The sequence below is a fragment of the Kineosporia sp. NBRC 101677 genome, assembly GCF_030269265.1.
Taxonomy (GTDB): Bacteria; Actinomycetota; Actinomycetes; order Actinomycetales; family Kineosporiaceae; genus Kineosporia; species Kineosporia rhizophila.
This window is the reverse complement of record NZ_BSTA01000015.1, coordinates 1-114,303: the sequence shown is the minus strand read 5'-3', so window position 1 is coordinate 114,303 and position 114,303 is coordinate 1. Positions and strand designations below refer to the sequence as shown.

At 70.4% G+C, this 114,303-nt stretch carries 101 protein-coding genes, 1 rRNA gene, 4 pseudogenes and 1 riboswitch (1 of these 107 only partly in view); of the genes and pseudogenes, 43 read left to right on the top strand and 63 right to left on the bottom strand.

Features of this window, described 5'->3' with window-relative positions; translation table 11 throughout:
• Window positions 1–466, bottom strand: partial view of a hypothetical protein gene (locus tag QSK18_RS32180; protein ID WP_232813336.1) — the 5' portion only. The gene continues 14 nt to the left of window position 1, outside the view; the window shows 466 of its 480 coding nt (coding positions 1–466); its start codon is at window positions 464–466; its stop codon lies off the left edge, out of view.
• Entirely contained in the window at window positions 463–1,677 is a 1,215-nt protein-coding gene (locus QSK18_RS32175) for an MFS transporter (RefSeq protein WP_232813335.1), read from the bottom strand. The genes QSK18_RS32180 and QSK18_RS32175 overlap by 4 nt, the downstream gene beginning before the upstream one ends.
• Before the next feature lie 124 nt (window positions 1,678–1,801).
• Here QSK18_RS32175 and QSK18_RS32170 point away from each other — a divergent pair, with 124 nt between their 5' ends.
• Window positions 1,802–2,386, top strand: coding sequence for a TetR/AcrR family transcriptional regulator (locus QSK18_RS32170; RefSeq protein WP_285626998.1), 585 nt, complete (start codon window positions 1,802–1,804; stop codon window positions 2,384–2,386).
• An 8-nt stretch (window positions 2,387–2,394) separates the two neighbouring features.
• On the opposite strand, the gene QSK18_RS32165 is transcribed toward QSK18_RS32170, so the two are convergent.
• Window positions 2,395–3,384, bottom strand: coding sequence for a zinc-dependent alcohol dehydrogenase (locus QSK18_RS32165; protein ID WP_285626995.1), 990 nt, complete (start codon window positions 3,382–3,384; stop codon window positions 2,395–2,397).
• Window positions 3,384–4,244 (bottom strand): fumarylacetoacetate hydrolase family protein, encoded by an 861-nt coding sequence (locus QSK18_RS32160; protein ID WP_352396700.1) that lies wholly within the window; start codon window positions 4,242–4,244, stop codon window positions 3,384–3,386. The genes QSK18_RS32165 and QSK18_RS32160 overlap by 1 nt, the downstream gene beginning before the upstream one ends.
• Window positions 4,245–4,370: 126 nt before the next feature.
• Here QSK18_RS32160 and QSK18_RS32155 point away from each other — a divergent pair, with 126 nt between their 5' ends.
• A complete protein-coding gene (locus QSK18_RS32155; protein WP_285626991.1) occupies window positions 4,371–6,080 on the top strand; it encodes an IlvD/Edd family dehydratase in 1,710 nt (569 codons plus the stop codon).
• Window positions 6,081–6,097: 17 nt separating this feature from the next.
• Here the strand turns inward: QSK18_RS32155 and QSK18_RS32150 are convergent, their stop codons facing one another.
• The 6 genes from QSK18_RS32150 to thiM all read right to left on the bottom strand — a co-directional run bounded on the left by QSK18_RS32150 (window position 6,098) and on the right by thiM (window position 13,650).
• Window positions 6,098–7,453 (bottom strand): hypothetical protein, encoded by a 1,356-nt coding sequence (locus QSK18_RS32150; protein ID WP_285626988.1) that lies wholly within the window; start codon window positions 7,451–7,453, stop codon window positions 6,098–6,100.
• 150 nt (window positions 7,454–7,603) lie between these two features.
• The gene (locus tag QSK18_RS32145) at window positions 7,604–10,108 is read right to left on the bottom strand and encodes a penicillin-binding protein (protein ID WP_232813329.1); all 2,505 of its coding nucleotides are present in this window, start codon (window positions 10,106–10,108) and stop codon (window positions 7,604–7,606) included.
• 230 nt (window positions 10,109–10,338) lie between these two features.
• On the bottom strand, window positions 10,339–10,650 hold the full coding sequence (locus QSK18_RS32140) for a hypothetical protein (protein ID WP_232813328.1): 312 nt from the start codon (window positions 10,648–10,650) through the stop codon (window positions 10,339–10,341).
• 80 nt (window positions 10,651–10,730) lie between these two features.
• On the bottom strand, window positions 10,731–12,182 hold the full coding sequence (gene thiD / locus QSK18_RS32135) for a bifunctional hydroxymethylpyrimidine kinase/phosphomethylpyrimidine kinase (protein WP_232813327.1): 1,452 nt from the start codon (window positions 12,180–12,182) through the stop codon (window positions 10,731–10,733).
• Window positions 12,179–12,832 carry a thiamine phosphate synthase gene (gene thiE / locus QSK18_RS32130; RefSeq protein WP_285626982.1) on the bottom strand — a complete coding sequence of 218 codons (654 nt, stop codon included), beginning with the start codon at window positions 12,830–12,832 and terminating at the stop codon, window positions 12,179–12,181. Before thiE ends, thiD begins: the two co-directional genes overlap by 4 nt.
• Window positions 12,829–13,650, bottom strand: a complete 822-nt coding sequence (thiM, locus tag QSK18_RS32125) for a hydroxyethylthiazole kinase (RefSeq protein WP_232813325.1) — start codon at window positions 13,648–13,650, stop codon at window positions 12,829–12,831. The genes thiE and thiM overlap by 4 nt, the downstream gene beginning before the upstream one ends.
• Window positions 13,643–13,739: riboswitch (TPP riboswitch) on the bottom strand. Its footprint overlaps the gene before it by 8 nt.
• Before the next feature lie 389 nt (window positions 13,740–14,128).
• Between thiM and QSK18_RS32120 the strand changes: the two genes are divergently transcribed.
• The 3 genes and pseudogenes from QSK18_RS32120 to QSK18_RS32110 all read left to right on the top strand — a co-directional run.
• Window positions 14,129–16,237, top strand: a complete 2,109-nt coding sequence (locus QSK18_RS32120) for an acyltransferase family protein (protein ID WP_285626978.1) — start codon at window positions 14,129–14,131, stop codon at window positions 16,235–16,237.
• 117 nt (window positions 16,238–16,354) lie between these two features.
• Window positions 16,355–17,200 (top strand): TylF/MycF/NovP-related O-methyltransferase, encoded by an 846-nt coding sequence (locus tag QSK18_RS32115; protein ID WP_285626975.1) that lies wholly within the window; start codon window positions 16,355–16,357, stop codon window positions 17,198–17,200.
• Between the two features lie 80 nt (window positions 17,201–17,280).
• Window positions 17,281–18,486, top strand: a pseudogene (locus QSK18_RS32110) (glycosyltransferase); the annotation flags it as partial.
• Between the two features lie 230 nt (window positions 18,487–18,716).
• On the opposite strand, the gene QSK18_RS32105 reads toward QSK18_RS32110, so the two are convergent.
• Window positions 18,717–18,968 (bottom strand): hypothetical protein, encoded by a 252-nt coding sequence (locus QSK18_RS32105; RefSeq protein WP_232813321.1) that lies wholly within the window; start codon window positions 18,966–18,968, stop codon window positions 18,717–18,719.
• A gap of 158 nt (window positions 18,969–19,126) precedes the next feature.
• Window positions 19,127–19,888 (bottom strand): SAM-dependent methyltransferase, encoded by a 762-nt coding sequence (locus QSK18_RS32100; RefSeq protein WP_352396703.1) that lies wholly within the window; start codon window positions 19,886–19,888, stop codon window positions 19,127–19,129.
• A gap of 247 nt (window positions 19,889–20,135) precedes the next feature.
• On the opposite strand from QSK18_RS32100, the gene QSK18_RS32095 reads away from it, so the two are divergent.
• The gene (locus tag QSK18_RS32095) at window positions 20,136–20,843 is read left to right on the top strand and encodes an aminotransferase class IV (protein WP_285626965.1); all 708 of its coding nucleotides are present in this window, start codon (window positions 20,136–20,138) and stop codon (window positions 20,841–20,843) included.
• Window positions 20,844–20,859: 16 nt separating this feature from the next.
• Here the strand turns inward: QSK18_RS32095 and QSK18_RS32090 are convergent, their stop codons facing one another.
• The 4 genes from QSK18_RS32090 to aceA all read right to left on the bottom strand — a co-directional run bounded on the left by QSK18_RS32090 (window position 20,860) and on the right by aceA (window position 25,010).
• Complete coding sequence (locus tag QSK18_RS32090) at window positions 20,860–22,068, bottom strand: MFS transporter (protein ID WP_285626963.1); 1,209 nt, start codon at window positions 22,066–22,068, stop codon at window positions 20,860–20,862.
• Entirely contained in the window at window positions 22,065–23,390 is a 1,326-nt protein-coding gene (locus QSK18_RS32085) for a GH1 family beta-glucosidase (protein ID WP_232813316.1), read from the bottom strand. Before QSK18_RS32085 ends, QSK18_RS32090 begins: the two co-directional genes overlap by 4 nt.
• An 85-nt stretch (window positions 23,391–23,475) precedes the next feature.
• Window positions 23,476–23,748: a hypothetical protein gene (locus QSK18_RS32080; protein WP_232813315.1), complete on the bottom strand. Its 273-nt coding sequence runs from the start codon at window positions 23,746–23,748 to the stop codon at window positions 23,476–23,478.
• Complete coding sequence (aceA, locus tag QSK18_RS32075; protein WP_285626958.1) at window positions 23,748–25,010, bottom strand: isocitrate lyase; 1,263 nt, start codon at window positions 25,008–25,010, stop codon at window positions 23,748–23,750. Before aceA ends, QSK18_RS32080 begins: the two co-directional genes overlap by 1 nt.
• Before the next feature lie 136 nt (window positions 25,011–25,146).
• Here aceA and QSK18_RS32070 point away from each other — a divergent pair, with 136 nt between their 5' ends.
• The 8 genes from QSK18_RS32070 to QSK18_RS32035 all read left to right on the top strand — a co-directional run bounded on the left by QSK18_RS32070 (window position 25,147) and on the right by QSK18_RS32035 (window position 34,802).
• On the top strand, window positions 25,147–26,553 hold the full coding sequence (locus QSK18_RS32070) for a short-chain fatty acyl-CoA regulator family protein (RefSeq protein ID WP_232813313.1): 1,407 nt from the start codon (window positions 25,147–25,149) through the stop codon (window positions 26,551–26,553).
• Between the two features lie 123 nt (window positions 26,554–26,676).
• Entirely contained in the window at window positions 26,677–27,855 is a 1,179-nt protein-coding gene (locus tag QSK18_RS32065; RefSeq protein WP_232813312.1) for an ROK family protein, read from the top strand.
• Between the two features lie 60 nt (window positions 27,856–27,915).
• Window positions 27,916–29,250 (top strand): extracellular solute-binding protein, encoded by a 1,335-nt coding sequence (locus QSK18_RS32060; protein WP_285626953.1) that lies wholly within the window; start codon window positions 27,916–27,918, stop codon window positions 29,248–29,250.
• Window positions 29,247–30,206: a carbohydrate ABC transporter permease gene (locus QSK18_RS32055; RefSeq protein WP_285626950.1), complete on the top strand. Its 960-nt coding sequence runs from the start codon at window positions 29,247–29,249 to the stop codon at window positions 30,204–30,206. Before QSK18_RS32060 ends, QSK18_RS32055 begins: the two co-directional genes overlap by 4 nt.
• Entirely contained in the window at window positions 30,203–31,039 is an 837-nt protein-coding gene (locus QSK18_RS32050) for a carbohydrate ABC transporter permease (RefSeq protein ID WP_285626947.1), read from the top strand. The genes QSK18_RS32055 and QSK18_RS32050 overlap by 4 nt, the downstream gene beginning before the upstream one ends.
• Before the next feature lie 3 nt (window positions 31,040–31,042).
• Window positions 31,043–32,647, top strand: a complete 1,605-nt coding sequence (locus QSK18_RS32045) for a beta-N-acetylhexosaminidase (protein ID WP_285626944.1) — start codon at window positions 31,043–31,045, stop codon at window positions 32,645–32,647.
• Window positions 32,644–33,849 carry a hypothetical protein gene (locus tag QSK18_RS32040; protein WP_285626941.1) on the top strand — a complete coding sequence of 402 codons (1,206 nt, stop codon included), beginning with the start codon at window positions 32,644–32,646 and terminating at the stop codon, window positions 33,847–33,849. The genes QSK18_RS32045 and QSK18_RS32040 overlap by 4 nt, the downstream gene beginning before the upstream one ends.
• Window positions 33,850–33,923: 74 nt before the next feature.
• Window positions 33,924–34,802 carry an aldo/keto reductase gene (locus QSK18_RS32035; protein WP_285626938.1) on the top strand — a complete coding sequence of 293 codons (879 nt, stop codon included), beginning with the start codon at window positions 33,924–33,926 and terminating at the stop codon, window positions 34,800–34,802.
• 2 nt (window positions 34,803–34,804) lie between these two features.
• Here QSK18_RS32035 and QSK18_RS32030 read toward each other — a convergent pair whose 3' ends face one another.
• Window positions 34,805–35,461, bottom strand: coding sequence for a permease prefix domain 1-containing protein (locus QSK18_RS32030; protein WP_285626935.1), 657 nt, complete (start codon window positions 35,459–35,461; stop codon window positions 34,805–34,807).
• Window positions 35,462–35,514: 53 nt separating this feature from the next.
• Complete coding sequence (locus QSK18_RS32025) at window positions 35,515–35,835, bottom strand: PadR family transcriptional regulator (protein WP_232813304.1); 321 nt, start codon at window positions 35,833–35,835, stop codon at window positions 35,515–35,517.
• 68 nt (window positions 35,836–35,903) lie between these two features.
• Between QSK18_RS32025 and QSK18_RS32020 the strand changes: the two genes are divergently transcribed.
• The gene (locus QSK18_RS32020) at window positions 35,904–38,033 is read left to right on the top strand and encodes an MMPL family transporter (RefSeq protein WP_285626910.1); all 2,130 of its coding nucleotides are present in this window, start codon (window positions 35,904–35,906) and stop codon (window positions 38,031–38,033) included.
• 39 nt (window positions 38,034–38,072) lie between these two features.
• Here QSK18_RS32020 and QSK18_RS32015 read toward each other — a convergent pair whose 3' ends face one another.
• Window positions 38,073–38,888 (bottom strand): aldo/keto reductase, encoded by an 816-nt coding sequence (locus QSK18_RS32015; RefSeq protein WP_285626899.1) that lies wholly within the window; start codon window positions 38,886–38,888, stop codon window positions 38,073–38,075.
• Window positions 38,889–38,942: 54 nt separating this feature from the next.
• Here QSK18_RS32015 and QSK18_RS32010 point away from each other — a divergent pair, with 54 nt between their 5' ends.
• Together QSK18_RS32010 and QSK18_RS32005 are read left to right on the top strand one after the other, a co-directional pair.
• Window positions 38,943–39,848, top strand: coding sequence for a helix-turn-helix domain-containing protein (locus tag QSK18_RS32010; RefSeq protein WP_285626896.1), 906 nt, complete (start codon window positions 38,943–38,945; stop codon window positions 39,846–39,848).
• 105 nt (window positions 39,849–39,953) lie between these two features.
• Window positions 39,954–40,388: an SgcJ/EcaC family oxidoreductase gene (locus QSK18_RS32005; protein ID WP_232813300.1), complete on the top strand. Its 435-nt coding sequence runs from the start codon at window positions 39,954–39,956 to the stop codon at window positions 40,386–40,388.
• Window positions 40,389–40,452: 64 nt separating this feature from the next.
• Here the strand turns inward: QSK18_RS32005 and gap are convergent, their stop codons facing one another.
• From gap to QSK18_RS31985, 4 genes are all read right to left on the bottom strand, one after another.
• Window positions 40,453–41,448 (bottom strand): type I glyceraldehyde-3-phosphate dehydrogenase, encoded by a 996-nt coding sequence (gene gap, locus QSK18_RS32000; RefSeq protein WP_285626892.1) that lies wholly within the window; start codon window positions 41,446–41,448, stop codon window positions 40,453–40,455.
• 159 nt (window positions 41,449–41,607) lie between these two features.
• A complete protein-coding gene (locus QSK18_RS31995) occupies window positions 41,608–42,549 on the bottom strand; it encodes a GlxA family transcriptional regulator (protein WP_232813298.1) in 942 nt (313 codons plus the stop codon).
• Window position 42,550: 1 nt separating this feature from the next.
• A complete protein-coding gene (locus QSK18_RS31990; RefSeq protein ID WP_285626887.1) occupies window positions 42,551–43,288 on the bottom strand; it encodes a GNAT family N-acetyltransferase in 738 nt (245 codons plus the stop codon).
• Between the two features lie 91 nt (window positions 43,289–43,379).
• The gene (locus QSK18_RS31985) at window positions 43,380–44,012 is read right to left on the bottom strand and encodes a TetR/AcrR family transcriptional regulator (protein WP_232813296.1); all 633 of its coding nucleotides are present in this window, start codon (window positions 44,010–44,012) and stop codon (window positions 43,380–43,382) included.
• Window positions 44,013–44,131: 119 nt separating this feature from the next.
• On the opposite strand from QSK18_RS31985, the gene QSK18_RS31980 reads away from it, so the two are divergent.
• Window positions 44,132–44,500, top strand: coding sequence for a hypothetical protein (locus QSK18_RS31980; protein ID WP_232813295.1), 369 nt, complete (start codon window positions 44,132–44,134; stop codon window positions 44,498–44,500).
• 9 nt (window positions 44,501–44,509) lie between these two features.
• Here QSK18_RS31980 and QSK18_RS31975 read toward each other — a convergent pair whose 3' ends face one another.
• A complete protein-coding gene (locus QSK18_RS31975; protein WP_285626882.1) occupies window positions 44,510–45,745 on the bottom strand; it encodes a serine hydrolase domain-containing protein in 1,236 nt (411 codons plus the stop codon).
• Window positions 45,746–45,864: 119 nt separating this feature from the next.
• Here QSK18_RS31975 and QSK18_RS31970 point away from each other — a divergent pair, with 119 nt between their 5' ends.
• Entirely contained in the window at window positions 45,865–46,617 is a 753-nt protein-coding gene (locus QSK18_RS31970; RefSeq protein WP_285626879.1) for a ZIP family metal transporter, read from the top strand.
• Between the two features lie 44 nt (window positions 46,618–46,661).
• Here the strand turns inward: QSK18_RS31970 and QSK18_RS31965 are convergent, their stop codons facing one another.
• Window positions 46,662–47,720, bottom strand: coding sequence for an aldo/keto reductase (locus tag QSK18_RS31965; protein ID WP_285626876.1), 1,059 nt, complete (start codon window positions 47,718–47,720; stop codon window positions 46,662–46,664).
• 108 nt (window positions 47,721–47,828) lie between these two features.
• Here QSK18_RS31965 and pdxR point away from each other — a divergent pair, with 108 nt between their 5' ends.
• Window positions 47,829–49,244 carry a MocR-like pyridoxine biosynthesis transcription factor PdxR gene (gene pdxR, locus QSK18_RS31960; RefSeq protein ID WP_269810760.1) on the top strand — a complete coding sequence of 472 codons (1,416 nt, stop codon included), beginning with the start codon at window positions 47,829–47,831 and terminating at the stop codon, window positions 49,242–49,244.
• On the opposite strand, the gene QSK18_RS31955 is transcribed toward pdxR, so the two are convergent.
• Entirely contained in the window at window positions 49,216–49,824 is a 609-nt protein-coding gene (locus QSK18_RS31955) for a class I SAM-dependent methyltransferase (RefSeq protein WP_232813291.1), read from the bottom strand. The genes pdxR and QSK18_RS31955 overlap by 29 nt on opposite strands.
• Window positions 49,825–49,941: 117 nt before the next feature.
• Window positions 49,942–50,430 (bottom strand): hemerythrin domain-containing protein, encoded by a 489-nt coding sequence (locus QSK18_RS31950; RefSeq protein ID WP_285626870.1) that lies wholly within the window; start codon window positions 50,428–50,430, stop codon window positions 49,942–49,944.
• A 334-nt stretch (window positions 50,431–50,764) separates the two neighbouring features.
• Here QSK18_RS31950 and QSK18_RS31945 point away from each other — a divergent pair, with 334 nt between their 5' ends.
• From QSK18_RS31945 to QSK18_RS31935, 3 genes are read left to right on the top strand one after another with little or no spacing between them, the layout of a single operon-like run.
• On the top strand, window positions 50,765–51,364 hold the full coding sequence (locus tag QSK18_RS31945; RefSeq protein ID WP_232813289.1) for a hypothetical protein: 600 nt from the start codon (window positions 50,765–50,767) through the stop codon (window positions 51,362–51,364).
• The gene (locus tag QSK18_RS31940; RefSeq protein ID WP_232813288.1) at window positions 51,364–51,942 is read left to right on the top strand and encodes a signal peptidase I; all 579 of its coding nucleotides are present in this window, start codon (window positions 51,364–51,366) and stop codon (window positions 51,940–51,942) included. Before QSK18_RS31945 ends, QSK18_RS31940 begins: the two co-directional genes overlap by 1 nt.
• A 16-nt stretch (window positions 51,943–51,958) precedes the next feature.
• Complete coding sequence (locus tag QSK18_RS31935; RefSeq protein WP_285626866.1) at window positions 51,959–53,077, top strand: epoxide hydrolase family protein; 1,119 nt, start codon at window positions 51,959–51,961, stop codon at window positions 53,075–53,077.
• Window positions 53,078–53,173: 96 nt separating this feature from the next.
• On the opposite strand, the gene QSK18_RS31930 is transcribed toward QSK18_RS31935, so the two are convergent.
• The 4 genes from QSK18_RS31930 to QSK18_RS31915 form a co-directional block, all read right to left on the bottom strand.
• Window positions 53,174–53,437, bottom strand: coding sequence for a hypothetical protein (locus QSK18_RS31930; protein ID WP_232813286.1), 264 nt, complete (start codon window positions 53,435–53,437; stop codon window positions 53,174–53,176).
• Window positions 53,438–53,848: 411 nt separating this feature from the next.
• Window positions 53,849–54,226, bottom strand: coding sequence for a winged helix-turn-helix transcriptional regulator (locus QSK18_RS31925; RefSeq protein ID WP_232813285.1), 378 nt, complete (start codon window positions 54,224–54,226; stop codon window positions 53,849–53,851).
• Window positions 54,227–54,261: 35 nt separating this feature from the next.
• Entirely contained in the window at window positions 54,262–54,900 is a 639-nt protein-coding gene (locus QSK18_RS31920) for an NAD(P)-dependent oxidoreductase (RefSeq protein WP_232813284.1), read from the bottom strand.
• A gap of 96 nt (window positions 54,901–54,996) precedes the next feature.
• Window positions 54,997–55,158, bottom strand: a complete 162-nt coding sequence (locus QSK18_RS31915; RefSeq protein WP_285626859.1) for a hypothetical protein — start codon at window positions 55,156–55,158, stop codon at window positions 54,997–54,999.
• Here QSK18_RS31915 and QSK18_RS36330 point away from each other — a divergent pair.
• A complete protein-coding gene (locus QSK18_RS36330) occupies window positions 55,097–55,639 on the top strand; it encodes a pentapeptide repeat-containing protein (protein ID WP_502894301.1) in 543 nt (180 codons plus the stop codon). The two genes, QSK18_RS31915 and QSK18_RS36330, sit on opposite strands and share 62 nt — an antisense overlap.
• Before the next feature lie 971 nt (window positions 55,640–56,610).
• Here QSK18_RS36330 and QSK18_RS31910 read toward each other — a convergent pair.
• From QSK18_RS31910 to QSK18_RS31895, 4 genes are all read right to left on the bottom strand, one after another.
• On the bottom strand, window positions 56,611–57,384 hold the full coding sequence (locus QSK18_RS31910) for an SDR family NAD(P)-dependent oxidoreductase (protein ID WP_232813283.1): 774 nt from the start codon (window positions 57,382–57,384) through the stop codon (window positions 56,611–56,613).
• 67 nt (window positions 57,385–57,451) lie between these two features.
• A complete protein-coding gene (locus QSK18_RS31905) occupies window positions 57,452–57,772 on the bottom strand; it encodes a histone-like nucleoid-structuring protein Lsr2 (RefSeq protein ID WP_232813282.1) in 321 nt (106 codons plus the stop codon).
• Window positions 57,773–57,951: 179 nt separating this feature from the next.
• Window positions 57,952–58,215: a sulfurtransferase TusA family protein gene (locus tag QSK18_RS31900; protein ID WP_285626854.1), complete on the bottom strand. Its 264-nt coding sequence runs from the start codon at window positions 58,213–58,215 to the stop codon at window positions 57,952–57,954.
• A gap of 17 nt (window positions 58,216–58,232) precedes the next feature.
• A complete protein-coding gene (locus QSK18_RS31895; protein ID WP_232813280.1) occupies window positions 58,233–58,538 on the bottom strand; it encodes a hypothetical protein in 306 nt (101 codons plus the stop codon).
• Between the two features lie 120 nt (window positions 58,539–58,658).
• Between QSK18_RS31895 and QSK18_RS31890 the strand changes: the two genes are divergently transcribed.
• A complete protein-coding gene (locus QSK18_RS31890; RefSeq protein ID WP_285626849.1) occupies window positions 58,659–60,131 on the top strand; it encodes a flavin-containing monooxygenase in 1,473 nt (490 codons plus the stop codon).
• A gap of 18 nt (window positions 60,132–60,149) precedes the next feature.
• On the opposite strand, the gene QSK18_RS31885 is transcribed toward QSK18_RS31890, so the two are convergent.
• Complete coding sequence (locus QSK18_RS31885; RefSeq protein WP_285626847.1) at window positions 60,150–61,505, bottom strand: MFS transporter; 1,356 nt, start codon at window positions 61,503–61,505, stop codon at window positions 60,150–60,152.
• A 5-nt stretch (window positions 61,506–61,510) separates the two neighbouring features.
• The gene (locus tag QSK18_RS31880) at window positions 61,511–61,921 is read right to left on the bottom strand and encodes a Dabb family protein (RefSeq protein WP_285626844.1); all 411 of its coding nucleotides are present in this window, start codon (window positions 61,919–61,921) and stop codon (window positions 61,511–61,513) included.
• Between the two features lie 184 nt (window positions 61,922–62,105).
• Here QSK18_RS31880 and QSK18_RS31875 point away from each other — a divergent pair, with 184 nt between their 5' ends.
• Window positions 62,106–62,501: a hypothetical protein gene (locus QSK18_RS31875; RefSeq protein WP_232813276.1), complete on the top strand. Its 396-nt coding sequence runs from the start codon at window positions 62,106–62,108 to the stop codon at window positions 62,499–62,501.
• A gap of 21 nt (window positions 62,502–62,522) precedes the next feature.
• Here the strand turns inward: QSK18_RS31875 and QSK18_RS31870 are convergent, their stop codons facing one another.
• From QSK18_RS31870 to QSK18_RS31860, 3 genes are all read right to left on the bottom strand, one after another.
• Window positions 62,523–64,823, bottom strand: a complete 2,301-nt coding sequence (locus QSK18_RS31870) for a putative bifunctional diguanylate cyclase/phosphodiesterase (RefSeq protein ID WP_285626838.1) — start codon at window positions 64,821–64,823, stop codon at window positions 62,523–62,525.
• 101 nt (window positions 64,824–64,924) lie between these two features.
• Window positions 64,925–65,821 carry an LLM class F420-dependent oxidoreductase gene (locus QSK18_RS31865; protein ID WP_285626835.1) on the bottom strand — a complete coding sequence of 299 codons (897 nt, stop codon included), beginning with the start codon at window positions 65,819–65,821 and terminating at the stop codon, window positions 64,925–64,927.
• A gap of 103 nt (window positions 65,822–65,924) precedes the next feature.
• Window positions 65,925–66,953, bottom strand: a complete 1,029-nt coding sequence (locus tag QSK18_RS31860) for a heme o synthase (protein WP_408623926.1) — start codon at window positions 66,951–66,953, stop codon at window positions 65,925–65,927.
• Between the two features lie 362 nt (window positions 66,954–67,315).
• Here QSK18_RS31860 and tkt point away from each other — a divergent pair, with 362 nt between their 5' ends.
• From tkt to QSK18_RS31820, 8 genes are all read left to right on the top strand, one after another.
• The gene (gene tkt, locus QSK18_RS31855) at window positions 67,316–69,418 is read left to right on the top strand and encodes a transketolase (protein WP_285626827.1); all 2,103 of its coding nucleotides are present in this window, start codon (window positions 67,316–67,318) and stop codon (window positions 69,416–69,418) included.
• Between the two features lie 129 nt (window positions 69,419–69,547).
• Window positions 69,548–70,663: a transaldolase gene (tal, locus tag QSK18_RS31850; protein WP_232813271.1), complete on the top strand. Its 1,116-nt coding sequence runs from the start codon at window positions 69,548–69,550 to the stop codon at window positions 70,661–70,663.
• The gene (locus QSK18_RS31845) at window positions 70,660–72,339 is read left to right on the top strand and encodes a phosphoglucose isomerase-related protein (protein ID WP_232813270.1); all 1,680 of its coding nucleotides are present in this window, start codon (window positions 70,660–70,662) and stop codon (window positions 72,337–72,339) included. The genes tal and QSK18_RS31845 overlap by 4 nt, the downstream gene beginning before the upstream one ends.
• A 211-nt stretch (window positions 72,340–72,550) precedes the next feature.
• Window positions 72,551–74,095 (top strand): glucose-6-phosphate dehydrogenase, encoded by a 1,545-nt coding sequence (gene zwf / locus QSK18_RS31840; protein WP_285626818.1) that lies wholly within the window; start codon window positions 72,551–72,553, stop codon window positions 74,093–74,095.
• A complete protein-coding gene (locus tag QSK18_RS31835) occupies window positions 74,092–75,021 on the top strand; it encodes a glucose-6-phosphate dehydrogenase assembly protein OpcA (RefSeq protein ID WP_232813269.1) in 930 nt (309 codons plus the stop codon). The genes zwf and QSK18_RS31835 overlap by 4 nt, the downstream gene beginning before the upstream one ends.
• The gene (gene pgl, locus QSK18_RS31830; RefSeq protein ID WP_285626813.1) at window positions 75,018–75,755 is read left to right on the top strand and encodes a 6-phosphogluconolactonase; all 738 of its coding nucleotides are present in this window, start codon (window positions 75,018–75,020) and stop codon (window positions 75,753–75,755) included. Before QSK18_RS31835 ends, pgl begins: the two co-directional genes overlap by 4 nt.
• 123 nt (window positions 75,756–75,878) lie before the next feature.
• Entirely contained in the window at window positions 75,879–76,229 is a 351-nt protein-coding gene (locus tag QSK18_RS31825; protein WP_232813267.1) for a type II toxin-antitoxin system Phd/YefM family antitoxin, read from the top strand.
• A complete protein-coding gene (locus tag QSK18_RS31820) occupies window positions 76,226–76,492 on the top strand; it encodes a type II toxin-antitoxin system RelE family toxin (RefSeq protein WP_232813266.1) in 267 nt (88 codons plus the stop codon). Before QSK18_RS31825 ends, QSK18_RS31820 begins: the two co-directional genes overlap by 4 nt.
• A gap of 14 nt (window positions 76,493–76,506) precedes the next feature.
• Here the strand turns inward: QSK18_RS31820 and QSK18_RS31815 are convergent, their stop codons facing one another.
• Genes QSK18_RS31815 through QSK18_RS31805 form a run of 3 tightly spaced genes read right to left on the bottom strand, consistent with a single transcriptional unit; the run spans window position 76,507 to window position 80,831 of the window.
• Window positions 76,507–78,297, bottom strand: a complete 1,791-nt coding sequence (locus QSK18_RS31815) for a CocE/NonD family hydrolase (protein WP_285626810.1) — start codon at window positions 78,295–78,297, stop codon at window positions 76,507–76,509.
• A gap of 30 nt (window positions 78,298–78,327) precedes the next feature.
• Window positions 78,328–79,473: a phosphotransferase family protein gene (locus QSK18_RS31810; protein WP_285626807.1), complete on the bottom strand. Its 1,146-nt coding sequence runs from the start codon at window positions 79,471–79,473 to the stop codon at window positions 78,328–78,330.
• On the bottom strand, window positions 79,470–80,831 hold the full coding sequence (locus QSK18_RS31805) for a glycosyltransferase family 9 protein (protein WP_285626804.1): 1,362 nt from the start codon (window positions 80,829–80,831) through the stop codon (window positions 79,470–79,472). The genes QSK18_RS31810 and QSK18_RS31805 overlap by 4 nt, the downstream gene beginning before the upstream one ends.
• A gap of 74 nt (window positions 80,832–80,905) precedes the next feature.
• On the opposite strand from QSK18_RS31805, the gene QSK18_RS31800 reads away from it, so the two are divergent.
• Together QSK18_RS31800 and QSK18_RS31795 are read left to right on the top strand one after the other, a co-directional pair.
• Window positions 80,906–81,748: an endonuclease/exonuclease/phosphatase family protein gene (locus QSK18_RS31800; protein WP_232813262.1), complete on the top strand. Its 843-nt coding sequence runs from the start codon at window positions 80,906–80,908 to the stop codon at window positions 81,746–81,748.
• 84 nt (window positions 81,749–81,832) lie between these two features.
• Window positions 81,833–82,306, top strand: a complete 474-nt coding sequence (locus QSK18_RS31795) for a hypothetical protein (RefSeq protein ID WP_232813261.1) — start codon at window positions 81,833–81,835, stop codon at window positions 82,304–82,306.
• Between the two features lie 8 nt (window positions 82,307–82,314).
• Here the strand turns inward: QSK18_RS31795 and QSK18_RS31790 are convergent, their stop codons facing one another.
• From QSK18_RS31790 to QSK18_RS36120, 4 genes and pseudogenes are all read right to left on the bottom strand, one after another.
• Complete coding sequence (locus QSK18_RS31790) at window positions 82,315–83,331, bottom strand: hypothetical protein (RefSeq protein WP_232813260.1); 1,017 nt, start codon at window positions 83,329–83,331, stop codon at window positions 82,315–82,317.
• A 95-nt stretch (window positions 83,332–83,426) separates the two neighbouring features.
• Window positions 83,427–84,746 (bottom strand): GGDEF domain-containing protein, encoded by a 1,320-nt coding sequence (locus tag QSK18_RS31785; protein WP_285626796.1) that lies wholly within the window; start codon window positions 84,744–84,746, stop codon window positions 83,427–83,429.
• Complete coding sequence (locus QSK18_RS31780) at window positions 84,683–85,279, bottom strand: PAS domain S-box protein (RefSeq protein ID WP_285626792.1); 597 nt, start codon at window positions 85,277–85,279, stop codon at window positions 84,683–84,685. Before QSK18_RS31780 ends, QSK18_RS31785 begins: the two co-directional genes overlap by 64 nt.
• 145 nt (window positions 85,280–85,424) lie before the next feature.
• Window positions 85,425–85,490: pseudogene (locus QSK18_RS36120) on the bottom strand (hypothetical protein); the annotation flags it as partial.
• Window positions 85,491–85,710: 220 nt separating this feature from the next.
• Here QSK18_RS36120 and QSK18_RS31770 point away from each other — a divergent pair.
• Together QSK18_RS31770 and QSK18_RS31765 are read left to right on the top strand one after the other, a co-directional pair.
• Entirely contained in the window at window positions 85,711–87,876 is a 2,166-nt protein-coding gene (locus QSK18_RS31770) for an EAL domain-containing protein (RefSeq protein WP_285626786.1), read from the top strand.
• A gap of 118 nt (window positions 87,877–87,994) precedes the next feature.
• The gene (locus tag QSK18_RS31765) at window positions 87,995–89,023 is read left to right on the top strand and encodes a sporulation protein (RefSeq protein ID WP_232815340.1); all 1,029 of its coding nucleotides are present in this window, start codon (window positions 87,995–87,997) and stop codon (window positions 89,021–89,023) included.
• A gap of 94 nt (window positions 89,024–89,117) precedes the next feature.
• Here QSK18_RS31765 and QSK18_RS31760 read toward each other — a convergent pair whose 3' ends face one another.
• The 6 genes and pseudogenes from QSK18_RS31760 to QSK18_RS31735 form a co-directional block, all read right to left on the bottom strand.
• Window positions 89,118–90,332, bottom strand: a complete 1,215-nt coding sequence (locus tag QSK18_RS31760; RefSeq protein ID WP_285626781.1) for a TIGR02679 family protein — start codon at window positions 90,330–90,332, stop codon at window positions 89,118–89,120.
• Complete coding sequence (locus QSK18_RS31755) at window positions 90,325–94,359, bottom strand: TIGR02680 family protein (protein ID WP_285626778.1); 4,035 nt, start codon at window positions 94,357–94,359, stop codon at window positions 90,325–90,327. The genes QSK18_RS31760 and QSK18_RS31755 overlap by 8 nt, the downstream gene beginning before the upstream one ends.
• Window positions 94,356–95,597 (bottom strand): annotated as a pseudogene (locus QSK18_RS31750) (TIGR02678 family protein). The gene QSK18_RS31755 and the pseudogene QSK18_RS31750 overlap by 4 nt, the downstream one beginning before the upstream one ends.
• On the bottom strand, window positions 95,594–97,177 hold the full coding sequence (locus tag QSK18_RS31745) for a TIGR02677 family protein (RefSeq protein WP_285626776.1): 1,584 nt from the start codon (window positions 97,175–97,177) through the stop codon (window positions 95,594–95,596). The pseudogene QSK18_RS31750 and the gene QSK18_RS31745 overlap by 4 nt, the downstream one beginning before the upstream one ends.
• A 103-nt stretch (window positions 97,178–97,280) precedes the next feature.
• Entirely contained in the window at window positions 97,281–98,168 is an 888-nt protein-coding gene (locus tag QSK18_RS31740; protein WP_232815344.1) for a calcium-binding protein, read from the bottom strand.
• Between the two features lie 176 nt (window positions 98,169–98,344).
• Window positions 98,345–99,208, bottom strand: a complete 864-nt coding sequence (locus QSK18_RS31735; RefSeq protein WP_232815345.1) for a helix-turn-helix domain-containing protein — start codon at window positions 99,206–99,208, stop codon at window positions 98,345–98,347.
• A 136-nt stretch (window positions 99,209–99,344) separates the two neighbouring features.
• On the opposite strand from QSK18_RS31735, the gene QSK18_RS31730 reads away from it, so the two are divergent.
• A complete protein-coding gene (locus QSK18_RS31730) occupies window positions 99,345–100,313 on the top strand; it encodes an SMP-30/gluconolactonase/LRE family protein (protein WP_232815346.1) in 969 nt (322 codons plus the stop codon).
• A gap of 69 nt (window positions 100,314–100,382) precedes the next feature.
• On the opposite strand, the gene QSK18_RS31725 is transcribed toward QSK18_RS31730, so the two are convergent.
• Window positions 100,383–101,222 carry a LysR family transcriptional regulator gene (locus QSK18_RS31725; RefSeq protein ID WP_269811372.1) on the bottom strand — a complete coding sequence of 280 codons (840 nt, stop codon included), beginning with the start codon at window positions 101,220–101,222 and terminating at the stop codon, window positions 100,383–100,385.
• 59 nt (window positions 101,223–101,281) lie between these two features.
• Between QSK18_RS31725 and QSK18_RS31720 the strand changes: the two are divergent.
• Window positions 101,282–101,917: pseudogene (locus QSK18_RS31720) on the top strand (NADPH-dependent F420 reductase); the annotation flags it as partial.
• An 8-nt stretch (window positions 101,918–101,925) separates the two neighbouring features.
• Here the strand turns inward: QSK18_RS31720 and QSK18_RS31715 are convergent.
• From QSK18_RS31715 to QSK18_RS31705, 3 genes are all read right to left on the bottom strand, one after another.
• A complete protein-coding gene (locus QSK18_RS31715; RefSeq protein WP_285626771.1) occupies window positions 101,926–104,214 on the bottom strand; it encodes a hypothetical protein in 2,289 nt (762 codons plus the stop codon).
• Window positions 104,215–104,355: 141 nt separating this feature from the next.
• Entirely contained in the window at window positions 104,356–106,581 is a 2,226-nt protein-coding gene (locus QSK18_RS31710; RefSeq protein WP_232815349.1) for a HelD family protein, read from the bottom strand.
• Between the two features lie 166 nt (window positions 106,582–106,747).
• Window positions 106,748–107,680, bottom strand: a complete 933-nt coding sequence (locus tag QSK18_RS31705; RefSeq protein WP_285626767.1) for an AraC family transcriptional regulator — start codon at window positions 107,678–107,680, stop codon at window positions 106,748–106,750.
• A gap of 106 nt (window positions 107,681–107,786) precedes the next feature.
• Here QSK18_RS31705 and QSK18_RS31700 point away from each other — a divergent pair, with 106 nt between their 5' ends.
• Entirely contained in the window at window positions 107,787–108,605 is an 819-nt protein-coding gene (locus QSK18_RS31700; protein WP_285626744.1) for an alpha/beta fold hydrolase, read from the top strand.
• 75 nt (window positions 108,606–108,680) lie between these two features.
• On the opposite strand, the gene QSK18_RS31695 is transcribed toward QSK18_RS31700, so the two are convergent.
• Window positions 108,681–109,280, bottom strand: a complete 600-nt coding sequence (locus QSK18_RS31695; protein WP_285626737.1) for a TetR/AcrR family transcriptional regulator — start codon at window positions 109,278–109,280, stop codon at window positions 108,681–108,683.
• Between the two features lie 94 nt (window positions 109,281–109,374).
• Between QSK18_RS31695 and QSK18_RS31690 the strand changes: the two genes are divergently transcribed.
• Window positions 109,375–110,124 carry an SDR family NAD(P)-dependent oxidoreductase gene (locus QSK18_RS31690; RefSeq protein ID WP_285626735.1) on the top strand — a complete coding sequence of 250 codons (750 nt, stop codon included), beginning with the start codon at window positions 109,375–109,377 and terminating at the stop codon, window positions 110,122–110,124.
• Between the two features lie 28 nt (window positions 110,125–110,152).
• The gene (locus QSK18_RS31685) at window positions 110,153–110,410 is read left to right on the top strand and encodes a hypothetical protein (RefSeq protein ID WP_285626733.1); all 258 of its coding nucleotides are present in this window, start codon (window positions 110,153–110,155) and stop codon (window positions 110,408–110,410) included.
• A gap of 70 nt (window positions 110,411–110,480) precedes the next feature.
• Here the strand turns inward: QSK18_RS31685 and QSK18_RS31680 are convergent, their stop codons facing one another.
• The 5 genes from QSK18_RS31680 to rrf form a co-directional block, all read right to left on the bottom strand.
• Window positions 110,481–111,485, bottom strand: coding sequence for a hypothetical protein (locus QSK18_RS31680; protein WP_285626731.1), 1,005 nt, complete (start codon window positions 111,483–111,485; stop codon window positions 110,481–110,483).
• Window positions 111,485–112,387 (bottom strand): NAD-dependent epimerase/dehydratase family protein, encoded by a 903-nt coding sequence (locus QSK18_RS31675; protein ID WP_285626729.1) that lies wholly within the window; start codon window positions 112,385–112,387, stop codon window positions 111,485–111,487. Before QSK18_RS31675 ends, QSK18_RS31680 begins: the two co-directional genes overlap by 1 nt.
• 8 nt (window positions 112,388–112,395) lie before the next feature.
• Window positions 112,396–113,031: a MerR family transcriptional regulator gene (locus tag QSK18_RS31670; RefSeq protein ID WP_285626727.1), complete on the bottom strand. Its 636-nt coding sequence runs from the start codon at window positions 113,029–113,031 to the stop codon at window positions 112,396–112,398.
• A 35-nt stretch (window positions 113,032–113,066) separates the two neighbouring features.
• Window positions 113,067–113,891: a class I SAM-dependent methyltransferase gene (locus QSK18_RS31665; RefSeq protein WP_232815440.1), complete on the bottom strand. Its 825-nt coding sequence runs from the start codon at window positions 113,889–113,891 to the stop codon at window positions 113,067–113,069.
• A gap of 324 nt (window positions 113,892–114,215) precedes the next feature.
• A 5S ribosomal RNA gene (rrf, locus tag QSK18_RS31660) occupies window positions 114,216–114,303 on the bottom strand; the annotation flags it as partial.

Genomic DNA, 114,303 nt, shown 5'->3' with positions numbered 1-114,303 from the left:
CCGCCAACTGCTCGTCGGTCCTGATGTTCTGCACCGCTGAAACGAAACCAGCCGCGTTCTCGAGGTGGTGACGGGCCCCGTCCCGCTGGGCCAACCCCTGCAGCAGCGAGGTGGCCAGGTCGGTCTCCCGGGCCGGATACCCGTAGGGCTCGGTGGTCACGGCGGTCAGTTCATCACCGTTCTCCAGCACGACGTGCAGCATCTCCGGCTCGCGGGGGCTCCACAGCGCTACTGCCGCCAGCAGCAGACCCACACCCCAGGAGATGAGCCACGGGAACTTGATGCCTGGCTCAGCCACCAGTACCTGCAGTCCGCGCACCTCGTCCCAGCTGTAGTGCCGCTCCGCGGATCCGTGAGCCCAGGAAACGAGTCCGGCTGGAGATATTTCGATACCCGGCCCCTCCGGCGCCGGTGGGGCGCCGAGCCAGACCTTGTCCTCCTTGGCCGCGAACAGCCCCGCCTTCATCGTGACCCCACCGTGTCTCGTTCGTCAGTGGGGGCGGTGTCGGCGGCGCGGGCGATGAAGGCGGCGACGCAGGTGCACAGCAGCGGGACCACCAGGGCCGTGCGCAGGCCGTAGTGCTCGCCGAGGAAGCCCAGGAGCGGCGGGCCGACGAGGAAGGCGACGTAGCCGAGGGTTGCCACCAGGGAGACGCGGGCGGCGGAGTTCGGCCCGGAGTCGCCGGCCGCGGACAGGGCCACGGGGAAGCCGAGGGAGGCACCGAGGCCCCACAGCACCACGCCCACGGCAGCCAGCACCTGGCTGTCGGGGAACGACACCAAAGACAGGCCCACTGCGGCGAAGATCGCGCTGACGGTGAGCACGCGGCCGCGACCGTAGCGGGTGATGAAACCCCCGCCGACGAACCGGCCGATGGTCATGGCGGCGGCGAACGTAGCGAAGATGGCCGAGCCCAGCGCCTCGTCGAAACCGTGGCCGTCGACCATGAGCAGCGGCAGCCAGTCGTTGGCCGTCCCCTCGGCCAACGCCATGGCCAGGACGATGCCGCCGATGAGCAGCAGCCTGCTGTCTTTCCACACGGCCGGGGAACCGACCGACGTGTCCCCGCCACCGACGTCCGTTGTTGGAACCCCACGCACCGCCTTACCGGTACCCGCCGGGATCAACCGGATCGCCCAGACGAAAAGCCCCAGGGCCAGCGCCCCCGCGATGCACAGGTGCCAGACCACGGGGAAGTCCAGCGCCGTGGCCGCGATGCCGAACAGCGCACCGACGAACGTGCCCAGGCTGAAGCAACCGTGCAGCACTGGAAGGAACGGCTTACCCGTTTCCTGTTCCACGTCGGCGCCTTCGATGTTCATGGCTACCTCGCCGCCACCGACCCCGGCGCCGAACAGGAACAGCCCCGCTGTCACCACCGGGGGCTGATCGATCGCGGCCCCCAGGGCGATGGTGGGCAGACTGGCCACGATGCCGATGGTGCCCACCGCGATCACCGGGCGCGCACCGAGCCTGAGCACCAGGGCGCCGGAGGACAGGATGCCGACCATCGAGCCCACCGACAGGCCGAAGAGCACCAGGCCCATCTCCTGGGTGGAGGCGCCCAGCGCGTCGCGGATGGCCGGGGTCCGGGTCACCCAGGAGGCGATACCGATCCCGGGGAGGAAGAACAGGGCGAACAGTGCCCAGCGGCGCTGGGCGATCGTCTTTGACACAACTCTCCAGAACCGCTCACGGACGTCTGCCGCAGCGGTGTGTACGTAAGTCCACACTTGTCTGTACTAAGGTACACACTTCAGGACGGCAGTTGAAGGCTCGGTTTCCGGCGGACGGTGAGGCATGGGTGGAGCCAGACGGGTACCGAACGACCCTGAGCGCAGGGCTCGGATCATCGCCGCGGCGCTCCAGGTCATCGTCGAGCAGGGCGTGCACAGGACGACGCACCGCCGGATAGCGGCCGCCGCGGACGTGCCCCTGGGCTCGCTCACCTACTACTTCGACGATCTGACGGCCATCCTCGAGGAGGCCTTCAACCACCTGTACGTGACCTGGGCCGCGAACGTCCGGCGCGACCTGCAGGCGGCCGGCACCCGGGAGCAGGCCACCGAGGTCCTGATCAACCTGATCTGCGGGGTCGGGCACGCCTCACCGGCCGACGTCACCGCCCTGATCGAGATGTACTCCTTCGGCAACTACAACGAGGCCGTGAGGAAACTGCTCCGTGACTGGCTCTTCGTCACCCGGGTGAGCCTCTCCCAGCACTTCTCCCCCTCAACGGCGCTGGCCCTCGACGTCCTGCTCGAGGGCTGGCCGCTCCAACGCGTCTTCGAGGGCCGGACACCCGACCGGAGCCTGGTCGAGCGCACCGTGAAGGCCGTGATCGCAGCCCACGAACCGGCCGAGAGCGAGCGACCGCGCCCCTGAAAGGTCTTTCACACCCGAGGGTCGATGTGCATCTTCGGCCCCGACGTATCATTCGGCCGCCACCCGCCCAGCACGTCGCCGGCCCGATCCAGCCCCACCGTGGCCGCCACCAGCGGGCGCGGATCCACCGAGCCGTCAGCATAGGCCGCGACCGCGCCGGCCAGTCCCGCCGAAGCACCGAGGATCCCCACCGCCGTCACGTCCCGCAGCACCAGATCGCGGGTGTCGATCGTGCTGGGCACCCCGGCCAGACCGATGTAGACCACCCGGCGGCCCGGCTCGACCAGATCCAGCGCCAGGGCCGGCAGCGCCGCCGCGTTGGTCGCGTCGATCACGCCGTCCCACTCCAGTTCGGGCAACGAGTCCCTGGTCCAGGCCTGCTCGAGACCCGGCGCTTCGTACTGCCCGAGCAGGTGCACGTCGATACCCTGGGCCCGGGCGAAATGAGCAGCCAGCAGACCGATCGCCCCGGTGCCGAGAACCAGCAGACGCTCGCCCGCCTGCACCTGCGCCGCGTTCACCGCCCGCCAGGCGTTGCCACCCGGTTCCACCATGGCCCCGGCCGTGGCGTCGACCTCGTCCGGCAGTTCGAGCAGCGCGTTGACCGGAACCACCAACTGCTCCGCCAGGGCGCCGTGAAAGGGCCCCTGGATGCCGATCTCGGCCCGCTCGGCGCAGACGTGGTGCCGCCCGGCCCGGCAGCGGCGACAGTGCCCGCAGCCGAGCATGGTGTCACCGGTGACCCGGCGCCCGATCCAGCTCCCCGGCACACCTGCGCCGACCGAGGCCACCCGGCCGCACCACTCGTGGCCCAGCCGCACCGGGTAACGGGCGACACCGGTGTGCAGGTAGGCCATCTCGCCGGTGAAGAACTCCACGTCGGTGCCGCAGACCCCGACCCGCTCCACGTCCACGACCACCTGTCCCGGCGCCGCGACCGGCGCCGGGACCTCCTGCACTTCCGCCTGGCCCGGTCCGGTGAGAACCAGAGCCCGCATCACCGGGGGCCGAGCACGTTCTGCCGCTGCGAACCCAGCCCCTGGATGCCCAGTTCCATCACATCGCCCGGCTGCAGCCAGATCTGCGGGTCGTGGCCCATCCCGACGCCGGGCGGGGTGCCGGTGTTGATCAGGTCGCCGGGCTCCAGAACCATGAACTGGCTGAGGTGGTGCACGATGAAGTACGGGTCGAAGACCATCGTGGCGGTGCTGCCGGTCTGCCGCCGCACCCCGTTCAGGTCCAGCCACAGGTCCAGGTCGTTCACGTCGGCGATCTCGTCGGGGGTGACCAGCCAGGGCCCGGCCGGGTTGAACGTCTCGGCCGACTTGCCCTTGCTCCACTGCCCACCGCGCTCCATCTGGAACGCCCGCTCGCTCACGTCGTTCACCACCACGTACCCGGCGATCACGTTCTTGGCGTCCTCGACGCTGTCCAGGTAGGAGGTGCGGGCCCCGATCACGATGCCCAGCTCCACCTCCCAGTCGGTCTTGGCCGAGCCGCGGGGGATGCGCACGTCGTCGTTCGGGCCGACCAGGGTGTTGGGCGACTTGGTGAACAGGATCGGCTCGGCCGGCACGGCCTGGCCGGTCTCGGCCGCGTGGTCGCTGTAGTTCAGCCCGATGCAGAGGATCTGGTGCGGCCGGGCGATCGGGGCGCCGATCCGCTCGTCCGCGAAACCCCGCACGGCACCGGCAGCGATCCGCTCGGCCACCGCGGCGGCGATACCCGCAGCGCCACCGGCCCCGAAGAACTTCTCGTCGAAGTCGGGGACCAGGTCGGAGACGTCCACATAGGTGTCCTCGTCGACGCGGACAACGGGCTTCTCGGCGCCAGGGGCTCCGATCCTCATGAGATACACGGATTCTCCGATGGTTTCGACAAGAAGCAAGAATGTGGACCACGCCCCCGGCGCGGGTCGTCCCAGGAGTTACCATAGCCACGTTCCACCGTTGGATGAAGTGTTCCAATAGCTGGAAGGTGGCCCATGGCCCTGCGCAGTGCCGCGTGGTACGCCGGCGACGACCGCAACGCCTACATCCACCGCGCCTGGATGCGCCGCGGGGTACCCGACAAGGCCTTCGAACGCCCACAGATCGCGATCGCGAACACCGCCTCCGACCTGACGCCCTGCAACGCACATCTGGGTGAGGTCGCGCAGTCGGTCAAGAACGGCATCTACGAGGCCGGCGGTATCCCTCTGGAACTGCCCGTGGTCTCCCTCGGCGAGACCAACGTCCGGCCCACCGCCATGCTGTGGCGCAACATGGCCGCCATGGCCACCGAAGAGATGCTGCGGGCCAACCCGATCGACGCGGTGGTGCTGCTCGGCGGGTGCGACAAGACCATCCCCTCCCTGCTCATGGCCGCGGCCTCGGTGAACCTGCCCGCCCTGGTGGTGCCCGGCGGGCCGATGCTCACCGGCACCTTCCGCGGTGTCCCGCTGGGCTGCGGCACCGACGTCTGGCGCCTCAGCGAAGAAGTCCGGGCGGGCACCCTGTCCCAGGCCGACTTCCTGAAGTCCGAGCAGGCCACCATCCGCAGCCCGGGTCACTGCAACACGATGGGCACCGCCAGCACGATGGGCCTGCTGGCCGAGGCACTGGGCACCGTTCTGCCCGGCACCGCCGGCACTCCGGCACCCGACAGCCGCCTCAAGGTCGCCGCCCACGAAAGTGGCAGACTGGCAGTAGAACTCGTCACCGCAGGCCGCAGGCCCAGCGACATCCTCACCCGCGCCTCGTTCCACAACGCGATCATCACGCTGGCTGCCATCGGCGGCTCCACCAACGCCGTGGTGCACCTGCTGGCCATCGCCGGCCGCCTCGGATTAGACCTGACCCTGGACGACTTCGACCGGATCGGCTCGCAGGTGCCCCTTCTGGTCGACCTGGCTCCCGCGGGCCGGTTCCTGATGGAGGACTTCCACCGGGCCGGGGGCCTGCCGGCCGTGCTGCGGGAGGTACGCGACCTGCTCGACCCGGCGGGGCTCACGGTCACCGGGCGACCGCTGGTGGACTACCTCGACGAGGCCCCGATCTGGGACACCGAGGTAATCCGTCCCCGCCAGGAACCGCTGCTCACCGAGGGCGGAATCGCCGTCCTGCGGGGCAATCTCGCCCCCTCCGGCGCAGTGGTCAAACCCGCCGCCGCCTCGGCCCACCTTCTGCAGCACCGCGGCCGCGCCGTGGTCTTCGACTCCATCGAAGACTTCCACGCCCGCGTCGACGACCCGGAGCTGGACGTGGACGCCGACTCGGTGATGGTGCTGCGCGGGTGTGGGCCCAAGGGCTACCCCGGCATGCCCGAGGTCTCCAACATGCCGCTGCCCAAGAAGCTGCTGGAGAAGGGCGTACGTGACGTGGTGCGCATCTGTGACGGCCGGATGAGCGGAACCGCCTACGGCACCGTGGTTCTGCACGTCGCCCCAGAAGCCGCCGCCGGAGGCCCGCTGGCCCTGGTGCGCAACGGCGACTGGATCGAACTCGACGTGCCCGGCCGCCGTCTCACCCTCGACGTGCCCGACAGCGAACTGGCCACCCGCACCCCCAGCACCGAAGCGGCCGCCGCCTACGCGGCCCCCCAGCGCGGCTGGCAGAAACTCTACGTCGACCACGTCATGCAGGCCGACACCGGCGCCGACCTCGACTTCCTCACCGGTTCCAGCGGACCGGAGGTGGGCCGCGAGTCCCACTAGGTTCGCTGTCGCCCGGTTCAGCGCATCTCTCGTGTCCGGATCTCGATCAGAGACGCCTCGTGCACGGTCAGCAGCGGGGTCCCGGTGCGCGGGCGTACCCGAGGATCGACGAGCACCTCCGAGTCCGGCCCCCAGGCAAAAGCCTTCAGCCACAGGCCTTCGGCGAGTATCCGGCGACTGAACGGAGCAAGGTCGATCTCCAGTTCGCGGCCGGACCAGAACTGCTCGGCGATCAGCTCGGGCCCCGCGTAGAGCCTCAGAACGTCTCCGGTCCAGGCGAGCCGCAGCATCAACGGTCCGGCGCGTTCCAGCAGTCCGGGCGGAATCGGCACCGAAACGGCTTCCAGACTCTCGAAGTCCTCGTCGCAAGGGGCCGAGAACTGTTTCTGCAAGTCGTTTCTGCGCGCCGGGGCCGGCACCGCCACGGGAAAGACCGGAATCGCCAACGGGTGAACGACATCGCCACCAGGTACGCGGTAGCGGGTGAACACCGAACCCTCGCCCTCGTGCGTCACTCCTTGGGCGAGCGCCGGGAACACGTCCAGAGGACGATCCCGCTCGGAAACGACGGCGTGGAAACCGCCGTCGAACCAGCCGTCCCCGGCCCAGACCACCAGCCTTTCCCGGCCGGCCACCTCTCCCTTCCGGACGGCCTCGGCCGTGGCCTCGTCCAGGAAGACCAGCGTCGTCATACCGATCCAGATCTCGCAGTTCTGACCGGGTTCGCGCTGCGGTCGCACGATCAGGCCGCCTTCGGCCGGCTCCACGTCAGCGTGCAGCACCCAGTCGGCATCGACACCTTCGACGAACAGTTCGACGTCGATGCCGGGCGTGGCCGCGAACAGGACGTAGGTCTCGTCGGCGACCTCGAGTTCGGTGATCGGCTGGGCCGTGACCGTGAGGGCCGGGATGTCGTTGAAGCGCTGGCGCAGCGGCCAGGCGAAACAGCTGCGGGAGCGGATTTTCACAGCAGGGAGCGCGATGCGGCGCTCAGCGAACTGCACCTCGAACTGAACGTCCCGTGGTCCGCGCTGGTTACTGACGAACAGATAGCCACGTTCGGCGTCGGCCCGGGCCACCCAGCGAAGGTCGTCTCCCGGCTCCGGCAGTATCGCCGGCAATTCGGCGAGGTGGGCGCCGTAGGTCTGTCGGAACAACTGCTGGATGCGCAGTTTTCCGACGTGCTCGGTCCGAGTCGGGTACGACCCCGGCCACGACGAGCCGATCGCGGTGCTCGCCAGCGCGAGTGCGGCCACACGGTCGGGACCAACCAGAGGACGCCGGTGGTAGGCAACCCGCATTTCCTCGGCTGCTTCGCTGGTCACCAACGATGCCGACACCCCCAGAGCCTCGGCAATCGCGCCCGGCGGCACGGGTCCCGCCGGTTCTGGGGCCGGTCTGAGCACTCTTCGTGGAAATCGTTCGTCCCGCGCATCCCCCACCATGATCACGACCGTATGCGGCGATCAGCCGGGACGACAAGGCCCGGTCGAGCACGGTCCAGCGCGGTTCACCCGCGCCGGTCACCTCTCGTCGTCGGCGTTCCGGGCGTTGTCGTTGCCGCCTCCCCCGTCGCCCTCGTCCTGACCGCCGTCCTCGTCCTCGTCCTGATCGCCCCCGTCCCCGCCGTCCTCGCCGTCCTCCTCGTCGTTGCCGCCGGTGTTGGGCCCCGCGCTGATGTAGATGGTGATCGTCGAGCCGACGCTGGCCCGGCCCGAGGGATCCATCCGGGCCACCGTGCCGGCCGGCTGGTCGGAGGTCTCCAGCTCCGAGCCCTGACTGACCCCGAAGCCCGCGTCCTCCAGGCGGTCCCGGGCCTCGTCCGGGCTCATCCCGACCACCCACGGCACGTCGGCGGTGGGCACCTGGGTGAGCTTGGCGTCGGCCTTCGGGAACTCCTTGATCTTCTTGCCCTTGAGCGCGGCCGTCATGATCTCTTTCCAGATCGGTGCCGCGATGGTGCCGCCGTACACGTTGTAGTGGTAGTCGCCGTTGATGTAGATCCGACGCATCTCCTTGCGCTTGCCCTTGACCGTCTCCGGGCCGACCCAGACCGCGGTGGCCAGCTGCGGGGTGTAGCCGACGAACCAGCTGTCCTGCGAGTTGTTCGTGGTCCCGGTCTTGCCCGAGGCCGGCTGGCCGCTCTCCAGCGGCCCGGTGGAACTGGCCGTGCCGCCGGTGAACACCTTGCTCAGGCCCAGGGTGACGGTGTTGGCCACCTTGGCCTGCATGGTGCGCTTGCACTCGGGCTGCGGGACCGCGAGCTTCTTGCCGTTGCGGTCGGTGATCGAGGCGATCACCACCGGCTTGCAGTAGATCCCGCCCGAGGCGAACGTGGCGTAGGCGTTGGCCATGGTCAGCGGCGACTGACTGGCCACCCCGAGCACCACCGAGGGCACACAGCCGGGGATCTTCGTGGTCGTCTTCGGGTTCTTCACGTCCGAGCCGAGGTTGCCGGTGATGCACGGGTCGCGGGTGGTCTGGGCCTGGTGCATGCCCAGCTCCTCGGCGGTGTCGGCCACGTCGCACAGGTTGAGCTGCTGTTCCATCCGGGCGTAGGCGGTGTTGACCGACTGCGCGGTCGCGTTCATCACCGTCATGCTGCCGCCGCCCTCACCGTCGCTGGCGTTGTACACCGTCCAGGTACCGACCAGCGGGGTGTCCGCACACGTCTTGAAGCTGCTGTTGGCCGCCACGTAGGGGGCTGCCCCGCTGATGCTGGCGTTCAGCGACTTGCCCTCCTTCAGCCAGGCCGCCAGCACCACCGGCTTGAACGTCGACCCGGTCTGGAAGCCCGAGGAACCGCCGTAGTTGAAGTCGGTGGAGTAGTTGATCGTGGTGTTCTGCCGGCCCTTGCCGGGGTTGTAGTACTTGTTCTGGATCATCGACAGGACCTTGCCGCTGCCCGGCTCCACGGTGACCGTGGCGGTGGCGACCCGGCTGTCGTCCTTCGGGGGGATCGCGTCGATCGACGCCTTCCACGCGGTCTTGAGGATCTTCGGGTCGAGGTGGGTCTTGATCGTGTAGCCGCCCCGCTTGATCGCCATCGCCCGCTGTTCCTCGGTCTTGCCCAGGAACGCGAAGTCGGGGCTCTTGGTGAGCAGGTTGAACACGTAGTCGCAGTAGTAGGCCCGGATCCCCGAGTTGGCGCAGCCCTGGTAGGTCGGCGTGATGTCGGCCTTGAGCTTGGTCGCCACCGCCTTCGCGTGCGTCTCGGTGTCGATCATGCCCTGCTGGTACATCTTGTCCAGCACCGTGTTGCGCCGCTCCAGAGCGTCTTTCTGGCGTTTCTTGACCGCGATGTTGAACTGCGGCGGCGACTGCACCATGCCCGCCAGGGTGGCCGCCTGCGGCAGCGTGAGCTTGGCCGCGGTGGTGTTGAAGTAGTACTTCGAGGCCGCCTGGATCCCGTTGATCTGCCCGCCGAACCAGGCGATGTTCAGGTACGCCTCGAGGATCTCCTTCTTGGTCATCTTCTTCTCGAGCGCGGAGGCCAGCCGGATCTCCCGCATCTTGCGCTGGTTGGTCTGCTCCTGCGCCGCGTCGTAGGCCTCCATGTCGCCCTTGAGGTAGGCGGCCTGCTTGAGCATGTTCTTGACCAGCTGCTGGGTCAGCGTCGAGGCGCCCTGCGAGACGCCGCCGCTGATCTCGTTCACCACCAGCGCCCGGATCAGGCCCTTGGGGTCGACCCCGCCGTGCTCGTAGAACCGCTCGTCCTCGATCGCCACGATCGCGGTCTGCATGAACGGCGAGACCTGCTTGATGCCGACCAGTTCCCGGTTCTCGTCGTAGAACGTGGCCAGCAGCGAGCCGTCGGCCGCCAGCACCCGGGTGTTGGCCGCCATCTGCGACTGCTCCAGTTCGCTGGGCAGCTCGTTGAACGCGTCGATCGCGCTGGTGGCGGCCAGGCCGGACGCGCCGATCGCGGGGACCGCCAGGCCGGCCGCGAGGACGCCGGCCACCAGGCTGGTCACCACGAAGGCGCCGAGCAGACCCAGGACGTTTCGCGGAGAGGGTGCCGGCGACATGACCCAAGGTTAAACCGGCAGGCGCCACATCACCCGATCGGCGGGCGTGGCGCGCCCGGTTCTCGAAAGTCGTTCGCACGCCGACGAGGCCGGATCCGGACCGGGGTGAGCCGGTCCGGACCGCCTCGGCGAGCGGCTTGTCAGGATCATGATCATCGCGAGGTTCGCGACGACCCGACCGTTTGCACCGCATTCGTCCGCGGGTCCCGTCCCGTCCTGGGAATTACTTCCTACAGGCGCACTTCGGCGCGCAGCTCACCGACCACGATCCGGCGCAGGAGCCGGCGAGCCTGATGGCGACTGCGCAGCCGGTCCTGGCGCCGGTAGCGGTTCCACTCCTGGCCACCCCGGTCCAGCCGGTAGGGCGCGAACTGCTCACTGAGTCGCCAGCGGCAGCCGTGGGTTGCCCTCAGGCTCTTGGCGCTCACCTCGTCGGGCAGGGTGCACGGGCCGAAGCGGTGGTCGTGGTGCGGCACGCAGGTGTGCATGGGTGAGTCGGCCAGACGCACCCACGCCGGCCTGGTCTTGTCGGTCCTGCTCATGGCGGTCACCTTCCGGTTCCGCGACGCCCCGGACGGGGCCGTCGCTAGACCGGGTGCCGATGACGCATGTCAGACCTCCGTCAAGCCGGGTTCAGGACCGGGACCAGGGGTGCGGCGAAGAAGTCCCGCTCCAGTCTGGCCGACTTCTCGAACGCCTGCCACATGCTCTCCTGCACTTGCGGTGCGGCCGCCTCGGCCACCCGCTCGGTGATCGCCCGGGCCCGCTCGGCCGACTGCACGAACAGCGGGTCGGCGTAGGTGGCGATCCACTCGTGGTACGGGTTGGTCTCCGGTGCCGGGGCCAGGCGGGCCCCCACGTCGGCATACATCCAGTAGCAGGGCAGCACCGCGGCCACGCCCTGCTCGTACCCCTGCTCGACGGCCTGGCGAAGATGCGACAGGTACTCCTGCGTGCCCGGCGCGACCTCGACCTCACCGTCGGCCGACCAGGTGCGGTGCAGCTGCGTCTCGACGGTCAGGCAGGTGCTGGCCCCGGCCGCCCAGAACGCCCGCTCGCCCGGATCGCCGGTGAGCTGGGCCAGACGGAACAGCACCGAGGCGTAGCCCTCGAGGTAGAGCGCGTCCTGGGCCAGGTAGAACGCGAACGCCTCACGCGACAGGCTGCCGTCGGCCAGCCCGGTCAGGAACGGGTCGGTGTCGGTGGCCCGGCGCAGCTCGGCGGTGCGGGCCCACCACTCGCCGGTGATGCTGGTGCTGAGGCCCCCGCGTTCCCACAGCCCGGCGAAGTGACTCACCGGCCCGTGCCCCTGCCCCACCGCCAGCGCCTCACCGTGCCGCAGGCTCTCGGTGAGCCAGCGCTTGGAACGATCGATGCTGGTGAACCAGTCTCCGGTGGCCGCCTGCCAGGTGGCCACCGCCGAGGACAGTGAGCAGCCGGTGCCGTGGGTGGCCTGCGTGCGCACCCGGGCCGCGTCCAGCCTTCGCACCGGCACGGTGGCGCCGGCGTCGACCAGGGCGTCGCTGACCACGTCGCCGTTCAGGTGCCCGCCCTTGGCCAGCACCCGCACGCCCCACCGTTCGGAGACCGCCAGCGCCTGCCGGACCACCTCGTCCCACTCCTGAGCCACCTCGGCTCCGGAGAGCACGGCCAGCTCGGGCACGTTCGGGGTGACCAGCCCGGCCAGCGGCAGCATCTCGCGCAGGGCCTGCTCGGCGCCGGCGCCGAGCAGGCGGTCGCCGCTGGTGGCCACCATCACCGGATCGAGAACCACGACCGACGGACGCACGTGGTCCAGCCACGCGGTCACCTCACCGATCACTGCCTCCTCACCGAGCATGCCGATCTTGACCGCGTCGATCTCCACGTCGTCGCTGACCGCCTCCAGCTGCTCGCGCAGGAAGCTCACCGGCGGGGTGTGCACCGATCGCACGCCCCGGGTGTTCTGCGCGACCAGCGCGGTGACCACGGCCATGCCGTAGCCGCCGTTGGCCGCGATGCTCTTCAGGTCGGCCTGGACGCCGGCCCCACCCGTGGGGTCGGTGCCGGCGATCGAGAGAACTCGGGGAATCATTTCCACACCTCCGCGTAGGCGGCAGCCGCCGCGCGGGGATCGGCGGCCGCGCAGATTCCGCTGACCACCGCCACCCCGGACAGTGCGCTGCCGGCCAGGGCTGCCGCATCCTGAACCTTGATCCCGCCGATCGCCACCGCCGGCAGGGCCGAACGGGCCGCGCGCTCGCGCATGCCTTCGATCCCCAGGGGCGCGGGCGCGTCGGGCTTGGTGTCGGTGGCGCGCAGCACCCCGATACCTACGTAGTCGACCCGCGCCGGGCTGGCTGCTGCCGCCGCCAGCTGTTCCGGGTGCGCGGCGCTGAGCCCGAGCACCGCCTGCGGGCCGATCAGCTGCCGGACCAGAACAGCGGGCAGGTCCTCCTGGCCCACGTGGACCCCGGCGACCGGCGCCCCCTGCTCCCGGGCGGCCAGGTACACGTCGACCCGGTCGTTGACCAGCAGCGTGACGCCCTCCGGGACGACTTCGCCGACCTCCATCACCGTACGCAGGAAATCGCCCGCAGGACGCTCTTTCTCGCGCACCTGCACGGTGGTCACACCGCCCGCCACGGCCGCCGCGACCAGGTCGGGCAGCGTGTGCCCGGCCCGCTCGGCCAGCCCGGAATCGGTGACCAGGTAGAGACCGAGGTGGAGACCGAGGCCGGTCACGACACCCGGGCCAGGCGCTCGAGGTCGTCACCGTCGACCGAGGCCAGGGCGTCCAGGAAGGCGACCGCGAACGACCCCGGACCGGCCGCCACCTCGGCCGCCTTCTGCGCGGCCACCGTGTACACCAGCACCGCGGCCGTGGTGGCGGCCAAGCGGTCGGTCTCGACCGCGGCGAAGGCGGCCATCACGGCGCCCAGCGCACAACCGCCGCCGGTGACCTTCGTGAGCAGTTCGTGGCCGTTGGCCAGGCGCACGGTACGAGTGCCGTCGGTGATCAGGTCGACGGCGCCCGAGACCGCCACCACTCCCCCTGTGCCGGAGGCGATCTCAGCGGCCGCGACCTCGGCCGCGTCGACCGTCGCGGTGGCGTCCACCCCTCGTCCACCCGTCCCGGTTCCCGCCAGAGCGAGAATCTCCGAGGCGTTGCCCCGCACGATCGTCGGGCGCAGCTCGCGCAACTGGTGGGCCAGCGCCGTGCGCACGGGCAGCGCGCCGATCGCCACCGGATCGAGCACCCACGCAGTTCCGGCGGTGGCGGCGGCCTGCGCCGCCACCTCCATCGCGGCCCTGCGCCCGGCGTGCGGGGTGCCGAGATTGATCAGCAGCCCTCCGGCGACCTGCGCGAAAATACCCGATTCCTCGGGGATGTCGACCATCGCCGGAGCGGCCCCGACCGCCAGGAGGACGTTCGCGGTGAAGTTGACCACGACGTCGTTGGTGATGCACTGGACCAGCGGCGAGTGCTGCCTGACCCGGGCCAGCAACTCGACGGAACTCGGCACGACAACGGTGTTCACGGGCACGGCAAAATCCGGCATCCGCAGACATCCCTTCGCTAGTACGAACTAGATCAGGTTCAACGGGTTTCATCTCAGCCACCGATTGCGGGGCACCCCGTGTCTCTTAGCAGGACATTCTCATTTCCGGCCCGATCCGCGCAACACCCGCCTTTCGGCCTCAGGCCCCGGGAGGCGTTCCGGGGCACATCGGACACTGCGAAGATCGTTGCGGCGCAGGCAAAGCCCTCGGAGCGGCGGGGGTGGACACGACGGCCGCGCGGCGGGCGACACCGGCCCGCGTCGTGCGGTAACTTGCCCGGACGGGATCACACAACGTGATCAGCAAGGCCATCCTGGTGACACGGATCGAAGGGATGCGACACGCCAGGACGGCATGACCCATCCCCGGGGGACGCACGTGGAAGCAGGCACCGGCCTCCCCCTTCGCCCGCGCACGAGAACCAGCACCACAGAATCGGTCCGGGTCACCCGAACACCCGGCACCGACGTCCTCCAGGTGTTGCGCCGCCCGTCCGGCGGCCCCCGGATACCCCGGCAGAACCGGCGCCCTCAGACGCCGCACACCAACCGGCTGCCGGTCACCACTCCGGGCGCCGGTTTCCGCACCGACGTGCAGGGCCTGCGGGCGGTCGCCGTCCTGATGGTCCTGCTGTACCACACCGGTCTCGGGCCCAGCGGCGGCTTCCTCGGCGTCGACGTCTTCTTCGTCCTGTCCGGTTTCCTGATCACCGGCCTGCTGGTGCGCGAGCACCAGAAGACCGGCCGGATCTCGCTGACCGCGTTCTGGGCCAAGCGCGCCCGCCGGCTGCTGCCCGCCAGCGTCCTGGTGCTGCTCGTCACCTGCCTGACCGCACGCTGGTGGCTGCCCGCCTCCCGCTGGGAAAGCGTCGGGCAGGACGCCATCGCCTCGGCGGCCTATGCAATCAACTGGCGCCTGGCCGCCGGATCGGTCGACTACCTCAGCGAGGGCGCCGCCCCCAGCCCGCTGCAGCACTTCTGGTCGCTGGCCATCGAGGAGCAGTTCTACCTCGCCTGGCCCCTGCTGATCAGCCTGGTGCTGCTGGCCCGCACCAAGAAGGTCGCGATCGGCGTGATCAGCGCCGTGATCGCCGGCTCCCTGCTGCTGGCCCTGCTCACCTACTCACCCCAGACCTACTTCACCACCCACACCCGGGTCTGGGAGCTCGCGGCCGGCGCCCTGTGCGCGATCACCATGCCGCGGGCCCGCCGCCGGGCCCACGCCCGCGCAGCCACCCAGGGCCAGCGCTGGAGCCGCGCCCTGCTCGGCTGGAGCGGACTGGCCCTGATTCTCGGCGCCCTTTTCGTGGTGCGGCCGGAAACCATGTGGCCGGGCCCGCTCACCGTGGTGGTGGTCGTCGGCACGATGCTGATCCTGCGCTACGGCCTGGCCGCACAGGGCGCCCACCTGCTGCTGTCCAACCCCGCGCTGACCCGGATCGGCGACATCTCCTACTCGCTCTACCTCTGGCACTGGCCCTTGGTGGTGTTCGCCCAGGTCGACGGCGACCTGACCGTGGTCGAGGGCCTGGCCGTCGTGGCCATCAGCCTGGCCCTGGCCGCCGCCACCTATGCGCTGGTCGAGAATCCCGCCCGCACCGCCCGCTTCTGGGCCCCTACCGGGCTGGGCCTGGCCGGCGGTCTGACCCTGGCCCTGGTGGCCGCCGGTTCGGGAACGCTCCTGGCTCAGGCCCGCTCGGTGCAGGAAGCGGTGCACGCCGTGGGCGCGGCGGGCACCATCGAGGTGCAGCCGGCAGCCAAGGCCCTCACCCCGCGACCGGAGGAGGCCAAGAACGACAGCGGCGAGATCTACACGCGCGGCTGCCCGTCCAACTACGCCGACGCAACCGTCCGTCCTTGCGTGTTCGACTTCCGCGCCGGGCCGGACTCCCCCACCGTCGTGGCGGTCGGCGACTCCAAGATGGGCCAGTGGATCCCCGCGCTGGAGGAGATCGCCCGGCAGGAACGCTGGCAGCTGATCTCGATGACCAAGGCCGGCTGCGCCTTCTCCGACACCCGGCGATTCGAGAGCGGGGCGCTCTACACCTCCTGCATCGACTGGAACCAGGCGGTGCGCGATCAGGTCACCGCGATGGACCCGGACCTGCTGTTCACCACCCAACTGGAGACCTACCCGGTGTTCAAGAACGGGAAGGTGGTGCGCGGCGAGGTGAAGCGCCGCGAGATGATCCGCGGTCTGCGGGTGCGGCTGGCCGAGATGAAGCGGGCGGGCATCCCGGTGGTGACCTTCGCCGAGACCCCGCGGATGGCGATGGACGTGCCCGAGTGCGTCAGCCTCAACCTGAACACGCTGGCCAACTGCGCCAAGGACCGCGAGGAGGCACTGGCCGGGGAAGGCGTGGTCCGGACCGCCGCCCAGCGGGCCGGTGACCCGGTGCTCGACCTCAACGACCGTCTGTGCACCGACGAGCAGTGCCCCTCGGTGATCGGCGACGCCCTCATCTACCGCGACGACCACCACCTCACCGGCACCTACTCACGCACCCTGGCCCCGTTCGTCCGTACCCGGCTCGCCGAGGTGCTCAAACCTCGCCTGCTGCAGCGACTTCTGCCGCCGGAGAGCTGACCGCAAGCCTTTTTTCCGAGTCAATTGCCCGTTTGTACCCGTTCTGGCCAGCAGAACGGCGGGCAAACGTGTCTAATGTGACATGTGAATCTCAAGCGAACGGTAAATGGCCTACTGGTGCGCGCCACGGGGTACCAGCTGTCGCGGCCGGCCCCGGCGGCTCCGCGCGGGCTGAACAAGACGGTCACCCGCCTGGAGAAGGCGACCGCTCGCCTGGAACGCCTCGCCGGCTCTGCCTCCACCCCTGCCTCTGCTCCCGCCGCCCCGAAGAGCGCGAGCAAGGCCAAGCCGTTCCCCCGGGACTTCGACGACGAGATCAAGGACGTCATCACCGCGGTCCGCCCCTACACGATGACCAGCAACGACAAGCTGCACGCGCTGATCACCGCCACCCGGTACATCCGCGACCACCAGGTCCCGGGCGCCGTGGTGGAATGCGGTGTCTGGCGCGGTGGTTCGATGCACGCGGTGGCCCGCACCCTGACCGCCGGCGGCGATCAGTCCCGCGAGCTGTACCTGTTCGACACCTTCGAGGGCATGCCGCCGCCAGAGGAGAACGACGTGCGCACCGACGGCCGCACCGCGCAGGAACTGCTCGCCGAGGGCACCCGTGAGCAGACCATCTGGGCCTACGCCTCGCTGGAGGACGTGAAGGCCGGCTTCGAGACGGTGCCCTACCCGGCCGAGCGGGTGCACTTCGTGCCCGGCAAGGTGGAGGACACGGTGCCGCAGGAGGCTCCCGAGTCGATCGCCCTGCTGCGCCTGGACACCGACTGGTACTCCTCCACCCGCCACGAGCTGGAACACCTGTACCCGCGCCTGGTCTCCGGCGGGGTGCTCATCCTCGACGACTACGGCTGGTGGCAGGGGGCCCGGCAGGCCACCGACGAGTGGCTGCGGGACAACGGTTTCCAGCTGGCCCTGTGGCGGGCCGGCACCGGTCGCGTCGCGATCAAGCCCTAGTGCCCGGCTTCGCCTTCCCCCCGGGTCAGTACCTCGCCGTCACCTCCCGCCTGGCCCTGGGCCGGGGTGGGCAGACGGCGATGTTCCTGCTGCGCAACCGGCTCTTCGCCGAGCAGGCCGGGATCACGCCCACCCTGCTGTCTTTCGACGACCAGCCCGACTACCCGCACATCCGCGCGGAACTCGCGGCCGCTGGGCAGATCGCCCCGAGCACGGTGATCCTGAACCTGTTCGAATGGCTGCGCAACGAGCCACCGCCCCTGGCCCCGGATCAGGCTCCCCCACTGCCCGATCCGGTGGACCTGGACCGCACCGACCAGCCGCATCCGGACGGCACGGTGCATCTGAGTTCGTACTCCAAGGGCACGGCGGTGATGACCGACTACCGGCGGGCCGACGGCAGCGTCTATCTGCGCCGCAGTTCGCAGGGTCTGCTGCTGGCCGACCGGAACAACCGGGTGGTGCGTCGGTTCGGCGGGCTGGGCGCCCTGCGCCGGTGGTGGGTCACCGGCCTGTTCGACCCCGACCCCTCGACGCCCGTCTTCGTCGTCTCCGACAGCCGTTTCGCCCTGCGCCACCTGGTTCCGCTGGCCCATCAGGAACAGGTACGGCTGATCCATGTGGTGCACAACATCCACGTTCTCGAGCCGTACCACCCGGATTCGGAGCCGCATCCCACCCATCTGCCGGTGCTCGAGGCCATTCCTCAGCTCTCGGCCCTGGTCACCCTGACCGAACGGCAGCGTGAGGACATCGTCCGGCGCTTCGACACCGCCGACAACGTTTACGTCATCCCGAATCCGGTGACCGAACCCTCCGTCGGAGACGAAAAGGCCAGGCAAGCGCAACGGTTCGTCATGATCGGGCGGCTGGAACGACAGAAACAGATTGAGGACGCTGTACGCGCCTTCGCCACGGTGGTCGCCGAGGAGCCGGGGGCCACTCTGGACATCTACGGCGAGGGCAGCCTTCGGGAGGAGTTGCAGAACCAATTACGGACGAGTGGTCTCGAGCACGCAGTTCGGCTGCGGGGTTACGACGCGGCGGCCAAGGAGCAACTGCACACCGCCACCGCGCTCCTGCTGACCAGCCGGTTCGAGGGCTACCCGCTGGTGGTGCTGGAGGCCCTGGCCCGGGGGTGCCCGGTGATCGCCTACGACATCGCCTACGGTCCGCGGGAACAGATGCGATCAGCCGGTTTTCTGGTGCGCCCGGGTGACACCGGCGAACTGGCCGACCAGATGCTGCGGCTCGTGCGCGACCCGGATCTGCTGGCCCGGCTGAGCACGGCGGCCCGGGCCGAGGCCGGAACCCACTCGGTGCAGCAGTATCTGCGCGACTGGCAGACACTGCTGCACCGGGTGGCCTCAGAGGAACATGGCCAGGAGGGCGACGACGATCAGGGTGCCGATGATGCTGACGGCGATCGAGCCGAGGCAGCCGAGGCGGTTGGAGAAGAAGAAGAACATGACTGATCGCCTCCGGGGGAAGAGAAGCTGACTGGTTGCTGAGCTGCTCAGGGTCGGGGGTCGTGGCGTGTCCAGGGCCGGCTGTCACGCCGCACCCCCATCGCCGCGGCACAGCGTGGGCACACCTCGGCCACCGCGTCGGCGTGCGCCCCGGTGGCCGGGTCGGCGTCGGCCCAGGAGACGTGCGGGAAGCGACTGAGCCGCGACCGGCTCAGCGCCAGCCCGCACAACGTCTGGTTCATCCCCTGCCGCCAGCCGTGCACCTCACCCGAGGGACGCCGGACTCCGTCCGGGTCCACCCAGGTGCCGGTCGCTGCTACGGCAGTGCTCTGCTTGCCGATGACCGCCCACTCCTCAGCACTTGCCGGGACAGGCCAGGCCTGGTGCTCAACCCCGCTGTCCCACTGCGCCCCAATCTAGTCAGCCCCGCCCGTCCCGCCAGTCGCGACCTCCCGGCCTACGGCTTGCGGGCCACGCCTGCCCAGTACCAGGCCGACTGCGGGTCCTCCACCGGGCCGTCGGGCCGCCAGGCGCGCACCGGCACCAGCCCCGGCTCGATCAGCTCCCAGTCGCCGAAGAACTGCTCGACCTCGGCCTTGGCCCGCGGCACGAAGGTCATGCCCGAGGCCCGCGCCGACTCGGTGACCTCGTTCACCACCGGCGGGTCGAAGTCGGCCGTGGGATGAGTGATGGCCAAGTAGCTGCCGGACGGCAGGGCCTCGCGCAGCTTGGCCACCGAGCCCTGCACGTCCTCCCGGTCGTCGATCAGCATCAGCACCGCGATCAGCATCAGCGCGACCGGCCGCTCGAGGTCGAGCTGGGCCCGCAGCTCCGGATCGGCCAGGATCGCCTCCGGCCGCCGCACGTCCGCGGCGATGTAGGCGACCTGCCCCACCTCGTTGCTGATCATCAGCGCCCGGGCGTGCGCCAGCACCACCGGGTCGTTGTCGGCGTAGACCACGTGCGCGTCCGGCGCCACCGACTGCGCGGTCTCGTGCAGGTTGGGGCTCGTGGGGATGCCGGTGCCGATGTCCAGGAACTGGCGCACCCCCTCGGCCGCCAGGGCGTGCGTGGCCCGGTTGACGAAGTCCCGGTTGGCCCGCGCCATCTCCCGCATCGAGGGGATCTTCTGCAGGAAGAAGTCGGCCAGCTCGCGGTCGGCCGCGTAGTTGTCCTTGCCGCCGAGCCAGTAGTCGTACATCCGGGCCGAGTTCGGGATCAGGTGGTCCGGATGGACGGCCTGGCGGGTGGCATCCGCCGGTGGCTGACCCGGCTGCCCCGGCTCGCTCGGCTGGTCGGACTTCTCTGGCTCGGTCACGGTTCCCCTCCCGATCCGCGCCCGGACTGCACAGCCCGGCGCCTTTGTCGCTTCTGTGCGGGTTCAGGCTAGCGGCGACGACCGGCCACGACGAGTCCCGACGAGCCCGTCGAGCTCCGCGTGTGACCCCTGAGCGACAATCAGCTCCGTGAAACAGCGCTGGCTGGGCCGAGGCGCCTTCGCCCCCACGAACGACACCACGGTGGCGGTCGACGTGGCCGACTCCTGGCTGGTCGACGAGGGTCGCTGCCGCGGGCTGGACCTGCACCGCGAGCGCTTCACCCGCTCCTGCGCCCACCCCGACGCCGGCCTCTTCTTCGACGACGTGCTCCCCTTGCTCCCCCGTACCGGCCGCTGGTTCCCCCGCATCGAGTTCCACCAGGGCGAGTTCCGGGCCTGGGTCAGGCCCGCCCCACCCCCCTCGTCCTCCGTGTCGCTCTGGTTCCCCGACCGCCCTGACCCTCGCAAACGTCCTTTAGTTAAAGGACCCGACCTGGAGACCCTGCTGAAGCTGCGTGCGCAGGGCGGCGACGGCACCGAGGCGGTGCTCGTGTCACCGGAGGGGTGGGTGCGGGAGGGGGCGCTGAGCTCGCTGATGTGGTGGCGGGGCGATGTGCTGTGCGGGCCGCCGGACGGGCCGGGGCTGCTGCCGAGTGTTACTCGTGCGCTGGTGCTGCGGATTGCTGCCCGGCGGGGGCAGAAGGTGGTGTTCGAGCAGGTTGGGGTGAGGGCGCTGGACGGGCTGGTGTGCTGGTCGATGAGTGCTCTGCACGGGATCCGGTCGGCTGGTCCGGTCGGTTCGATCGATGGCCGGCGGCAGTCGTGGCAGGAGGAGCTGCTCGGGCTGGCCAAGTAGCGGACCGCGCCGCCATTCACGGCACCGACCGGATCCGTCCCACCAGCACCGATCCGAGCACGCTGATCGCCGCCGCCAGCCCGAACACCCCGGCATAACCCAGCTCGAGCGCCAGCACGGCCGCCGCCAGGGCCGGGGCCAGCACCTGCGGCAGGGCCGCGGCGATGTTGATGACGCCCAGATCCTTCGCGCGGTCGTCGGCCGCGGGCAGCACCTGGGTGATCAGTGCGAAGTCGACGGCGGTGTACGCGCCGAACCCGATGCCCAGCAGCACCGCCCCCACCCAGGCCGCCGCCAGCGTGGGCACCAGGGCGAACAGCAGCAGCGCGGCCGCCGTGACCAGGCCCGACCAGATCACGAAAACCTTGCGCCGGCCGACCTTGTCGGACCAGTAGCCACCGGCGAAGGCGGTGACCACAGTGCAGGCGCCGTAGACCGCGGTCAGGGCGAACACCGCCCCTTCGGCCTCGTCCTCGGCCAGGCCCACCGCGTCTTCCAGGTAGAAGAGCAGGTAGAGGATGAGCAGCGCGTTGCCCAGGTTCATCAGGAACCGGGTGAGCCAGGCCCAGGCGAAGTCGGGGTGCTCACGCGGCGACACCCAGAACGCAGACCAATTCAAGGACGCCGGTGGCCGGGACTGCGGGACGTCGCGGGAATTGAGGGCGTAGGGCACGGTGGTGATCAGGAGCACCGCCGCCAGCGTGAGATACCCGGCGGCAATGCTCCCGGTGGCCGCGGCGATGCCGGAACCGGCCACCACGCCCAGGGTCTGGGCCACGGCCAGGGCGCCGCCGACGGTACCCCGCTCGTGCACCGGCACCTGGTCGGGCACGGTGGCGGTGATCGCGGCCAGCATGGCGTTCAGGCCGGCCTGGGCCAGCGCCCAGGCCAGGACCATCTGCCCGACGCTGTCGGCCTGAGCCAGGAGCACCATCGACACGGCGCCCGCAGCGGCCCCGCCGAGCACCCACGGCAGCCGACGTCCCAGGCGCAGCGTGGTGCGATCGGAAAGCGCGCCCCAGAACGGGTTCAGGACGGTGGAGACCGCCGCCCCCACACCGGTCACCAGGGACAGCGCCGATTCCTTGTGCTCGGGGGCCAGCACCTCGGCCTGCTGGGCGAGCAGCACCTGGATCGGCCCGAAGAAACCCGACCACAGACCGATGCTGGCCAGGAAGAGCCCACCCACCCACAGGCGCGGGACCCGCTCGAGTTGTGTGCTCACGCCCGGCCTTCACGGTGCGCCCGCACCAGGTCCGCGTACCAACTGAACGAGCGTTTGGGAGTGCGCACGAGCGTCTCAAAATCGATGTGCACCAGCCCGAACCGCTGGGTGTACCCGTGCGCCCACTCGAAGTTGTCCATCAGCGACCAGCAGTAGTACCCCCGCACGTCCACCCCCTGAGCCACCGCTTCCTCGACCGCCCGCAGATGGGCCTGGAGGTAGTCGATGCGGGCCTGATCGTCGACGACTCCCTGCTCGTCGGGCGCGTCGGGATAGGAGCAGCCGTTCTCGGTGATGACGACCGGCGGGATGCCCGGGTAGCGGGCGTGCAGGTCGAGCAACAGCTCGGTGAGCCCTTCGGGGACCACCGGCCAGCCGAAACCCGTTGTCGGGTAGCCGCTCAGCTCCGCGTAGTCGAACGGCAGCGGCGAGCCCGGGGCGGCCGCCCGCACACCCATCGGGTTGTAGTAGTTCACACCGTAGAAGTCGAGCGGCTGCCCGATCAGCTCCAGGTCCTCGGCCACCGGGCCGGGCATCCCCTCGCCCAGGCCCTCGGGATAGCGGCCGAGCAGGATCGGGTCGGCGAACAGCCGGTTCCAGAGCAGGTCGAGGAACCGGGCGGCGACCCGGTCGGCCTCGGACCGGCCGAGCGCGCGCACCGGGAAGTGGTTGGTGGCCGTACCGATCCCGGTGGCTCCGGCCGTGCGCAGCGCCTGCACCGCCAGACCGTGCCCGAGCAACGCGTGGTGCACCGCGGGAAGCGCCTCGAACAGCAGGTTCTTCCCAGGGGCCAGCTCTCCGAGCGCATACCCCTGCAACGTCATCACGTTCGGCTCGTTCACCGGGCACCAGGAGGCCACCCGGTCGGCCAGGCACCCGGCGACCACCGACGCGTACTCACCGAAGCGGTAGGCCGTGTCGCGACTGAGCCAGCCCCCCTCGTCCTCAAGTTCCTGAGGCAGGTCCCAGTGGTAGAGCGTGGCCATCGGCCGGATGCCCGCCTCCAGCAGCGCGTCGACCAGCCGGTCGTAGAAGGCCAGCCCCTGGGCATTGACCGGGCCCCGGCCCCCCGGCTGGATCCGCGGCCAGGCGATCGAGAAGCGGTAGCCGCCGGCGCCGAGCCGCTTCAGCAGCGCCACGTCCTCGGCCGGCCGGTCGTAGTGACCGCAGGCGACCGCGCCGCTGCTGCCGTCGGCGATCCGGCCGGGCTCGGCGCAGAAGGTGTCCCAGATGCTCGGGCCCCGGCCGTCCGCCGTGGCCGCCCCCTCGATCTGATAGGCGGCCGTACTCGTTCCGAAGACGAAGTCCCGCGGCAGGTTCACGGACCCGACCCCCACTCCTGTGCCGGAAAGATCCGATATTCGCAGAAGCGGGGGCTCAGGCACCAGATGTCGCGCGACCGTAGAGCTACACCTCCAGGGCCGGCGGCCGGACCCCCAGTGCGGTCTGGACGAACAGGTCGAACACCCGGCCGCCGGAACTGAGCCCGGCCGTCTCCTCGTGCACGATCTGCTCGACCAGGGCCCGGGCCACCAGCTCCTCGCGCACCCACTGCCACACCAGGTGGGCGGAGTTCTGCGCGGCGAGCGGGTCTTCGGCCGCGCCACCGCCGAGCCGGAGGTTCAGGTGATGCACCACCTCGGCCACACTCGCCCGCACCCCGGGCTCACCGATCAGCATCAGAACTGCTCCTGCTCGGTCGAGCCGGCCAGCGCGGTGGTCTCCCCGGCCGGGTTGATCGCGGTGCTGACCAGGTCGAACCAGCCGGTGCCGACCTCCCGCTGGTGCTTGGTTGCGGTGTAACCGCGCTCCTCCGAGGCGAACTCGCGCTCCTGCAGCTCGACGTAGGCGCTCATCCCGGTCTCCGCGTACCCCTGGGCCAGGGTGAACATGGAGTGGTTGAGCGCATGGAAGCCGGCCAGGGTGATGAACTGGAACTTGTACCCCATGTGCCCGAGCTCGCGCTGGAACTTGGCGATGGTGTCGTCGTCCAGGTGCCGCCGCCAGTTGAACGAGGGCGAGCAGTTGTAGGCCAGCATCTGGTCGGGGTAGCGCGCCTTGATCCCCTCGGCGAAGGCCCGCGCCACCTCCAGGTCGGGCTTGGACGTCTCCATCCACAACAGCTCGGCGTGAGGCGCGTAGGCCAGGCCCCGGGCGATGCACGGTTCCAGGCCGCCGCGCACCCGGTAGAAGCCCTCGGCGGTGCGCTCGCCGGTGACGAAGGGCCGGTCCCGCTCGTCGATGTCACTGGTGATCAGGGTGGCCGCCTGGGCGTCGGTGCGGGCCACGATCAGCGAGGGCACCCCGGCCAGGTCGGCGGCCAGGCGGGCGGCGTTCAGGGTGCGCACGTGCTGCCCGGTCGGCACCAGCACCTTGCCGCCCAGGTGCCCGCACTTCTTCTCCGAGGCCAGCTGGTCCTCCCAGTGCACCCCGGCCGCACCGGCCGCGATCATCCCCCGCATCAGCTCGAACGCGTTCAGCGGCCCACCGAAGCCGGCCTCGGCGTCGGCCACGATCGGCACCAGCCAGTCCACGTCGCCGCCCCCTTCGCTGTGCGCGATCTGGTCAGCCCGCAGCAGCGCGTTGTTGATCCGGCGCACCACCTTGGGCACCGAGTCGGCCGGGTACAGACTCTGGTCGGGGTAGGTCTGGCCGGCCTGGTTGGCGTCGGCCGCGACCTGCCAGCCGGACAGGTAGATCGCCTTCAGCCCGGCCCGCACCTGCTGCACCGCCTGGTTGCCGGTGAGCGCGCCGAGGGCGGCCACGTAGTCCTCGCTGTGTAGCGAGCGCCACAACTTCTCGGCCCCGAGCCGGGCCAGGGTGTGCTCCTCGAACACGCTGCCACGCAGCCGCACCACGTCCTGGGCCGAGTAGGTGCGCTCGACGCCCTTCCAGCGCTCGTCCGTCTTCCACTGCTGCGCAAGCTGTTCCGCGTTCGTCATGGCCGCCTCCTGATCGGGTTCCCTCCACCCTGACAGCCGCCCGGCCGGCCCGCGAGGGCCCCAATCGGCCAAGTCCGGCCAACTTTTCGCCGCCGTCTGCGAAGTTGCGGATTTTCGGGGTGGGTATCGTTCGCCGATGGAGAAGACGTTCGCCGGGCCGCGCCTGCGTCAGCTGATCGCCGATCGCCGGCTCAGTCAGGTCGATGTGGCCCGTCTGCTGGAGATCTCCCCCAGCTACCTGAACCAGCTGCTGCACAACCAGCGCCCGCTCACCGTGCCGGTCCTGCTGCGGCTGACCGAGGTGTTCGGGGTGGACGCCGGGTTCTTCGCCGGCGACGACACCACCCGGCTGACCGCCGAACTGCGGGACGCGTTCGCCGACCTGGGCGCCCCGACCGGCGAGGTGGGCGAGCTGGCCCGGCATTTCCCGGACAGCGCCCGTGCGATCACCCTGCTGCACCACCGCTACCGGCAGGCCACCGAACAGCTGGCATCGTTGTCAGGCGACCGCGAACTGCCCACTGCCACACCGATGCCGCACGAGGAGGTGCGAACCTTCTTCTACCGCCACAAGAATCACTTCGCCGTGCTCGACCAGGCCGCGGAGAAACTGGCCGGGCTGATCGGCCTGCCCTCGGCCCGGGCGCTGGAACCGCTGACCCGGCGACTGGCCCACCACGGCATCCGGATCGGCACGCTGCCCGAGACCGACGCGCACCTGCACCGGTTCGACACAGGGCCGAACGTGCTGCACCTGTCGGAACGGCTGGACGCCGGCCAGCAGGCGTTCCGGCTGGCCGGTCACCTCGCCTTCACCGAGCACGAGCAGGAACTCTCGGCCCTGACCGCCGAGATCGCCAACCCCGAGGTGCGGGCCCTGACCCGGATCGGCCTGTCCAGCTACTTCGCCGCCGCCCTGCTCCTGCCCTACGGCGACTTCCTCGCCACCAGCGAGCGTTTCCGCTACGACGTGGAGCGACTGGCCCGGCACTACGGGGTCGGCTTCGAGACGGTGTGCCACCGGTTGTCCACCCTTCAGCGTCCCCGTGCCCGCGGCGTGCCGTTCTCGTTCATCCGGGTGGACCGCGCCGGGAACATGTCGAAACACCAGTCGGCCAGCGGTTTCCACTTCACCCGGACCGGCGGCACCTGCCCGCTGTGGAGCATCTACGAGGCCTTCGCCGCCCCCGGCCAGGTGCTGCGCCAGATCGCGGTGATGCCGGACGGGCGGCACTACTTCTGGATCGCCCGCACGGTGATCCACCGCCCGCACCGCTACGGCGCGACCGGCAAGACCTTCGTGATCGGCCTGGGCTGCGAACTGCGGCACGCCGGGCGCCTGGTCTACTCGGCCGGCCTGGACCTGTCCGACCGGGTGGCGGCCGTGCCGATCGGGCCGGGGTGCCGCACCTGCGCGCGCGACGACTGCGCCCAACGGGCGGTGCCCCAGGTGGGCAAGCGCCTGGCGATCGAGGAGAGCAGCGGCCGGCTCGCGCCCTACCCGGTGGCCCCGGAGACGACGTTCGGCCGGGGTCGTCAGTAACTGCCCGACCCGGTCCGGCCCGAGAGCCGTTGTTTCTACGGACTTTGGAGAAACAAACCGTTTACCGCTTCTGTACGCCAGGAATATTGACGGGGAATGGTCTAACTGTGATCGTTTCCGCTCATGTCGCTGTTGTCCCCCGGTACCCGAGGGCTGAAGGCGCTGCGCTCCACGAACCGCCGCCGGCTGCTGGATCTGCTGCGCGAGCACGGGGAGGTCAGCCGCGCCGACCTGGCCCGCCTCACCGAACTGTCCGCCACCACGGTCTCCAGCCTGGTCGCCGAACTGGCCGACGAGGGTGTGGTCAGCGAGGGCGGGGTCGACGACCACAGCCGGACCGGCCGCACCGGACGGCCCGCCCGCCTGGTGCGCCTGGTCGGTGGCCGGGGCCTGGTGATCGCCCTGAACCTGACCCGCGAGGTGGTGCACGCCGCGGTCTGCGACCTGTCCGGGGCCGTCGTGCTGGAGTGCGACCGGCGGATCGACGTGGACCGCGCCGACTCCCTCACCCGGATCGCCGCGCTGGTCGACGAACTGGCCGAACAGGCCGGGCAGGCCGCCCGGGAACGGATCTCGCGACTGGTCGTGGCCGTGCCCGGGGTGGTCGAGACCAGCACCGGGCACGTCGTCTCGGCCCGGGTTCCGGCCTGGCAGCAGCTGGCTCCCGGCCCGGTGCTGGCGGCCGCCACCGGCCTGGAGACTCACGTGGAGAACGACGCCGACCTCTGCGCCCTGGGTGAGCGCAGCTTCGGGGCGGCGGTGGGCCTGGACGACATCGCCTACGTGAAGGCCTCCTGGGGCATCGGCGCCGGGCTGGTCCTGGGCGGCCGGCTGTACCGCGGCTACCACGGCGGCGCGGGCGAGCTCGGGCACATGGAGGTCGCCGAGTTCGGTGACCTGTGCCTGTGCGGCAACCGCGGCTGCCTGGAGACCCAGGCCTCGCTGGAGACCGTGCTGGCCGCCCTGCGGGTGGTCCGGCCCGAGGTGCGCACTCCCGCCGACCTGGCCGAACTGGTTCAGGCCGGTGACCGCGCGGCGATCCGCGCGGTCACCGATGCCGGGGCGGCGATCGGCCGCACCGTGGCCGCGCTGTGCAACGTGCTCGCCCCGCAGGCCGTGCTCGTGGGCGGTGAGCTGGCCGGAGGGGGAACCCACCTGGCCGACTCCATCCGCGACGCGGTCGAGCGCTACACCAAACCCCTGACCGCAGAACGCATCGTCGTCCTGCCCGCCGAACTCGGCTCCCGCGCCGCCCTGCTCGGCGCCGTGGCCACCGCCGTGGAGGCCGAGACAACACCGTAAGACCGCTCCCGATCCACCTGCCCGTCTCCCGCCCGAATCCCCCGCACAAGGAGTCCCGCCATGAGTCCCCGCCGTTTCACCACCACGGCCGCCTTCGGCCTCACCGCCGCCCTGGCCCTGTCCGCCTGCGCGAGCAGCAGTTCCGACTCCGACACGGACTCCGGGTCCGGCTCCGGGAGCGGCCCCAAGACGGTCGCCGCGGCCAAGGGCGAGGGCAAGACCCTCACCGTCTGGACGATGAACGGTGACTACACCGAGGCCACCATCGACGCGATCAACGCGGAGTTCACCAAGCAGACCGGCGCCCAGGTGGACGTGCAGATCCAGGAGTGGGACGGGATCACCACCAAGATCAGCACGGCGCTGTCCACCGACAACACCCCGGACGTGCTGGACCTGGGCAACACCCAGGTGGCCAGCTTCGCAGCCAACGGTGGCCTGGTCGACGTCACCGACTACAAGGACGACCTGGCCCAGGGCCGCAAGTGGCTGGCCGGCCTGGAGGAGCCCGCCACGGTGGAGGGCAAGCTCTACGCCGTGCCCGGTTTCGCCGGGGCCCGCGCGGTCATGTACAACAAGAAGATCTGGGAAGCGGCCGGCGTCACCGAGGCCCCGACCACCTACGACGAGCTGACCCAGTCGCTGGACAAGATCAAGGCGGCCAACCAGGCTTCGGACTTCTCCGCCCTCTACCTGCCCGGCCAGCAGTGGGCCGCGGGTATGCAGTGGGTGTGGGACGCGGGTGCGGAACTGGCCACCCAGGAGGGTGACTCCTGGAAGGGCGGCCTCTCCTCCCCCGAGGCGATCAAGGGCCTGAACGACTTCAAGACCTTCCAGAACACCTACTCCACCAAGGCCTCGCAGGGCCTGGACACCGACAAGCCGGACTGGAACCAGGTGTTCGCCGACGGCAAGACCTCGGCGATCATCACCACCACCGGCAGCCTGGCCAAGGTGATGGAGCTGAACCCGGAGATCAAGGAGGAGGACCTGGGCACGTTCCCGATCCCGGGCATCTCCGGTGAGACCCAGCCGGCCATGCTCGGTGGCTCGGACTGGGGCATCGCGGCCAAGAGCGACGCCGTCGACCTGGCCCTGGTCTGGACCAAGATCGCGGTGAGCCCGGACTTCCAGGACAAGTACGTGTACGGCAACGACGGCTGGATCCCGAACAGCACCGAGGCGATCGAGGCCGCCCAGCCCACCCTGTCCGAGCAGCTCAAGGGCTTCTACGACGCCGCCCTGAACTCCAAGGCCACCCCGGCCGCGGCGCAGTGGGCCACGATCGAGGGCGACAAGAGCATCAACGAGATGTTCTCCTCCATCGCCTCCGGGTCCAAGACGCCCGAGGAGGCCGCCAAGGAGCTCGACGCCCACATCGCGGACACCCTGTGAGCCTCGAAGCCCCTCCCAAGGCACCTCCCAGCCCGCCCGACGCCCCCGCGCCCCGTGCGCGGGGGCGCCGCCCCGACTTCACCCCGCTGTGGCTGCTGACCCCGGCGGGCCTGGTGATCGTGCTGGTCACCATCGCCCCGATCGCCTACCTGGTCTACACGTCGTTCACCGACTACAACCAGAGGACGCTGTTCACCGGCCAGTTCACCTACGCCGGCCTGGAGAACTACACGAACCTGCTCTCCAGCAGCGACTTCTGGAAGTCGCTGCTGCGCACCGTGCTGTTCACCGCCGCCCTGGTGATCGGCAGCATGCTGATCGGCATGGGTGTCTCGCACCTGCTCACCCGGGTGAACCTGTTCTGGCGCTACACCACCACGGTGGTCCTGATCACCGCCTGGGCGATGCCGAACGTGGCCTCCACCCTGGTCTGGAACTGGCTCTTCCAGCCCGGTTACGGCGTGGTCAACTGGATCCTCGCGCAGCTGCGGGTCTTCGGTGACACCACGAACCTGAACTGGGCCGACGACCCGACCCTGGCCTACGTGGCGATCTGGATGCTGGTGGTCTGGCAGGCCGTGCCGTTCATCGCGCTGACCCTGAACGCGGCCGAGCAGCAGGTGCCCGCGGAGTACCAGGAGGCGGCCCGGCTGGACGGGGCGAGCGAGCTCACCGTCTACCGGGTGATCACCCTGCAGTTCCTGCGGCCCACCCTGCTGCTGGTCACCATCCTGTCGGTGATCTGGGACTACAACGTCTTCAACCAGATCTGGCTGTTCTCGGCCGGTGGACCGGGCGACTCCACCTCCACGCTGGGCGTGTTCACCTACAAGACCGCGTTCGTCGGCTTCCAGGTCGGTGAGGGCGCGGCCATCTCGGTGATCACCACCGCCATCCTGCTCGGCCTCACCGCGCTGTACATCCGAAGCCTGCTCAAGTCGGGAGAAGACCTGTGACCCGTCCGACCCGTCAGCGGGGCCGGATCCCCAATGTCCTCGCTGCGATCTTCTGCCTGGTCTGGATCTTCCCGGTCTACTGGATGGTCAACAGTTCGTTCAAACCCCCGCGCGACCTGACCACCACCACCCCGCAGTTCCTGCCCGCGCACCCCACGCTGGACAACTTCGTCACCGCCCTGACGCAGGAGAACTTCCTGCTCAACCTGCGCAACAGCGTGATCGTGGTGGCGGCCACGGTGGTCCTGTCGATCGCCGTGGGGATCTTCGCCGCGGCGGCGCTGTCGCGGTTCCGCTTCGCCGGGCGCCGGGCGATCCTGGTGGTCATCCTGGCGATCCAGATGCTCCCGGTGACCGCCCTGCTGATCCCGATGTTCGTGCTGTTCAACGAGGCCGGTCTGCTGGGTACCTACTGGGGTCTGATCCTCGCCTACCTGGCCACCTCGCTGCCGTTCTCGATCTGGGTGATGCGCGGTTTCTTCGTGGCCATCCCGGTGGAGATCGAGGAGGCGGCCCGCTGCGACGGGGCCGGCACCTGGCGGATCCTCTTCAGCGTGCTGTTCCCGCTGGTCGCCCCCGGGGTGATCGCCACCAGCATCTTCGCGTTCATCGCGGCCTGGAACGACTACCTGGTGGCCTACACCTTCATGCAGGACGAGGCCCAGTACACCCTGCCGGTCTGGCTGGCCTCGTTCATCAACCCGCTGATCGGCACCGACTACGGCGGGCAGATGGCTGCCTCGGTGCTGTTCTCGCTGCCCGTCGTGATCTTCTTCCTCATCATCCAGCGCAACCTCGTGGCCGGGATGTCCGCCGGCGCTGTGAAGGGCTGACCCATGCTGATCCCCCGCCCGCTCGAAACCACCACCGGTGAGGGTGAACTCGTCCTCGACCGGGCCACCACGCTGAGTGCTCCCGAAGAACTGGGAGGCGTGCTGGCCTGGTTCCAGCAGGCTCTTCGCCCCGCCACCGGACTGCCGCTGCGCGAATCGTCCTCCGGCACCGTGGTTCTGCGGATCGACCCGGACCTGGGCGCGGAGGCCTACCGACTGGAGGTCACCGGGCAGGGGGCGGTGGTGAGCGGCGGGGCACCGGCCGGGGTGTTCTACGGATGCCAGGCGTTCCTGCAGTTGCTGCCGGCGGCGGTGTACCGGAAGGGCCTGGTTCCGGGTCAGCGCTGGGCGATCGGAGCGGTGACCCTGACCGACGCGCCACGTTTCGGCTGGCGCGGTGTGATGCTCGACGTGGCGCGGCACTTCCTGCCCAAGCACGACGTGCTGCGGTTCATCGACCTGATGGCGGTGCACCGGCTGAACACCCTGCACTGGCACCTTACCGAGGACCAGGGCTGGCGGATCGAGATCAGGCGCTACCCGAAACTCACCGAGGTGGGCGCCTGGCGGCCTTCGAGCCAGGTCGGCGCCGGTCCGGACGCACCCGAGGACGGGCGCCCGCACGGTGGTTTCTACACCCAGGACGACGTTCGCGAGATCGTCGCGTACGCGGCCGAGCGGTTCATCACCGTCGTCCCGGAGATCGAAACCCCAGGTCACGTTCAGGCGGCCCTGGCCGCCTACCCCGAGTTGGGCGTCCAGAAGAAGCCTTTGGACGTGTGGACGCGCTGGGGCATCGATGCCAACGTGCTCAACCTGGAGGAGTCGACCGTCCAGTTCTTCCTGGACGTGTTCGACGAAGTGGTGGAACTCTTCCCGGCCAAGTACATCGGAGTGGGCGGCGACGAGTGCCCGCGCGAGCAGTGGGAGAGCGACCCGCGCACCCAGGAACGTATGAAGGAACTGGGGGTCACCCGCGAGGCTGATCTGCAGACCTGGTTCATCCGGCGTCTGGACGACCACCTCACGGCCAAGGGCCGCCGGCTCTTCGGCTGGGACGAGATCCTCGAAGGCGAACTGGCGCCCGGCGCCACGGTGGCGTCCTGGCGGGGCCTGGCCGGGGCGGTCTCGGCGGCCCGGCGGGGGCACGACGTGGTCTCCTGCCCCGACGACGTGGTGTATCTCGACTACCGGCAGTCCGATTCGCCGGACGAGCCGATCCCGGTCGCCATTCCCCTGACCCTGCAGGATGTCTACGCCTTCGAGCCGGTGCCCCCGCAACTGAGCCCCGAAGAGGCCCGGCACGTGCTCGGCGGGCAGGCGAACATCTGGACCGAGCACATGGACAGCCCTCGCACCGTGGACTTCTTCGCCTACCCCCGCCTGTGCGCGGTTGCCGAAGCCCTGTGGGGCCCGGCCGAGCGCGACTTCGACGACTTCAGCCGCCGTCTGGAGCACCACCTCACCCGATTGGACGCGCTGGGCGTGGAGTACCGGCCGGCCGACGGCCCCAAGCCGTGGCAGAAGCGTCCGGGGGTGCCCGGCCGGCCCTCCAGCCGCGAGGAACGCGCCGCCCACATCGCGTCTCTGGTGGAGAACATCACGTGAGTCAGACCTCGCGCCGAACGGCCATTCTCGGCGGGGCCACGCTCGGACTCAGCCTGCTGTACCCGGCCACCGCCTCGGCCGACACCGGTTTGAAGACGTCGGTGGGCAAGGCCCACGCGTTTCTCGCCGCCAAGTTCGACGAGTTCGCGTCCGGGTCCGCGCTGCGCGTGCCGCGCAGCTACACCGGTGGCTTCTTCCAGACCCCGACGTGGGACTTCGTGTCCTCGTTCGCCTACGACGACGCCCTGGTGATCCTGGCCTGGCTGGCCGGCGGCCGGGCCGACGACCTGCGCCGCGCCGTGATCCTGGGCGACACCCTGCTCTACGCCCAGGAGCACGACCCGATCGGTGACGGGCGCACCCGCGCCTCCTACCAGCCGGACTCGTTCGCGGTGCTGAACGGTTCGCTGGACATCGGCTCCCCGGCCGCGTTCACCGGCAACCAGGCCTGGGTCGGGATGGCCTTCGCCCAGTTGTACGCCCGCACCGGCCGACGCCGCTTCCTGGAAGGCGCTCTGCTGGAGGCCGACTGGATCCAGGACAAGACGCTGGACACCGAGCGGGCGCCCTACGGCTACACCGGTGGCCGCAACGGCGAGGACGTGGCGAACACGTTCAAGGCCACCGAGCACAACATCGACGTCGGGGCCTTCTTCACCATGCTGGCCCGGCTCACCGGCCGGCCGCTCTGGCGCTCCCGGGCCGAGCTGGCGTTCGGCTTCGTGCGGGCCATGCAGGACCGGGCGGGCGGGCACGTGTGGACCGGGACCGACCCGGACGGCGTCACCACCAACCGCAACCCGATCCCGCTGGACACCCAGACCTGGGCCTACCTGGCCACGCTGGAGCGCCGGTACGAGCGGTCGGTCGACTGGGCCCTGAAGAACCTGAGAGCCAGGGACGCCGGGGTCGAGGGAGTCAGCTACAGCAGCACCGATGTCAGCAAGGTGTGGCTGGAGGGCACCGGCCAGACCGCGCTGGTGCAGAAGCTGCGCGGCCGCCGGGGCGAGGCGCAGCAGCTGCTGGACAACATCCGCACGGCGCAGGAGACCACCGAGCACGGAGACGGCCGGGGCGTCCCGGCGGCCTCCTCCGACGGTCTGGACACCGGTTTCGGCGACCTCTACTACGCCAGCCTGCACACCGGAGCCACCGCCTGGTACCTGATGGCCGCCCACGGCTGGAACCCCTTCCGGCTCTGACCGGCGGTTATTCCCGCTCAGAGGGGTAACAGCTCAGCCTCTCGGGCAGGCCGCACCGGGTCTAGCGTGAACGCATGCTCACTCTGAACAACGGTGTGACCCTGCCCGAGATCGGCCTGGGCGTGTACCAGAGCTCTCCCGAAGAGACTGCCGAGGCCGTCCGGGTCGCCCTGGAGACCGGCTACCGGCACATCGACACGGCCGCCGCCTACGGGAACGAACGTCAGGTCGGCGAGGGCCTGCGGGCTTCCGGCGTGGAGCGCTCGGAGGTCTTCGTGGAGACCAAGATCTGGGTCAGCGACTACGGCTTCGACTCCACCCTGCACGCCTTCGACAAGGCCACCGGCAAGCTCGGCCTCGACCGGATCGACCTGCTGATCCTGCACCAGCCCGCCACCGACCGGTTCGACAAGACCCTGGACGCCTACCGCGCCCTGGAGAAGCTGCTGGCCGAGGAGAAGGTGCGGGCGATCGGGGTGAGCAACTTCGAGCCCCCGCACCTGGACGACCTGCTCGCCGCCACCGACGTGGTGCCGGCGGTGAACCAGGTCGAACTGCACCCCTACTTCGTGCAGCCCGAACAGCAGCAGCTGCACGCCCGGCTGGGCATCCTGACCCAGGCCTGGTCGCCGATCGGCGGGATCACCTTCTACCCCGGCTGGGGTGAGGAACGGGTGAACGTGATGCAGGACAAGACGCTGGTCGAGATCGGTGAGCGGCACGGCCGTACCCCCGCCCAGGTGATGCTGCGCTGGCACCTGCAGCAGGGCCGCTCGGCCATCCCCAAGTCGGCGAACCCCACGCGGATCGCCGAGAACTTCGCCGTGTTCGACTTCGAGCTCAGCGCCGAGGAGCTGGCCTCCATCGATGCTCTGGACCGGGGCGTGCGCAACGGTCCCGACCCGAGCGTGCCGCGGCCGCAGATGTTCGACCGGGTGATCCCCGAGGACTGACCTCAGGAGGCCGGGCTCGAGGCGGGTGCCGGGGTGCCGGCGACCGCGAGAGTGTGCAGGGCGCTGGCCGCGACGGCGGCCAGCGGCAGGACCATCAGCACCAGCGACAGTGCCCACAGCACCGGCGGGGTGTGGCTGCCGGCCATCATCGACCAGGCCGTGAGCGGCACGAACAGGCTGGCCAGCACGGTGAACAGGGCGGTGAGGCGGGCCTCGCGGCGCCCGACCGGGAACCAGCGACTGCCCACGCCGGTGACCACCAGGGCCAGCGCGGCGCCGGACAGCGAGATCCCGCCCCCGACCTCGATGCCGACGTCGAGCATGGCGTACCACCAGGTGTCGGGGACCGCCTTGTCGAACATCCGGCCCAGGTTGACGCCGCTGTCCCAGAGGAACGGCTGGAACGACAGGACGAAGAGCAGCAGGCCGGCGGTGCGCCGGGAGGAGGCCACGGCCAGGGTCTCGGCGTAGGCGTCGGCCACCTCGGCGATCGGGCCGAAGTCGGCCTCGGCCCGGCGCCGGGCCGAGGCCGGGCTGTGCCCGGCCTCGATCAGGGCCTCGGTGGCGTCTTCCAGGTGGTCGGCCGCCTCCTGCAGCAGGTCGCGCTTCAGCCGGCGCGGACCGGTCAGGGCGGCCTCGAGTTCCCCCAGGTAACTCACGTCTCGAGGGTGCCTGAGCGCCGGGACGGATGTCATCCGGGATCTCCCTGAACTCATGCCGGCCCCAGGGCCTGACCGACCACCCGGGAGAACAGCGTCCACTCCTGCCGGGCGCCCTCCAGGCGCTTGTGCCCGGCCCGGGAAAGCGTGTAGGTACGGCGCTTTCGGCCCGACTCCTCCGACCAGACACTTTCCAGGTAGCCGGCTGCCTCGAGCCGGCGCAGCGCCGGGTAGACGGTGCCGGTGGGCAGGTCGAGTTCACCGCCGCTGCGGGCGGCCAGCGCCTCGATGATCGCGTAACCGTGCAGGGGCCGGTGCTCGAGCGCGGCCAGGATCAGCGCGTCGAGATGTCCCCGGACCGCATCAGCCTTCATGTAGACAGGCTACATAAGCGCCCCTACATTGGCACTACATGTAGACAGTCTACGTATGGGGGCCCGGCATGACCGCCACCGAACCGAGCGAGGCACCACCCCGCCCGCAGCAACCCCGCACCACCCGCCTGACCCGGCTGGCCGGCTGGTCGCAGCGCCACCACTGGTGGGCCATCGGGTTGTGGGCGCTGATCCTGGCGTCGGTCACCGTCGGCTCCGCAGCGGCCGGCACCGACTACAACAACGACTTCTCGTTGCCCGGCACCGAGTCCCAGGAGCTGCTCGACGCCTACGCCGAGCACAGCCCGCAGCAGCGCGGCGACAGCATCACCGTGGTTCTCCAGGCCGAGGACGGGATCGCCGCCCGGACGTCCCTGATCGACCCGCTGCTGGCCGACCTGCGCGAGTTGCCGCACGTGGCCGCCGTCCAGCCGCCCGACCCGCGGGCCGGCACGGTCTCCGACGACGGCACCGTGGCCCTGGCCACCGTGCTGCTGGACGACGCGGCCGGGCTGATCCCGTTCGACGACAAGCGCGAGATCCTCGACACCGCACTCGAGCACGGCAGCGACGACCTGCGGGTCGAGGCCTCTGGCGAGGCCGTGCGCGAGATCCAGGAGCAGGAGGGCGGCGGCGGAGAGGGCGCCGGCGTCCTGGCCGCCCTGATCATCCTGGTGTTCCTGTTCGGCTCCCTGCTGGCCGCCGCCCTGCCGCTGATCACCGCGCTCTTCGCGGTCGGCACCACGTTCGCCGCGGTGGCCCTGCTCTCCCATGTGACGACCATTCCCGACTACACCCCACCGGTGCTGATGCTGGTCGGCCTCGGCGTCGGGATCGACTACGCGCTGCTGGTCTTCGCCCGCTACCGTTCCGAACTGCTGCACGGCGCCGATCGCGAGACGGCCACCCGCACCGCCCTGGACACCGCCGGCCGATCGGTGCTGTTCGCCGGCGCCACCGTGGTGATCGCCCTGCTCGGTCTGTACACGCTGGGTCTGGGCGCGCTCGAGGGGGTCGCGCTCGGGGTGACCCTCACCGTGCTGATGACCATGCTGGCCTCCCTGACCCTGTTGCCCGCGCTGCTGCACATCTTCGGCCGCCGCATCGAGCGCAGCGTGCACAAGCACGCCGAGCGTGCCCGGCGCCGTGGCCGGGAGCCCGGCCGGCGCTGGCGTGCTTGGGCGGACCTGGTGCAGCGCCGCCCGGTGCCGGCCCTGCTGGTGGCCGTGATCGCCCTGCTGGCCCTCAGCGCCCCCGCCCTGGACCTGCGTCTGGGCTTCGCCGACGAGGGCAACGACCCGGCCGGCAGCACCACCCGGGAGGCGTACGAGCTGGTCACCCGGGCCTTCGGGCCGGGTGCGAACGGCCCGTTGGTGGTGGTGACCCCCGACGGCGACGAGGCGAGCGCGCAAGCCGCGTTCGACGTCCTCAGTTCGCATCCCGCAGTGGCCGAGGCCACGCCGCCACAGGCGTCCGAAAACGGTTTTCTCATCACCAGTCTCGCCTTCCCGGCGGGCTCCCCGCAGGACGGGCGCACGGCCGACCTGGTCGGGCAGTTGCGGGCCGACCTGCCCGAGGGCGTCCTGGTCGGCGGTCCCACCGCGGCCACGGTCGACTTCTCCACCGCCGTGGGCGAACGATTCCCGTTGTTCGTCGGTTCGGTCGTCGGGCTCTCGGCCCTGCTGCTGCTGATGGTGTTCCGGTCGGTGGCGATCGCGGTCAAGGCCGCGGTGCTGAACCTGCTGTCGATCGGCGCCGCGCTGGGGGTGATGGTCCTGGTCTTCCAGCACGGCCGGCTGTGGGCCGAGCCCGGGCCGATCGAGGCGTTCGTGCCGGTGATGATCTTCGCCATCGTGTTCGGGCTGTCGATGGACTACGAGGTGTTCCTGGTCTCGCGGATGCACGAGGAGTGGACCCGCACCGGCGACGCCACCACCGCGGTGCGCGAGGGCCTGGCCGGCACCGGCAGCGTGATCACCGCCGCGGCCGCCATCATGATCGTGGTGTTCGGCGCGTTCGTGCTCAGCCCCAGCCGGATGCTGCAGATGATGGGCCTGGGCATGGCCACCGCGGTCCTGCTCGACGCCCTGGTGATCCGCTGCCTGATCGTGCCCGCCGTGATGCGCCTGCTCGGCGATCGGGCCTGGTGGGCTCCGCGTCGGCTACAGCGCACCCTGCCCGGCCTACGGGTGGAGTAGGCCGGGCTCCCCTACCTGGGGAGACCCGGCCCGACCGCATCAGGAGCGGTCGTCCTCCAGCCCGTCCAGGAACGCGACGTCCTCGGCGGAGAGGGTGAAGTCGAGGTCGGTGTTCTGGCTGATCCGCTCGGGCGTGACCGACTTGGGCAGCGGCAGGATGTCCTTCTCGAGCAGGTAGCGCAGGCTCACCTGGGCCACCGACCGGTCGTACTTGGCGGCGATCTTCTCCAGCTCGGGGTGCTTCAGGATCTTCCCGGTGGCCAGCGGCGAGTAGCCCTCCACCAGGATGTCGTTGGCCTTGCAGTAGGCGGTGAGCTCGTCCTGGGTGTAGCCGGCGTGCCAGCGGATCTGGTTGACCATCGGGCGGATCCGGGCCGTCCGGTTCAGCGACTCCAGGTCGGCGATGCTGAAGTTGGAGACGCCGATCGAGCGGATCCGCCCGGCCTCGGTGAACTCCTCCATCGCCCGCCACACCGCCTGGTTGCCCTCGGCGTGGTCCTGGCCGGGCTGCGGCGAGGGCCAGTGGACTAGATAGAGGTCGACGTGCCCGATGCCGAGCAGCGAACTGGACTCCTCGAAGCTGGCCCGGGCCCGGTCGTAGTCCTTGATGTCGGCCGGAAGCTTGGTGGTGACGAAGATTTCGTCACGCGGGATGCCGCTGTCGCGCACCGCGCGGCCCACGCTCTCCTCGTTGCCGTAGGCGCGGGCCGTGTCGATGTGCCGGTAGCCGTTCTTCAGGGCGTAGCTGACCGCGTCGTAGGCCTCCTGGCCGTCCGGGATCTGCCAGGTGCCGAAACCGATCTTGTCGATCCGGACACCGTTGCTCAGGGTGAAGTGCTCGTTCAGGACAGACATGCAGCTCACCCTACGTACGGAACCGTCCGGCGCCACCGCGGTTACCGTTGGGGCGTGATCACCGACGTCGAGGAGTGGACGCAGCACCTGTCGGCGGCCGACCTGCCGCCCATGCTGGCCCGGGACGCCGTCACCGAGGACTTCCGGGCCCGGGTGGTCACCGGACGGCTGGGGGCAGTGCGACTGGCCGAGCTGGCCACCCCCGGCGGTGAGTGCTTCCGCGACGAGGAGGGAGTGCGCGAGGCCGACCAGGGGTTGTGCCAGATCTACCTCACCCGGCGGGGCCGCACACGTCTGCAGCAGGCCGGGCGCGTGGCCGAGCTGGGCGCCGGTGACCTGGCGGTGGTCGACCCGGCCGCCCCTCTCGAAGTGGTGACCACCGACACCCGGTACCTGACCCTGCTCGTGCCCCGGCATCTGCTGGGTCTGGACAGCGAGGACCTGAGCCGGCTCTCGGGACATCGGATCGACGGCTCGGCGGGCTCCGGAGCGTTGCTCACCGCGCTGGTGCGCACTGCCGTCCGGTCGATCGGCACGTTCGCCGAGGAGGAGGCGAACCGCTCGGGTACCGCCCTGACCGAGCTCGTCAGCGCCCTGCTGTCGTCCCGGCTGCCCCGGCTGTCGCCGGACGAGGCGTTGCGCGGCCGGATCCGTGCCTACATCAAGGCGAATCTGTCTGCCCCGGGCCTCGATCCGAGATCGGTGGCGGCCGCGCACCACATCTCGGTGCGTCGTCTGCACCAGCTCTTCCGCCCCGAACCGCTCACCGTGGCCGCCCTGATCCGGCACAACCGGCTCGAGCGCTGCCGCACCGATCTGACCGGCTGCCGGCACCTGAGTGTGGCCGCCGTGGCAGCGCGCTGGGGCTTCACCGACGGGGCGCACTTCAGCCGGCTCTTCCGGGCTACCTACGGCTGCACGCCCACCGAGCACCGGCAGAACCCGCCGACGATGCACTGATCGGCAATCGGGACTGCACGTATGTCCATGGCCGACCACTGCCGCCCGCCCCGAAGCTGTTTGTGCGCAGCAACATCTCACCGCACAAGCATCGGAGTACTTACGTTGGACCAGTCCGTCGAGACCGCCGCAGCCGTTCCCGCCCGGATGTGCGAGGCCTGGAATCGCGGGGACGCGGCCGGCTTCTTCGCTGATTTCACTGACGACGCCCGTCTGGTGGAGTTCGAGGGAACGATCGTCCAGGGCCGCGAAGCCCTGATCCAGGGCCAGGTGCCGCTGTTCGACACCGTGCTCAAGGGGTCACGCCTGGTCGACAGCACGGTGCTGTTCGCCGAAGAGGTCTCCCCCGGCACGGTTTTTCTGCACCACCGGGCCGGCCTGCTGATGGCGGGCGAGACCGAGCCCCTGCCGACCCGGATCACCATGCAGCTGTACGTGCTGCGCCGGCTCGAGAATCGCTGGCAGGTGGTGGCTCTGCAGAACGGACGGGTCCTCTCGTTCGAACACTCGGCACACCTGGACGCCCTGGTCTCCGAATAGGAGTACGTGAGGGCGGCGGGCTCGCCGCGCCAACAGCCTGCCCGCCGCCCCCACAGCTCGAGGGTTACCCGGCCATCAGTTCCAGCGTGTCGACCACCCGGTGGGAGAAGCCCCACTCGTTGTCGTACCAGGCCACCACCTTGACGTGCTTGCCGTCGACGCGGGTCAGCGCCGAGTCGAAGATCGCCGAGGCGCTGCGGCCGGTGATGTCGCTGGAGACCAGCGGCTCGTCGGCGTACTCGAGGATTCCCTCGAGCCGCCCCTTGGCCGCGGCCTGGTAGGCGTTCAGCACCTCTTCCCGCGAGACCTCGTGCGACACGCTCGTGTTCAGCTCGACCAGCGAGCCCACCGGCACCGGCACCCGGATCGAGTCGCCCGAGAGCCGGCCGTTCAGGCGGGGCAGCACCTTCCCGATCGCCTTGGCCGCACCCGTGGTGGTGGGCACGATGTTGACCCCGGCGGCCCGGGCCCGGCGCAGGTCGCGGTGCGGGCCGTCCTGCAGGTTCTGCTCCTGCGTGTAGGCGTGCACCGTGGTCATGAAACCGTGCTCGATCCCGGCCAGTTCGTCCAGCACCGCGGCCAGCGGGGCGAGGGCGTTGGTGGTGCACGAGGCGTTCGAGACGATCACGTGCCGGTCCGCGTCGTACACCTCGGTGTTCACCCCGAAGGCCAGGGTGACGTCGGCCCCGTCGGAAGGCGCGCTCACCAGCACCTTCCGGGCACCGGCGGTGAGGTGGGCGCGGGCCGCTTCGGCCTTGGTGAAGCGCCCGGTGGACTCCAGCACGATGTCGACACCGAGCTCGGCCCAGGGCAGTTCGGCGGGATCACGCTCGGCCAGCACCCGGATCCGGCGGTCGCCGACCACCAGCTCGTCGCCCTCCAGGGCGACCGGGCGGTCGAGCCGGCCCAGGGCGCTGTCGTACTTCAGCAGGTGCGCGTTGGTCTGCGGCGCGGACAGGTCGTTCACCGCGACCACCTCGAGCTTGCTGTCCCGCTCGAGCAGGGCGCGCAGGGTGTTGCGGCCGATGCGGCCGAATCCGTTGACGGCGATGCGGGTCATCGCTCCCCCTCTCGTTTCGCCCTCCATCCTGAGCGCCGCGCCAGCATCCCGACAGTGGCCTGAAAGCCAGCATGCGCAAACATCTGGCCAGCAAGATCGCCATTGACCGCAAGGATCCGGCCAGCGGAATCAGGACTCAGGGGTTCAGGGTTCAGGAGCTCAGGCCGAGAACGTGTGCCGGTACTCGGTGGGCGAGGTGCCGAGAATCCGCTGGAAGTGCAGCCGCAGGTTGGCCCCCGTACCCAGCCCGACCCGTCCGGCGATCTCCTCGACCCCCAGGTCGGAGCGCTCCAGCAGTTCGCGGGCCACATCGATCCGGGCCCGCAGCACCCAGCGCATGGGGGTGTGCCCGGTGCTTTCCGCGAACCGACGCGAGAACGTACGCACCGAGACCCCCGCATGGCGAGCCAGATCGTCCAAAGTTATTGGTTCGCCGAGATTCTCCAGGGCCCACTGGCGCGTGGGGGCGAACAACTCACCCACCACCTCGGGCACCACCCGGGGCACGTACTGCGCCTGACCGCCGCTGCGGAACGGCGCCGCCACCACCCGCCGGGCCACCTCGTTCGACAACGCCACGCCGTGATCGGTGCGCACCAGGTGCAGGCACAGGTCGATGCCCGAGGCGGCGCCGGCCGAGGTGAGCACCTGCCCCTCGTCCACGAACAGCACGTTCTCGTCCACCCGGATCAGGGGGTGTTTCTGCGCCAGCGCCCGGGTGTAGTGCCAGTGCGTGGTGGCCCGCCGCCCGTCGAGCAACCCGGTCGCGGCCAGGGCGAAGGCGCCGGTGGAGATCGCAGCCAGGCGCGCGCCCCGCTCCCGGGCCTGCAGCAGGGCCCCCACGACGGACGCCGGTGGCTCGGTGTTCGCCGGATCACGATAGCCGGGGATGAAGACGGTGTCGGCGTGGCCGAGCGCCTCCAGACCCTCGGCCACGTGGTACGACAGACCGTCACCCCCGGTCACCAGCCCGGGAGCCGCACCGCACACCCGCACCTCGTAGGGCATGGTCGGGCGGTTGGCGAAAACCTGCGCGGGTATGCCCACATCGAGGGGTTTGGCGCCCTCGAGCACCAGCACGGCGATGCGGTGGAGGGCCATGTCAGGCCGGTTCCGGCACTCGCAGGACGAAGAACGTGGGCCGCCGGCGGATCGCGAAGCCGAGCGACTCGTACAGCCGCACCGCCCCCGCGTTCGTCGAATCGGCGTGCAGCAGCGGCGTCTCACCGCGTTCGATGATGCCGTGGGCGACGGTGCGCACCAGCCGGGCCGCGAAACCGCGCCTGCGGTAGTCCGGGTCGGTGGTGACGGCGCTGATCTCGCGGTAGCCGGGCGGGTTCATCCGCTCTCCCGCCATCGCCACCAGCCGGCCCTCACGCCGCAAGCCGTAGTAGTTGCCCAGTTCGACGGTGCGCCGCTCGAACGGGCCCGGCTCGCTGCGGGCCACCAGGGCCAGCATGTCGTCCACGTCTGCGGGGCCCAGCCGTACCGCCTCCGGGTCGGGGGTGGCGATCAGGGCGCCGGTGGCCACCATCTGCACGCCGTAGAACGGCTGGACCACTTCCCAGCCGGGCGGCAGGAACTCGGGCAGTTCGGGAATCTCACAGACGAACACCGTGCGGTCGGGCGCGGCCAGAGCGGCCAGCTCCTGCCAGGCCTGCGGATCCCTGGGGTCACGCAGGGCGTTGAACGGGGAGATGTCCGGCTGATAGCGCCGGGCCCGCTCCCCCAGCGGCTGCACGGCGAAGGACGAGTGGGGTCCGGCCAGCGAGGCCCATGCCGGGTTGTCGAGGGGGTGGGTGAGCTGGGCACCCGGCACGCCGTCCTGCACCGAAGTCATCGCCGGGTCTTGCCTTTCTCGCAGCCGTCTGTGGTCCGCCTGGAAGTTGAACACGGGCCGGGGTGGATCAACAAACCGGTTCACCGGCTCCTCACCCGCGCAGCAGGCTCTCCACCTCGGCGTCGAACAGCAGGGCGGGGTCGAACCCCATACCGGTGAAGTGCCCGGCCAGTTCCAGCGAGAGCACCCCGTGCACGCGGGTCCAGAACGAAAGAGCCCGATGGAGGACGTTGGTGGGCACCGATTCCGAGGGGGCCCAGTGGCGGTGCTGGTCCAGATTCTCTTCCAGAGCACCGTCGCGCCCCGGCGTGCCCTGGAACACCTGGACCAGTACCGCCATGATCTCGCCGGCCACGGCCGTGGTGTCTTCCGGCGCCTGGTACCCGGGTACCGGCGTGCCGTAGAGCAGGAAGTAGCGGTGTGGATCGGCCAGGGCCCACTGCCGGACGGCCCGGGCCACGTGTGTCGCCTCGGGCTGCTCTTCACAAGCCTCGCGAACAGTGTCGGCCAGGCTGCGGTAGCCGTCCCGGATCAGCTCGGTGACCAGTTCGTCCCGGCCGGCGAAGTACCGGTAGAGGGCGGGGCCGCTCATCCCCATCTGCTGGGCGATCGCCTTGAGCGACAGGGCCGCCACCCCGGTCCGGGCGATCTGCTCCCAGGCCCGTTCCTTCACCTCGGCCTGCACCTGAGCCCGGTACCGCTCCCGTGGGCCGGGGACCCCCATGGTTCTCGCCTCTCCTCGTAGCCGCTTCAGTTACAGGCTATCACCGTTGCTATTGCCAGAAACGATCGATGAGTTATAGCCTCTAACTAGAGCAACTACCGGTCACGAAGGAGAATGTCATGACTGCCAACACGCTTTCGCCGACCCAGCCCTCCCCGGCCCGCGTCCGGCCCACGCCGCGCGCCGTGATCGTCTCGGCCTGGGCGGTCCCGGTGATGGTGGCCGGGGGATTCGCGATGCTGGCGATCGTGCCGCTGGGCATCGCCACCGCCGGCGTCTGGCGCAATCCGGGCCTTCGCCGCCTGCGGCCCTGGGCCGCCGCCCTGAGCACCTCGTACGCGGCGGCCCTGCTGCTGTGGGCGATCGGACCCGACCGGCCGGGAAGCCTGACCAAGGATCTGCACCCGGTTCACGCCGTGGTGATCTGCGCCCTCGGGGTGGCTCTGGCGGTCGCGTTCCACCTGAACCGCCGCCGGAGCCACCCCTGAGAGGCAGACCTACCGGGCCGCCACCGGCGTCCTGCCGTGCAGGGCGTCCAGCACCGTCTGCGGCACCGGCTTGCCGAGCATCTTGCAGGTGGTCACGTCCTGGGCGGCGAAGGCGACCTGGGCGAAGCGCTCGGCGCCCGGGTTGCTGCTCAGGTCGCTCGGGCCGGCGGTGGTGTCGCTGACCGCCGTGCGCCGGCCGTCCTCGGTGGCCACGGCCGTGCTGTGGTGACCGTTGGTGTCACCGCCGTGCCCCCAGACCGGCCCGCAGGCCGAGTCGATGTGGAACAGGCCGAGGCCGTAGCCGCCCCTGATCGGGAACTCCGCGGGCAGCTCGACGGTCTCCTTCATCTCGTTGAGTTGCTGGTCCGAGAAAAGCTTCCCCTTCAGCAGCCCGGAGAAGAACCGCGACAGGTCGCGCTGGTCGGAGATGATCGCCCCGGCCGCGCCGCCCCAACCGCCGATCGGCCAGGTGGACGTGTCGGCGTAGCTGGGCTTGCCACTGGCGAAGCTGACCGCGTAGCCGTGGGCGTAGCCCGGACCGGTGTCGGTGGCCCGCGGCTGCGGGAAGTAGGTGTTCTTCAGGCCCAGCGGGCGGGCAATACGCTGCTGCACCAGGTCGGGCAGGCTCTTGCCGGTGACTTCCTGCAGCAGGATCCCGATCAGCGTGTAGTTGGTGTTGGAGTAGTTCCAGGCGGTGCCCGGGGCGAAGTCCGGCTCGTGCGCGAAGGCCACCTTCAGCAGCTCGTCCTCGGTCCAGACCCGCTGCGGGTCGCTGGTCAGGCCCTCGGCGAACTTCTCGTCGGCGGTGTAGCTGAACAGGCCGCTGGTGTGGTTGAGCAGCATCCGCACCGTGATGTTCCGGCCGTTCGGCACCACCCCGGGCAGGTACTGCTCGATCGGTGCGTCCAGGTCGACCTGGCCCCGGTCGACCAGCTGCAGGGTGAGCGCGGACATGAAAGTCTTGGTGTTGCTGCCGATCTCGAACTGGTCCGTGGCCCTGAGCTCACGTCCGGTCTCCCGGTCGGCCACCCCGTCGGCACTCAGCGCGACCCCGCGGCCGTTGTCGATGCGGGTCATGTAACCCGGGGCGCCGCTGTCCAGGACGTGCCGGGCGACGTCGCGGATCACCGGGTCGCCCGGGCCGGAGTGCGCGGACGAGGTGGCTGCGGTGGCCACCGCGCCTGATCCGGCGAGGACGGCGGCCGCGGTGAGCACGAGTGCTTTGGTCGTGGTGTTCGTCGTCATGCTTCAAGCCTGTCGGCCGGCCTGCCGCCGGTCATTGCCTCCTACTGCCCAGTGGCCCTTCCAGGCATCCCCCCTACGGTAGTAGCGCAGGCACTACCTACGGGACGAAGGAGCATCAGGTGCCGATCTGGTTAGAGGCCGGATTCTGGGGCCTTCTGGCCGGCAGCGCCCTGGTTCTGGGCGCCTCCGTCTCCTGGTTCCTGAACGTGCCCCAGCGGGTCGTGGCCGGGGTGATGGCCTTCGGCGCCGGCGTGCTGATCTCGGCCCTGGCCTTCGACCTGGTCGACGAGGCCGAGACCACCGGCGGGCTGCCGCCCACGGTGCTGGGCTTCCTGGGCGGCGCCGCCGTCTACGTGGCCGCGAACGTGGCCCTCAACCAGTACGGCGCGCGCCACCGCAAACGCTCGGGCGCCCAGCAACCCTCCGAGAGCCAGCACCAGGGCAGCGGAGCCGCGATCGCGGTCGGCGCCCTGCTGGACGGCATCCCCGAATCCGTCGTCCTGGGCCTGTCCCTGCTCAGCGGCGAGGGCGTCGGGATCGCCGTCCTGGTGGCGATCTTCATCTCCAACCTGCCCGAAGGTCTCTCCAGCGCCGCCGGGATGAAGCAGAGCGGACGCAGCGCCCGCTACGTGTTCGGGGTCTGGGGCGGTATCGCCGTGGCCAGCGGTCTGGCCGGGCTGCTGGGATCGGTTCTGCTGCAGGACGCCTCGCCGGCCACCATCGCGACGATCACCGCGGTCGCCGCCGGGGCCATCCTCGCGATGGTGGCCGACACGATGATTCCCGAGGCGTTCGAACGCACCCACCTCTACACCGGATTCATCGCCACGCTCGGCTTCATGCTGGCCTTCACCGTCCAGCGTCTCGGCTGAGTCCCCCTGTGGCAGCCTTGTAGCAGCCCTGTAGCAGCCGGTTTTCAGGCGGCGTCCAGGGCCGCGCGGTGCTCGTCCGAGAGCGTCACCGCCAGGGCTCCCAGCGATTCCTCCAACTGCTCGACCGAGCTGGCCCCGATCACCGGCAGCATCGCTGCCCGCCGCGGCGGCAACTCCTTGAGGGAGGCGCGGTCGCTGCCCGCCGGTCGATCCATCTGGCTCACCGGGCCGGCGATGTGCCAGGCCAGGGCGACCTGGTTGGCGGTGACCCCGAGTTCGTGGGCGATCCGGTGCACCAGACGCAGCCGCTCCACGCTGCCCGGGTGGTCGTACGGCGGCAAGGTCGCCAGCCAGGGGCGCACCAGCTGCCCACGCTGGTTCGGCGAGTAGGTCGCGATGGTCAGGTCGGGCTCCTGCGCGGCGTAGTCGATCCCCTCCGTGTCGACCACCGTCATCGTCGAGAGCCCCGGCCTGGGCCAGTAGATCGAGTGTTCCTGCTGCCAGACCCCGAATTCAGGACGTCCGGCGCGGCGGCTGTGCTCGCGGGCGACAGCGAGCCTCCAGGTGGCTGTGTTGGAAAGACCAGGAATGGTCACCAGGCCTTCCTCGACCAGGGCCGAGAAGGTGTCGGCGATCTCGGTGACCGGCAGCCGCCGGTCGTCCACGTGCCCGTAGTAGACGCCCACCTTCGAAAGTCCCAGGCGTTCCAGGCTGCCGGCCAGCTCGGTGCGCACCGTCTTCTCGGAGAGCCCCTCGAAGTTGGTCGGCCCGTCACCCCGCAACGGCCGGTCCTGCTCCAGCTTTCCCGCCCCGCTCTTGGTGGCGACCACCACCTCGTCGGCCACTCCCCGGTCGGCCAGCCAGCTGCCGAGGATCCGCTCGCTGTCACCGGCCTGCGTCCCCAGAGTGTCCTCGGTCCAGCTGCCGTAGTTGTTGGCTGTGTCGAAGAACCGGCCCCCGGCCTCGAAGTAACGGTCCAGCAGGGCGTACGACTCGTTCTTGCCGAGCTGGACGCCCAGGTTCATGATGCCGAAGCACACGGCGCTCACCTCGAGGGTGTTGGTGCCGCTGCGCAGCGTCCTGGTCTGCGGTGTCGCGTTCATGCCGATAAAGCTAGGCCGGAATTGGTCGGGGATCCCGGTCCAATCCAGCTTACAGAATCCGGACCAATCCCGGCCGATCCGGAACCGGACATGGTTAGCATCGGGCTGATGTTCACCGTTGGAGCCGTCTCGCTCAACCTCCCGGACGGGCCGGGCTCGCTCACCCGGCGCCTGTGCGCGGCGTTGCGCGAGGGCATCCAGACCGGCCGACTGGCACCCGACTCCGCCCTCCCACCCAGCCGCTCACTGGCGTCCGAAATCGGATGTTCTCGCTGGGTGGTCACGGAGGCCTACGGCCAGCTGGTGACCGAGGGATACCTGATCGCCACCACCGGCTCCGCCACCCGCGTGCGCGGCACCGCGACCGGCTTCCCGACCGGTGCCGCCCACCAGCTCGCACCCCCTCCCCGGCCGCGCTTCGACCTGACCCCCGGTGTGCCCGACCTGGCCGCCTTCCCCCGCTCCCGCTGGGCCGAGGCCTACCGCCAAGCCGTTCTCGACCTGCCGAACGATCTGCTGGCCGGCCGCGCCCTGATCTCCACCAGTGCCGCCCGCACCACCCTGACCGACTTCCTGCGCCGCACCCGCCAGGTGCAGGAAGACCCCTCCCAGCTCAGCCTCACCACCGGCTCCACCGCCGGGATGGGCTGGCTGACCGCACTGCTGGCGAAACTGGGCCACACCCGTATCGCCGTCGAAGACCCTTCCTGGGCAGGCCTTCGCGCCGTGGCCCGCCGAGGCGGGATCACCCCCGTCCCGATCCCCGTCGACCAGCACGGACTCGTGGTCGGCCGGCTGTCCGAACACCGTGACGTCCGCCTGGCCCTGGTCACCCCGGCCCACCAGTTCCCCGTCGGTGTGGCCCTTTCCGCAGCGCGACGACTCGAGCTGATCGACTGGGCCCGCCGGGTGGACGGCCTGATCATCGAGGACGACTACGACGCCGACTTCCGTTACGACGCACGACCGGTGGCCAGCCTGCAGGGCCTGGCCCCCGACCGCGTCGTTCTGCTCGGCTCGCTGTCCAAGGCCCTCTCCCCGGCCATCGAACTGGGCTGGCTGATCATGCCGCAGCCGCTGATCATGGCCCTGCTCGGACTCGACCTGGACCGCATCGTCAGCCCTTCGCCCATCACCGTCGAGGCGCTCGCCGTGATGATCGAACGGGGCTGGTACGAGCGGCATCTGCGGGCCCAGCGGCTGCGCTACCGGCGCCGGCGCGAGCTGTTCGTGGACGCCCTGGCCCAGCACCTGCCCCAGACCCAGGTCACCGGCCTGGCCGCCGGGCTGCACCTGCCCCTGCGGCTGCCCCCGGGCACCGACGCCGCCGAACTGGTGCGCCGCGGCGCACGCCGGGAACTCGGCCTGGTCAGCGCCGAGCGCTACCGCATCCGCCCGCTCGACGACCCCGGTCTGGTGCTGGGTTTCGGCAACCTGCGCGACAGCCGCATCGACGAGGCGGTGCAGCGCCTGGCCGTTGCGACTGCGGAAAGCGTCAGGTCGCCGAGAAGACGGCCACGATGAAGTCGTCCTCCGGCGAGAACGGCCGCAGGTCCCAGGTGCTCAGCAGCACGTCGGCGTTCAGGCCGGCCTGCACCGCGTCGCTCAGGAAGTCGTCCACCTCGTAGCCCCGGCCGGCCCCGAAACCGATCACCACCCGGCCGCGCTCGGCCAGGTGCAGCCGGAAGCGGCGCAGGATCTCGCCGCGGGTGTCGGGGGCACAGAACGTCATCACGTTGCCCGCGCAGACGATCACGTCGAACCGCCGGGGCGTCCCGTCGGGCTCGGTCAGCTCCAGCGTGGACAGGTCGCCGGTGAGCCAGAGCGGCCCGGGGTGGTCCACCTCGGCGGCGGCGATCAGGGCCGGGTCGAGATCGACCCCGACCACCTGGTGCCCCTGCCGGAACAGGTACCCACCCAGCCGACCCGGGCCGCACCCGGCGTCGAGGATGCGGGAGCCCCGCCCGGCCATCGCGTCGATCATCCGCGCCTCGCCGTCCAGGTCGGCACCCTGAGCGGCCATCTTGCGGAAACGCTCGATGTACCACTGGGAATGACCCGGATCCTCGGCGAGCCGCCGCAGCCAGAGGTTCTCCTGGGTCATTGCGCACTCACTCTCAACTGGTCACCCTGCTTACGTTCACCTACGCCACCGACCCTACTCGGGGGCCGAAGGTCCCCGGCCCAGGGCACATCGGCCCGAACTCGCAACGAACCGAACTCACAGCGGCCCGAGCACGTCGGCCGGGTCGGCCTGGAGGTCCAGCCCGGTCAGCACCTGTCGCAGGGCTCGCTCCTCGAAGCGGAAGTGGCTCTCCATGACTGCTCCCACTCCTTCCAGGTGCCGGGCCAGCTCCTGCGGCCCGGCCCGGCGATCCACCGCCGCCTGCAGTCCGCCCAGCAGGTGGGCGATCATCGAGTGGTCCTGCTCCAGCTTGCGCAGGGTCTCGCGCAGGTCGGGACGGGCCTGGGCGATGGCCGGGAACAGTGTCCTGTCCTCCCCGCGGTGATGCGTGTCCAGCGCTGCACAGAACCCGTGGCAGTGCAGCAGCAGATCCCGGGCTCCCTCGGCGCCGGCGGTGCGGGAGATCTCCAGGGCCTCACGCAGCCGGGCATGCACCCGCAGCAGTTCCTGACCCCAGGCGACGAGCCTGGTCTCTTCTCTGCCTTGTTCTTTGCTCTCGACCACTGATTCGCCGCCCTCAGACACGGGCGGACGAAGGGAACGACGCGAACATCGCCGTACTCCTTCTGATCCGGCGCCTCCATGCCTGACACGGACTGCCACCGGCACGCGACGCTGCGCATCACCCTACCCGATCGGCGTAGCCGCCGACCCGACTCGTCCGTGAGTGCCTCGCTCTGGGAGGTTTCGGCGCTCACAGGCGGCTGCCGGCCGGACAGCCACTAGGCCGGACGGGTGGCGCGGCCGGGCGGTCGAACACGTTGGGTAATGCCTGTGCGACAGCTGACGACGAGAGGCGGGACAGTAGCTAGCTGGGCCGGACCTGAAAGGTCCCTCCGGCCTGAACGGGAAGGTTCCCATGCGCGCAGCAACCCGTAGGCGTATCGCCGTACCGGCCGCCATCACCTCCGGCCTGCTGGTCAGCGGCCTCCTGGTGTGGCACACGTCCAACGCAGCGTTCAGCGGCGCTACCCAGAACGCCGGCAACAGCTTCGCCACCGGCACGGTCTCGCTGACCAGCGACCGCCCCGGCGCCGTCCTGTTCAACCTCACCGGGATGTCGCCGGGCAACCCCGAGACCGAGTGCATCACGGTCGAGTACACCGGTACCGCGGCCTCCACCGTGACCCTGGCCGCCCGGTATCCCAACAGCGACACGGTCGCCGCGCACCCGCTCGCCACGTACCTGAACTTCGCGATCGAAGAGATCCCGCTGACCGGGGACTGCAAGGGCGCCTCGGCGGTGACCAAGACCGCCGACGTGCAGGCCGCGCAGACCACCCTGGCCAACAAGGTCGCGAACATGTCCTCCGGCGTCGGCACCGGCGTGAACTGGGCGGCGGCGACCACCGGGGCCAAGAAGCGGTTCCGTTTCGTCTCCGAGGTGCAGTCCACCAACTCCGCGCAGGGCCTGAGCGCGACCGTGAACCTGGTCTGGACCGCGACCAGTAACGCGTGATGAGCGGCCGGCGTCTCGGGAGCGGCCTGGTCGGCACCGGCCAGGTCGTCTCCATCCTGGCCCTGGCCCTCGCCGGTGGCCTGATGGTGTGGGGCGCGCTGCCCCTGCTGCTCGGCTGGTCCACCCACGCGGTGGTCAGCGGTTCGATGAGCCCCCAGGTCCAGGTCGGTGACGTCCTGGTCTCCGGCGAGGTCGCGCCCTCGGAGCTGCGCCCCGGCATGGTCGTGCTGTTCCGCGACCCGGTCGACCCGGAACGCGTCATCTCGCACCGCATCGCGGCGGTGAACGAAGACGGCTCGTTCACCACCCAGGGCGATGCCAACCCCACCGCCGACACGGCCGCGGTGCCGGCCGGCAACGTGCTCGGAGTGGCCCGGCTGCGCGTGCCCTGGATCGGCTACCCGGCCGTCTGGCTGGGCGAGGCCCGCTACGACCTGGTCGCCGGCACCCTGGCCAGTGTGATCGGGATGACCCTGCTGGCGCTGTGGCCGGACCGCAGGCCGGGTGACGACGGCGGGGCCCCCGGCCCGGCCGCGGCCGAACCCTGGCCCTGGCTGGTTCACATGCGTACGCCCTGACCGCCACCATGGACCGATGCGACCGTTCCGGATCGACATCCCCGCCGCGGACGTCCACGATTTGCACCATCGCCTGAAACAGACCCGCTGGCCGACCCCGGGCACCACCCGCGACTTCTCGCAGGGCCTGCCGCTGGAACTGGTGCAGGACCTGTGTGAAGACTGGGCGCACGGCTACGACTGGCCCGCCACCCAGGCCCGGCTCAACGAGATCCCGCAGATCACGGCCCGGATCGACGGCCTGAACATCCATGCGCTGCACGTGCGTTCGCCCCGTGCGGATGCAACCCCCCTGATCCTGACGCACGGCTGGCCCGGATCTTTCCTCGAATTCGAGGACGTCCTGGCTCCTTTGACGCTCGGGGACCCGGCCTTCCACGTCATTGTCCCCTCGCTTCCCGGCTACGGGTTCAGCGATCAGCCGACCGAGCCCGGGTGGGGTGTCCGGCGCATCGCCCGGGTCTGGGTCCAGCTCATGACATCGTTGCATTACACACGTTTCGTGGCAGCCGGCAGCGACTGGGGCACGAGCATCAGCACGTGCATCGGCCTCCAGCATCCGCAGCGGCTTCTGGGCCTGCACCTGATACCGCCGCTGGCTGCTCCTGCGCCCGGACAGCAACCCACCCCCGCCGAAGCCGCAGCACTGGCCGAACTCGCCGAACGCTCCCGCGACGCGTCGGCCTACTCCGAGGTGCACCGCACCCGACCGCAGAGCATCGGTTACGCCCTCACCGACTCCCCCGCCGCACTGGCCGCCTGGATCGGCGAGAAGCTCCTGACCTGGACAGACGGTACCGAAGCGCTGAGCCGGCGGCAGATTCTGGACAACCTGAGCCTGTACTGGTTCACCCGCACCGGCGCGTCCTCGGCCCGCCTCTACGCCGAGAGCATCGCCGAGGTGGGCTCCTGGTTCACCGATCCCGACGCGATCGGGCCGCTCACGGTGCCCACCGCCGCGACCGTCTTCCCGCGCGAGGTGCCCCGGCCGTCGCGGCGGTGGGTCGAGCACCGCTTTCCGCATCTGGTGCACTGGGGTGAGCCATTGCACGGCGGGCACTTCGGGGCCTGGGAGCAGCCGGAACTGTTCGCCGCCGAACTGCGGGCCGGCCTACGGGCCCTGCTCAGCGCCTGACCCGAACCTGATCCAGTCATGAAAAAGGCCCGGACCAGCGGTCTTCGACCGGGTCCGGGCCACCAGGTGCTGATGCGCGCCTGAAAAGATTTGTAGCTACAAGGCTGCGCGCAGCCGCGCCAGTACCTGCTCCGCGTCCCACGAGTAGTCGTACTTCTCGCTCAGGCAGTCGTCGTCGATGCAGTTCATGACGGCGGTGAGGGCCCGGCTCGCACGTTCGTTGAGAACGACGGACACGTAGCCGGTCTCCGGGTCGCGGGTCACTGCGATGACCGGCTCGGACTCCTCGAAGACCTGATCCTCCTCGAACTCGCTCTCGAAGAGATCGTCACGGGACAACAGCGGGCTCAGTGCATTCACTTTGAACCTCCAATAGAGCCTGGCGACACAGCGTCAGGACCTCGTGCCTCTTATCTTCCGGACCTGGGAGGATTTGGCAACCGGGAGGTAGTGACCTGTGTCACTTTGAGCTGGACGGAGAGATCTACCGAGAGTCAGGGGACGCTCTCCAGCCCGGTCGTGGAAGTTCTTGCCGCAACTGACAACTCCCGACCGGGCCGCAGACGCATCCGGATCGGCGATTTACACAGTGCATTCGGCCCGCACGTGAGCGGACTCACTCAGCCCCGCGTCCCGAGCCGACCGAACAAGATCGAGAACGGGTACAGTACTTGAGCCGGATTGAGATCTGGCCCGATTCCTGGCGGCCGACGACCGCGTTTCGCCCGCTTCCAGGCCAGAATCAGCCCGGGGCGGGCGGGTTGAACCGCCTCAGCGGGCCGCTGCCGCGTCGTAGCGCTCGCGCGCCTCCAGAACCCCCGGCATGTGGCTGCGCGCCCAGCGTTCCAGTTCCAGCAGCACCGGACGCAGCGTCTGGCCCGCCTCGGTGAGCTCATACACCACCCGCGGCGGTACCTCGGCGAACGCCTGACGCACGACCAGACCGTCACGTTCGAGCGCCTTCAGCGTCTGCGAAAGCATCTTCGGCGAGATCCCGGCCACCCGGTCGGCCAGGTCGCGGTACCGCGCCGGGCCGTCGGAGAGGACGCCGATGATCAGAACCGTCCAGCGGTCACCGATCCGGTCGACCAGCTGCCGGCTCGGGCAGTTCGGGTCGTACGGATCCCACTCGATGTCCTCGTTGCCCATCGGCGCCTCTCCTGTTCACGCGTCCATGCTCCGGCTCAGTAGGCCACACCGATGCGCTGACGCCGGTGTGCCCCCGCCTCGATCTCGTCAACATAGGCGATCGCGTAGTCGTCACCCGAAATCGTCTCTGCCCCTTCGAGCAACACGTCGCCCCCCTTCCGGAACGTGCCCGTGCGCTCACCGGGGTTCCACGACCCGAAGGCCGGGGCGGGGCTGACGTAGAACCAGTCCAGCTCGGCCGGGCTCTCGCGCAGCGCCTCGAGGATCGCCCGGTGGCTGCCGGCCTCACCCTTGTACGCGTCGGGGAACTCGGGGGTGTCGATCAGCGCGGGCCCACCCTCGGTCACGAACAGGGAGCCGGCGCCCCCCACGAAGCTCAGGCGCGCGCCCTGGTCGAGCGACACCTTGGTGAGCAGGGGCAGGGCGGCAGCCAACTCGGGCTGGCCCTCCTCGCCGGGCAGCGCCCGCAGGGCCACCACGATCTGGTCGGCCCCCTTGGTCACGTCCGCGACGAACGCCTCGTCGTGGATGGACCCGGTCAGCAGCTCGACCCCGGCCCCGACCTCCTTGGCGTGCCGGGCGACACCGACCACCTCGTGGCCCCGCGAGACCAGCTCGGCAGCGATCTTGCCGCCCGCGTAACCGGTGACCCCGAAGATGACGACCTTGGACACGATGAACCTCCTGGCTTGCTGTTGGATAGCTACTATCCAGAAGATAGCGAACAGGTAGGGGCCGCGCCAACCCGCCGAATGGGGATGTTGGCCAGGTCACCCGGGTGCCTGCGCCTCCGGTGGAGGGGCCAGGGTCGGGTTGGAACGACCAGACGGGAAGACCACCGGGACGATCCGGGCTAGGACGAGCAGCAGGGTGACGATCACGCCGAGTTCAGTCGGGCCCGAGTTCAGTCGGGCCACGTTCGATCGGGCCACGTTCGATCAGGCCACGTTCGATCAGGCCACGTTCGATCAGGCCACGTTCGATCAGGCCACGTTCGGTCGGGCGGTCCGCGTCGACCAGGTCCGGCTCGGCCGTTGGACTCGGCCAGACAGGACGACCATGGGAATGCACCGGACGGGACGCCGTCAGCAAGCAGGTGGCTGGTTCTACCGAGCGATGAGTCGGACCAGGCGCCAGGCCGAGCCGGTCGGGCTGAGCCGGGCCGACCGCAATGCCCGGGGCCGACTCGGCCGGACAGGCCGACCGCGAGATGGACCGGGTAGGGCGCTCTTAGGAGAAGGAATCCAGATCCCTACCGGCCATTTCGGCGGACTGCCGGGCCGGGTAGACCTACGAGTGCTCGCCCCCCGTTCCAAGCCGCCTCGCGCTCGTCGAGCCCACCCTCGACCAACGACGCCACCAGCAACTCGGCGAAGCGCAGGGTGCCCGGGCGGGCGGCGAAGGTGCCGGTAACCACGCGAGCAGCAAGCTCGTCCTCCAGACCAACGGGGCTGGGCCAGGCCGACCGGACTGAGTCGGTCGGGCCACCCGTGACCAGTCAGGGGGGCTGCTGCGATGCTGGCGGTTGCAGGCTCGGTGGCTGCGGGCCCGGTTGTGGGGGCTGCGGTAGGTGTGGACCCGATTGCGAGGACCAGGTCCGGCTCGGCCGTCGGGCTCGGCCGGACAGGACGGCCACGAGATGAACTGGACGGGAAGCCGTTAGCGAGCAGCGAGCTCGTCCTCCGGACCACCGGGCTGGGCCAGGCACCCAGGTCGACCGAGTCGGCCGGACCGAGTCGACCGGACCGAGTCGACCAGGTCCGGCCCGGCCGTCGGGCTCGGCCGGCAAGGACGACTGCGGTACGACCGGAGGGGTGCCGCTGGCGAGCAACCGGCCGGTTCTCTAGCGCAACGGGCTGGGGCGGCCGGCAGCCCGACGGCGACCGCCTGGTCGTCACGGTCTCCGTGCTCGACCCAAGCGCACGGGCTTCACCAGTTCGCTGTGTGGGAGGTCCCGGTCGATCCGCAGGGCCCGGCCCCGCGCCGGCTCACCTGGGGCGGCACCGGCGAGTCCCGGCCGGTGTTCACCGGGCATCACCGGCCGGCAGGACAACAGACCCGGGGATGTCTGGCCTCGCAAGACAACGGGTTTGCCGAGGACGCGCCCACGCCCTACAGGCAGGCTGGTTCATTGTGGAGAGGTGACAGCTGGCCAAAGCTGCTTGTGCAAACCCCAAGACGGCTGAGAGCAAGCAGATGGAATTCGCGCCCGCCCCAGGTCAATCCAACAGCGAGCCGACCCGCGGCGTAGGTCATTCCCACGAGCCAGGGGCAGGCCCACAGGCACTGATGCACCCACACCCGAGCCCTTGACCAGGTGACCAGGTGACCGGGGCAGGCGGGCCGATCTGCGCGCTGAGGTCGGCCACGGGCAGGAAAGCGCCTCAGGCGACCGAGAACCCGCCGTCCACAAAGATCGTCTGGCCGGTGACGTAGGCCGAGGCGTCGGAGGCGAGCCACACCGCGACCCCCGCGTAGTCGTCCAGTTCGCCGTTGCGGCCGATCTGCGTGCGGGCGGCCAGCGCCTCGGCGCGGCCGGGAATCGCGAAAGCCTCTGCGGTGAGCGGGGTACGCACGAACCCGGGGCCGACGGCGTTGCAGCAGACGCCCCGTGAGGACCAGGCCTCGGCCTGGGAGCGGGTGAGGCCGGTGACCGCGGCTTTGGTCACCCCGTAGCCGCCGCTGTTGCCGAAGGCGCGCACGGCCTGCTGCGACGCGATGTTGATGATGCGGCCCCAGCCCCGCTCGGCCATCGCCGGACCGAAGGCCTGGCCGAGCAGGAAGGCCGCGTGCACGTTGACCGCCATCATCCGGTCGTAGTCCTCGACGCCGAGCTCGCCCAGGGGCGGCCGCAGGTTGAGACCGGCGGAGTGGAGCAGGATGTCGATGTCACCGTGCTCGGCCGCGGCCTGCTCGGCGACCCGCTGGACCTGCGCCCGGTCGGACAGGTCGGCGGCGATCCACCCGGCCTGCACACCGTCGGCCCGCAGTCGTTCGGCGTTCTGGGCCAGCAGCTCCGCCTGGCGCGCCACCAGGATCACCCGGGCCCCGGCCCGCCCGATCGCCTCGGCCATGCTCAGCCCGATGCCCGAGCTGGAGCCGGTGATCAGGGCGGTGCGGCCGGAGCAGGAGAACAGCCGGTCGAGAGCGGGATGCATGCCCGGACCCTAGTCCGGGCACATCTCCCCACACCACCGGGTTGATCAGTTGCCGATCAGGGGCCGGTCAGTTGCCGGCGGCGTGGTACTGCTCGAGCACGGTGGACGAGATGCGCCCGCGGGAGGAGACCTCGATGCCGTTGCTGGCCGCCCAGGCCCGCACGGCCGCGGTGTCGGCCCCGGCGCTGACCTTGCGGATGGTGCGCCCGGACTTGGTCAGCCGGCGCGCACTGTTGGTGTAGGGCTCGAAAGCCTGACGCAATTTGGCCGCGTTCTTCTCGGTGACGTCGATCTCGTACGTCTTACCGTCGAGAGCGAAGGTGACCGTCTCCGCCGCGGGCTTTCCGTTGATGTCGTCGGTGAATTCCACGACCGTTCTCTGCGCCATGCCTCAGAGCATAGAACGGGAAAGGCCGAAGAAGTAATTCGGGCCGGCGGTGCGTGTCGAATTCGCCGAGTCGTCATTCACCCGAACGGAGGTAAACGACTACCCGGACGTTCCCCGCGTGCTCAGGAATGCTGATGGCCCACGAATCGCCACCGAATGCTCACGGAAAAGACCTGGACTCAGCGTTCCAGGTGCCAGGGCCGGTCGGGGCGGGTGCTGCGGGCCCCGGCCGACACCCGTAGGGCGTGCTCCGCGTGGTCGGGGTGCTCGGCGACCAGACCCAGGTACTCGTGCCCGGTCAGATGGCACCAGGACGGCAGGTCGATCGGGGCCGCCGGGTCGGTGGTCAGCACCCGCACCTGCGTGCCCGGCTCGGCCCCGGCCACCACCCCGCGCAGCTTGATCAGCAGACGCACGCAGAGCATTCCGGTGCCGTCCACCACGATCGGTGAGGGGCTGGTCAGCGGCCGGCCCGCCGGTCCGAGGCAGCGTACGAAACCGCCGCCGTGGCCGCCGAGACGGCGAGCACCGAGGGCCAGGCACCGATCTTCTTGGCCAGCGGGTGGGACAGCCCGAAGGCACCGACGTAGGTGGCGACCAGCGCGCCGGTGGTGACGGCATCGGTGTTGCGGGCCCACTCCCGGCCGGCCAGCACCCCGCCCACCGCGAGCACGGCCCCACCCAGCGGCCGGATGCCGGTACGGCGGGCCACCTGCCACCCACCGATGAGAGAGCCGGCGGTGACCGCTGCAGTAGGTAGACGCATGGCCCGACGGTACACCGCGATCTTGACGCGCCCATCGGTGGGATTGCTGAAACCAGGCGTTCTCCGGACTCCGGTCGCATACGGTCTGCACAACAGTTGGACCGTGATGAGGGGGTCACGATGAAGGTTGCCGTTGTGGGGGCCGGCTACGCCGGACTGGGTACTGCGCGGATGCTGCTGCGCTGCGGATTCCAGGTCACCGTGTTCGACCGGGCGCCGGACGTGGGCGGGGTGTGGAGCCGGACCCGGCGGTATCCGGGGCTGCGCACGCAGAACGACAAACGCACCTACGCCTTCTCGGAACTTCCGATGCCGCCGCACTACCCGGAATGGCCTTCGGGTGAACAGGTACAGCGCTATCTGGACAGTTATGTCGCCGTGTTCGGGCTCGGGCCGGTGCTGCGGCTGGACACCGAGGTGGTCTCGGCCGAGCTGGGTGAGCACGGCTGGACCCTGGTCACCGGCCCCACCCGGGAGACCCACACCTTCGACCACCTGGTGGTGGCCAACGGCATCTTCTCCCGGCCCGCCGTACCGGTCTACCCCGGGCGCACCGAGTTCGAGGCTGCGGGCGGGAGGGTCTGCGCCACATCGGAATTCGTGGAGCTGGAGCAGGCCCGTGACCGGGACGTGGTGGTGGTCGGCTACGGGAAGTCCGCCTGCGACGTGGCGGTGGCGGTCAGCGGGGTCGCCCGCAGCACCGCGGTCGTGGCGCGGCGCCTTCTGTGGAAGATGCCGCGCCGGCTCGGCGGGGTCCTCAACTACAAGTACCTGCTGCTGACCCGGATGGGCGAGGGCCTGTTCCCCTACCTGAGGCCCACCCGGTTCGAGAAGCTGCTGCACGGGCCGGGTTCCGGCGGTACCCAGGTGATGCTGGGCACGGTGCAGAACGCCGTGGTGCGACAGCTCGACCTGCAGCGCCTGGGCCTGGTCCCGGACGGCAGTTTCGACCAGATCGCCCGCAGCACGGTGAGTCTGGTCACCGAGGAGTTCTTCGAACGGGTCGCCGACGGCACCCTGCGGGTGCACCGCGACGAAACGGTCAGCGAGTTGTGCGCAGTCGACGGACGTCCGCACGCGCGGCTCGGGTCGGGGCGGACGGTCCCGGCCGACCTGGTGCTCTGCGGAACCGGTTTCGACCAGCAGGTGCCCTTCTTCTCCCCCGACCTGATCGCCCGGCTGCAGGACGACCGTGGCAACTTCGTGCTCTACCGGCACATCCTGCCCCCCGACGTACCCCGCCTGACCTTCGCCGGCTACAACTCATCGTTCTTCAGCCCGCTCGGCGCGGAGATGGCTGCCGCCTGGATCGCCGCCCACCTGCTCGGCGGGCTCGACCTGCCTCCGGCCGAGGAGATGCGGGCCCAGGTGGGCGAGCACCTGCGCTGGATGGAACAGTTCAGCGCCGGCAAGCACGCCCGCGGCACCAGCGTCATCCCCTTCTCCATGCACAACATCGACGAAGTGCTGAGTGACCTGCTTTTGGACGTCGGTCCGCTCACCAAGGCGCGTCAGTGGCTGCTCCCGGTCGACCCGTCGTCCTATCGCGACGTGGGCACCCGGCTGTTGAGAAAGCACGGCCTGGAAAGCTAATCGGGGGACATCACCCCGCTAGCGGTGGCCCGGCTGGGCCGGGCCCAGCTCTGAGCGCCGCAGAACGAGCGCGGCCATCACCCCGCCCAGCGGCAGCAGAGCGGTGAGCGCAGGGGTGAGCCAGTCGGCCGCTACCCCGTCCAGCCCACCGGCGAGCGCAGATCCGATGCTGCCGCCGGTGAGGAAGACGAGGGTGGCGATTCCTAGCGCTGCTCCTCGAAGTTCGCCCGGGGTGACGGCGCCGACGTGGGCCATCATCGCGGGCTGTCCGTGACCGAAGGCCAGGGCGACCAGGGCCACGGAGAGCATGAGCAGCGCGGGAGACGAGGACCACTCCCCCAGGGCCGCAGTGCCTAGCGCAACGGCGGCGAGGCCCGCGGCGCTCAGCAGGGTGAGATCGGTTCCCAGGCGGGCGATCACCGGCCGCGAGGTCCAGATCGCGGTCAGAGCGGCGAGAGCGGCGGGCAGCAGGGCGAACCCGATCTGCCGGGCACTCCACTGTTGGTCGGCCAGGCTGCCCGGCACGGCCACGAGCAGGGCGAACCAGGCCGCGGGAATGCCCGCGGCCGCAGTGGCGCCCAGGATCACGGCGCGGCTGGTGACCACCGCTCGGGGAAGGAACTGCCCGCCGGCCCGGACATGCCGAACCAGCAACGGGAGCCCGAGCACCAGTGCCAGCCCACCGGCGAAGCCGATCGCAGCGCCGTTCGAAGGGGCCTGGATCAGCAGGATCGCGCCGGCGGCGGAGGCGATCAGGTACGTAGCGCCGGGCAGGTCGAACCGCCCGGGCTCGCCACGCTCCGCCGGGGTGAGGCGCAGCAGCAGAGGCAGCAGGAACAGGGCGATCGCGGGCAGGGCAACGACCGGGCGCCAGCCCACGGCGCCCTCCAGCAGACCGGCCAGCAGCGGCGCGAGCGCACTGATCGCAGCACCGAGGCCGGCGACCCGCCCGAGCATGGTGGCCCGGGCGGGTCCGTCGAAGAGCCGGCTGATCAGGGCCGCTCCCAGCACGGTGACCGACGCTGCGCCGACGCCCTGCACCAGCCGGGCCGCGATCAACAGCGAGCCGTTGGTGGCCAGCGCGGATCCGGCGGCGCCCAGGGCCATCACGCTGACCCCGGCCACGATCGGCCGCCGTAGGCCGAGCAGATCAGCCAGCCGCCCGAAGACCGGGGTGAATACCGCCAGCATCAGGGCGTAGCCGCTCAGCACCCAGGCCGAGACTGCTCCTGACATATCCAGGCCCGGGTCTGCTGCGGCCGCCGGCAGGACCACCGCGACAGCGGAGGATCCACTGATCGCCAGACCGACGAGCAGCCCGAGCACCGCCGACACGGTGCCCGCCGGAGCGGTCTCCTCAACAGAGACGGTCATCCGCCTCACCCCTGGTGGCTGTGCGTACCTGCGGAGTACGAGCCCAGGTTCTGGATGAGCTCGGTCAGGCCCGGGTCGTTGGCGAAGCGGTCCTGGTGAATCCTGGTGATCTTCGCCCCGGCCTCCGGGTCCGGGTCGTCGAGGATGTCGAACGAGACCATGTCGTCGACCAGCGGCAGGCCGATCTCGTCGGTGTGCCGGTGCAGCGGGGAGAGCATGTACTCCTCGTACCCGGCCAGGTCTTCGATCACGAAGGTGGCGCCGTAGTCGAAGCCCTCGCCCACGTGGGGGCCGACGACGTACGACTTCACCGCGGCGATGCCGGCTCCCTGGCGCCGCAGGCTGGCCAGCGCCTCCTCGACCTGCTCGGGCGTGACACCGGGGCGGATCGAGAACCGGATGGTGTGGAAGATCATGACTGCCTCCTGAAGTAGTGAGTGAGTACTCACTTACAGCAGTGGACGCGGGGTGCGGGCCTGGCAAGGCACGTCCGGTCCGCGCGCCTCAAGTCCGCAGTTCGACGGATTGCGGCGGGAACGGGTCAGCCCGGCGTCGGCAGGTGCCGAGAACTCCCTGAAGCAGCCGAACCCGGGAGGCACCATGACCGGCAAGATGTCGTTCTACGCCAGCGACGACACCACGTACGCGGGTACCGCCGAGCAGGACATCCGGAACATCTTCGGTTCCTCGGCCGGCTTCCTGACCTGCGAGGACGACTTCCCGGCGGAGGTCGGCGAGGCCTTCACCGACGAGGCCGGGCACTTCCCGATGGCCGAGATCGTGGATGCCCTGCGCAAGGACCACCTGCACCCGGGCAGCGAGTTCTGGTTCGCCAAGGTGCACGGCGGCACCAGCTCCGCCTCACCCCTGGCGAAGTACCTCACGGTGGGCCTGGACAACAGCGAACACGGCTACCACCTGCGCCGTCAGTACCAGAACACGCCCCATCGCTTCCTGGCCACCGTGCTGCCGGCCCGGGTGCCCGAACGCGTCTGACCACGGGCCATCAGTCAGGCGTCAGGCGGGCAGGTCAACGGCCACGGGCTCGCGCGGGAAGGCGATGCGCTTGGCCGGGCCGGCCTCACGCAGCAGGGCGGTCATCGCCGCGGCCGGCTGCGGCCGGCACAGGTGGTAACCCTGGCCGTAGGCGATGCCCAGGTCGGCCAGCCGCTCGCGCTGCGGCTCGGTCTCGATCCCCTCGGCCACCACGTCGACCTGCAGCGACCGGGCCAGCGCGACGATCCCCTCGAGCAACGGGGAGGAGGGCGAGGTCTGCAGGTTGCTGGTGATCGAGCGGTCCAGCTTGAGCTGGCGCACCGGGTAGCGGTGCAGGTAGTTCAGTGAGGTGTAGCCGATCCCGAAGTCGTCCAGGCTGACCCGGACCCCGGCCTCGGTGAGCAGGGCCAGGGTGAGGGCGCCGGCCTCGGGCGGCAGCTCGTCGTGCTCGGTGATCTCCAGGTGCAGCTGCTGCGGCCGCACCCCGGTGTGACGCAGGCTCTCCAGGGTGACGTCGGCCAGCTGCGGGTCGAGCATGCTGGTGCGTCCCAGGTTCACGCTGACGTAGATCGAGCCGATCCCCTCGGCCTCCCAGGCCGCCACCTGGTGCAGCGCCTCCAGGAGCACCCAGCGGTCCAGGTCACCGGCCATCCCGGAGGTCTCGGCCAGGGCGAAGAACTCGTCGGGGCGGACCAGCCCGCGCCGGCGGTGACGCCAGCGGATCAGCGCCTCGCACCCGGTGATCAGCCCGGTGCCCAGCTCGACCAGCGGCTGGTAGTGCACCTCGAAGGTGCCCGCCGAGGTGTCGCCGTCCAGGGTGCGGCGCAGGTCGTCGATCAGTTTCTGCCGGCCGAGCACCTGCTCGCGGTGCTTCGGGTCGTAGGGCAGGACCGCGTTCTTGCCGGCCGCCTTGGCCGCGTACAGCGCGATGTCGACCTCGGTGAACACCTCGGCCTCGTCGGCGCCCCCGTCGAACCGGGTCACCCCGGCGCTGGCCCGCACCGGCATGCTGTGCCCGGCCACGGTGAACGGGGCCGAGAACACCTGGCTCACGGTGGTCTCTACCGAGGCGTGCCCGGGCGGCAGGAGCAGCACGAACTCGTCGCCACCGGTGCGGCTGATGACCGCCTCGGCGCCGACGCTCTGGCGGAGCCGGCGGGCCACCTGGACCAGCAGCTCGTCCCCGGCGTGGTGCCCGAACGTGTCGTTGACCTGCTTGAAGTCGTCCACGTCGATCAGCGTCATCAGCCACGGCTCGCGGACCTGGGGAGCCGTGGCGCGGAAGGCCAGCGCCAGGCCCCGGCGGTTCAGCAGGCCGGTGTACCAGTCGCGCACGGCCAGCCGCTCGTTGTCCAGGACCGCGGCCGCGGCCCGGGCCAGGGCGACCGCCCCGGCCAGGACGGCGGCCAGGACGTAGACCAGGCTCGGCAGCCGGCCGGCGTCGTCGCGGCCGATCACGTAGAGCAGGACCGGGACGGTGATCACCGGCATCAGTGAGAGCAGACGGGAGGACTCCGAACGCAGCTTGCCCTCGGCCGGTGCGAACACCTTGGTCATCGAGGGTTCCAGCGGGATCCAGACGAAGATCCAGAGCACCGCCAGGGTGGCCAGTTCGCCCACGTACTGCTGGAACGGGGCCTCCGTGCCGCTGCCGAGCACCAGGTCCTGCACCACGCTCAGGAGCGCGGCGGTCACCCCCAGCACGGTGGCCCGGGGCAGCCGGTCGCGGCTGACCAGCAGGTGCACGAGCACCCCGGCCAGCACGACCTTGCCGGCCGGCAGGATCGCGGTGACGGCGGAGACACCGGTGGGCTGGTGCCGGGCGGTGGTCAGCACCTGAGCCACGATCAGCCCGCAGACCCCGGCGAGCAGCAGCACGTCGGCAAAACGCAGGAACCGGTCGTAGGGGCGGCTGAACTCCTCGACCGCACCGGGGAACCAGCCGGAACGCGCCTTCTTCACGTCCGTCCGGTTCGCCGAACGCCGGATCCACAGCAACCGCAGAACCAGCCCGGCACAGCACACCTGGCCGAACAGCCCGACGGCCGAGGCCAACCCCATCGCGTCCGGGGCTACTGCGCTGATCAGACCCCACCCGCCCCAGCTGGCCAGCAACCCCGCCACCAGGAACCAGCTGATCCGCTCGGCCGGCCGGTACCGTCTGACCCCCAGCACCGTGGCGGCCACCGCCAGCCAGGCCCCGATCAGCCACAGGTACGGCTGCAGGGGCGTGAACACCGCCAGCAGGGCCAGCGCCAGGTACACCAGGAGCGGGACGGCGAGCCTGATCTGTCGGGCCGCAGGGCTCGCCGTGTCTTTCATGACCGTCCCGTCGGCACGGTCATTGAGCAATCAAGCACTGAGGGTGACCGGATCTGCGCCGCGGCGGGCGTGTTCACCCGCCCGGAGCAGCGCCCGGGAACTCAGCGTCCCTGCGGGACCACTCGGCCCAGTTCCTCAGCGACTTCGGCGAAGAGGTCGAAGATGCCGGGTTCGGCGACCACCCGCGAGTTCACCATGACCTCGTCGACCCCCAGTTCGCCGAGCCGGGCCAGCCGCTCGACCGCCTGGGCCGGCGTCTCGCTGTCGCCCGCTCCGTCGCGGCTGAGGAACAAGGTGCTCAGCACCGACTTGTGAAGGTCCGCATAGTCGCGCCCGACGTCCTCGCAGTGGCCCTTGAGCACTTCGATCTTGTGGGCCAGGACCTCCGGGCCGGCGTCGAAGAGATTGCAGGCGTCGGCGTACTGAGCCACCAGGCGCAGTGTCTTCTTCTCGCCACTGCCCCCGACCAGGATGCGCGGGTGCGGGCGGCTCAGCGACTGCGGCGAGTTGATCGGGCGTTCCAGCTGATAGTGCTTTCCCTCGAAGGGACTCTGGTCACCGGCCCACATCTGCCGGCCGATCTGAAGAGTTTCTTCCAGGCGCTCGAACCGCTCAGCCGTAGGCGGGTAGGGAACGCCGAGGCCCCGGTGCTCCTCGTCGTTCCAGGCCGCGCCGATCCCCAGCCAGGCCCGGCCGCCGGAGAGCACGTCGAGCGTGGTGACGGTCTTGATCAGCAGACCGGGGTGGCGGTACGTCACCCCGGTGACCATGGTGCCGAGGGTGATCCGCTCGGTCAGCGCCGCGGCGTAGGCCAGGGCGGTGTAGCCCTCGAGCATCTCCTGCTCGGGGTCGCCGAAGATCTGGAAGAAGTGGTCCATCACCCAGAAGCTGGACAGCCCGGCCTGGTCCGCGTCCCGCGCGATCCGGCCGAACGTGCGGCCCAGCTGCGCCGGCCCGCCTTCCCAGGTGAAGTTGGGTACCTGAAGTCCGAAGTCCATGACCGCCAGCATCGCACCCGAAACGGAGGGTGCTCCCCTTCAAGTGCGGGACAAAACGAAAAGGGGCCTGAGGACGTCCTCGGGCCCCTTTTCGAGCGGTGGTTCAGAAACGCAGCAGCGGGTCGATCGCGACTGCGAGGAAGATCACCGTGAGATAGGTGATCGAGCCGTGGAACAGGCGCATCGGCTTGAGCTCACGCTCTTCCCGCTGCGCGCGGCCGTTCAGCTGGTGGGCCTCGTAGAGGAAGTACCCGCCGGACAGGACCGCCCCCACCGGGTACACCCAGCCGGTGTCGGCCGCCGGGATCAGCAGGAACGACCAGAGCACCATGGCCCAGGAGTAGGCCACGATCTGCTTGCCCACGACCTTCGGGTCGGCGACCACCGGCAGCATCGGGACCCCGGCGTTGGCGTAGTCGTCCTTGTACTTCATCGACAGCGGCCAGTAGTGCGGCGGTGTCCAGAGGAACACGATGCCGAACAGCACGAACGGCGCCCAGCTGAGGCTGTTGGTGACGGCCGACCAGCCGATCAGGGTGGGCAGGCAGCCGGCCACCCCGCCCCAGACGATGTTCTGCGGGGTGCGGCGCTTGAGGATCATCGTGTAGCCGACCACGTAGAGCAGGATCGCGGCCAGCGCCAGCACCGCCGAGAGCGGATTGACCAGCACGGCCAGCACGGCCACGGAGATCGCGCCGAGCGCCAGGCCGAAGGTGAGCGCCCCGCGCGGGCTGACCTCACCGGTCACCAGCGGGCGCTTGACCGTGCGCTTCATCTCCGCGTCGATGTCGCGGTCGATGTACATGTTCAGCGCGTTGGCACTGCCCGCGGCCAGCGACCCACCGAAGAGGGTGGCCAGGACCAGCCAGAGCGAGGGCACGCCGCGCTCGGCCAGCATCATCGCGGGCACCGTGGTGACCAGCAGCAGCTCGATGATCCGGGGCTTGGTCAGCGCGATGTACGCCATCACCGTCCGGCGCAGCTTGCGCGAGCGCCGGGCCTGGACCAGGAAGAGCTCGCTCTCCCCCTCCAGTTCCGGGAAGGCGGCCCTCAGCGCGGGCACGGTCGGGACATGCCTGGGCGGCGCCGTCAGTCCCGAGGGCGGCGCCGGGCGAGGTTCGACAGCAGTCACAGTTCCCTCGATGTTCAAGTTCGGTCGGCGTCACTCTACGCGGGGCCCCAGGGCCGGAATGCGGCGGCACCCCGTAACGCTGTTCAAAGGTCGGCAGAACCGCCTGGTAACCCCAGCCCTGAACCTGGGCGGATTCGGGGATCATGCGTTGTCCCAGTTCAGCCGGGCCGGATGTGTTCCGAAGTCGGATCCGGAAGTGTTCCGGAAGGCCGTGACCGCACTCACCCCGCGTTTGGTCTGTCCGGACATCAGCGGCCCTCGTCGGCCTGACAGAGTTCACGCGCGCCTGGAACCGACGTACCCCGTACGGCGGACTAGGCTCGATCTTGAGAAAACCATGTAAGGGAAGGATCCAGATCGTCGTGACAGACACCGCGGCAACTAGCGCCACCTTCGAGTGGACCGACCTGGACAAGCGCGCGGTCGACACCGTGCGCCTGCTCGCCGCGGACGCGGTGCAGAAGGTCGGCAACGGGCACCCGGGTACGGCCATGAGCCTCGCTCCCGCCGCCTACATGCTCTACCAGAAGGTCATGCGGCACGACCCGCAGGACCCGAACTGGGTCGGCCGGGACCGCTTCGTCCTGTCCGCCGGGCACTCCAGCATCACCCAGTACGTCCAGCTGTTCCTGGCCGGCTACGGCCTGGAGCTGGAAGACCTGAAGGCCCTGCGCACCTGGGGCTCGCTGACCCCCGGTCACCCGGAGTACGGCCACACGGCCGGCGTCGAGATCACCACCGGCCCGCTGGGCCAGGGTCTGGCCTCCGCGGTCGGCATGGCGATGGCCGCCCGTCGTGAGCGTGGCCTGTTCGACCCCGAGGCCGCGCCGGGCGCCAGCCCGTTCGACCACAACATCTACGTGATCGCCTCCGACGGTGACCTCCAGGAGGGCGTCACCGCCGAGGCCTCCTCGATCGCCGGTCACCAGGAGCTGGGCAACCTGGTCGTGATCTACGACCAGAACCACATCTCCATCGAGGACGACACCGACATCGCCTTCACCGAGGACGTCGCCAAGCGCTACGAGGCGTACAACTGGCACGTCCAGAAGGTCGACTGGACCGTCACCGGCGAGTACGTCGAGGACGTGCAGGCCCTGCACGACGCGCTCGAGGCGGCCAAGGCCGAGACCTCCAAGCCGTCGATCATCCTGCTGCGCACGATCATCGCCTGGCCCGCCCCGACCAAGCAGGGCACCGGTGCCTCGCACGGTTCCGCGCTCGGCCTGGACGAGATCAAGGCCACCAAGGAGCTGCTCGGCTTCCCGGCCGACCAGGACTTCTACGTCGAGCCCGAGGTCTTCGAGCACGTCCGGGGCGCGGTCACCCGCGGCGCCGCGGCGAAGACCGCCTGGCTGGAGGGCTTCAAGGCCTGGGAGGCCGCGAACCCCGAGCAGGCCGCCCTGCACGAGCGCCTCTCCGCGGGCCGGCTGCCCGACGGCTGGGAGAAGGCCATCCCGACCTTCCCGGCCGGCAAGGACGTCTCCACCCGTAAGGCCTCCGGCGCCGTCCTCGACGCCCTGGCCCCGGTGCTGCCCGAACTGTGGGGCGGCTCGGCCGACCTGGCCGAGTCCAACAACACCACGATGAAGGGCGAGCCGTCGTTCGTCCCGTCGCACCGCTCGACCGACACGTGGACCGGTAACCCCTACGGCCGCACGCTGCACTTCGGTATCCGCGAGCACGCGATGGGCTCGATCCTGGCCGGGATCCGCCTGCACGGGAACACCCGCCCCTACGGCGGTACGTTCCTGCAGTTCAGCGACTACATGCGCGGCGCCGTCCGGCTCACGTCGCTGATGAACATCCCGGTCACCTACGTCTGGACCCACGACTCCATCGGTCTGGGCGAGGACGGCCCGACGCACCAGCCGGTCGAGCACCTGGCCGCGCTGCGGGCGATCCCGAACCTGTCGATCGTGCGCCCGGCCGACGCCAACGAGACGGCCTGGGCGTGGCGCACCAACCTGGAGCGCAACTCCGGCCCGGTCGGCCTGATCCTCTCGCGCCAGAACCTGCCCACCTTCGACCGTGAGGCCCCCGGCTTCAACGGCGCCGAGGGTGTGGCCCGGGGTGGCTACGTCCTGGCCGAGGCCGACGGCGGCGACCCGAAGGTGATCCTGGTCGGCACCGGTTCCGAGGTCCAGCTCGCGGTCGAGGCGCGGGAGCGCCTGCAGGCCGAGGGAATCCCGACCCGGGTCGTGTCGTTGCCCTGCTTCGAGTGGTTCAACGAGCAGGACGCCAACTACAAGGCCAGCGTCTTCCCGCACACCGTGAAGGCCCGCGTCTCGGTGGAGGCCGGCCTGTCCCTGGGCTGGCGCGAGATCGTCGGCGACGCCGGCCGCAGCGTCTCGGTCGAGACCTACGGCGCCTCCGCCGACTACAAGCGCATCTTCAAGGAGTACGGCGTGACCGCGGACGCGGTGTACGAGGCCGCCAAGGAGAGCCTGCGCGGCACCGAGTAACAGCCGGTACCAGCAGTTCCAGCACCACCCGGTCCGCCGCCTGTGCCGAGGTTGTCACAGGCGGCCGGCCCGGTCCGACGATGAGCCGTGCGGCCGCCGCACGGCACCCGCAACAGGAGGCACATCTCAATGACCAACCCCGTACAGGACCTTGCCGCCCACGGCGTCTCGGTCTGGCTGGACGACCTCTCCCGGGAACTCCTGGAGAGCGGCGACCTGCAGAAGCTGATCGACGAGCGCAACATCCTCGGGGTCACCACCAACCCGACGATCTTCGCCAACGCCCTGGCCAAGGGTGACCGCTACCAGTCCCAGGTGGACGGTCTGGCCGCCAAGAACGCGGACGTCGACCTGGCGGTCTTCGAGATCACCACCGACGACGTGCGTTCCGCGTGCGACGTGTTCAAGCCGCTGTACGACGCGACCGACGGCCAGGACGGCCGGGTCTCGATCGAGGTCGACCCGCGGCTGGCCCGCGACACCGACGGCACGATCGACTCGGCCAAGAAGCTGTGGGCGACCGTCGACCGCAAGAACGCGATGATCAAGATCCCGGCCAGCCTCGAGGGCCTGCCCGCGATCACCGCCGTGATCGCCGAGGGGATCAGCGTCAACGTCACGCTGATCTTCTCGCTCGAGCGCTACCGCGCGGTCATCGACGCCTACCTGGCCGGCCTGGAGCAGGCCAAGGCCAAGGGCATCGACCTGTCCACGATCCGTTCCGTCGCCTCGTTCTTCGTCTCCCGCGTGGACACCGAGATCGACAAGCGCCTGACCGCGATCGGCACCGACGAGGCCCTCGCGCTCAAGAGCAAGGCCGGCGTCGCCAACGCGCAGCTCGCCTACCAGGTCTACGAGGAGTCCATCGCGACCGCCCGCTGGGCCGAGCTGGCCGCGGCCGGCGCCCACCCGCAGCGCGCGCTGTGGGCCTCCACCGGCGTCAAGGACCCGAAGCTCCCGGACACCCTCTACGTGACCGAGCTGGTCGCGAAGGACACCGTCAACACCATGCCGGGCGCCACCCTCGAGGCCACCTTCGACCACGGCGTGATCAAGGGTGACTCGATCACCGGTTCCTACGCCGCCGCCACCGAGACGATGAACGCCCTGGCCGGCGTCGGCGTCGACTACAACGACGTGGTGAACCTGCTCGAGGTCGAGGGCCTGGACAAGTTCGAGAAGAGCTGGGCCGAGCTGCTCGGCACCGTCACCGACGAGCTCGAGCGCGCCAAGGCCCGGGCATGAGCGAGGCCTCTGACGAATCGGTGTGGCCGGCCGACGACGTGGCGGCCGACGTGGTCGTCACGCCGGCCGGTGCCGACACGCTGAAGGCGCTGGAGAAGCACCTGCCCACCCTGGTCGCCGACCAGGTGGCCTCCCGGATCGCGCAGAAGGACCCCACGCTGTGGGGTGAGGCCGCGGTCTCCGAGGCCTCGGTGCGACTGGGCTGGGTCGGTCTGGCCGACTCCTCGCGGCCGCTGGTCGAGCCGATCGAGACCCTGCGGGCCGAACTGGCCGCCGAGGGTGTCGACCGGGTCGTGCTGTGCGGCATGGGCGGCTCGTCGCTGGCGCCCGAGGTGATCACCAAGACGGCCGGCGTGGACCTGGTGGTGCTCGACACCACCGATCCCGCGCAGGTCCGCTCGGCCCTGGTCGAGCTGGAGCGCACGGTCATCGTGGTCTCCAGCAAGTCCGGCGGCACGGTCGAGACCGACAGCCAGCGCCGGGTCTTCGAGGCCGCCTTCACCGCGGCCGGGATCGACGCGAAGACCCGCATCGTGGTCGTCACCGACCCGGGCTCGCCGCTGGAGAAGGCCTCCCAGGAGGCCGGTTACCGGGCGATCTTCCAGGCCGACCCGACGATCGGTGGGCGCTACTCGGCGCTGACCGCGTTCGGTCTGGTGCCCTCGGGTCTGGCCGGGGCCGACATCGGCGCCCTGCTCGACGAGGCGGCCGGCGTGGCCGACCAGCTGGCCGAGGACACCGAGGCCAACCCGGCCCTGGTGCTCGGCGCGGCGATCGGTGGCTCCCCCGCCCCCGGCGGAGGCTTCCGCGACAAGATCATCTTTGCCGACCACGGCTCGGGGATCGACGGTTTCGGCGACTGGGCCGAGCAGCTGATCGCCGAGTCGACCGGTAAGGAGGGCACCGGCCTGCTGCCGGTCGTCGCCTCCCCCACCGCCCCGGACGTCACCGCCCCCGGCGACGACACCGTCGTGGTGCGGTTGGTGCCGATCGGCTCGGACGCCACCGCCGCTGCGGCGGAGGGCTCCGTGGCCGCCGCGGTCACCGTGGACGGCCCGCTGGGTGCGCAGTTCCTGCTCTGGGAGTACGCCACCGCGGTGGCCGGGCGCCTGGTCGGGATCAACCCGTTCGACCAGCCCGACGTGGAGAGCGCGAAGGTGGCCGCGCGCGGCCTCCTGGACGCCACCCCCGCGCCGGTGCCGGCCGACGTGGTCGACGGCGGCATCGAGATCCGCGCCACCGCCGGTCTGCTCAAGGGCGCCACCACGGTCGAGGCGGCCGTGGACGCGCTGCTCGGCGAACTGCCGGGCCGCGGCTACCTGGCCGTCATGGCCTACCTCGACCGGCTCGCCGAGGGCGAGCTGGCCGGGGTGCGGGACGCGCTGGCCAAGCGCACGGGCCGCCCCGTCACCTTCGGGTGGGGGCCGCGGTTCCTGCACTCGACCGGGCAGTTCCACAAGGGTGGCGCCCCGGTCGGGGTCTACCTCCAGATCACCGCGGACAGCGCGCAGGACCTGGAGATCCCGGACCGGCCGTTCACCTTCGGGCAGCTGATCTCGGCGCAGGCCGCCGGCGACGCCACGGTGCTGGCCGAGCACGACCGCCCGGTGCTGCGCCTGCACCTGGCCGACCGTGAGGCCGGCCTGGCCAAGCTGATCCAGGTGCTCAGCCGGTAGTACCGCACCAACCCGACGGAGGGTGGGTCTGCCGTTCATCTGACGAGCAGGCCCACCCTTCGCGTGCACTTGACGGGAATGCCGCCGGCTCTGCTGGAATTGCCTGATCTAGAGGGCCCGGTCCGGTGACCAACCACCACCGGCCGGACGGGCAGCAAACAGGCCCACGGACGTCCTCAAACATTTTTTGGAAGCTCTGAGAGGAAGATCGGTGAGCCCGACCCGGGTGACTGCCAGCGAGAACCCGCTGCGCGACGACCGTGACCGCAGGCTCCCCAGGATCGCCGGGCCCTCCAGCCTGGTGATGTTCGGGGTCACCGGCGACCTGGCCCGCAAGAAGCTGATGCCGGCCATCTACGACCTGGCCAACCGCGGCCTGCTGCCGCCGGGCTTCTCCCTGGTCGGCTACGGCCGCCGGGAGTGGTCGGACGCCGAGTTCGCCGAGCAGGTGCGCTCGTCGGTCAGCCGCTACGCGCGTACGCCGTTCCGCACCGAGGTGTGGGACCAGCTGGCCGAGGGCCTGCGCTTCGTCACCGGCAACTTCGACGACGACGCCGCGTTCGACCGGCTCGCCGAGGTGTTGCGCGAGCTCGACTCCAGCCGCGGCACGGCCGGCAACCACGCCTTCTACCTGTCGATCCCGCCGAGCGCGTTCCCGGTGGTGACCAAGCAGCTCGCGCGGGCCGGACTGTCGGAGCAGGACGGTGACTCCTGGCGCCGCGTGGTGATCGAGAAGCCGTTCGGCCACGACCTGCAGTCCGCGCGGGAGCTGAACCAGGTGGTGGAGTCGGTGTTCCCGGCCGACTCGGTCTTCCGGATCGACCACTACCTGGGCAAGGAGACGGTGCAGAACCTGCTGGCGCTGCGCTTCGCCAACCAGCTGTGGGAGCCGATCTGGAACTCCCACTACGTCGACCACGTGCAGATCACCATGGCCGAGGACATCGGCATCGGCGGCCGGGCCGGCTACTACGACGGCATCGGCGCGGCCCGCGACGTGATCCAGAACCACCTGCTCCAGCTGCTCGCGCTGACCGCGATGGAGGAGCCGATCTCCTTCGACGCCAAGGACCTGCGGGCCGAGAAGGAGAAGGTGCTCTCGGCCGTGCGGGTGCCCGCCGACCTGGACACCGCGGCCGCCCGCGGCCAGTACTCGGCCGGCTACCAGGGCAACGAGGCGGTGGCCGGGTTCCTCGAGGAGGACGGCATCGCACCGGACTCGATCACCGAGACCTTCGCCGCGCTGCGCCTGGACATCGACACCCGCCGCTGGGCCGGGGTGCCGTTCTACCTGCGGGCCGGCAAGCGCCTGGGCCGCCGCGTCACCGAGATCGCGGTGGTGTTCAAGCGGGCGCCGTTCCTGCCCTTCGACAACACCGCCACCGGTGAGCTGGGTCAGAACGCCATCGTCATCCGGGTCCAGCCGGACGAGGGCGTGACCATCCGCTTCGGTTCCAAGGTGCCCGGGACGGCGATGGAGGTGCGCGACGTGAACATGGACTTCAGCTACGGCGAGTCGTTCACCGAGTCCTCCCCCGAGGCCTACGAGCGGCTGATCCTCGACGTCCTGCTCGGCGACCCGCCGCTGTTCCCGCGGCACGAGGAGGTCGAGCTCTCCTGGAAGATCCTCGACCCGTTCACCAAGCACTGGGAGAGCAGCGCCAAGCAGCCGGAGGCGTACTACCCCGGCCAGTGGGGCCCGACGTCGGCCCACGACATGCTCGCGCGCGACGGACGTAGCTGGAGGGTCCCGTGATCGTCGATCTGCCCAACACCACCACCAACGAGGTCAGCAAGCGACTGGTCGAGGCGCGCGGCGAGAGCGGCGCGGTCGCCCTCGGCCGGGTGCTCACGCTGATCCTGGTCACCGACGAGGCCGGCGCGAACGACGCGATCGGCACCGCCAACGACGCCAGCCGCGAGCACCCCTCCCGGGTCCTGGTGATCGTCCGCGGCTCGACCGAGGGCGAGTCGCGGCTGGACTCGCAGATCCGGGTCGGCGGTGACGCCGGGGCCAGCGAGGTGATCGTGCTGCGCCTGTTCGGTGAGCTCGCCGAGCACGGTTCCGCGCTGGTCACGCCGCTGCTGCTGCCGGACGCGCCGGTCGTGGTCTGGTGGGCCGGCGAGCCCCCGGCCGACCCGACGAGCGAGCGGATCGGCACGATGGCCACCCGCCGGATCGTGGACACGGCCAAGGCCGCCGACCCCGCCGCGGCGCTGCAGCAGCTGTCCAAGGTGGTCGCCCCCGGCACCACCGACCTGTCCTGGAGCCGGCTGACCCGCTGGCGCGCGCTCCTGGCGGCCGCCCTCGACCAGCCTCCGTTCGAGGAGGTCACCGAGGCCGTGGTGCGCGGCGCGTCGGACAAGCCGAGCGTCGAGCTGATGGCCGCCTGGCTGGCCTTCGCGCTGGACTGCCCGGTGCGGGTGGAGCACACCGAGCCCGGCACCGGCATGGTCGGCGTGCACCTGGTCCGGGCCTCGGGCGAGGTCTCGATCGTGCGGGAGGACGGCACGGTGGCGACGATGACGCAGCCGGGTCAGCCCGTGCGGCGGGTGGCGCTGCACCGGCGTACCGACGTGGACGCGCTGACCGAGGAGCTGCGGCGGCTGGACCCCGACGAGCTGTTCTCCGACGTCCTGACCAAGGGCCTGCCCAAGGTCGGGGCGGTGGTCGGCGCATGAGCACCCCCGAGAAGATCGTCCTGGCCGACGGTCAGCAGCTGGCCGCCGCCGCGGCCGCCCGGCTGATCACCGTCGTGGTGGATGCCCAGGCCGCCCGCGGCCAGGCTCACGTCGTGCTCACCGGCGGGTCGAACGGCGGTGCCCTGCTGAAGGCCGTCGCCGCCTCCCCCGCCCGCGACGCGGTCGACTGGAGCCGGGTGGACCTGTGGTGGGGAGACGAGCGTTTCCTGCCCGCCGGCGACCCGGAGCGCAACGAGACGCAGGCCCGCGAGTACCTGCTCGACGCGCTGCCTCTGGAGCCCGAGCGGGTCCACGTGATGGCCCCGTCGGACGGCTCGTTCGGCGATGACGTGGACGCTGCGGCGGCCGCGTACGCCGCTGAGCTGGCCGAGGCCGCGCCTGGCGATGAAGTGGTCCCGGCCTTCGACGTGCTGATGCTGGGCGTCGGTCCGGACGGTCACGTCGCCTCCCTGTTCCCCGGGCACCCGGGGTACGCGGTGACGTCGGGTACGGCCATCGCGGTGCGCGAGTCGCCGAAGCCCCCGCCGGTGCGCATTTCGCTCACCCTGGGGGCCATTTCGGCTGCGCGTCAGGTGTGGTTGCTCGCCGGAGGCGAGGGGAAGGCGGAGGCCGTCGCCGGCGCCCTGGGCGAGGTCGACCTGCCCGCCGGAGCCGTGCGCGGCACCGAGCGCACGCTGTGGCTGCTCGACCAGGCGGCGGCTTCAAAGCTGTAGGAGCCGTTGCGAACTGAGGACGTCGGTGAGCACCTTGGGTGCCCACCGACGTCCTTTCGTTTGGTCGGCATTCTTGCTCTTCATCCGATTATCCGGATCCGCATCGGCTTTTCCGTTGTAGTCTTGGCCTGGACCACCTCCCCCGAACGGGCCTTGACCACCGAGAAGGAGATGTACATGCTCATGTACATGGCCGGCGAGATCGACGATGTCCAGGTGTCCATGGCGCAGGCTCGCGCCAACTTCCGCGAACTCCTGGACAACGTCAAGGCGACCCACGCCCGGTACCGGATCACCCGCAACGGCGAGGTGGACGCTGTTCTGATGTCGATCGACGACCTGGAAGCCCTGGAAGAGACTCTCGAGATCTTGAGCGACCCCGACGAGGTGGCCGCCATCCGGGAAGGGCTTGCCGACATCGAGGCCGGCGACACCCGTACCATCGCCGAGGTGCGCAGAGAGCTCGGCCTGTGACCTATCGGGTCATCCTGGCCGCGTCGGCTCAGCGGGACCTGGCCAAGCTTCCGGACAAGGTCCTGCCCGCGGTTCTCGAGTTCATCGAAGGCCCTCTGACCCAGAATCCCCAACGCGTCGGCAAACCGCTGGTCAACGACCTACACGGCCTGCGCTCGGCTCGCCGAGGCTCTTTCCGCGTCATCTACCGGATCGCCGAAGCGGTCGTCGAGGTTCAGGTGGTGCGCATTCGGCACCGTCGCGACGCCTACCGCTCGAGCTGACAGCACTTTCAGGCTCAGCCCCGACCGCGCAGGCCCAGCGAGAAAGTGCCCGGGCCGACGCCGGTGAGCTTGCGGGTGTACTGCTTGAGGTAGGTGTCGAGGAACGGTGAGCGGTCGCCCTGGGTGGGCCGGTCGGCCGCGGGGTTCTGCAGGGCCAGGGTCAGGCGGGCCTTGGACACCTGAATCGTGTTGCCGCTCGGGGTGTCTCGCCAGTTGCCGCTGCCGATCGTGCCGATCTGGACGCCGAGCTGGTGGCCGGCCTCGAGGGTCCAGTCGGTGGACTTCAGGTCGAACGAGACCTTGCCGGCCTTCTCGATCAGGGCCACGTTCTCGTCGAACATCACCGCGGTGCCGTCGGGAGCCACGTCCCACAGCTGCACCAGCACGTTGCCGGTGGCGCCGGCGCGCAGGGTGATCTGCGGGGTGGCGGTGACCCGCACCCGGGCCGGAACCGGCTTCGACCAGGTGAAGAAGCGATTCACCGCCTCGGTCTTCAACTTTGCGCCCTCGTCGGTGGTGGGGGCCGGATCGGCGGCGTGTTCCATGTCCCACTGCTCAGGAGCAGGGGCGGAGCGGGCGGCCGGGTTGGTGTTGGCACCGTCGTCGAGGTACTCGCCGTTGGCCAGGTCTGCCTTCACCGTGGCCGTGGGCGTGGGCCAGGTGGCCTGTGCACGCCAGGCGCCGGTGTTGTCCTCGACGGCGTAGGCCGGGTCTTTCACCTGCGGCCGGTCGCCCCTGAGGTACTGGTCGTAGAAGCGCATGACCTCGTCGAAGAAGCCGGCCCGGCCCATCAGCAGTTGGCCCTGCTGGTTCGTCTCGTTGCCCCGCACATGTTCCCACTGCCCCAGCCAGCCTCGCTCGACGCCGCGGTGGTTGTCCAGGTACTGCTCCATCTGCTCGGGTTTGGTGTTGTTCTCGATGAACCCCTGGGTGACGAACAGCGGGGTGCTCGAGCCCGCGGCCTGGACCGCGAGATTGCGCTCACGCCAGTACTTCGAGTCCGGATCGGGCTCGTTGTTGTTGGTGATGTTGTCGGACAGGCACTCGGGGTGGCTCTTCTCGTAGGCCGCGTTGGCCTGGTAGCGCGCACTGTCGTCGGGAAGCGGCGCCATCGTGGCGATTCCGTTGTAGGCGTTGGGGGTGCCGGTGACGTTGGGCCGGGGCACCCCGTTGCTGAACAGGTAGGGGTACATGTTCCACAACGGCTCCTGGGCCACCACCGCCCTCAGCGCGGGCAGTCGCAGGTTGTTGCCGGCCAGACCGGTCACCGCGTCGTACGACTTGCCGTACATACCCACCTTGCCGGTGGACCAGGGCTGCCCGGCCGCCCACCGCACCGCGGCCTTCACATCGGCCTGCTCGCCCTTGCCCATCCAGTCCAGGCAGCCGGTGCTGCCACCGAAACCGCGCAGGTCGACCATGACGTAGGTGTAGCCCCGGGCGAAAAGACCGGTGCCGGTGGTGAAGTCCTCGAAACGGTTGGACGGGCCGGTCTGGGCCCAGTTCTCGGGGCCGGACTGACCGGCATGGCTGAAGTAGGGCCCGACCGCCAGGATCACCGGCGTTCTGGCGTGGGCGGGCAGATGCGCGGGTCGCAGCACGTCGGCGTGCAGCTCGACGCCGCTGCGGTCGGCGGACGGGAAGTACTCCTCCGTCCACACCGCGCCCTCCGGCACCCGCGGGTTCTCGGCGTGCGTGACGCCCTCGGGAGTCTCGGCCGCCCGGGCCGGCTGGGCGCCGGTCAGGGTCGCGACGCTGAGCAGCGTCGCCGCGACCACGGTGGCTGCGCCTCTGCGGATGTCCATCGAACCTCCCGAGCCATGACCGTCAGGGTGTCACGGGTGCACCATAACCTCACCGGGTCCGTTTTGGGCAATATGTTCGTTCCGGCTTTGCTCGGCCGGGGTTGCGGACGGCTCGCGCAGGGAGATCACCGAGGGCAGCCGGACCGGCTGGAACAACGGGTGGGCGAAGATCGCCGGATTGAACAGCGCCTGCCAGCCCGGGGGCTCGGCCCCGGGATCCTCGAGAACGGCCAGTTCGCGCTCGGCCTGGGCCCGGTGGTCCGGGCCGAGACCGGCATTCGCCAGCGAGAAGGCCAGACAGACCAGCTCTTTGACCTCTCCCGCCGCCCGTACCTGGTCGAGGCCGGGCACGGCACCGGGATCGATCTCCTGGTAGCCGGCCAGAGCCTGGTTCAGCACCCGCGGCGGTGCGCCGTAGCGGGTCACGGCCAGGTGCAGCCAGGCGAAGTCGTCGCTGCGAGTGCCCCATCCGGCCTCGGCCCAGTCCAGGGCGAGCACTCCCCCGGTTCCGGCCACACAGTTCAGTGGGTGCAGATCACGATGAATCAGCAGTGGGCGGGGGTCGGCCTCGAGCGCGCGATTCATCCGGTTGGGCAACTCTCGCAGGAGCTTTCTCACCACGTCGGGCCGGTCGCGGAACGGATGGCCCGGCGCGGAGAGAGTTCGGGCGAACCACCCCGCCTCGATTCCGCCCAGAACATTGGCCGGACGCAGAGTGAGCATCCCAAGCGCTTTTTCGTCGGTTCCGAGCTGATGCAGGACGGCGATGAGCCGGCCCAGCGAGCGCGCGGTGAAGGGCTGGGGCCCGGCGTGGACGAACCTGCGCACCGCGACCGTTGCGCTGCTGCCGTTGTCCATCTCCAGACACAGCGGCTGCGCGGCCAGTGGTTCGGGAACGGGAATGTACGGAATGCGCCCACTTTCGTAGTACTCGACCGCGATGGCGTGCATGGCCACGGTGGCCTGGTGCTCCCAGGCCAGGTTCTGCTCCTCGGCCGGGGTCGGGGACAGCACGTATTTGAGGACGACGTCGGCGGGCTCGTTGCTCGCATCGGTCACCGGCGCGTGGTGGAGAGTGCGACGACGGTGCCCCGGCCCGGCCGGCAAGAACTTTCCGGTGCGGCGCGGCCGCAGCCCCAGTTCGGCCAGGCTGCGCCGCACCACCTCCGCACTCACGCCACACCGGCCCGGCCGGTGAGCACCTGGGTGCGGCGGGCCAGCTTGTGCAGGTTGGAGTCGCGGTACAGCTGGCGCACCAGGTGTTCACCGTCGGCCCCGCGGCTGGCCGAAAGGTGCTGCAGGTAGGCCATCTCGTCGCGGAAGTCGGTGTGGTAGAGCCAGGCCGAGGGGGTCAGGTCGAGCGCCGAGAAGGCCTGGTCCCGGGACAGGTGCCAGGCCTGGTGGTGGGTGAGGGCGGCCTGCGCGGCCCGGGCGAACTCGGCGTCGCCCAGCCGGTCCCAGCGCATCAGGTGGATCGCGGTCAGCGGTGAGGGGTTGCGCCAGCGGAACGAGCCCATCTGGAAGGTCTCCGGTCGCGACCAGTTGTCCAGGATCGCCTCGTCGGCGGCCCGCTCGAACGACAGGCTCCAGGTGCCGGTCAGGGCGGCCAGATGGGTGTTGGAACCGGTTCCGACCCCTACGCTTCCGCAGATCCGGGATCCGGCCATCAGGGCCGCGAACCCGCGCAGGGTGGTGGGGTCGGACTCCTGCCACCGGCCGCCCTCGGGCAGCTGCGGCAGGTCGAGGAGGCAGTGCACCCCCGGCGTGGCCGCGGCCACCGCCAGCAGGTTCTCGGCGTTGGCCTGGTCGCCCGGCTTGACCGGCGCCGCCACCAGGACGTCGTGACCAGGTAGCGCCTGGACGATCTGGCGCAGCACGGCGGCGTGCTGGCGCGGCCCGAGGCAGTTCTCGACCTCCTTGAGGACGTCGGTCTGCCGGGTGAAGGGGTTGGAGGCACTGGGGTTGTAGATCAGGACCGGCCGGTCGCCGGGCACCAGCTCGGACAGCACCGCGGCGGCCCGCAGACGCTCCTGGCGGGTGAACCGGAAAGGGGTTCCTTCGCAGTCCCACTCGCCGCCCTTCTCCGGCGCGACGAGCGCGTGGGGGTGGGCGGCCCGGAAGTAGTTGAGGACATTCTTGGTCCCGCCCGCGATGCGGCGGCCCCGGGCGTGGAGGGCCCATCCCGCGTCCCAGGTGTGCAGCAGCCGCCGCACCCCGGGATCGGGCCGGTCGGCCGGCGGGAACGACGACGGCACCACCACCAGGTCGTACCCCTGCAGCGCGGCCGGGTCGAGGTCACCCACATCGAGGTGGGCGTCGAACCGGTCGTCCCGGTAGAGCGGCAGGTAGGCCGGATGACTGGCCAGGTCGATCGAGGCGCCGGGAAGGTGGGCGCCGAGCCAGCCCAGCCAGGCCGCGTGGCGCAGGAAGTCGCCCAGGTACCAGCGGTCGGTGTCGTGCAGCCACAGCACCCGGGGGCCTGGCACCCCGGCGGTCAGGGCCGCCACGCTGAGCGATTCAGGATTTTCCGGCATGGCCACGGTTATAGCGCTAGTGTTTGGGGAAATGCCAATTCGCTCGTGGGTCGCTGCTGCGAAGGGGGACGAGATTGGCCGACACATCCGCATCCGGGGCTCCGGTGCGCCTGCTCACCTGGAACGTCGAGGGAGCCCGGCAGAAGCACGCCCGGCGGCAGGCCGAGTGGCTGGCCGCGTCGCCGTACGACCTGATGGTGCTCACCGGGGTGGACGCACCCGACGGGGAACTGCTCCAGGCCCTGACCGAGGAGGGCCTGCACGTCCTGGCCTCCCCCCTCTCGGCCGCGTCGGCGTCCGACCGTGACGAGCACGTGGTGGTGGCGGCCCGTCACCACCGTCCGTCCCGGCTCGACGTCCCCCCGCCCCGCGAGCAACCGCACCGCTGCCTCGCCACCCGCCTCGAATCGTCCTCGGCCGAAACCGATCTGGTCCTGGCCGGGGTGCACGTGCCGGGGCGGGGCGGGCGTTCCCGGCGCCTGCGCGACAAGCGCGACTTCCGGCACGCCGGCCGCGTCTGGCTGCCCCGGGTGCTGGCCGCCGCCGGTGAGCGACCGCTGATCGTGGCCGGTGACCTGTTCCTGGTCGAGCCCGGCGAGGATCCCCGCTGCGCCGAACTGGCCCCGTGGGAGTGCGACTTCTACTGGTCGTGGGGCCGGATGGGCCTGACCGACGTCTACCGGGCCGTGCATCCCCGGCAGGTTGATCCGGCTCCACGCTGGTTCGGCGTCGACCAGCCGCGCGAACACCGGGCCGGGCAGATCTGGATGAGCGGGTTCCGGCCCGGGGCGGCCGAGGGCTGCCACTACGACGAGACGGTCTGCGCGGAGCGGCTCTCCACCCGGCCGGCCCTGATCGCCACCCTGAATCTCCTCGATCCCGCGGTGGAGAACGACCTGCGGCTCGCCCAGGCCTGAATCACGCCGGGCCGATGTCTACATGTCCGCGGGCCTCCGGCCGACATAGGCAGCAGATGCCCGCTGCCGCCCCGAGGACCACTGATGCCGAACGAATCCGCCCGTAAGAGCCTGGACCTGATCCTGCGGGACTCCCTGCAGGCCCTGCAGCAGCTCACCGGGGCCGAGAACTGGCAGTGCCTGCTGGTCGGGACCAGCCAGGGCACCGGCCGCGGGGCCGACCACGCGGCGGTCTACGCCTGCCCGGAACGACACGACCTGGCGATCATCTCGTTCCCGCACCGCCTGGTGGTGCAGCCCGACGTGCACGACACCTCCCGGCTGCTGCGGGTCTTCCCCCGACACCGGGTGATCGTGGCCTCGGCCGCCCACCTGACCGGCCCGATCGGCGGCCTGGAGGACCGGATGCAGCACGACCCGGTGCGGGCCCGGGAGGAACTGCTGCTGATGGTGCCCGAGCCGGGCTCGGCCAGCGGTCTGGTCGAGATCCGGATCTGCGGCGACCACAGCGGTGAGGTGGCCCGGGCCGTGGCCGAACTGCACGCCCTCAAGATCTGACCTGCCGGCTACTCCTGCTGCTGACCCTGCTCGGAACCGAACTTCGAGCGCAGGAACTCGCCCTGCAGCAGCAGCTGCTGCTCGTGGGTGTTGCGTTTCGGGCGCCGCACGAGCTCGGCCAGCCCGGCCTCGATCGTCTGGAGCTGGTCGGCCACCTCCTGGGCGGCCGGGCGCTCCCGCACCAGGGTCTGCCCGTCGGGCAGGGCCAGGAACGGCTCGAGGGTGTCCGGCAGGTAGCGCTCGACGGTGGCCTGCACCAGGTGCAGGCCCTCGCCCTGCAGTTCGCCCTCCATCAGCCGCACCAGCAGATCGTCCAGGTGCGCGTCGATCGACCCGAGGGCGGCCAGCCCTCGCGCGTCGAGCCGCCCGGAGGTGCGGGCCCGCGCGGACAGCGCCCGGTGGTCGCGGTCGAGCCGGGCGACCGGCAGCGGGGCCACCCCGGCGTCGGCCTGGGCCAGGGCCTGGGCGATCGCGCCGATCCGCTCCCGGCCCACCTTGCGGGCGTGGGCGCCGGTGAGCACCACGGCCGTGCTCAGCCCTCCGGCCAGGCCGACCAGGCCGGCGACCACCGGGCTGGTCAGCCACAGGAGCAGGCCGATCCAGGCGCTCAGGGCCCCGACCAGGACGAAGACGTTCCAGGCGGGGTCGGAGCGCTGCGAGCGGTCCGAGAGCTTCTGCAGCACGTCGGTGTAGGCGCCTGAGCGCTGGGTCAGGTGCCGGGCCTGCACGACCGGCAGCCGGGGCGCGATGCACTCGACGTCGGCCCGGGTGCGGGCCAGGTCGCGCCGCACCCGCCGCACCCCGGCGGCGGGCAGCGAGCCCTTGGCCGCCATCTCGGTGACCCTCTGGCGGGTACCGTCCAGCCGGTTCTCGGCCGCCCGGGCGGCGGCGTCCGGATCGGCCAGCAGCAGGGGCCCGGCCACGGTGCGGTAGACCCGCTCGGACACGTCGGGGGCCCGCTCGTGCAGGTGGTCGACCGCGCCCTCCAGGAGACGCCCGGCGAGCCTCGTCCCTCGCACCGGCATCGGTCCTCCCTCTCCACAGTTCTCTCGGACAGTCTCTCTCTGCACGTCCCTCCGAACCAACGTGCGCGTCCCGGCGAAGGTGCCCACCGACGTCCTCAAACCGGGCCGGCCGCGTCCAGGACCCGGATCACGTGGGCGTTCCCGCCTGTGCGCTTGGCCTCGTACATGGCCTCGTCGGCGGCCTGCAGCAGGGTGGCCGAGGTGGTGTGCACGCCGGCCACGGCGATGCCCAGGCTGGCTCCGATCGTCACGTCCGCCCCGTTGTCCAGCTGGTAGACACCGGCCACCAGCTCGATCAGACGCTCGGCCAGGGCACGCACGTCGTTCACCTCGGGCAGGCTCGGGCAGAGCACCAGGAACTCGTCCCCGCCGTAGCGGGCGCACAGGTCGGTGCGGCGCACCGCCAGCCGCAGGCGCTCGCCCACATCGCGCAGGACCTGGTCACCGGCGTCGTGGCCGTGGGTGTCGTTGACCGGTTTGAAGCGGTCGAGGTCGATGAACACGGCGGCCACGTAGCCCTCGGCGCGGTGACCGTGGCGCAGCAGGGCGGCATCGACCTGCCGCAGGGCGTACGCGCGGTTCCACAGACCGGTGACCACGTCGGTGGCGGCCTGGCTGGTGGTCGTCTCCAGGTGCCAGGCGTTGGCCAGGGCCGCCCCGAACGGGGCGGCCAGCAGGTTGAGGGTGACGCAGTCGGACTCGCCGAAGGCGTGCGGACGGCGGCTGTACACGTTCACCACCCCGTGCACCTCACCCCCGCGCTGCAGCGGGACCGCCACCACCGAGCGGGCGCCGGTGCGCAGCACCGTGTCGGCGTGCGCCCGGGGATCGGTGTGGGTGTCGGTGCTCAGCAGCGCCTGGCTGGTGGTGAAGGCCAGGCCGGACAGGCTCAGGGCGATCGGCAGGCGCAGCCCCTCGTGCTCCCGGGCGGCCCCGCTGCCGACCCGGTACACCAGGTCGTCGCCGTCGACGGTCTGGACACAGGCCGCCTCGGCGCCGGTCAGGGCCTGGGCGCGGGCACAGATCTCCTGCATCACCTTCTGCGGCGAAAGCTCCACGTCGGCGATGGCCAGCTGGGCCGCGGCGATCGCGGCCGCCTGACGGGCGGCGCGAGCGCGTTCGGTGGTGTCCCGGATGAAGGCGTAGAACTCGCCTCCGCCGGCCTCCACCCCGGTGCCGTACTGCCCGTCGGCGCGCCAGATGGTCAGCTCGACCGGGATCAGCCGGCCGTCCTTGGCCAGGGCGTCGAGCTCGATCGGCCGGCCCAGGATCCGGGGCGGTTCGCCCTCGCGCACCCGCCGCAGCCCCTCCAGGTGCGCCGGGCGCTGCTCGGGCGGGACGATCAGGCTGCTCAGCTCGCGCCCGTAGGCCTCGGCCCGGCTGTAGCCGAACATCCTCTCGGCCGCGGCGTCCACTCGGTCACGTAACCGGCCGGGGCGATACCGACCACCGCGTCGCTGGCCCCGGCGATGATCGCGCTGAGCCGCTGCCCGGCCTGGCGCCGGGCGGTGACGTTCTCGACGGCGGCGACGAACTGCTCGGGCCGGCCGGTGTCACCGTCGCGCATCACGGTCACCGACAACTGCACCCAGACCGGGTAGCCGTGGGCGTGGACATAGCGCTTCTCCAGGCTGTACTGGTCGATCTCGCCGCCCAGGAGCCGGTGCACCAGGCCCAGGTCACCGGCCAGGTCGTCGGGGTGGGTGACCTCCTGGAAGGTCATTCCCAGCAGATGGTCCGCCGAGTACCCGAGGATCCGGCACAGGGCCCGGTTGACCCGCTGGAAGCGCCCTTCCAGGCTGACCAGGGCCAGGCCGGTCGGCGCCACCTCGAGCATGGTGCGCCACAGCTTCTCGGCCCGCTCCAGGCGGGCGGCGGTGGCCCGTTCGGCGGTGACGTCCCGGTTGATCCGGGCGTAGCCGGCGACCTGGCCGGTCGCGTCGCGCAACGCGGATCACCAGGGCCACGGCGACCCCGTCGGGGACCGAGGGCAGGGGCACCTCACCGGACCAGGCGCCGTCCCGCTCGATCGTGCGCAGGTCGGCCTCGTCCGGGAGACCGAACTGGTGGCTCAGGACCCCGGCGAGCTCGGCCCGGGACCGGCCGAACATCGTCTCCGCAGCGCGGTTGCAGTCCACCACCCGGCCGGAGGTGTCCATCAGGACCACCGCGTCCGGGAACGCGTCGAAGACCTGGCTGCGCAGATCCGCGGTCAGCTCACCGCCCGGCCCACGTGATTGCTCCATGCCTGGGTCATCGCCCCGGGGCCGGGCGGACTTGACTGCTGCGACGGTCAAGCCGGGCGCCCCGGCGGCCGAGAAGAAGGATCCGTGGAGCCCGCCTCGGGCGCGGTGCGTGACGGACCAGGAGCAGCCGGCTGTGACTCTCTCATTGACCACCTCGGCCGATCCCACCGGCTTCGAGAGTGCCGCCACGCTCATCCTCGAGGACCTGCGCGACCGGGTGGGACTGGAGACCTGGCACGTGTCCCGGCGGGACGGGACCGATCAGGTCGTCCTGGCCGCGGTGGACGCCCGGCTGGGCCTGGCGGCGGGGCAGGTGCTCCCCTGGGCCGACAGCGTCTGCGCACTGGTGATCGACGGGTTGGCCCCGATGTGCGCCCCCGACGTGTCCGAGGTCGCGACCATCAGCGAACTCGTGCGGCGTACCGGTCTACAGGCCCGCTCGTGCGTCACGGTGCCGGTGTCGGCGCCGGACGGCCTGATGCTGGGCACGCTGTGCGGGCTGGGCAGCACCCGGCACCCGGAACTGCCCGACGTGGTCGGCGTGGTGCACCGGCAGGCCCAGATCCTCGGCGTGCTGCTGGCCCACGAGCTGCAGCTGGCCGAGGAGGTGCGGCGCGCCGAGCGCAGCGAGCAGGCCGCCCACCAGGACGTGCTGACCTCGATCGGCAACCGGCGGGCCTGGGACGTGGCGCTGTCGCGGGAGGAGCACCGGGCCGCCCGGTTCGGCACCACCGCCACGATCGTCATCTTCGACCTGAACGGGCTGAAGCAGATCAACGACACCGAGGGGCACGAGGCCGGCGACCAGCTCCTGGTCCGGGCCGCCGCCGAGCTGTCGGCCCGGCTGCGCAGCTCCGACACCGTGGCCCGGCTGGGCGGCGACGAGTTCGGCGTCCTGCTGCCGCAGACTCCGCTGGCGCAGGCCCGGCGCGTGGTCGCCGACGTGATCGACCGGCTGGCCGAGGTGGGGGTCAGCGTCTCGGTCGGGATGGCCCAGCGCAGTGCCAGCGAAGGACTGCTGGACGCCTGGCGCAAGGCCGACGCCGAGATGTACGTGGACAAGAAGCGGGCCAAGGAGAAGGGCGGCCCGATCCCCGTCCAGCGCTCGGGGGCCGGCCCGAAGACCCAGAAGTCCCTGCCGCACCCGCTGCAGAACGTCGATGCGGTGCTGGAGCTGCTGAAGGAGCAGCTGCGCATGGACGTGGTGTTCGTGAACCGCTTCGAGGGCGACAACCGGCAGTTCCGCAACCTGGTCACCTCGATCGACCTGCCGATCCGGGAGGGTTTCGTCGAGCCGGCGCAGGGCAGCTACTGCCGGATGATCGCCGACGGCTCCCTGCCGGCCGTCACCCGCAGCACCCGGCAGAACCCGCTGCTGCGCGACCTGCCGGTGACCGACCGCCTGAACATCGGCTCGTACCTGGGTGTCCCCCTGCACAACAGCGACGGCGGCCTCTACGGCACGCTGTGCGCCTTCTCCACCACCGAGAGCCCGGAGCTGGGCGAACGCGACGCCCAGGTGCTGCGCGGTGTGGGCGACGTGGTGATGCGGCTGGTGGAGTCGGAGGACACCCGCGACGACCGGCGGCACCGGTTCCTGCGTGACCTCGACCGGCTGCTGGCCCAGGGCGGGCCCTCGGCGGTCTACCAGGCCATCCACGACCTGGAGGACCTGAGCCCGGTCGGCTACGAGGCGCTCAGCCGGTTCCCCGGCGGCGGCCCGACCCCGGGCGAGTGGTTCACCATGGCCGCGACCTACGGGGTGGGCCCGCAGCTGGAGCTGAAGGCGCTGCAGGCGGCCGCCGCCGGGCTGGCCGACATGGCCGGCTTCCTGTCGCTGAACACCTCGCCCAGCACTCTGCTCACCCCCGAGTTCAACCGGCTGATGAACGAGCTGCCGCTGGACCGGGTGGTGCTGGAGATGACCGAGCACGAGGCGATCGAGGACTACGACTCGGTCAACTCGAGCCTGAAGGCGTTGCGGCGCAAGGGCCTGCGGGTGGCGGTGGACGACGCCGGGGCCGGCTTCGCCAGCATGCACCACATCCTCGCCCTGGTCCCGGACTTCATCAAGCTCGACATCAGCCTGGTGCGCGGCATCGACCGCCAGCCCTCCAAGCAGGCCCTGGCCGCCTCGCTGCAGGCCTTCGGGGTGAAGACCGGGGCCGCACTGATCGCCGAGGGCATCGAGAACGCCAGCGAGCTGACCTGCCTGCGTCAGCTCAGCATCCAGTACGGGCAGGGCTACCACCTGAGCCAGCCCGGTGCCCTGCCGCACCTCGACCGGACCACGGCCTGAGCGCACTCGGGAGAACTCCCGAGGCCTGCGCGGGGACAATTGCCGCCCGTCGAGCGTTCGTGATCGTGCGGGCGAGCCGCCCGCATCGTGTCCGACGCCTGAGCGCAGGAGAGATTACGTGGTCTTCAAGAAGATGCTGGGTGCCCTCGGGATCGGTGGTCCGAGCGTCGACACCGTGCTGTCGGCCCCCGGTGCCCAGCCCGGTGGGGTGCTGACCGGGCAGGTCAACCTGGTCGGGGGCAACTCCGACGTGGAGATCGAGCACGTCTCGCTCAGCCTGGTCACCCGGATGGAGATCGAGTCCGGCGACAGCGATCACAGCGCCGTGGGCGAGTTCCACAAGGTCGCCGTGAGCGGCCCGATGCGCCTGGCCGAGGGTCAGCAGACCTCGCTGCCCTTCCAGATCGTGCTGCCCTGGGAGACGCCGATCACCGCCGTCTACAACCAGCCGCTGCGCGGCATGGTGATGGGCGTGCGCACCGAGGTCTCGATCGCCCGCGCCGTGGACAAGGGCGACCTCGACCCGATCCAGGTGCACCCGCTGCCGGTGCAGCAGCGCATCCTCGACGCCTTCACCCAGCTCGGCTTCGTGTTCAAGTCGGCCGACCTGGAGTACGGCCAGGTCTACGGCGTGCACCAGACGCTGCCGTTCTACCAGGAGATCGAGTTCTTCCCGCCGCAGCAGTTCGCCGGCACCATCAACGAGGTCGAGCTGACCCTCGTCACCAACCCGCAGACCGTCCAGGTCATCCTGGAGTTCGACAAGCGCGGCGGGCTCTTCCGCTCCGGCCAGGACAGCTTCGGCCGGTACACGGTGGCCCACGCCGACGCCGACACCACTGACTGGGTGCGCGTGGTGGAGGGCTGGGTGCAGCAGGCCCTCACCCAGCGGCAGTCGATGTTCGGCGGCCACGGCGGCGGGTTCGGCGGTGGTTTCGGCCAGGGCGGTTTCCAGCAGGGTGGTTTCGGCCAGGGCGGCTACGGCCACTCGGGCCACCACGGCGGCCACCGCTCCGGCGGCTCGGGCATGGCCGGGATGGCCATGGGCGCGGTCGGCGGCCTGGCGGCCGGCTACGTCGCGAGCGAGATGCTCGAAGAGGTCTTCGAGGGTGACGAAGGCGACGAGGGCGGCGACGAGGAGGCCTGATCCTCCCCGAACCCCCGTTTGAAGACGTCCTTGGGCGGCTACCCCGGTAGCCGCACCACGGTCGGTGGCTGGGGAACCGGGTGGGACTGCGGTCTCACCCGGTTCCCGGGCCCAGGGCGGCGCTCAGGTCTTCCAGAAGAACATCGATCACCGACTCCTCGGTGACCGTGGTGCGGGTCTGCCGGAGCCGGGCGGTGAGCTCGGTGTCCCAGGGCACGTCGCTGACCCGCCCGGCGTCGGGACCGCTCGGCCGCCGGGCGTAGGCCTGGTCGTAGTCGGCGGCCGTCATGCGCCAGGGCACGGCCCCGACCTTGGCCACCAGGTGCGCGGCAATGCGCAGGCCGTCGCCGTCGAAGTCGCCGTGGTAGCGGATCGGCAGGCCTGACGCGGCCATCCGGCGCAGCAGCAGCACGCCGGCGGCGCTGGGCCAGCCGGACCCGCAGACCAGGGCCGGGCACCGGGTGCCGAACCGTCTCAGTGCGGCGGCCATGACGCTGGGGTTCTCCACCACGTGGACGATCCCGGTGTCCCACTCGGCCACGCCCAGGTTGCGTACCTGCTGCAGAGTGAGGACGGCGGCCTCACCGGCTGCGGCCGCGGCCCTCAGGACGGCCGGCGCCGAACCTCCGCCCCGGGCCGCCAGTCCGGCCACCAGCACGGTGGAGGACAGTTCGTCGGTGTCCACGCCGGCCCGGGACCACAGCTCACGTGAGCTCAGCTCCGGGCCGTAGCGGCAGGCGAGCCCTCTCAGCACGACGGTGGCCAGCCGGTGTCCTTCGTCGAGGGCGTGCGGATCGTGCAGGACCCGGTCGGCCAGGATCGGCAGCGGCAACCCCTCAACCGGCAGGGCGTCCAGCACGCTCAGCGCCTGCGACACCAGCGCCTGGGTGGCCGGGACCGATCCGCCCACCAGCCCGCTCGCCTGTAGGTAGGAAACCCACTCCAGCAGAGCCGGTTCGGCCTGAACCGGCGGGCACGACCGCAGCTGCGCCCACACCTGACGCCGCTCGTCCTGGGCCTGGGAACGCTCGCTGCGGCGGTCGCCGATCGGGCCCACCACCTGCTCGACCACGACGCGCAGATCGGCGCCGCCGATCTCGGCCACTGCGGCCTCGATCCGCGACAGCGCGAGCGAACGGCCTGGAGCGGGGACCCGCTCCAACCCCAAAAGGTCCGCCACCGCCGTCCGTTCGTTCTCGTTCCAGTCTTTCCCGATCCGGACCGAGCTGACCGGCTGCCCTGAGGAGAGCCGTTCGTGCAGCGCCTGCCAGAGCGGGCGCAACGACGGCGCCTGGGCCCATTCAGTCATCGGCGTCGGGGCGCAGCTCGGCGCCGTCCCAGGTGAACCGCACACTGGTCACGGCGTCATCCTGGTCCAGGCCGCTGCCGGTCTCCAGCTGGTGCACGGCGATGCCGTCGAGTTCCCGGTAGGTGCCCCACTCGTGGTCGGAGGTCAGCACCAGGTCCAGGTCGAGGGCGGCCAGCAGGGCGAACACCTGCCCCCGGTTGACCGTGTCGACTCCCACGAAAACCTCGTCCAACAGGATGATCCGGGGGCTGAGCGGCACCGCCTGGTAGTGCGCGGCGATGGCGGCGAACAGGGGCAGGTGCAGGGCGATGGCCTTCTCCCCGCCGGACAGCGCACCGTGCAGCTTGCTGGTCAGCTTCTCCCAGCCCAGCCCCTTGCCGCGTTCGACGTCGACCTGGAAGTGGTGCCAGGCGGTGTAGTCGAAGACCTCGGCGAGCTGTTCCTCCCAGCTGGCCGCCGTGTTCGCCGCCCGGGCCTGCTCGATCCGCTGGCGGAAGAACACGTGCAGGGCCTGCCGGTCGTCCTCGGAGAGCCGGACCGGGTCCTTCAGCAGCAGGTCCCGCGCGGCCCGGGTACCGGCCGGCAGCTGCGGGTCGATCTGCCAGGTCAGGCGGACCGCGACGCTGGAGGCGGTGCGCACCATGGCCAGCCGCTCGTTCATGGTGTCGACCAGTTCCCCGGCCTGCCGGATCCGGGCGGCCAGGTGCCGCCGGGTGTCACCGGTCAGGGTGCGGTCGAAGAGCTGGTGCTCGGCCCCGGTGATGTCGTCCTGGCTGCCCTCCAGTTCGGTCCGCAGCCGGTGCAGCAGGGTGGCGGCGCTGGTCCGGACCCCGCCGATCGAGGCGCTGAGCACCGCGACCTCGTGCTCGGTGACCATCTCCAGGTCGGCCCGCCGGGCCAGGGTGTCCTGCTGGGCGTGCAACGTCTCCATCAGGTTGCTCTGGGCCGCGGTGAGATGGCGATGCTCGTAGGGGATCGTGGGCCACGCGGCCGCCACCGCCCGGGCCGCCTCCAGCGCCGCCCGGGATCCCTCGCGCTCGCCCAGGTCGAGCTCGAGTCCCGCATCCTGCACGAGATGCCCACCCAGGAGCGCGTGCACGCCGTCGGCGGCCTGGTCCCGCACCCCGAGGGCATCCTGGTGCAGCTCCAGATCCCGCTCGCGGGCGTTGCGGAGCCGGCCCTCCTCCCCCACCAGCTCACGTTGGGTCCGGCTCGAGTGCTCTTGCTCGCGCAGGGCGGTCTTGCGCAGCTGCCGGGCGGCCTGGACCTCGACCAGGACCTGCTCGTAGGTGGAACCGATCGCCTGCTCAACGGCTTTGCGGCGGTGGGTCAGCGCCTCGGCCTCGGTCTGGGCGGTCTCCGCCTCCTGCCGGCTGTGTCCGGCGGTTCGCTCGGCGTTCGCGCACTGGCCGGCGAACAGGTTCACCGCGTCGGCGGCCGTTCCGGCGAGCAGGTGGGCGGACGCCCAGGTCTCGGCCGCCGTGCTCAGTTCGGCCAGCGCCAGCTCCAGTTCGGCCAGCGCCGCCTCCTCGGCCGGCAGCCTCTGCTCGGAGGCCTGGCTCATCAGGGTGCGCAGGGCCTGCCCGGCGGCGACCTCCTCCTCGGCCAGCCGGTCCTGCGCCCGGATCACGGTGTCCTCGGCCGTGGTGAGCGCGGCCTGGGCCTGCCACACCCCGTTCTGCGCCTCGGCGACCCGCTCGAACCCGGGCCGGGCCCGCACCTCGGCCGCGAGCAGGCTCTCCCGCTCGGACAACTCGTCCAGGGCCTGCCCGACCTCGTCCAGCTGGGCTGCCAGAACCTCGAGCTGCTCGGTCAGTTCGGCGATACGCTGCCGGCGGGCCCGCTGCCGGGCGGTGGCCCCGATGAAGCCCGCCTCAGGCTTGCTCCAGGAGCCCTGCAGGGCGGCCAGCCGCCAGCTGCCGTCGGCGCCGATCGCCGCATCCGCGCTCGCGGGCAGGGTATTGCCGTAGGCGACGGCGGCCAGCACACCGTTGATCACTGCGGGCGCGACGGCCGGGTCGGTCTCGGGGGCGAGGACGTCGGCGAGGCTGGGGCCCCGCACCGCTGGGCGGCTGCTGCGGGCGAAGACGTCGTGCCCCTCGACGGAGAGCGTCTGCCCGGTGGGGGTGATCCAGGCGTCCAGCAGCCCGCTGGCCTCGAGCGCGGCCTCGATCCCGGCCTGGACGGAGGCGGGGACCTGGCTCTGGAAGGTGATCAGCTGCCACAGCGGGGCGCCGGAGCGGCCCTGGCGGGAGGCCGTGCGGGTCAGGGGTGCCGTCGGGGGCAGATGCACCTCGCTGCTGATCTTCTCCAGATCGGCCTGGATCTGCGCGTGTTCGGCCGCGGCCCGCCTCTGGAGGCCGACCAGGCCCGAGCGTTCGGTCGCGATCCCGGCCACCACCCCGTCCCGGGCCTGGGAGACCAGTTCTCGCACCTGGGTCTCGTCGGCCTCGGCCGCGCTGAGCACCGCGGGGTCGAGCTGTAGGAGCCGGCATTCGTTGGCCCACCGCAGAAGTCGTTCGCTCTGCTCGGCCAGCGCGGCCCGGAAGTCGTCCTCGGCCCGTTCCAGCACCGCCCGCACTTCCTGGCGCCGGGTGAGGGCCTCGTCCTTGGCCGTCTCGGCCTGCTCGCGACGCTGTACGGCGCGCTGGTGACCGGCCAGCGCCGCACGGATCTCGGCGATCTCCTGGCGCCGGGTGCCGACCGAGACGGTGATCAGCCGGCGGGCGGCCGCCGCGTCCACCGTGGCCCCGGGGGCCGGGACGCGGGCGCTCAGGTTGACCCGCTCCGCGGTCCGGGTCAGGGCTTCGAGGCTCTGCTGAAGCTCCCGCGTCGCCGAATCGAGGATCTCCTGCCGCTGCCGGGTCCGCTCCCGTAGGCCCCGCAGCTCGGCCCGGTCTCTCTCGGCCGTGCGGGCGAGGCGCTCGGCCCGGGCCCGGGCCTGCTCGTCGCGGGTGCGCAGATCGTCCAGCTCCCGGCCCTCGCCGTAGGCCTCACTGCTGGTCAGGCCCTCGATCCGGGCTTCCTGAGCGGCGATCTGCTCGGCCAGCACCCGGCCCCGTTCGTCGGCCTCCTGCAGGTCGGCCACCACCCGCTCGTAGTCGGCGGCGCTCTCGCGCGCCTTCTGGCTGGCATTCTCCAGCGCGGTGGTGGCCGAGATCAGCCCGGCGGCCGCAGCCCGCAGCACTCTGCGACTGTAGGTCTGGGCCTGCCGGGCAACCGTTCGCGCCGCCTCCACGATCTCAGCGAGGCGCCGCAGCTCTTCCCGCTGGCGGTCCAGCCGCTCGAAACCCTCTGCGAGTTCGGCGATGTCACCCTGGTCGAGCGGGGGTAGCGCCCGGGAGAGCAGGGTGGACAGGAGGCCCGGGTCCAGCCGCTGGGAGAGTTTCGGCGTGCGCAGTTGCAGCAGCGCCGTGATCAGGGCGTCGTACCGGGCCTCGTTCATGCCCTCGAACAGCTTGCCGCGCAGCGCGTTACGGTACTCCCCCGCATTGGGGTGCACCGTCCCGCGCGAGTGCAGCGCCGCTTCCAGGGCGGCCTTGGTCAGCGGCTGGCCGGCCGGGTTCAGCAGGTGCAGGTCGACCCCGACGCGCTGGTCGGTGGTGAACCAGTCGGAGTTGACGGTGCTGGTGCGGGTGGTGGCCGAGAGCCGCACCCCGCAGGTGAACCACTCCCCCTCGCCGAGAGCCAGTTCCAGCCAGGCGTACCCGACCCGGGTCACCGCCCCGCCGGCGCCCTCACCCATCAGGTTCCAGTGCATCGCCCGGTCGCCGGTGCCGAACGTGGAGAGCCGGTTGGCCCGCAGGCTGGCGTCGAACAGGAACGGCAGCAACAGTTCCAGCGCCTTGGACTTGCCCGAGCCGTTCGGGCCGCGGACCAGCAGGCGGCCCTGGTGGAACTCGAAGACCTCGTCGTAGTAGCGCCAGATGTTCAGGATGCCCGCGCGGACCGGGCGCCAGCGTGGCGTGCGCCCGGCACCGGCGGGCTCGGGCCGGTGCCGGTGCTGGTCCAGGTTCTGAACGCTCACGTGGGCGTCCTCTCGGATTCGGGTGCGGTCAGCTCCACCACGTAGCGGGCGGCCGCGGGCAGCGAGGTGACCAGGCCGCCGGTCTGCTCGGCCAGCCCGAAATCCGCCAGCAGCTGCACCGCCTGGGCGGTCAGGGCCTGCGGGCCGGCATCGCCGCGGTAGCTCATCGCCCAGCCGGGGAAGTCGGCCAGGACCTGCCGGGTGACGGCGGTCAGCACGGCCGTGGACCGGGTCCGGCCCGGCGGCTGCAGCTCGTCGAGCAGCCGCAGGGCGGTCACCTTGGCGTGCGAGGTGCCCTCGGGGAACGTCTCGTCGGTGGCGATCGCGTCCGGGTCGACGAGCAGATAGCCCTCGGCCCGTTCCTCCAGCACGAAGCCGGCCTGCTCGGCGGCGCGGCGCAGGATCTGCCGGCCCGTGGGTGAGGCGAGATAGTCCAGCTGCTCGGCGCTCAGGTCGCGGCGGTAGACCACCGGCTCGTCGAACATCAGCCGCAGGATCGAGTGCCGCAACCACAGATTGCGCTGCACCGCCTAGACCTCGCCGCCCTCACTCGTCCCGGTGCCGTATCGGGTCTCGGCCACCAGCGAGCGCAGGAGCTCCTCGAAGCGGGCCGGCACCTGCCCGGCCGGCACGGCCAGGGTCGAGGCCCCGCGGGGGGCGGACATCAGCCGGATCAGCAACGTGACGTCCACCTCGTACAGCACTTTCGCCGCGCGGCCCTCCAGATAGCTGTCGGTCGCCCCGTCGACCGCGGTCACCGCCCCGAAACGCTCCAGCAGCCGCAGAACGTCGACGAGGGCCCGCCGCTCGGCCTGCCGGCTGGAGTCGAAGGCTCCGACGGCCTCGTCCAGGGCGCAGGCCTGGGTGACCCGATCGGCCAGCAGCCCGATCGTGGTGACCGGAGTGTTCAGCAGCTCCGCCGCGACCAGGCAGAGCAGCACGTACCGGCGCCGGTCGAACGGCTGGCGGCCGCTGCGGGGGCGGCGGGCCGGGCGGGTGGCATCGTCGCGGACCCCGACCTTCACCAGTCGCGCGTAGCCCAGCCGGGGCTCGACCAGGACGGTCCAGCCGCAGTGGTGGTCGAACCACTTCTGCAGCGGGGCCTGCCGGCGCCGGACCAGGTCGAAGGCCGGCTGGTCGGTGCGCTGGGTGATCAGCGGGTTGCGCAGCAGCAGCCGCACCCCCCGGGCCACCTCGTCCTGCTCGGCGCCGGCCAGCTGGTTGTGGAGTTTGCTCACGCCCCGACCTCACTGCTGCGGGCGCCGCGGGCACCCGTCCTGGTGTCGATCCGGACCAGGTAGTCGGGACCGGTCAGGACCCCGTGCGAGGTGCGGATCACGGCGGGAGGCCCCGGTTCGGCCGGCCAGAGGGTGATTTCGATCTGCCCGTCGCCGGAGTGGTGACGTCTGGTGCCCTGGGCGTCGGGAGCGGCGCCGAGGGCGCCCCCGATCAGGTCCAGGAGCCGCTGGAAGGTCTGGTGGTCGAGCTGCCCGATCCGGCTGAGCCGGACCGGCCCGTCGGTGGCCAGGGCCTGCCGGGCCGCCTCCAGCTCGGCCCGCTCGTCGCGGGCCCGCTGCGCCCGTGCCCGTTTCACCGCGGCCACGTCACGCACCTTGCCCGTACGCCCGAACCGTTCGGTGCGACCGCTCGTGCGGATCAGCGCCGACACCGGGACCGGAGGCGCCTCGGCCCACGCCGTGCCGGGCGGGACGAGTTCCGGATCGGAGTGCTGCAGATGGGCGTGCCGCGCCGACCCCAGACCGAAAGCCGCCGACCAGAGCCGGTGCGCATCGTTCTCAGTCGGGGCCGCCGCGAACCACCGGGCCAGTTCCCGCAGGTCTTCGGCCGCCCCGGAGGAACGACGGCGACTCTCGTTCAGCCGGTCCAGCGCCTGCAGAAGAGTCACGATGGCCCGTCGGGCCACGGTGTGCAGCTGCTCGGCCCGGGCCGGGCTGCCGTCGTCCGGACGGAACCAGGCCCGCAGACCTTCCCAGCGAGTGCGGCGGTGGTGCAGCCATTCCGGCCCGGGATCGTCGGCGGCGCTCAGCCGGGGCAGCTCCGCGCCCGCGAGCGCTCGCTGCCGCAGCCGGACGACGTCGTGACGCTCCACCTCGTCCACCGCCTCGGCGATGATCCGCACCCGCAGGTCCAGGTCACCCAGGAAGTCGTTCAGGTAGACCACGGTGGCCTGCTTGACCTCGTGGAAGGTCTGCTGGTCAGTGCCCTCGACCCGGAGCAGACGCTGCAGCTGGGCGTTGAACTGGGTGGTGTTGGTGCGCAGGCCGTCCAGGTGCCCCTCCAGTTCCTGAAGGGTGGTGAAGACCCTGCGGTCGTCCGTGGACGGGTCGGCCGCCAGCCGGGCCAGGTCGCCCAGTCGCAGGGCGATCGCCTCCAGCACGGCGGTCTGCAGAGCACCGGCCGAGGCGAGCACCGCGGCGGCGTGCTCCAGCCCGGCCAGGGCCGCCTCACCGTGCCGGGTCAGCGAGTACAGCAGGTTGCGGCGCTCGTACTCGTCGGCCGTGCGGTAGTTGCCGGCGTGGTTCTGCGACGCCTCGAGCAGGCGCCACTCGCGCAGTTGCCGCAGCACGTCGAAGAGCGTGTCCTCGTCGGTCAGCGGGACCCAGCCCAGGCCGGACAGCCGCCGGCCGACCTCGTCCAGCCCGAGCGCCGTCTCCAGCCGCTCGTTCGCCTCGCCGAAGACCTGCAGGACGGCCGTGTACACCTCGCTGCGCTCGCCCGTGGTGAACCGGAACAGGTCGGAAGGCAGCGAGGCGGCCCCCGCCCGCCCGGTACCCCACGCGTCGCCCTCAGCGTTCATTGGGCAACACCGTACGTGATCGGCCGGAAAGGGACCGGGGTTGTGATCAAGTTCTACGGGGAGCCCCGCCGGGAGGGAACCCGGCGGGGCGGGAACTGCTGCCTCAGGGAATGACGGTGTTGGTACCGGTGCCGCCGGAGAGCGTGTCCTCGCCCGGCCCGCCGGAGATGTAGTCGTCACCGCTGTTGCCGTAGATCACGTCGTCGCCACTGTTGCCGTACATGGTGTCGTTCTGCCGGCCGCCGTAGAGCATGTCGTTGCCCTGGGCCCCGGTGATGTGGTCGTCGCCGTCGTTGCCGTAGATGATGTCGTCGCCCGCGCCACCGTCGAGCCGGTCGTCGCCCGGCCCGCCCTGGATCTCGTCGTTCCCGTCGCCGGCCCAGGCCTGGGCCGCGCCACCGGTGAAGGTGAGGATGTCGCGGCCGCCGCCGGAGGAAACCGAGGCGCCGGTGCCCGCGGTGATGGTGTCGGTGCCGTCGTCGCTGTCGACGTCGGCGTCCTGGGCCGCGGACTGCCCGGTGGTGTAGGAGTTGTTGCCGCCACCGAGGTGGATGTGGGTGAACTGCACGTCGGTGTGGTTGGTGAACGTCACGGCGTCGTTGCCGTCGGCCAGCGAGACCTGGCCGATCGGGTCGTTGGCCGAACTGCTGTCGCCCAGGGTGTTGTCGAGAACGCAGGTGACCCGGGTCAGGTCGGCGTTGTCGGGGTAGGAGCAGTGGTCGCCGGTCAGGATCTGGGCCGTGTCGTCGAGGGTGTAGACGAAGGTGGCCTGGTCGGCGCTCTTCTCGACGCTCAGCTTCAGCTGCTGGTGCAGGCCGCTGCCCGAGAAGTAGTTGAGCTGGTAGTGCTTTCCGCCGGCCCCGACCACCTCGGCGTGGGCCATCGACCCCTCGGCGTGGGCCGGGCCGGCCAGCAGCACCGGGACCAGTGCGGCGGATCCCAGGCCGGCGGCTCCCACCAGCGCTGACCAGCGGCTTCGACGCGAAATCATGTGAGTCCCCTCCAGATTCGGTGGTGTTGACGGTTTCCACCGTGCCAGAGGCGCCGAGTTAGTGAAGGACGTTTGCAAAGCCCCAAAGGGACTTCCCGATCAGGCAGAGAATCGGAAAGTCCCTGCGGGACAACGTGGACATGGCCGGACCCTATCGAGGCCCCGGCCGGGCAGACTCAGGTGTTCGAGGTCAGCTGCCTGAGCAGGTTCAGGGCCTCGGTGTCGGGCGACCCGGCCGGCGCGGTGCAGGTGACCAGAACCTGCTCGGGAGTCTGCATCGCCCGCAACGACTGCTGGGTCACGGTCAGGGCGCCGACCAGCGGATGGTCCAGGGCGTAGTCGGCGCTGGCGCACGGCTGCACCCGGTGATCGCCCCACAGCCGGGCGAATTCGGGTGAGCGCATCGACAGGTTCCCGACCAGCGCGGCCAGGAGCGGGTCTTCGGGATGCTCACCGGCGGCCAGCCGCAGGTTGCCGACCACGGCCCGGCACTTCGCCGGCCAGTCGGTGTAGAGGCCGCGCACGTGTGGATCGAGGAACACCAGCTCGGCCATGTTGGGGCGCGCGCCCGGGACGGCGGGGGCGAGCGGGTCCAGATGCCCGGCCAGCAGGGCGTGGCCCAACCGGTTCCAGCCCAGCACATCGCTGCGCCGGCCCAGCACGATGCCCGGCACGTCGCCGAGCATGGCCAGCAGATCGGCCAGCGAGGAGTCCAGACGCTCCACCGGCGGTCGTCGCGGCCGGAGGGTCCGCCGGGATCCCCCGGCCAGGGTGCGCAGGTGCTGACGCTCTGCGTCGCTCAGCTCGAGCGCGTTCGAGATCGCCTCGAGCACCTCGGGAGAGGCGTTCCGGGAGTGGCCCTGCTCGAGCCGCGTGTAGTACGACGAACTGACGCCGGCCAGCAGGGCCAGCTCCTCGCGGCGCAGGCCGGGAACCCGCCGCCGCTCACCGTAGGTGGGCAGACCGACGTCTTCAGGACTGATCCGCGCCCGCCAGGCCTGCAGCGTCTCGCCCAGCGGGCCGGGAGAACCAGTGGTCACCACCCCAGTGTGCCTGCCTCGCCCGCGGGCTGCCTGTCCCTGCCGGGGATAGCCACCACACAGCCTGGCTACCGGTGCGGCCCGCCGCAGATAGTCGATGACGCCCGGACATCCGGGCCGACTCGGAAGAAGGATCATGTCCACACGTTTCACCCGCAAGAGCATCGTGGCGGCCGGCACCCTGCTCGGTGTCGGCACTCTGCTGGCCGACCCGGCCGCCGCCGTCTCCCCTCCGCTCACGAAAGCCGCTGTGCAGGTGCATTTCGACCTGGCCGGCGGGCAGATGCCCGAGAACGTCGTCCTGGACCGCAACGGCAGCGTCGCCGTCACCCTCGCCGGGGCCCGGCAGGTGGCCCGGGTCACCGGCCAGGGCCAGGTGCGCATCCTGGCCACCCTCCCGGCCCCCAAGGACACCGAGGCCAAGACGCCGCTGCTGGGCTTCCCCGTCACCACCGGCCTGATCCGTGACGGAGACACGTTCTACGTCGCCTACGCAACCGGAACGAAGGCTGAGACCGGCATCTGGACGTTCACGGAGGGCCGCACCCCACGCAAGCTCGCCGACCTTCCGGCCGCGGGCCTGCCCAACGGCATGGCGATGGACCGCCGCACGGGGAACCTCTACGTGACGGACTCCGCCCAGGGCGCCGTGTACTCCGTTGCCACCACCGGAAAGAACGCGGGCCGGACCCGAACCTTCAGCACCAGTAAGGATCTGGCCTCCACCGGATTCTTCGGCGTGAACGGCGCCAAGGTCCGCGACGGTCGCCTGTACGTGTCCAACCTCGACCAGGGCACCGTGCTCTCGACACCTCTGTCCGGTTCCCGGGCGGGGACTTTCGAGACGATCGCCACCGGCCTGAAGGGCATCGACGACTTCGCCTTCACCGGCCAGGGCCGGCAGTTCATCGCCGGTCTGGTCACCGAGAACAAGGTGGTGCTGGTCAACGGAAACGGCACCAAGAAGACGGTCCTCACCGAGGTCGACGGCCTTTCCAACCCGTCCGCGGTGGCCGTGCGGGGCACGACCGTCTACGTCACCAGCGCCGCGTACACCACCCAGAAGGACCCGAACCTGCTCACCGCCCAACTGATCAAGAACTGAATCTGAGGACGTCGGTGGGCACCCACCCAGGGTGCCCACCGACGTCCTCAAGCAGTTGGGTTCCAGGTTCTACAGGCGCAGCGCGGTCCGGATCAGGTCGGCGAGCGCCCGTGAGCGGCTGTGCGGGGGCCAGGCGATCACCGTGGTGATCTGCGGGGCGTCCACCACCGGCACCGCCACCACGTCGTCCCGCAACTGGGAACGGCAGGAGTCGGGCGAGACCATCAGCGTGCGGCCCAGCGAGATCAGCTGCAGCAACTGCGCGTGGTTCTGCGCCTCGGGCCCCGGGCCCGCCGGATAGGTGCCGTCCGGACCGGGCCAGCGCGGCAGGGGCAGGTCGGGCACGGCCGTGAGTTCGTGCGACCTGAGGTCGGTACGCGTGGTCAGCGGATGCCCGGCCGGCAGGATCGCGACCTGCCCCTCGGTGCGCAGCTCTTCGAAGTCGAAACCGGTTGTCTCATCCATCGGCCGGTGCAGGATCGCCACGTCGGCCCGGCCGTTGCGCAGGAGCCGCACCTGCTCGCCGGGACCGCACAGAGCAACGTCCACGGGGATCGATCCGGGCTCGGCGGAGTAAGCGTGCAGCAACTTGGCCAGCAGTTCACTCGAGGCGCCGGCCTTGACCGCCAGCACAAGACCGGGCTCTCCCGCAGCCGCCCTTCGGGCCCGGTGCTCGGCCGCCTCCACCGCGTCCAGCGCGATCCGGGCCTCGCGCAGCAGCACCGCACCGGCCTCGGTGAGCACGACCGAGCGGTTGGTGCGCTCGAGCAGCGTCAGCCCCAGCCGGCGCTCGAGCTGGATGATCGCGCGCGACAGGGGCGGCTGAGCGATGCCCAGGCGCTGCGCGGCCCGGCCGAAATGCAGTTCCTCCGCCACGGCGACGAAGTACCTGAGCTCCCGGGTCTCCATCACCCGAGGCTACAACGATACCCGTGGAGTATCGCTCCTGATCGAGGTGGTCTTGGACGAGGAGCGGCGGCCGGCGGCAGCATCGGGGCATGAACATTGCAGTCCTTGGCACCGGAAAAGTCGGCTCAGCGCTGGGCACTCGACTGGCGGCCGCCGGTCACCAGGTGGTCTACGGCTCTCGCAGCCGCGCCGGTGAACCCGGTGTGGTCGGCCAACGCGAAGCCGTCGCCTCCGCCGACGTGGTGATCACCGCGATCCCCGGCACCAGCGTGGTCAGCACCCTGGAAGAGATCGGCGAGCAGACCCTCTCCGACAAGATCGTGCTGGATCCTTCGGCCGCCTTCTCGCCCCAGATGACCATGGCCTACCCCGGCGACAGCGTGGGGCAGCAGGTACAGGCCCGGTTCCCGCAGCTTCGGGTGGTCAAGACCCTCAACACGATGAACTTCACGATCATGGTCGACCCGCTGGCCTCGCTGCCGAGGGCGACCGCCTTCGTCAGCGGTGACGACGAGGCCGCCAAGAAGGTCGTGCGGGGCCTGCTCGGCGACCTGGGCTGGCCCGACGAGGCGGTCCTGGACCTGGGCGGGATCGACACCGCGCTGGCCACCGAGCACGTGGCCCCGCTGTTCTTCGCCACGGTCCGGGCCCTGGGCACCGCCAAGTTCAACATCTCCGTCACCACCCAGGCCTGATCCGGGGCCTATCGCGTGAGTTCGACCTGGCCGGAGATCGGCGGGCCGTTCGAGGTGAGCGCCACGCCCGAGGCCGACCAGGCGCTCAGAGTCCAGGCGTAGTAGCCCTGCGGCACCTTCCGGCCCGCGGCGGTGGTTCCGTCCCAGACCAGGTCACGGATGCTGCCGTCGGCGGTCTCGGCCGTGCTGAGGACCCGCACGGTGCGCCCGGTCCGCTGCGAGATGAGCTTCAGTCCCGCTCTTCTGACCGGCTCGGTGGTGTCGAACTCGGGCGACCAGGTGTCGCGCACCTTGTCGCCGTCGGGGCTGAACCCCAGGGTGCGGACCGTTCCGATCAGGCGCGGCCGGGAGGGCACGGGGTAGGGAAGGCGCTCGACGGTCAGGTCGGGTGCGGCGGCCTTGCCGTTGTCGAGCAACCGGGCGAGCCTCGGCCCGTCGAGAGCCAGCGAAAGGGTGCGGCCCGGCAAGGGAATCGGGGTGCTTTCCGGCGCGGACAGATCGAGGACGCCTGCCTGCCCGTCCGCCACCCAGGCCAGGGTGCCTTCCCCGACGGCCAGGTCGACCTTCTCCGCGGAGGTAATGCCGGTTGGGACAGTACGGCGGGCTTGGGAAGAGAGGTCCTGCACGAAGGCCTCAGAGGCATCGCAGCTGAGCCAGGCTGCGGTGCCTGCCCACACGGCAACCGGCAGAGCCCGGGAGCAGGACTGCTCGAAGAGCCGCACCGGGCGTGGCTTCTCGACGTCGACACTCCACACCTGGCTCTTCCGACCGGCCGTGCTGGCGTACACGACGTTGGAGCCGAAAATGTCGCTGTGTCCGGAGAGCCGGGCCGCCCTGGGCAACAGGTGCAGCAACTCCCCGTCCGCGCGGTTCACCTGCCCGCCGATCAAGGTGTACGGGCCGGAGATCTTCACTTCTGACAGAGTCTGGAACTGCCTGCCGTACTTGCCCTTCACCGGCGCCTGCTCGATCGATGTGGTCCGTCGGCCGCGCTCAAGGACGTCCCATTGCATCCCGTGCTCGGGGCTGCCGACCAGACCTCGCGCTGCGGAGAACGAGGCCGGCAGGGTGTCTACTGCCTCGAAGAATATTCCGACGGCCGCAGGCAGTCGCCTCCGCGCGCCCAAGCCGGAATCGTCCACGGCCCGGGCCCAGACCGCGCCGCGCGAGCGGCTTCCGGCGGACTGGTCGCTGTAGTAGAGCGTGCCGGCGTTCAGATCCCAGCCGCCGATCGTGTACTTGGGCGCGTCGAAAGTAGCGGCCAGAGAGGGGACGCCGTCCGGGCCGATGCGATAGACCCCTGGCTCGGGCCCTCGGCCGGTCGCGGTCACAAAGTCGTCCCCCACCGCGGCGAGGCCTGCGGACCCGGCCGGGAGCTCGATGTCCGTTACCCCGTCGCGGTCGATCGTCCTCAAGGTGACCCGGGCGTCCCCGGCCGGTACCCGGTATCCCACCGTCCCGCTGTCGGTCACCACCAGACTGTCCAGGTAGGCAGCGTCATTGCGTTCGGCATGAACCGTCGGCGTTCCTCCTGAGCGCGGCATCACCCACACCTTGCCGTCCCCGCTCCAGGCCACCGCGTTCGCACTCACCTCCAGATCGTCGAAGTACCTGACCGTGACGGGAACGGCCAGCGGCACGGTCTCCGGCAGACCGGTCCCCAGGGGAACCGACAAGATCTGCAGCCGCTGTTCCTGCTCGGGGTCGACGGGTGAGACTGCGATGACGACGTCGGTCCCCTGGACGTCCCAGTCCATCGGGCCGAGAGAAGCCTCGGGCTTCCAGAACTCCGCGCTGCCGGGCCACGTCCAGCCACCGTCGGGCCCGGGCGCCGTCGCCACCGGCGACGTGATCAACCGGCTCGATCCGAAGGGATAGGTGGCGAACGGATCCGGCATGCTCACCCAGGTCGGCCCGGTCAGTGCGTAGTTCCGGCCCGAGACCAGGCCGTCGCCCATCGTGTCACCGGTCAGCAGATCGGTGCGGAAGAGCCGGCTCGATCCGCTGTTCGATCCGTAGCTGTACCTGCTCCAGGTCAGCTCCCCGCCGACCACCGGGCCCGGCTCGAACATCTGCCGGAACGCCGGCCTCGTGTCGACCTCGGCCCGGGCAGCCAGGGACTCTCCCCACGCCCCCGTTCTCACCAGATCCGGATCGGCCGCTCCGGCACCCTCCTGCAGCACCGCCGCACCACTGGCCGAAGCACCGATCAGGGTGACGTCAGCCGGGCGGGAGTGCAGTGGAACGCTGATCGCCTCTGCGGTCGACCGGGCCTGGGCGTTCACCGGAATCAGCAAGGTCAGCAAGAGAGTCAGCGCGACCAGACGCGTACGGCCGAGACGAGCAAGCACAGCGGTCCCCCGAGCAGCTGGCAGGCATGTGAACCTGAAGCCTGCCGGTCCCGGTACCCGGGGCGCACGTCACCGCCTGTGGGGACGTCAGTTCGGTCGGCGGCGTTCCAGTTCCTCGCCGAAGGCAGCCACGATCGCCTTCCACAGCCGCGGTTGGGCGGTGGCCGCCACGTTCTCGGCCAGGCGCGCCCCGAGGGTGACCGCGAACTCGGCGCTGAAGTCGTCCAGACCGTTCTGAGCCTTCGAAACAGTCTGTCCCTGAAGCGATACCACCTTGATTTCCTGGGTGGTCTCCGACGGCTTCTCGGCCGGGATCGGCAGCACCGGCCCGGCGTGCACCACCGTCAGGAACTTCGTCGTCCGGGTCAGCGCCACGTACAGCAGCCGCAGCCCGTGAGTGCTCTCGGAGACGATCGACTCCGGCTCGACCACCACGACGGCCTCGAACTCCAGGCCCTTGGCGTCGGTCGCCCCCACCAGGTTGATGCTCTTGCCCAGCGATCCGGCGCGCGTGTCCTGGTACTGGACGTCGTCCTGGTTGAGCATCTCGACCACGGCCGCCCGGTGCTCGTCCGCGCAGATGATGCCCACGAACAGCCCCCGCGCCGCGTACTCGCAGGCCGCCCGCACCGCTTCGGCCCCCAACTCCCCCACCGGCACCCGCCGCAGGTCGGGCTCGGCCGGCCCGAGCCGGATCACCGAAAGCGGCTCCACCGCCGGCGCCGCATGCGGAAGCAGTTGCGCCGCCAGCGCATACACCTGCTGCGGCACCCGGTAGCCCAGCGTCAGCGGCACGATCGATTCCGGATGCCGGACCCGCAGCGCCTCGACCACGTCGTCCCAGGTGTCCCGGGCCCACGGGCCGGTCGACTGGGCGAGATCGCCCAGCACCGTGTACGAACCGGTCCGGCTGCGCCGGCGCACCGAACGCAGCTGCATCGGCGACAGGTCCTGGGCCTCGTCCAGGACGATGTGGCCGAACTGCGGAACGCTGCCGTTCAGCAACAGGTCGGTCTCGTCGAGCAGAGCCACGTCGGCCAGGCTCCAGCCCTCGTCGGACACCCGGTCGGAGGCCGGGCGGAACAGCATCTGCACCTCGGCCGCGGTGAAGTCCTGCCCCGCCGCGGCCAGCAGCCGGTCGCGGGAACCGAACAGGTCGCGCAGGAACATCTGCGGTGTGAGCGAGGGCCAGACCCGTTGCAGGGCAGCGTCCACCGCCGGGTCGGGCACCTCGACACCGCGACGGGCCCGGACTGCCGCGGTCGCCGAGATCCAGCTGCGCATGGCCGCCCGGCCCGCGCCGTAGCTGCGGGCCTGGTTGACCGAACGCCGCAGCGCGTCCTCGACCTCGGGCCGGGAGAACGACGCCACCGGATCACCGGCCGGGCCCACGTCGAGCCGGCCGGCCCGTTCCGGCAGGCGGATCCGCTGCACCAGCCCCCGCATCAGCAGCTGCTGCATCCGCAGCTCGCCCTTGATCCGGACGACCTCGGCGCTCTCCTGGCGCCCGGTGCCCTTCTGCAGCCCCAGGCCCCGCAGGTCGCGATGCTCGACCTGGTGGTCGCCCAGCCCGGGCAGCACCTGGCGGATGTAGCGGGTGAAGGTCGGGTTCGGCCCCACCACCAGCACGTCCGAGGGCGCCAGGGTCTCGCTGTGGTTGTACAGCAGCCACGACACCCGGTGCAGGCCGACGACGGTCTTGCCGGTGCCGGGCCCGCCCTGGACGATCAGGAGCTGCTCGAGCGGGGCCCGCACCAGTTCGTACTGCAGGGCGTGGATGGTCTGGACGATGTCGCGCATCTCGCCCGAGCGCGCGGCGTCCAGCTCCCGCAGCACCGCGTCGTCGATGCCCTCGTGCTCGAGGGCCGTGAGCTCACCCACGCGGGCCGCGAGGTCCGCATAGACCACGTCGTCGAAACTGAGGATGCGATTGCGCTCGGTCGCGAACGTCCGTTTGCGCACGAGTCCCTGGGGGTCGTCGTGGCTGGCCTCGTAGAAGGGCGCCGCCATCGGCGCCTTCCAGTTGATGACCAGCGGCTCACCGTCCTGGTCGCTGATCAGCCACTTGCCCACGTAGTAGGTCTCGCCGCTCTCCCGGTCGAACCGCCCCAGGGCCACGGCGTCGTCGGGGCCACCGATCCGCTCGGCCAGCGCCCGGGCCTCCTTGGCCACGGCGACGGACGTCTTGCCGCCCAGCGAGGCGCTCGCCGCACCTCCCAGCGACTGCCGCTTGAGTTCGCGGGCGTCCCAGGCCGCGTCGAAGTACTTCTGTTCCAGCGCGATCTCGTCCTGATCGGCAGAGCCCACGCTCATTCCTCAGACCCTCCCGCAGCGACCGAGCACACAGCCACATGATGTGACAGATGGTGCGCCCGAGGTGGGAGAAAAGGTCACGAAAGGATCAAGGCACCCCCCACCCCTCCGGGCCAAGCTTGCGCGAGAGTCCGGAAAGGTTGCTCACAAGTTCGTGATACTTCAATCACATGGCCGGCTCGCTCATTCTCCGCCGCGCCCGGTAGAGCCCGGGGGCGATGCCGTGGACCCGCTTGAAGGCATGACTGAACGACGACTCGGTGGAATAGCCGAGCGAGCGGGACAGGGCCGCGATCGTCACATCCTCGTCACGCAGAGCTCGCTCCGCCAGGCGCATACGCCAGTGGGTGAGGAAGGCCAGCGGGGGCGTGCCGGCCGCCTCGCGGAAGCGCTCGGCGAAGGTGGTGCGGGACATCGCGACCGTGCGGGCCAGGTCTTCCAGGGTCCAGCTGCGCTGGGGGTCGGCCTGCATCTGGTGCACGGCCGGGGCCAGGCTCGGGGTGGCGAGCACCCGCAGCCAGCCGGGCGGTACACCGGCGGGGTCGGCCAGGTAGCCCCGCATCACCTCGACGAACAGCAGACTCGCGTACTGCCGGGCGGCGAAGTCGGAACCGCCCTGGTCATGCCCCATTTCGGTGAGCAGGCGATCGAGCAGCCAGTGCAGGGTGGCGGCCTGGCCGTCGGTGGCCTTGACGTGGGTGACCGGCTCCAGAGCGGCCAGCAGCAGATCCTCCCCCGTACGGTTGAGCGCGATGTGGCTGCCGACCACCGCCACGTCGGGCGTGGAGCTCAGGTGCACGGTGCTGCCGCCGTGGAACCGGAACAGGGCCTCGCCGTCGGTGGGAGTCAGCTCGGGGCCGCTGGACATGATCTGCTTCAGGTCACCGCGCACCACCGCCACGTCACCCTCGGTGAGCAGAATGCTCTGACCGGTGCTGGGCACCCGCAGCCAGAACTGCCCCCGGGCCGGGGCCACGAGCATCAGCGGGGCGTGCGCCTGCAGGTTCAGCGACCACTGCCCCTCGGCCAGGATCGCCCGGGCCATCACGCACCGGGCATCGATCATCGCGAGAGCTGCTGACAGCGGGTCACCGGACACAACCGTACTTTCGCGCAAGTGCGCCGAACTCTCAAACAAAGTGCCCGATGATCACGGGTGGCAGCCTGGACAGGACCCCACCAGCACCGAAGAAAGCCAGAGGCGCATGCCCACCATCACCACCCCCGACGGCGTCGAGCTCTACTACACCGAGCACGGCACCGGGCAGCCCGTCGTCTTCAGCCACGGCTGGCCGCTGAACGGCGACGCCTGGGCGCTGGAGCTCAAGGTCTTCGCCGACGCGGGCTTCCGCGCGATCGCCCACGACCGTCGTGGCCACGGGCGTTCCAGCTCGACCACCACGGGCAACGACATCGACACCTACGCCCGCGACCTCGCCGCCCTGATCGAGGCCCTCGACCTGCGCGACGTCATCGTCGTCGGCCACTCCACCGGCGGTGGCGAGGTCGTGCGCTACGCCGCCCAGTACGCCGCCGGCCGCGTCGCCAAGGTCGCCACCATCGGCGCCGTCCCGCCGGTCATGGTGGCCAAGGAGTCCAACCCCGACGGTGTTCCGATCGAGGTCTTCGACGGCATCCGCGACAACGTGCTGAGCGACCGCTCGCAGTTCTGGAAGGACCTGTCCGAGAGCTTCTTCGGCGCCAACCACGGCCGTCCGGTCTCGCAGGGCGCCAAGGACGACTTCTGGCGGATGGGCATGCAGGCCGACCTGGTCTCGGCCTACGACTGCGTGAAGGCGTTCTCCGAGACCGACTTCACCGAGGACCTGAAGGCCCTCGACGTGCCGATCTTCATCGCGCACGGCGACGACGACCAGATCGTGCCCCTGGCCAACGCGGCCGAGAAGGCGATCAAGCTGGTCAAGCAGGGCACCCTGAAGATCTACGAAGGCGCCCCGCACGGCGTGCACGGCGACTGGCAGCTGCAGTGGCACAAGGACCTGCTGGCCTGGATCGCCGGCTGACCTGAACTGAGGACGATCGGCGCGGCCCCCTCAGGGGGGACCGCGCCGATCGCTCGTTGCGGGTTCCGTACGAGATCAGGAACCCAGCACCCGCAACGCCAGATCGACCGTGGAATGCAACTGCCCCCGGCTTGCCCCCGCCGCGGCGTGAACGGCATTGCCCTCGCTGACCACCATCACGTACCGGGCCAGGGCCGCCGCATCGGTGTCGGCCGGCAGGTCACCCTCCTCCACCGCCTGGCCGAGTCTCTGTGCCAGAGCCTCTTCACCCGAGCGCCGGCTCGCGGCCAGGAACTCAGCAATCTGCTCGTTGCCGCTACTGGCCGACAGACCCCCCTGGATGGAAAGACAGCCAGCAGGACGATCGGGACGAGTCAGCGCGTCAGCGTTCGCCCGAAGGAAGCTTTCCACCACCTGGTAGGCAGTCGGCTGCTGCAGAGCCTCCCGGGCATAGGCCATGTCCACCTCGGCGTATCGGGCCACCGCGCGGCGGAAGAGCTGCTCCTTGTTGCCGTAGGCCGCATAGAGGCTGGGACGGTTGATCCCCATGGCCGAGGTGAGATCGCTCAGCGAGGTGCCGTCGTAGCCGTGCCTCCAGAACACCTCGACCGCGCGGTCCAGGGCCTGGTCGGCGTCGAACCCCCGTGGTCGTCCCCGCTCCGCTGTTGTGCTCACGATCACAGCCTAACTGCTCGGTACAGAAATAAACGCCGCCCAGCGCCGGTTCCTGATATCCGTATCGCTCAGTACAGATATAGGGAGCAGGACGATGGGACAGCTGGACGGCAAGACGGCACTGGTCACCGGAGCCACCTCGGGCATCGGGCTCGCCGCGGCCCAGAAACTGGCGGACGAGGGCGCACACGTCTTCGTCACCGGCCGCCGCCAAGAGACACTCGACCTGGCGGTGGCCCAGATCGGTGAGCGGGCAACCGGAATCAGCGCCGACGTGGCCGACCTGGACGCGCTCGACCGGGTGATGGAGACCATCCGTCAGCACGGCCACGGACTCGACGTGCTCTTCGCCAACGCCGGCGGCGGAGAGTTCGCAGCCCTGGAAGACATCTCCTGGGAGCACTACGCGAGCACCTTCAACACCAACGTGGGCGGCACGATCTTCACCGTGCAGAAGGCTCTGCCCCTGCTCAACCACGGCGCCTCGGTGATCATCACCAGTTCCAACATCGACGTGAAGGCCAGCCCGTCGTTCAGCGTCTACGCCGCCTCGAAGGCCGCGCTGCGCTCCTTCACCCGGTCCTGGGCGGCAGAACTGGCCGGCCGGAACATCCGGGTGAACAGCATCGCCCCCGGGCCGATCGGGACACCGGGGCTGCGCGGACTGGCCGCGGACGAGGCCGGAGCCGACGCTCTGCTGGACGGGCTGGCCTCGGGGGTTCCGATGGGGCGCCTAGGACAGCCGCAGGAGATCGCCGACACCGTGCTCTTCCTGGCCGGCAGCACCAGTAGCTTCGTGACGGGGTCACAGATCTACGCCGACGGCGGCGCAAGCCAGTTCTGATCCGTTGCGTCACAAGAAAGAAGGAATCATGGACGAGCAGGTGGCGGCACTGATGCGGGCCAACCTTCACGAGGTCTTCGGTCAGCGTGATCCGCAGGCCCGCGACGATGCGGCCGGGCGCACGTACACCGACGACGTGGTCTTCGCCGACGAGGACGGTGCAGTGACGGGGCGGAAAGCCCTGGTTGCGCGAGCATCGGGGTTGCTCGGTTCGGTGCCGGCGGACTTCGCTTTCACCGAAGACGGCCCGGTGTACGAAGGAACCGGAACGGCCGCTCTGGCCTGACGGTTCGGTCCCCCGACGGGTGAGCCGGCGGCTCGAGGCGTAGACATCGCCACCATCACCGAGGGACGGATCAGTCGCCTGCAGACCCTGCTGGTGCGCTAGGACGCCGGAACCGCCCCCAGGTCAGTCGCCCGAAGAAGCGCGCTGCCGGGGGCGGTGACAGTCCGACACCAACGGCGCCGGCCAGCAATCCCCCGGCAAGGAGCAGTACCCATCCCAGATGAAGTACCGCCCCGGACGGGTGCACCACCGACTGCCCGAGCGCGGCCTGGTAGGTCAGCAGTGCGGTCCCGCCGGCGTAACCGGCGGCGACGATCACGACGAACCACAAATGGACGATCGGCGCGGCCAGGCGGGGAAGTCGCCGAGTCAGGATCTCCAGTAGCAGGGCGAAGAGCGGAAGTGCTTGCAGTGCGTGCATTCCGACGAAGTGGGCCACCCGGTAGTCCCCACCCGTGGTGCTCCATCCGAGCACCGGTATCCCCGGTCCTCCGTCTTCGACGCCGACGGCATGGGCGCCGACGATCCCGGTGGGCGTGTTGATCTGCGCTGAGGTGGGGGCCGTCATGAGGAAGGCGACGCCGATCCCGCCCAGTGCGATGACCACGCCCGCCCGCACGGCGAAGGTCAGTGCCGGAGTTCGCAGGCGCAGGAAGAAGACGGCGAACGATGTGGCGAAAGTACACAGGTACAGCGTGGTGATCGCTGCGGCCATCGCCGCCCAGACGCCGGCATGCAGACCGCTCGAAACGTTGAAGTGGCTGGTGGTTCCGCTCGCAGCTGCCCACACGATGAGCACCTGCTCGACGGTGAGGCTGGCCGCGATCACTGTGCCCAGGCCTCGGGCAGCAGCCTGCCAGCGGGGCAGGTGGGCGATGAGCCAGGCCCAGGTGACGGCGTAGATCAGGATGGAAAGGGAGAACTTCAGTGGCTTGGCCCAGGCCGGCGCTCCGAGGATCTGCCGGGAATCCAGGAAAAGGCCTGCAAGGCTGACGAGTACGCAGACAAGCATGAGCGCGGAGACGGTCATCAGGGGGCGGTGCCACGCATAGGCGCGGCGCACCGCCGCAAGCATCATGTCTTCGCCTGAGAAGCGGCAATGCCTTCTTCGACCGGCGTGGGCCCGATGCCGAAGGTTTGCTCGAACGCGGCCGAACCGAACACGTAGGGCGCGGTGTACTGGTAGCTCATCTCCAGTGTCTCGCGGGCAGAGCTGTTGAACAGAGCGCCGATTCGCAGGGTGGTCGCGCCCATCACCGAGGTCTGGCCACCGGCCAACTCTATGTACCGGCGCCCGGTCAGAGCGGGAGCGGTGGGCAGGTGCCAGGTGCGGCCACGCGCCTCGTCGTGGGTGCCCAGAACGGCCAGCCCTCGGCCGATGTCGGGTGTGTACGTGAGGGAGTGGGGCTGGTCGGCATTCAGGAGCCAGGTGCCGGACTTGCCCGCGGCGACCTTGTCCAGGGCGAAGGTGTTGAACACGCTGGTCGAGGCACCCGGACCGTAGAAGTCGGCACTGCGCCCGATGGTCACGGTCAGCCCGCGCTCGGCCGCCTTCTCCAGCAGATCCAGGGCGTCGGCCCGCACCCGGCCTTTCTTGCTGCACGGGTTCACCGGGGTGCTCTCGATCATCGCCCCGTCGACGTGGCCGTAGGCGTACACGTTGTCGAGGTACACCAGATGCGTGCCGTGTTCGAGGGCGGCGTCGATGCTGTTGCGGACGATGACCGGCCATTGCTCGGCCCACACACGCGACGAATACGGCAGCCCAGCCACCAGATAGGCAACCTCGGCCCCGCGTAAAGCACGTGCGACCTCACCGCTGTCGAGCAGGTCAGCGGCCACCGAATTCACCCCCTCGACACTCGAAGGGCGCCGGCCGACTGAAGCAGGCGTGTGGCCCTGAGCAATGAGGGCGCTGAGCGTTTCGCGGCCGACAACACCGTTGCCGCCGAGGACGACATGCTGAGAAGCGTTCATGGCTGCGCTCATTCCGGATCGGGAACGGGGAAGAGGTTGTGCGTGGCATCCTGCTGCGCCAACCGCCGGAGCCCGGCGAAGAGGGGGTCGCCGAGAACCGTTCCGACGACCATGAGTTCGGCCACCGCATCCGGCTCCTCCAGCCCGGTGAGGGCTTGAAGGTCGGCCGCCGCCGCGCTGGCCGCGGCGTCCGCGTAGGCATTCAGATAGTCGTCCGGCGCCCTGAACCCAATGGCCTGCAGCCCGTCGAGAGCCCGGGCCGCAGCCTCGATTCCGGGATTGTCATCGGTGAAACACCAACCCCGGGACGCCGCCAGGGCTTCGACGCGACCCCGCGCCGCCTCACTCGCCGGAGACTCCTGAGTCCGCCGAGCACTCATGGCGTGCTGAGCCACCTGAAACGTCTCGGCCAGAGGGGCGCCATCGGCATCCAGCGCCGCAATGACCTCTTTCGTGGCCGAGATCGAGAGGCCACCGATCTCCAGCAGCGCCCGGATCAGCCGCACCCGCCGGACATGCGCCTCGTCGTAGACGACCTGGTTCGGCGCCGTTCTGACCCCGGCGGGCAGCAGCCCTTCCCGTTGGTAGTACTTCACTGCGGAGAGCGGGACGCCCGCTCGCTGAGCCAACTCGGATACTCGCACTATCGGATAGTAGCAGTATCCATTGCGGGCACGGCCTACCGGCGCTTGATCGCCTGCAGGGTGTACGAGTGCGGCAACCGCCAGGGCCGGTCCCTGAGCCGGTACTCCCCGCCGGGCAGCTCCTCCATCTGGTTCGGCAGCGCCTCCCAGGGCACGCTGTCGTGTTCGACCAGCATGGTCAGCTGGAGGCCGGCTTCCATCAGCGCGGTGACGATCTCGCCCAGCCCGTGGTTCCACTCTGCGCTGCGGGTGTGCTGGAACGTGTGGTCGGTCTCCACGTATGTACCGCCCTCGTCGAAGATCTGGGGCTCGGTGCGCTCGAAGTACGGGTAGCCGATGACGAGCTTGTCGTGATGCGACTCGTCGATGCTCCACAGCATGGGGTGGCCTTCGCGAATGAAGAGCCTGCCACCCGGGCGCAGCATCGCCGCGACCACCTCGGCCCACCGCTTGATGTCCGGAAGCCAGCACAGCGCGCCGATGCCGGTGAAGACCAGGTCGAACTCCCCGGGGGCCAGGACGTTCGCAGCTCCGTAGACGTCGGACTGCACGTAGGTAACATCTGCCCCGGTCTGCTGAGCCAGTGCCCGGGCCTGCTCCAGCGAAGCGGAAGAGAAATCGAGACCCGTCATCTGGGCGCCCAGTCGGTGCAGCGAAAGAGTGTCTGTACCGATGTGGCACTGCAGGTGCAGACCTTTGAGCCCGCGGACGTTGCCGAGCCGGGGAACATCGAAACGGATGACGTTTGAGAGGTGGTCGGGGTCGGTCAGGAACCGCTCGACCCCGTAGTCGGGTGACTGCGCGTGGGGGCGGGCGCGCTCGTCCCAGTTGTCGCGGTTCAGGGCAATCCAATTCTCCACACCGCGACCCTAGTTGCCTGTTCCGAGTTCTGGGATGAACCCGACGGGCTTGCCGCGAGGTTGGACCATCCCCCCGCCGTTGCACTGGTACGTGCAGAGCGATTCCTGCCCGGACAACGCGCCCTTCACGGCGACGGGGTTCGGCTCATCGACGTCGAGAAGGGCGGGTCCCACTTCGCCGGCACCGGGTCTACGAGCTGGTGCCGAGGTTTCCGGCCTTTCAGTGATCTCTGACATACGGGTGGCAAACGCAGTGATGGCGGCCCGCGCCGTCTCCAAGCTTTCGCTTGAAGGCGGGGGCCGCCATCACTGTCTTCAATTTTTGTCCGGCGATGTCCTACTCTCCCACACCGTAACCAGTGCAGTACCATCGGCGCTGGCAGGCTTAGCTTCCGGGTTCGGAATGGGACCG

Excerpts from the sequence above, each read along its gene's own strand:
- QSK18_RS31680 (WP_285626731.1), bottom strand. The coding sequence starts at position 111,485 with ATGCTTGCGGCGGTGCGCCGCGCCTATGCGTGGCACCGCCCCCTGATG.
- QSK18_RS31795 (WP_232813261.1), top strand. The coding sequence starts at position 81,833 with ATGCCGAACGAATCCGCCCGTAAGAGCCTGGACCTGATCCTGCGGGAC.
- QSK18_RS31975 (WP_285626882.1), bottom strand. The coding sequence starts at position 45,745 with ATGACGACGAACACCACGACCAAAGCACTCGTGCTCACCGCGGCCGCC.
- QSK18_RS31910 (WP_232813283.1), bottom strand. The coding sequence starts at position 57,384 with ATGCATCCCGCTCTCGACCGGCTGTTCTCCTGCTCCGGCCGCACCGCC.
- QSK18_RS31905 (WP_232813282.1), bottom strand. The coding sequence starts at position 57,772 with ATGGCGCAGAGAACGGTCGTGGAATTCACCGACGACATCAACGGAAAG.
- QSK18_RS31815 (WP_285626810.1), bottom strand. The coding sequence starts at position 78,297 with ATGGACATCCGCAGAGGCGCAGCCACCGTGGTCGCGGCGACGCTGCTC.
- QSK18_RS31685 (WP_285626733.1), top strand. The coding sequence starts at position 110,153 with ATGGACGAGCAGGTGGCGGCACTGATGCGGGCCAACCTTCACGAGGTC.
- QSK18_RS32035 (WP_285626938.1), top strand. The coding sequence starts at position 33,924 with ATGCTCACTCTGAACAACGGTGTGACCCTGCCCGAGATCGGCCTGGGC.
- QSK18_RS31935 (WP_285626866.1), top strand. The coding sequence starts at position 51,959 with ATGCGACCGTTCCGGATCGACATCCCCGCCGCGGACGTCCACGATTTG.
- QSK18_RS31955 (WP_232813291.1), bottom strand. The coding sequence starts at position 49,824 with ATGACCCAGGAGAACCTCTGGCTGCGGCGGCTCGCCGAGGATCCGGGT.
- QSK18_RS31730 (WP_232815346.1), top strand. The coding sequence starts at position 99,345 with ATGTCCACACGTTTCACCCGCAAGAGCATCGTGGCGGCCGGCACCCTG.
- QSK18_RS31895 (WP_232813280.1), bottom strand. The coding sequence starts at position 58,538 with ATGCGTCTACCTACTGCAGCGGTCACCGCCGGCTCTCTCATCGGTGGG.
- QSK18_RS32025 (WP_232813304.1), bottom strand. The coding sequence starts at position 35,835 with ATGAAGGCTGATGCGGTCCGGGGACATCTCGACGCGCTGATCCTGGCC.
- QSK18_RS31675 (WP_285626729.1), bottom strand. The coding sequence starts at position 112,387 with ATGAACGCTTCTCAGCATGTCGTCCTCGGCGGCAACGGTGTTGTCGGC.
- QSK18_RS31865 (WP_285626835.1), bottom strand. The coding sequence starts at position 65,821 with ATGGACTTCGGACTTCAGGTACCCAACTTCACCTGGGAAGGCGGGCCG.
- QSK18_RS32145 (WP_232813329.1), bottom strand. The coding sequence starts at position 10,108 with ATGTCGCCGGCACCCTCTCCGCGAAACGTCCTGGGTCTGCTCGGCGCC.
- QSK18_RS31875 (WP_232813276.1), top strand. The coding sequence starts at position 62,106 with ATGACCGGCAAGATGTCGTTCTACGCCAGCGACGACACCACGTACGCG.
- tal (WP_232813271.1), top strand. The coding sequence starts at position 69,548 with ATGACCAACCCCGTACAGGACCTTGCCGCCCACGGCGTCTCGGTCTGG.
- QSK18_RS31985 (WP_232813296.1), bottom strand. The coding sequence starts at position 44,012 with ATGGGGGTCCCCGGCCCACGGGAGCGGTACCGGGCTCAGGTGCAGGCC.
- QSK18_RS31990 (WP_285626887.1), bottom strand. The coding sequence starts at position 43,288 with ATGACTTCGGTGCAGGACGGCGTGCCGGGTGCCCAGCTCACCCACCCC.
- QSK18_RS31805 (WP_285626804.1), bottom strand. The coding sequence starts at position 80,831 with ATGCCGGAAAATCCTGAATCGCTCAGCGTGGCGGCCCTGACCGCCGGG.
- QSK18_RS31790 (WP_232813260.1), bottom strand. The coding sequence starts at position 83,331 with ATGCCGGTGCGAGGGACGAGGCTCGCCGGGCGTCTCCTGGAGGGCGCG.
- aceA (WP_285626958.1), bottom strand. The coding sequence starts at position 25,010 with ATGACGAACGCGGAACAGCTTGCGCAGCAGTGGAAGACGGACGAGCGC.
- QSK18_RS32140 (WP_232813328.1), bottom strand. The coding sequence starts at position 10,650 with ATGAGCAGGACCGACAAGACCAGGCCGGCGTGGGTGCGTCTGGCCGAC.
- QSK18_RS32155 (WP_285626991.1), top strand. The coding sequence starts at position 4,371 with ATGGCCCTGCGCAGTGCCGCGTGGTACGCCGGCGACGACCGCAACGCC.
- QSK18_RS32170 (WP_285626998.1), top strand. The coding sequence starts at position 1,802 with ATGGGTGGAGCCAGACGGGTACCGAACGACCCTGAGCGCAGGGCTCGG.
- QSK18_RS32045 (WP_285626944.1), top strand. The coding sequence starts at position 31,043 with ATGCTGATCCCCCGCCCGCTCGAAACCACCACCGGTGAGGGTGAACTC.
- QSK18_RS31690 (WP_285626735.1), top strand. The coding sequence starts at position 109,375 with ATGGGACAGCTGGACGGCAAGACGGCACTGGTCACCGGAGCCACCTCG.
- gap (WP_285626892.1), bottom strand. The coding sequence starts at position 41,448 with ATGACCCGCATCGCCGTCAACGGATTCGGCCGCATCGGCCGCAACACC.
- QSK18_RS32015 (WP_285626899.1), bottom strand. The coding sequence starts at position 38,888 with ATGTCTGTCCTGAACGAGCACTTCACCCTGAGCAACGGTGTCCGGATC.
- QSK18_RS31740 (WP_232815344.1), bottom strand. The coding sequence starts at position 98,168 with ATGATTTCGCGTCGAAGCCGCTGGTCAGCGCTGGTGGGAGCCGCCGGC.
- QSK18_RS31760 (WP_285626781.1), bottom strand. The coding sequence starts at position 90,332 with ATGACTGAATGGGCCCAGGCGCCGTCGTTGCGCCCGCTCTGGCAGGCG.
- thiD (WP_232813327.1), bottom strand. The coding sequence starts at position 12,182 with ATGATTCCCCGAGTTCTCTCGATCGCCGGCACCGACCCCACGGGTGGG.
- thiM (WP_232813325.1), bottom strand. The coding sequence starts at position 13,650 with ATGCCGGATTTTGCCGTGCCCGTGAACACCGTTGTCGTGCCGAGTTCC.
- QSK18_RS31725 (WP_269811372.1), bottom strand. The coding sequence starts at position 101,222 with ATGGAGACCCGGGAGCTCAGGTACTTCGTCGCCGTGGCGGAGGAACTG.
- QSK18_RS31710 (WP_232815349.1), bottom strand. The coding sequence starts at position 106,581 with ATGAGCGTGGGCTCTGCCGATCAGGACGAGATCGCGCTGGAACAGAAG.
- QSK18_RS31980 (WP_232813295.1), top strand. The coding sequence starts at position 44,132 with ATGACTGCCAACACGCTTTCGCCGACCCAGCCCTCCCCGGCCCGCGTC.
- QSK18_RS31870 (WP_285626838.1), bottom strand. The coding sequence starts at position 64,823 with ATGAAAGACACGGCGAGCCCTGCGGCCCGACAGATCAGGCTCGCCGTC.
- QSK18_RS31940 (WP_232813288.1), top strand. The coding sequence starts at position 51,364 with ATGAGCGGCCGGCGTCTCGGGAGCGGCCTGGTCGGCACCGGCCAGGTC.
- QSK18_RS31885 (WP_285626847.1), bottom strand. The coding sequence starts at position 61,505 with ATGACCGTCTCTGTTGAGGAGACCGCTCCGGCGGGCACCGTGTCGGCG.
- QSK18_RS32165 (WP_285626995.1), bottom strand. The coding sequence starts at position 3,384 with ATGCGGGCTCTGGTTCTCACCGGACCGGGCCAGGCGGAAGTGCAGGAG.
- QSK18_RS31945 (WP_232813289.1), top strand. The coding sequence starts at position 50,765 with ATGCGCGCAGCAACCCGTAGGCGTATCGCCGTACCGGCCGCCATCACC.
- QSK18_RS31995 (WP_232813298.1), bottom strand. The coding sequence starts at position 42,549 with ATGGCCCTCCACCGCATCGCCGTGCTGGTGCTCGAGGGCGCCAAACCC.
- QSK18_RS31700 (WP_285626744.1), top strand. The coding sequence starts at position 107,787 with ATGCCCACCATCACCACCCCCGACGGCGTCGAGCTCTACTACACCGAG.
- QSK18_RS31965 (WP_285626876.1), bottom strand. The coding sequence starts at position 47,720 with ATGAACGCGACACCGCAGACCAGGACGCTGCGCAGCGGCACCAACACC.
- QSK18_RS32070 (WP_232813313.1), top strand. The coding sequence starts at position 25,147 with ATGGAGAAGACGTTCGCCGGGCCGCGCCTGCGTCAGCTGATCGCCGAT.
- QSK18_RS31880 (WP_285626844.1), bottom strand. The coding sequence starts at position 61,921 with ATGATCTTCCACACCATCCGGTTCTCGATCCGCCCCGGTGTCACGCCC.
- QSK18_RS32020 (WP_285626910.1), top strand. The coding sequence starts at position 35,904 with ATGACCGCCACCGAACCGAGCGAGGCACCACCCCGCCCGCAGCAACCC.
- QSK18_RS31925 (WP_232813285.1), bottom strand. The coding sequence starts at position 54,226 with ATGGGCAACGAGGACATCGAGTGGGATCCGTACGACCCGAACTGCCCG.
- QSK18_RS32065 (WP_232813312.1), top strand. The coding sequence starts at position 26,677 with ATGTCGCTGTTGTCCCCCGGTACCCGAGGGCTGAAGGCGCTGCGCTCC.
- QSK18_RS32060 (WP_285626953.1), top strand. The coding sequence starts at position 27,916 with ATGAGTCCCCGCCGTTTCACCACCACGGCCGCCTTCGGCCTCACCGCC.
- QSK18_RS31845 (WP_232813270.1), top strand. The coding sequence starts at position 70,660 with ATGAGCGAGGCCTCTGACGAATCGGTGTGGCCGGCCGACGACGTGGCG.
- QSK18_RS31890 (WP_285626849.1), top strand. The coding sequence starts at position 58,659 with ATGAAGGTTGCCGTTGTGGGGGCCGGCTACGCCGGACTGGGTACTGCG.
- pgl (WP_285626813.1), top strand. The coding sequence starts at position 75,018 with ATGAGCACCCCCGAGAAGATCGTCCTGGCCGACGGTCAGCAGCTGGCC.
- QSK18_RS32080 (WP_232813315.1), bottom strand. The coding sequence starts at position 23,748 with ATGCTGATCGGTGAGCCCGGGGTGCGGGCGAGTGTGGCCGAGGTGGTG.
- pdxR (WP_269810760.1), top strand. The coding sequence starts at position 47,829 with ATGTTCACCGTTGGAGCCGTCTCGCTCAACCTCCCGGACGGGCCGGGC.
- QSK18_RS31745 (WP_285626776.1), bottom strand. The coding sequence starts at position 97,177 with ATGAACGCTGAGGGCGACGCGTGGGGTACCGGGCGGGCGGGGGCCGCC.